General features: G+C 63.1%; 72 protein-coding genes (1 of these 72 only partly in view). 26 read left to right on the top strand and 46 right to left on the bottom strand.

The genetic code is table 11. The features are described 5' to 3' along the window. Positions 1-140: 140 nt before the first annotated feature. The 24 genes from ACVOMB_RS03125 to ACVOMB_RS03010 all read right to left on the bottom strand — a co-directional run bounded on the left by ACVOMB_RS03125 (position 141) and on the right by ACVOMB_RS03010 (position 26,310). On the bottom strand, positions 141-1,751 hold the full coding sequence (locus ACVOMB_RS03125; protein WP_481529827.1) for a sulfite reductase subunit alpha: 1,611 nt from the start codon (positions 1,749-1,751) through the stop codon (positions 141-143). Then, positions 1,751-2,728, bottom strand: coding sequence for an FAD:protein FMN transferase (locus ACVOMB_RS03120; protein ID WP_481529833.1), 978 nt, complete (start codon positions 2,726-2,728; stop codon positions 1,751-1,753). Before ACVOMB_RS03120 ends, ACVOMB_RS03125 begins: the two co-directional genes overlap by 1 nt. 173 nt (positions 2,729-2,901) lie before the next feature. Further along, the gene (locus ACVOMB_RS03115; RefSeq protein WP_481529826.1) at positions 2,902-3,708 is read right to left on the bottom strand and encodes a DUF4198 domain-containing protein; all 807 of its coding nucleotides are present in this window, start codon (positions 3,706-3,708) and stop codon (positions 2,902-2,904) included. 25 nt (positions 3,709-3,733) lie between these two features. Next, entirely contained in the window at positions 3,734-4,255 is a 522-nt protein-coding gene (locus ACVOMB_RS03110) for a DUF2271 domain-containing protein (protein WP_313170411.1), read from the bottom strand. A gap of 25 nt (positions 4,256-4,280) precedes the next feature. After that, a complete protein-coding gene (locus tag ACVOMB_RS03105; RefSeq protein WP_481529825.1) occupies positions 4,281-4,925 on the bottom strand; it encodes a PepSY-associated TM helix domain-containing protein in 645 nt (214 codons plus the stop codon). A gap of 374 nt (positions 4,926-5,299) precedes the next feature. Then, positions 5,300-7,714, bottom strand: coding sequence for a TonB-dependent receptor domain-containing protein (locus ACVOMB_RS03100; RefSeq protein ID WP_481529824.1), 2,415 nt, complete (start codon positions 7,712-7,714; stop codon positions 5,300-5,302). Positions 7,715-7,831: 117 nt separating this feature from the next. After that, complete coding sequence (locus ACVOMB_RS03095; protein WP_481529823.1) at positions 7,832-8,245, bottom strand: hypothetical protein; 414 nt, start codon at positions 8,243-8,245, stop codon at positions 7,832-7,834. Between the two features lie 320 nt (positions 8,246-8,565). Beyond that, positions 8,566-9,243, bottom strand: coding sequence for a Fe2+-dependent dioxygenase (locus ACVOMB_RS03090; protein WP_481529822.1), 678 nt, complete (start codon positions 9,241-9,243; stop codon positions 8,566-8,568). A 21-nt stretch (positions 9,244-9,264) separates the two neighbouring features. Further along, complete coding sequence (locus ACVOMB_RS03085) at positions 9,265-9,972, bottom strand: tetratricopeptide repeat protein (RefSeq protein WP_481529821.1); 708 nt, start codon at positions 9,970-9,972, stop codon at positions 9,265-9,267. Positions 9,973-10,114: 142 nt separating this feature from the next. Next, a complete protein-coding gene (locus tag ACVOMB_RS03080; RefSeq protein ID WP_481529820.1) occupies positions 10,115-12,421 on the bottom strand; it encodes a TonB-dependent receptor in 2,307 nt (768 codons plus the stop codon). 114 nt (positions 12,422-12,535) lie between these two features. Then, entirely contained in the window at positions 12,536-12,976 is a 441-nt protein-coding gene (locus ACVOMB_RS03075) for a hypothetical protein (protein WP_481529819.1), read from the bottom strand. Between the two features lie 285 nt (positions 12,977-13,261). Next, on the bottom strand, positions 13,262-13,594 hold the full coding sequence (locus ACVOMB_RS03070) for a non-heme iron oxygenase ferredoxin subunit (RefSeq protein ID WP_303749185.1): 333 nt from the start codon (positions 13,592-13,594) through the stop codon (positions 13,262-13,264). After that, positions 13,591-14,127: a GNAT family N-acetyltransferase gene (locus ACVOMB_RS03065; RefSeq protein ID WP_481529818.1), complete on the bottom strand. Its 537-nt coding sequence runs from the start codon at positions 14,125-14,127 to the stop codon at positions 13,591-13,593. Before ACVOMB_RS03065 ends, ACVOMB_RS03070 begins: the two co-directional genes overlap by 4 nt. 229 nt (positions 14,128-14,356) lie before the next feature. Then, positions 14,357-15,484, bottom strand: a complete 1,128-nt coding sequence (locus ACVOMB_RS03060) for a TonB family protein (protein ID WP_481529817.1) — start codon at positions 15,482-15,484, stop codon at positions 14,357-14,359. A gap of 1 nt (position 15,485) precedes the next feature. After that, the gene (locus ACVOMB_RS03055) at positions 15,486-16,079 is read right to left on the bottom strand and encodes a biliverdin-producing heme oxygenase (protein WP_481529816.1); all 594 of its coding nucleotides are present in this window, start codon (positions 16,077-16,079) and stop codon (positions 15,486-15,488) included. A gap of 10 nt (positions 16,080-16,089) precedes the next feature. After that, complete coding sequence (locus tag ACVOMB_RS03050) at positions 16,090-18,795, bottom strand: TonB-dependent receptor (RefSeq protein ID WP_481529815.1); 2,706 nt, start codon at positions 18,793-18,795, stop codon at positions 16,090-16,092. A gap of 70 nt (positions 18,796-18,865) precedes the next feature. After that, positions 18,866-19,813, bottom strand: a complete 948-nt coding sequence (locus ACVOMB_RS03045; protein ID WP_481529814.1) for a FecR family protein — start codon at positions 19,811-19,813, stop codon at positions 18,866-18,868. Continuing rightward, the gene (locus ACVOMB_RS03040; protein WP_481529813.1) at positions 19,810-20,328 is read right to left on the bottom strand and encodes a sigma-70 family RNA polymerase sigma factor; all 519 of its coding nucleotides are present in this window, start codon (positions 20,326-20,328) and stop codon (positions 19,810-19,812) included. The genes ACVOMB_RS03045 and ACVOMB_RS03040 overlap by 4 nt, the downstream gene beginning before the upstream one ends. Positions 20,329-20,645: 317 nt before the next feature. Further along, positions 20,646-21,902, bottom strand: coding sequence for a cysteine desulfurase (locus ACVOMB_RS03035; RefSeq protein ID WP_481529812.1), 1,257 nt, complete (start codon positions 21,900-21,902; stop codon positions 20,646-20,648). Next, the gene (gene sufD, locus ACVOMB_RS03030) at positions 21,899-23,161 is read right to left on the bottom strand and encodes a Fe-S cluster assembly protein SufD (protein ID WP_481529811.1); all 1,263 of its coding nucleotides are present in this window, start codon (positions 23,159-23,161) and stop codon (positions 21,899-21,901) included. The genes ACVOMB_RS03035 and sufD overlap by 4 nt, the downstream gene beginning before the upstream one ends. After that, positions 23,161-23,925 carry a Fe-S cluster assembly ATPase SufC gene (sufC, locus tag ACVOMB_RS03025; protein WP_481529810.1) on the bottom strand — a complete coding sequence of 255 codons (765 nt, stop codon included), beginning with the start codon at positions 23,923-23,925 and terminating at the stop codon, positions 23,161-23,163. The genes sufD and sufC overlap by 1 nt, the downstream gene beginning before the upstream one ends. A gap of 36 nt (positions 23,926-23,961) precedes the next feature. Continuing rightward, positions 23,962-24,372, bottom strand: a complete 411-nt coding sequence (locus ACVOMB_RS03020; protein ID WP_481529809.1) for a lysozyme inhibitor LprI family protein — start codon at positions 24,370-24,372, stop codon at positions 23,962-23,964. After that, complete coding sequence (gene sufB / locus ACVOMB_RS03015; protein ID WP_481529808.1) at positions 24,369-25,844, bottom strand: Fe-S cluster assembly protein SufB; 1,476 nt, start codon at positions 25,842-25,844, stop codon at positions 24,369-24,371. Before sufB ends, ACVOMB_RS03020 begins: the two co-directional genes overlap by 4 nt. Positions 25,845-25,863: 19 nt before the next feature. Then, positions 25,864-26,310: an SUF system Fe-S cluster assembly regulator gene (locus tag ACVOMB_RS03010; RefSeq protein WP_057627263.1), complete on the bottom strand. Its 447-nt coding sequence runs from the start codon at positions 26,308-26,310 to the stop codon at positions 25,864-25,866. 451 nt (positions 26,311-26,761) lie between these two features. Between ACVOMB_RS03010 and ACVOMB_RS03005 the strand changes: the two genes are divergently transcribed. Then, on the top strand, positions 26,762-27,229 hold the full coding sequence (locus ACVOMB_RS03005) for an SET domain-containing protein (protein WP_303749196.1): 468 nt from the start codon (positions 26,762-26,764) through the stop codon (positions 27,227-27,229). Positions 27,230-27,491: 262 nt separating this feature from the next. On the opposite strand, the gene ACVOMB_RS03000 is transcribed toward ACVOMB_RS03005, so the two are convergent. The 3 genes from ACVOMB_RS03000 to ACVOMB_RS02990 all read right to left on the bottom strand — a co-directional run bounded on the left by ACVOMB_RS03000 (position 27,492) and on the right by ACVOMB_RS02990 (position 29,290). Continuing rightward, positions 27,492-28,076, bottom strand: a complete 585-nt coding sequence (locus ACVOMB_RS03000; protein WP_481529807.1) for a YceB family lipoprotein — start codon at positions 28,074-28,076, stop codon at positions 27,492-27,494. 285 nt (positions 28,077-28,361) lie between these two features. Beyond that, complete coding sequence (locus tag ACVOMB_RS02995) at positions 28,362-28,670, bottom strand: DUF3861 family protein (RefSeq protein WP_481529806.1); 309 nt, start codon at positions 28,668-28,670, stop codon at positions 28,362-28,364. 209 nt (positions 28,671-28,879) lie between these two features. Further along, positions 28,880-29,290: an HU family DNA-binding protein gene (locus ACVOMB_RS02990; protein ID WP_481508646.1), complete on the bottom strand. Its 411-nt coding sequence runs from the start codon at positions 29,288-29,290 to the stop codon at positions 28,880-28,882. A gap of 302 nt (positions 29,291-29,592) precedes the next feature. Here ACVOMB_RS02990 and ACVOMB_RS02985 point away from each other — a divergent pair, with 302 nt between their 5' ends. The 8 genes from ACVOMB_RS02985 (at position 29,593) to ACVOMB_RS02950 (ending at position 37,660) form a co-directional block, all read left to right on the top strand. Continuing rightward, a complete protein-coding gene (locus ACVOMB_RS02985) occupies positions 29,593-30,027 on the top strand; it encodes an OsmC family protein (RefSeq protein WP_481529805.1) in 435 nt (144 codons plus the stop codon). A 118-nt stretch (positions 30,028-30,145) separates the two neighbouring features. After that, positions 30,146-30,892, top strand: a complete 747-nt coding sequence (locus tag ACVOMB_RS02980) for a glycine zipper 2TM domain-containing protein (protein ID WP_481529804.1) — start codon at positions 30,146-30,148, stop codon at positions 30,890-30,892. Between the two features lie 99 nt (positions 30,893-30,991). Beyond that, positions 30,992-32,677 carry an amidohydrolase gene (locus ACVOMB_RS02975; protein WP_481529803.1) on the top strand — a complete coding sequence of 562 codons (1,686 nt, stop codon included), beginning with the start codon at positions 30,992-30,994 and terminating at the stop codon, positions 32,675-32,677. A 502-nt stretch (positions 32,678-33,179) separates the two neighbouring features. Continuing rightward, positions 33,180-33,911, top strand: a complete 732-nt coding sequence (locus tag ACVOMB_RS02970) for a winged helix-turn-helix domain-containing protein (RefSeq protein WP_481529802.1) — start codon at positions 33,180-33,182, stop codon at positions 33,909-33,911. Next, the gene (locus ACVOMB_RS02965) at positions 33,908-35,200 is read left to right on the top strand and encodes an ATP-binding protein (protein ID WP_481529801.1); all 1,293 of its coding nucleotides are present in this window, start codon (positions 33,908-33,910) and stop codon (positions 35,198-35,200) included. The genes ACVOMB_RS02970 and ACVOMB_RS02965 overlap by 4 nt, the downstream gene beginning before the upstream one ends. A 136-nt stretch (positions 35,201-35,336) precedes the next feature. Next, positions 35,337-36,137 (top strand): MipA/OmpV family protein, encoded by an 801-nt coding sequence (locus tag ACVOMB_RS02960; RefSeq protein WP_481529800.1) that lies wholly within the window; start codon positions 35,337-35,339, stop codon positions 36,135-36,137. A gap of 183 nt (positions 36,138-36,320) precedes the next feature. After that, positions 36,321-36,854 (top strand): DUF3011 domain-containing protein, encoded by a 534-nt coding sequence (locus ACVOMB_RS02955; RefSeq protein ID WP_481529799.1) that lies wholly within the window; start codon positions 36,321-36,323, stop codon positions 36,852-36,854. Positions 36,855-37,009: 155 nt separating this feature from the next. Further along, a complete protein-coding gene (locus tag ACVOMB_RS02950) occupies positions 37,010-37,660 on the top strand; it encodes a DUF3413 domain-containing protein (protein WP_481529798.1) in 651 nt (216 codons plus the stop codon). A 522-nt stretch (positions 37,661-38,182) separates the two neighbouring features. Here the strand turns inward: ACVOMB_RS02950 and ACVOMB_RS02945 are convergent. Further along, complete coding sequence (locus ACVOMB_RS02945; protein WP_481529797.1) at positions 38,183-39,844, bottom strand: fatty acid--CoA ligase; 1,662 nt, start codon at positions 39,842-39,844, stop codon at positions 38,183-38,185. A gap of 24 nt (positions 39,845-39,868) precedes the next feature. Then, positions 39,869-41,710: a 3-hydroxybutyrate oligomer hydrolase family protein gene (locus ACVOMB_RS02940; RefSeq protein ID WP_481529796.1), complete on the bottom strand. Its 1,842-nt coding sequence runs from the start codon at positions 41,708-41,710 to the stop codon at positions 39,869-39,871. An 89-nt stretch (positions 41,711-41,799) separates the two neighbouring features. On the opposite strand from ACVOMB_RS02940, the gene ACVOMB_RS02935 reads away from it, so the two are divergent. Beyond that, entirely contained in the window at positions 41,800-42,474 is a 675-nt protein-coding gene (locus ACVOMB_RS02935) for a response regulator transcription factor (protein ID WP_481529795.1), read from the top strand. A 52-nt stretch (positions 42,475-42,526) separates the two neighbouring features. Here the strand turns inward: ACVOMB_RS02935 and ACVOMB_RS02930 are convergent, their stop codons facing one another. From ACVOMB_RS02930 to ACVOMB_RS02915, 4 genes are all read right to left on the bottom strand, one after another. Continuing rightward, positions 42,527-45,865: a hybrid sensor histidine kinase/response regulator gene (locus ACVOMB_RS02930; RefSeq protein WP_481529794.1), complete on the bottom strand. Its 3,339-nt coding sequence runs from the start codon at positions 45,863-45,865 to the stop codon at positions 42,527-42,529. Between the two features lie 69 nt (positions 45,866-45,934). Continuing rightward, entirely contained in the window at positions 45,935-46,420 is a 486-nt protein-coding gene (locus tag ACVOMB_RS02925; protein ID WP_481529793.1) for a MaoC family dehydratase, read from the bottom strand. Further along, complete coding sequence (locus tag ACVOMB_RS02920) at positions 46,417-47,295, bottom strand: alpha/beta fold hydrolase (RefSeq protein ID WP_481529792.1); 879 nt, start codon at positions 47,293-47,295, stop codon at positions 46,417-46,419. Before ACVOMB_RS02920 ends, ACVOMB_RS02925 begins: the two co-directional genes overlap by 4 nt. A gap of 11 nt (positions 47,296-47,306) precedes the next feature. After that, positions 47,307-49,505, bottom strand: a complete 2,199-nt coding sequence (locus ACVOMB_RS02915) for a TonB-dependent receptor (RefSeq protein ID WP_481529791.1) — start codon at positions 49,503-49,505, stop codon at positions 47,307-47,309. 155 nt (positions 49,506-49,660) lie between these two features. Between ACVOMB_RS02915 and ACVOMB_RS02910 the strand changes: the two genes are divergently transcribed. From ACVOMB_RS02910 to ACVOMB_RS02895, 4 genes are all read left to right on the top strand, one after another. Further along, positions 49,661-51,064 (top strand): GntP family permease, encoded by a 1,404-nt coding sequence (locus ACVOMB_RS02910; protein ID WP_481529790.1) that lies wholly within the window; start codon positions 49,661-49,663, stop codon positions 51,062-51,064. A gap of 87 nt (positions 51,065-51,151) precedes the next feature. Then, complete coding sequence (locus tag ACVOMB_RS02905) at positions 51,152-52,153, top strand: extracellular catalytic domain type 1 short-chain-length polyhydroxyalkanoate depolymerase (RefSeq protein WP_481529789.1); 1,002 nt, start codon at positions 51,152-51,154, stop codon at positions 52,151-52,153. A 232-nt stretch (positions 52,154-52,385) separates the two neighbouring features. Further along, entirely contained in the window at positions 52,386-54,731 is a 2,346-nt protein-coding gene (locus ACVOMB_RS02900; protein ID WP_481529788.1) for a TonB-dependent receptor, read from the top strand. Positions 54,732-55,056: 325 nt separating this feature from the next. Continuing rightward, complete coding sequence (locus tag ACVOMB_RS02895; protein WP_481529787.1) at positions 55,057-55,488, top strand: hypothetical protein; 432 nt, start codon at positions 55,057-55,059, stop codon at positions 55,486-55,488. A gap of 84 nt (positions 55,489-55,572) precedes the next feature. Here ACVOMB_RS02895 and ACVOMB_RS02890 read toward each other — a convergent pair whose 3' ends face one another. Beyond that, complete coding sequence (locus ACVOMB_RS02890; RefSeq protein WP_481529786.1) at positions 55,573-55,959, bottom strand: bleomycin resistance protein; 387 nt, start codon at positions 55,957-55,959, stop codon at positions 55,573-55,575. A gap of 111 nt (positions 55,960-56,070) precedes the next feature. Between ACVOMB_RS02890 and ACVOMB_RS02885 the strand changes: the two genes are divergently transcribed. Beyond that, the gene (locus ACVOMB_RS02885) at positions 56,071-56,634 is read left to right on the top strand and encodes a hypothetical protein (RefSeq protein WP_481529785.1); all 564 of its coding nucleotides are present in this window, start codon (positions 56,071-56,073) and stop codon (positions 56,632-56,634) included. A 34-nt stretch (positions 56,635-56,668) separates the two neighbouring features. On the opposite strand, the gene ACVOMB_RS02880 is transcribed toward ACVOMB_RS02885, so the two are convergent. The 6 genes from ACVOMB_RS02880 to ACVOMB_RS02855 form a co-directional block, all read right to left on the bottom strand. After that, a complete protein-coding gene (locus ACVOMB_RS02880; protein WP_481529784.1) occupies positions 56,669-57,034 on the bottom strand; it encodes a 5-carboxymethyl-2-hydroxymuconate Delta-isomerase in 366 nt (121 codons plus the stop codon). Between the two features lie 13 nt (positions 57,035-57,047). Further along, entirely contained in the window at positions 57,048-57,839 is a 792-nt protein-coding gene (locus ACVOMB_RS02875; protein ID WP_481529783.1) for a hypothetical protein, read from the bottom strand. 113 nt (positions 57,840-57,952) lie between these two features. Then, positions 57,953-58,423 carry a GFA family protein gene (locus ACVOMB_RS02870; protein ID WP_481529782.1) on the bottom strand — a complete coding sequence of 157 codons (471 nt, stop codon included), beginning with the start codon at positions 58,421-58,423 and terminating at the stop codon, positions 57,953-57,955. 20 nt (positions 58,424-58,443) lie between these two features. Continuing rightward, positions 58,444-59,319 (bottom strand): PhzF family phenazine biosynthesis protein, encoded by an 876-nt coding sequence (locus tag ACVOMB_RS02865; RefSeq protein WP_481529781.1) that lies wholly within the window; start codon positions 59,317-59,319, stop codon positions 58,444-58,446. Between the two features lie 163 nt (positions 59,320-59,482). Beyond that, a complete protein-coding gene (locus tag ACVOMB_RS02860; protein ID WP_481529780.1) occupies positions 59,483-60,343 on the bottom strand; it encodes a PhzF family phenazine biosynthesis protein in 861 nt (286 codons plus the stop codon). A gap of 32 nt (positions 60,344-60,375) precedes the next feature. After that, positions 60,376-61,245 (bottom strand): PhzF family phenazine biosynthesis protein, encoded by an 870-nt coding sequence (locus tag ACVOMB_RS02855; protein WP_481529779.1) that lies wholly within the window; start codon positions 61,243-61,245, stop codon positions 60,376-60,378. A 261-nt stretch (positions 61,246-61,506) separates the two neighbouring features. Here ACVOMB_RS02855 and ACVOMB_RS02850 point away from each other — a divergent pair, with 261 nt between their 5' ends. The 3 genes from ACVOMB_RS02850 to murD all read left to right on the top strand — a co-directional run bounded on the left by ACVOMB_RS02850 (position 61,507) and on the right by murD (position 67,075). Next, positions 61,507-64,110, top strand: coding sequence for a bifunctional aspartate kinase/diaminopimelate decarboxylase (locus ACVOMB_RS02850; protein ID WP_481529778.1), 2,604 nt, complete (start codon positions 61,507-61,509; stop codon positions 64,108-64,110). Between the two features lie 81 nt (positions 64,111-64,191). Next, positions 64,192-65,655 carry a UDP-N-acetyl-alpha-D-muramoyl-L-alanyl-L-glutamate epimerase gene (murL, locus tag ACVOMB_RS02845; RefSeq protein ID WP_481529777.1) on the top strand — a complete coding sequence of 488 codons (1,464 nt, stop codon included), beginning with the start codon at positions 64,192-64,194 and terminating at the stop codon, positions 65,653-65,655. Then, on the top strand, positions 65,636-67,075 hold the full coding sequence (gene murD / locus ACVOMB_RS02840) for a UDP-N-acetylmuramoyl-L-alanine--D-glutamate ligase (protein WP_481529776.1): 1,440 nt from the start codon (positions 65,636-65,638) through the stop codon (positions 67,073-67,075). Before murL ends, murD begins: the two co-directional genes overlap by 20 nt. Positions 67,076-67,171: 96 nt before the next feature. On the opposite strand, the gene ACVOMB_RS02835 is transcribed toward murD, so the two are convergent. Then, on the bottom strand, positions 67,172-67,765 hold the full coding sequence (locus tag ACVOMB_RS02835; RefSeq protein ID WP_481529832.1) for an SMI1/KNR4 family protein: 594 nt from the start codon (positions 67,763-67,765) through the stop codon (positions 67,172-67,174). A gap of 124 nt (positions 67,766-67,889) precedes the next feature. Between ACVOMB_RS02835 and ACVOMB_RS02830 the strand changes: the two genes are divergently transcribed. Then, positions 67,890-68,678, top strand: coding sequence for a dienelactone hydrolase family protein (locus ACVOMB_RS02830; protein WP_481529775.1), 789 nt, complete (start codon positions 67,890-67,892; stop codon positions 68,676-68,678). A 530-nt stretch (positions 68,679-69,208) separates the two neighbouring features. Here ACVOMB_RS02830 and ACVOMB_RS02825 read toward each other — a convergent pair. Continuing rightward, entirely contained in the window at positions 69,209-69,463 is a 255-nt protein-coding gene (locus ACVOMB_RS02825; protein WP_481529774.1) for a helix-hairpin-helix domain-containing protein, read from the bottom strand. A gap of 5 nt (positions 69,464-69,468) precedes the next feature. After that, entirely contained in the window at positions 69,469-70,467 is a 999-nt protein-coding gene (locus tag ACVOMB_RS02820) for a polyprenyl synthetase family protein (RefSeq protein WP_481529773.1), read from the bottom strand. 203 nt (positions 70,468-70,670) lie between these two features. On the opposite strand from ACVOMB_RS02820, the gene ACVOMB_RS02815 reads away from it, so the two are divergent. After that, a complete protein-coding gene (locus ACVOMB_RS02815; RefSeq protein ID WP_481529772.1) occupies positions 70,671-72,284 on the top strand; it encodes an alpha-glucosidase in 1,614 nt (537 codons plus the stop codon). Between the two features lie 618 nt (positions 72,285-72,902). On the opposite strand, the gene ACVOMB_RS02810 is transcribed toward ACVOMB_RS02815, so the two are convergent. Both ACVOMB_RS02810 and ACVOMB_RS02805 read right to left on the bottom strand, forming a co-directional pair. Beyond that, a complete protein-coding gene (locus ACVOMB_RS02810) occupies positions 72,903-75,674 on the bottom strand; it encodes a TonB-dependent receptor (RefSeq protein WP_481529771.1) in 2,772 nt (923 codons plus the stop codon). A gap of 270 nt (positions 75,675-75,944) precedes the next feature. Beyond that, complete coding sequence (locus tag ACVOMB_RS02805; protein WP_481529770.1) at positions 75,945-78,011, bottom strand: glycoside hydrolase family 97 protein; 2,067 nt, start codon at positions 78,009-78,011, stop codon at positions 75,945-75,947. A gap of 210 nt (positions 78,012-78,221) precedes the next feature. Between ACVOMB_RS02805 and ACVOMB_RS02800 the strand changes: the two genes are divergently transcribed. The 3 genes from ACVOMB_RS02800 to ACVOMB_RS02790 all read left to right on the top strand — a co-directional run bounded on the left by ACVOMB_RS02800 (position 78,222) and on the right by ACVOMB_RS02790 (position 82,092). Next, a complete protein-coding gene (locus ACVOMB_RS02800) occupies positions 78,222-79,703 on the top strand; it encodes an MFS transporter (RefSeq protein ID WP_481529769.1) in 1,482 nt (493 codons plus the stop codon). Continuing rightward, a complete protein-coding gene (locus tag ACVOMB_RS02795; protein WP_481529768.1) occupies positions 79,703-81,418 on the top strand; it encodes an alpha-amylase family glycosyl hydrolase in 1,716 nt (571 codons plus the stop codon). The genes ACVOMB_RS02800 and ACVOMB_RS02795 overlap by 1 nt, the downstream gene beginning before the upstream one ends. A 293-nt stretch (positions 81,419-81,711) precedes the next feature. Further along, on the top strand, positions 81,712-82,092 hold the full coding sequence (locus tag ACVOMB_RS02790) for an SseB family protein (protein ID WP_481529767.1): 381 nt from the start codon (positions 81,712-81,714) through the stop codon (positions 82,090-82,092). A 32-nt stretch (positions 82,093-82,124) separates the two neighbouring features. On the opposite strand, the gene ACVOMB_RS02785 is transcribed toward ACVOMB_RS02790, so the two are convergent. Further along, positions 82,125-83,156, bottom strand: a complete 1,032-nt coding sequence (locus tag ACVOMB_RS02785; protein ID WP_481529831.1) for a LacI family DNA-binding transcriptional regulator — start codon at positions 83,154-83,156, stop codon at positions 82,125-82,127. 287 nt (positions 83,157-83,443) lie between these two features. Between ACVOMB_RS02785 and ACVOMB_RS02780 the strand changes: the two genes are divergently transcribed. The 3 genes from ACVOMB_RS02780 to ACVOMB_RS02770 form a co-directional block, all read left to right on the top strand. Further along, on the top strand, positions 83,444-83,998 hold the full coding sequence (locus ACVOMB_RS02780; protein WP_481529766.1) for a single-stranded DNA-binding protein: 555 nt from the start codon (positions 83,444-83,446) through the stop codon (positions 83,996-83,998). Positions 83,999-84,347: 349 nt separating this feature from the next. Next, positions 84,348-86,066 carry a ShlB/FhaC/HecB family hemolysin secretion/activation protein gene (locus tag ACVOMB_RS02775; RefSeq protein ID WP_481529830.1) on the top strand — a complete coding sequence of 573 codons (1,719 nt, stop codon included), beginning with the start codon at positions 84,348-84,350 and terminating at the stop codon, positions 86,064-86,066. Between the two features lie 103 nt (positions 86,067-86,169). Then, positions 86,170-89,735, top strand: the 5' end (the start) of a protein-coding gene (locus ACVOMB_RS02770; protein WP_481529765.1) for a hemagglutinin repeat-containing protein. It continues 9,394 nt past the right edge of the window; the window shows 3,566 of its 12,960 coding nt (coding positions 1-3,566); the start codon lies at positions 86,170-86,172; its stop codon lies beyond the right edge, outside the window.

Raw genomic sequence — 89,735 nt, 5'->3', positions numbered from 1 at the left:
CCCCCCCCCCCCCCCCCCAACCCCCCCCTCTTCCCCTCCCCGCCCCCCCCCCCCCCCCCCCCCCCCCCCCCCCCCCCCCCCCCCCCCCCCCCCCCCCCCCCCCCCCCCACTACAGGTGGGTTTGCTTGTAAGGCAGACGGTCAGTACACGTCGCGGCGATAACGCCCGGCGATGCGCAGCGCTTGATGCGCTTCGGCACCAATCGCGTCGATGATGACCTTGTCCACCGCTGGGGCCATGCCTTGCAGGCTGCCACAGACGAGGATGGTGGCGCCGTCGTCCAGCCACTGCTGTAGCACGTCACTATGCGCGGCCAATGCGTCCTGCACGTAATGGAACTGACCATCATCGCGGCTGAAAACGGTATCCAGTCGTTCGATGGCGCCCTCGCGCTGCCATTGCTGCAGCTCGGCTCCGAAATGGAAGTCGTGGGCTGCGTTGCGTTCGCCGAACAACAACCAGTTACGAGCAGCACCGGCATCGATACGTGCACGCAGGTGCGCACGCAGACCCGCAATGCCGGTGCCGTTGCCGATCAGGATCAGTGGTGCGTCATGGCCCGGCGGATGGAAGTTGCTGTTGCTGCGCAGGCGCAGGTCAATGCTGTCGCCGATAGCGGTGTAGTCGCAGAGCCAGCCGCTGGCCAGGCCGGGTGTGCCGTCCGGGCGCAATTGCCGACGCAGCATCAGTTGCAGGCTGCCTTCGCCCGGCATCGAGGCAATCGAGTACTCGCGGTGCGGCAGTGGCTTGAGGCTGGCGGCCAATGCGTTGGCGTCGCGGCTGTCGGTGCTGTCAGGAAGATGGGACTGGGCGAGGGCACCGAACAGCGAACGGCCGTCAGCGAGCACGCTTGCAGCATCGAAACTGTTTGCCTGTAGCCACTTTGTCACCGCATCAGCAGACTGGCGTGGACCGATTTCGGCGATGTCGCCAGCCTGCCAATTCGGCAGCTTTCCGTCCGCGGGCTGCAGCTGCAGGTGGAATACCTTGCCGCCGATGCTGCCGGGGTTGAGCACGTCGCGCCTGCGCAGCAGCCATGATTGATAGGCCGGCGCACTCCAATCGGTAGCATTGGCTGCTTCGCCGCCAAGCTGGCCGAGCAGCTGCTGCCAATGGCGCAGCGCGTCGGCATCGGCGTTGTCTACTTCCACCGTATCGAACAGCGGCTGTGCGCCGTGCGTGCGCAGCCACTCATCGAGTTGATGGCCGAACGCGCAGTAGTGTTCATAGGTTTTGTCACCCAGTGCCAGTACCGCGTACTGCAGCTGCGGCAGCTTCAGTGGCTGCGGCATCACCCGGCTGAGGAAGGCGAGGGCATGATCGGGTGGATCGCCTTCACCGGTGGTGGCGGCGATGAACAGGGCCTGGCGGCTGCTGCCGAGCAGGGCCGCATCGACCTGGTCGATGGCGCGCAGTCGGGTCTTGTGGCCGGCGGCGCGCAGATGTGCGACGGTGCGTTGTGCCAGCTGCTGGGCGAAGCCGGTCTGGCTGGACCAGACCACCAGAATCGGCGGTTCCTTGCTGTCGCCGCCATCGTCATCACGTTGGCGGGTGCACCACCACAGTGCGGAGCAAGCCCCCACATAGATCGCCAACGCTGCCAGCGCCATCCACCACTGCGGTGCCAGCGGCGCGGCCGGCCACCAGCTTTCGCCCAGATGCAGGCGAAGTAGTAACAAGGCGATCAGCAGCAGGCCGAGGCCAACGGCGAGATTGCCGAGCAGGGCGCGATTGGAGCGATTTGGGTTCATTACGTGCTGGCGTCCAGGTAACGCTGGAAGGCGGGCGTCATGGTTTCGACCAGGCCATTGCTGCTGCGGGTGATGAAGCGTGCAGCCAAGTCATGGTCGTTGGCAAAGGCCAAGCCTTCATCGGCACCCATGACCGTGAGCGCAGTCGCCCAGGCATCGGCGAGCATGGCATCGCGGGCGATCACAGTGACTGCTGCGGCAGCACGGCTGACCGGCGCATGGCTGCGTGGGTCCAGCGTGTGGCTATAGGAAACACCATCGCGTTCGAACTGGTGCCAGCGGTCGCCGGAGGTGGCTACGGCAAGATCGTCGAGCGCGAGCACGCGTGGAGGATAGTCGGCGCTGGCATCTTCGTCGGGCGCGGATTCGACCAGTACGCGCCAGGGCTGGCCGTCGGGTTTCAAACCGTAGCCATGCAGTTCGCCGCCGACTTCGACCAAGGCAGCGCTGATGCCGATACGGCGCAGCCAGCGACTGACCAGATCCACGCCATAACCCTTGGCGATGGCCGACAGGTCCAGTTGTAGACCGCCAGGTTGCAGCGCGCTTTGCGTCTGCGGATCCAGCCGCAGTTTGTTCCAGCCGCAGCGTACGGCGACCTCGGCCAGCTGAGTGGGATCGGGGACGCCTTGTGCGGCGGCATCTGCACCAAAGCCCCACAGCGCTACCAAGGGACCGATAGTGGGATCGAAGGCATCAGCGCTGCGTTCGGCGATGTCGCGCGCGGTGACCAGCACGTTCCAGAAATCATCGGGTAATGCATGCCAGGTATTGGCGGTGGCACGGTTGTAGCGGCTGATGTCCGAGTCAGCTTCCCAGGTGCTCATCTGCGCGACCACGCGGTCCAGTTCGGCCTGGATACCGGCGTGCAGCGGATGCAGGTCGCGGCTGCGCGAAGCTACCAGCTTGACGCTCCAGCTGGTGCCCATGGTGTGGCCGCCAAGGGCGGCGATGTCGGAGTTGGAGGACATCGGTATCAAAAAGCCAGCTGGGGCAGGTGTTTCTTCTCCCGTTTACGGGAGAAGGTGCCCCGAAGGGGCGGATGAGGGGAGCTTTTGCTTTTGTGGGCCAGCTGCGGCTTCAGGACCCCGGCTTCGGCCTTGCCCTCACCCCAACCCCTCTCCCGCACGCGGGAGAGGGGCTTTGAGCATTACTGCGGCAGCACTTCCAGGGTGCCCACGTAGCTCAGGCGGCGGACGCTGGCCTGCGGGATCGAGGTCTTGTTGTCCTCGGTGCCGGTTTCCAGCCAGTACATGCCAGCCTGCGGCCAGGTCACCGAGAACTCGCCGTTGGCGTCGGTGGTGACCTTGATCTCTTCCTGGGCGTTGCGGTAACGGGTGCCGCCGCGGGTGATCTCGACCTCCAGGCCAGCGTGCGGCTTGCCGTCGACCAGCAGCTTGAACTTGGCCTGCTCACCGGCGAACAGATCGTTCGGGTGGCCCAGGGCAACCAGCTCCATGCCCTTGCCGGTCGGCTGCAGTGCGGTGTTGTTCGGCTTGCCGTTGGTGACGAAGGTTTCGATGCGGCCGGCGGTCTCGGAGACCTTCAGGTTCTTGGCATCCTTCGGCACTTCGGTGGCGAAGGTGGCGGCGTTACCGCGCCAGCGCTTGGGCTTGCCGTCTTCCTGCCAGTTGGCCGACAGGCCGGCATTGACGGTGGCCAGGCGGTAGGTGCCCTGCTGGGTCAGCTCGACGTCGAACACGCTGCGGTACTTGCCGGTGGCCGCGTTCTGCGGCTGCACGGTGCTGCCGTCCGGTGCGGTGATCACCAGGTTGTCCAGGCGCAACGGCACGTGGTTGAAGTAGAACAGGTCGTTGGACACGGCCGCGTCCACGGTGATCCACGGGTTGGTACCGGCAATCACGGTCTGCGACGGCTGCAGCCAGGCCTTGTGGGCGGCGGCGGAGAACGGCAGTACGGCGGCGATGGTGGCAGCAAGCAGGAGGGAACGCTTCATCGGTTGGCTCCGTTGGTAATGGGGATCAGGGCTTGACGGCAAGGGTGACGGTGCCGAGTTCGGAGGTGCCTTGGGCACGCCCGTTCTGCGCGGCACGGGCCGGCCAGGTGAAGGGGATCTTGACCAGTTCGCGGCCGCCGACTTCGCGTGCGGCTTCCACCACCAGCGAGTACTGGCCGGCGGGCAGGGCGCGCAGCTGCGGCTGGCGGTCGCTGAAGCTGAGCTGGTGCTTGCCGACCGGACGGGTCGGGCCGGTCACGCCATCGACCGGCACCTGCAGGGTGCGGCCGCTCTTGCGCCACCACTGGCGCAGGTCCGGCAACCACTTGGTGCCATGGCCTTCGGCGGTGTCCTTGAGCTGGTACCAGACCGACAGGTTGGCGGCGACCTGCTGGTCGGCACCTTCGATCCACACCGCGACATACGGGCGGTGGTACTCGGCCACGTTGAGCTTGGGCACTTCGACGTTGACGTCGAGGCTGGCGGCGTAGGCGGCGGGAGCTGTGGCGATCAAACCGCTCAGGGCGATGGTCAGGGTGACGCGCATGGTGCGACTCCGGAGAGAAAAACGGTCAATGGATGAGGAGCAGGGCGATCAGCAGCGGGATCAGCAAACCCAGGCCGACCAGCGGCCAGGTCATGCGCCGCTGCCGCGCATGCAGATGCAGCAAGAACAGGCCGGTGATGCAGAACACCAGGCAGGCCACCGCGAACACGTCGAGGAACCAGCCCCAGCCCGGGCCCGCGTTGCGGCCCTTGTGCAGGTCATTGAAGTACGAGACCCAGCCGCGACGGGTTTTTTCAAACTCCACCGCACCGGTTTCGCGGTCGATGCTCAGCCAGGCATCACTGCCGGGACCGGGCATGGACAGATAGATTTCTTCCGGCGACCACTCGGCCTCGCGGCTGCCGATGGACACGTCCAGGCGGTTGGACAACCAGTCGGCCACGCGCGCTGGCAGTGGCGCATTGCCGTCTTCGCGCTCTCCCAATGCCTTGAGCACGGGCACTGGCAGTTCCAGCTGCTGGTTCTGCACCTGTGGCTTGGCTTCGATCTTGGACGCGTGGTTCAAGGTGATGCCGGTCAGGGAGAACAACAGCATGCCGATCAGGCATACCGCCGAGCTGATCCAGTGCCACTGATGCAGGGTACGCAACCAGAAACCACGGCTGGCCTGTTGTTGCACGGTGGTGGCGGTGCTGCGGTCTGCGGACACGGGGATCGGGAGTATTGAAGGACGACGATTAGAGCACTAATGAGAATGATTCGCAATTTGTGCAGTGCATTGCTCCCTCCCTTTGCCGTAGGCAAGGGGAGGGCCGGGGAGGGGTAGCTTTTGATCTGGCTGTTGCTCTGGTTCTGGACTTGAAGCCAGAAGCAAGATCAAAGGCTACCCCTCCCCAACCCTCCCCTTCACTTCGTGAAAGGGAGGGGGCTGTTCTGCTTCTGCTGCTAACGCTTAAGTACATGCGGCGTTGACAGGGTGTAGTTCAGAGCGCAGAAGCTACCCCTCCCCAGACCTCCCCTGTGCTGCGCACAAGGGAGGGGGCCGATCTCCGCTCCGCTTCGGCACTCTGCGTCTGGCCTGAATCAGAACTTCGCGTTCAACGACAGCCAGTAGCTGCGGCGCTGTTCCTTCACTGCGTAGTCGTCAACGCAGCTGTGCTCGCTGGGCGAGGTCAGCACGCAGGACTGCGAGACGAAGTCCTTGTCGAACAGGTTGTTGACGCGTGCGTTGACGGTCAGCCAGTCGTTGAGCTTCCAGCTGCCACCCAGGTGGAAGGTGGTGTAGTCCTCGTAATAACGCACGGTCGAGCTGGTGACGCCGCCCACGTTGGACAGCAGTGTGTCGCGGTAACGGTCGTAGCGGCCTTCGCCGATCAGGCTCAGGCTGATGGCGTCGTTGAGCTGCCAGTTCAGGCTGGCATTGGCCATGTGCTTGGCCGGGTTGCCGGCGATCGGCTGGCCCTTGGTAGCGCCGCTGGTCTGCTCGCTCTTGGTGTAGGTGTAGTTGCCGCGCAGCTGCAGGTTGTCCAGCAGATCCACATGGCTGGCCAGTTCAATGCCGCGGGTTTCGGCCTTGTCCAGATTCACGCTCTGGCTGAAAACGCTGTAGCCAAGCGCCGCCCAGCCCGGACCCACGTCAATGCAGTAGCCGCTGTTGGCAGGTGCCACTTCGCAGTTGGCGAAGCTGCCGCCACTGGCGATCTTGTCGTCGAAGCGGTTGAGGAAGGCAGTGGCGTTGAAGCCCCAACGGCCGCCGTCGTAATACGTGGCGATTTCATAGTTGGTGCTGGTTTCCGGCTTCAGGTGCGGCGAGCCGACAAACGGGATCACACCCTGGCCGCCGAAGCCGGTGACACCCGGGAACAGCTGGTCCGGACGCGGGGTCTTGTAGCCGGTGCTGATGCCACCCTTGACGGTCCAGGCATCGCTGGCATTCCACACCAGGTAGGCGCGCGGGCTGACATGGCTGCCGAAGATGTTGTGGTGGTCATAGCGCAGGCCGAGCGTGGCGGTGAGCGCATCGGTCAACGCCCAGTTGTCCTCGGCGAACACCGACCAGGTGCGGTGTTTCTGCTTGACGTTGTCGCGGTAGCCGTTGCCGTCCATGCCGAACACGCCGTCGGTCATGTCGGTGTTGTTGTACTGGCCACCCACGGTGACTTTGTGCGCGCCGAAGCTCAGGTCGAGCATGGTGTCCAGCACCATCGCGTCCAGTTCCATGGTGCGCAGCGGGCGTGGCAGGAAAGCCTGCAGGCGTGCGCGCTCGGCGTCATTGAGCACCGACAGGTTGCCGCTGGCCATGTTGCAGTTGGCGGCCTGGCCGCGACGACGGCAGACATCGTTCCACAGGGTCTGCAGGTCGGCGCGTTCGTCCAGGGTCAGCGGCAGCGAGCGGCCCAGGTTGTTGCTCTGGGTGCGCGACAGGCTGGTCTGCCAGGTGCCGAAGTCGTAGCGGCCCTGATGGGTCAGTGCCAGTTGGTCCAGCTCATAGCGCTGGTAAGCGGTGTAGCCCACGCGCGGCTGCACCACGCGGCGGGTGGTGGTGCCACCGCTGCCGTTGGGGATGGTCGCAACGCCGCTGCGCCACAGGCTCTCGGCGCTGTCCAGGGTGCCGGTCTGGCCCTTGCTGTTGTCGTACTTCTGGCGCGAGACGTCATAGTCCAGCCACAGGTCGTGGTTGTCGCTGGCCTTGAAGTTCAGGCGGATGCCGCTGTTCCAGTTGGTATTGGCCACGGCCTTGCCGCCGCCGCCAAAGCCAAGTGCGCGTTCCCACTGGCTGCCATCGGGCAACGGCAGGGAATCCCATTCCGGGCTCGATTCGTCGATGTCATACCAGCTGCCGCGCACGCTCATGCCGAGGCGGTCCTTGATCAGCGGGCCGCTCAGGTAGACGTCGGTGGTACGCGCGTCGCCGAACGCATCTTCCTGCTGCACGGTGAAGCCCTGCGTCACCGAGCCGTGCCATTCGCTCTGGTTGCGACGGGTGATGATGTTGATCACGCCGCCCATGGCATCGGCGCCGTACAGGGTCGACATCGGCCCGCGCACCACTTCGATGCGCTCGATGGCATCCAACGGCGGCATATAGGCGAACTGGCCGCCGCCGAAGTTGTTCGGGTACAGGTTGCCGACGTTGCTCTGGCGGCGGCCGTCAATCAACACCAGCGTGTACTCGGACGGCATGCCGCGCATGGAGATGGTGGCGCGACCGTTCTTGTCGGTGGTTTCCATGCCCACGTCGATGCCTTCCACGTCGCGCAGTGCGTCGACCAGGCTGGTGTAAGGACGCAGTGCCAGTTCTTCGCGGCTGACCACGCTGATGCTGGCCGGCGCGTCGGTGATCTTCTGCTCGAAGCCGCTGGCGGTGACGACCACCTTGTCCAGCGTGGTCGGCGCGCCGCTGCCGTTGGCATGGGCGCTGGCGCTGATGGCGCCGAGCACGGCGAGGCTGAGCAGTTGGCGGGAAACGGACACGCGGTGACGCTGGCGCAGGGCCATGGGAATACCTCGATCAAGGAATGCAGGTTGCAGCCGTCATCACCGCAGGCGCTCACGCGTGCAGGGACGAGCTGGGAAGAAGAGAGGGGTGAAGCGGAAACGACTTGGTGCGGAGCTTCAGCTCAGCGGTGGCGCTTGCCCGCGCTGTTGGCGCGGGCTGGCCAGTGCATGGCCGATAACCGGCTCGGATGCAGGGAAGACCGTGCGGATGGGGCTGAAGTCGGCCGCTAGAAACAGCAGCTGCTGGACGCTGGGCAGGGGCTGGACTGCGCGCGGTGCACGCAGCTGTACTACCCGGCGAAGCTTGGCCGGGCTTTCTTCTTCCAGGTGGCGTTCGCCGCCTTGACGTTCTTCAGCCGGCACCGAGGCATGGCCGTTGTGGGCCAGGCCGAGCCGGGAAAACTGGGTGCCGCTCTGGCATAAGGCAGCCAGCAGCGACAACAGCAGCAACATGCACAAAGCCAGCGGACGCAGGCTGACAGCGCCGGAAGCGGCGTTGTTCTGTGCGTGTTGGCGCTGTGGTTGTTGCATGCGTATCCCCGGATTGCGGACGCGGCGGCAGGGGCCGGCGTTCGCGGTGCGGCATTGTAGATACGATTCGTTAACTTTTGCAAATGAGAATTGATACCAACTTGACGTTTATCAAGTCCTTTTCGGCTTGCGCTTCTCTACGGGAGCTGATGTAGCTCGGGTAAGTGCAGTTCTGTAACCCGGTAAGCGCAGCTCCTCCGGGAGTGTGAATCTCACGGATTTTCAGACTTTCGCCAACAGCCCCGGGTGCGCTGCGCTTACTCGCGCTACGGCTCTGTTCGCCCGTTCAGCTGAGTCCGTTGCTGTGTCGGCCCTGATCCTCAGGTCTGCGCCCATTGCCGCAGCAGGTTGTGATAGATCCCGGTCAGGCTGACCAGTGAAGGGTGCTGTGGGCAATCCTGGCTGAGCTGTTGGATGGAGGTATCCATTTCCCACAACAGCCGCCGGTGAGCTTCGTCGCGGACCATGCTCTGCACCCAGAAGAATGATGCCAGGCGCGCGCCGCGCGTCACCGGCTGTACTTTGTGCAGGCTGCTGGACGGGTATACCACCAGGTCGCCGGCGGGCAGCTTCACTTCGTGTTCGCCATAGGTGTCGGCAATGATCAGTTCGCCGCCTTCGTATTCTTCCGGCTCGCACAGGAACAGGGTGCAGGACACATCCGAGCGCAGCTGTTCGCCCTGGCCCAGGTTCATCACCGAGCCATCGACATGGAACCCGTAGGTGCCGCCGCCGCTGTAGCGGTTGAAGCGCGGCGGCAGGTATTTCAACGGCAGCGCCGCGCTGAAGAAGGAGGGGTTGCTGGCCAGCGCCAGCAGCACGGTCTCACCAAGTTCGCGGCGCAGCGCGGAGTTCTCCGGCAGCTGCTCATTGCGCTTGGCGTGGGTGCCGAGATGACCCACGGTTTCACGACCGTCGGTCCAGTCGGCTGCATCCAGTTTCTGGCGGAACAGGGCGATTTGTTCGGGGCTGAGTACGTTGGGGATATGCAGCAGCATGGGAGTTCCTTGGGGCCTGGCTCAGGCGACCAGTGCGCGGATCTGCGGATGGGGAGAGGCAGCCAGTTCCGGCACGATATGCGCCATGAACGCCGGGCTGCCGTTGGCAAGTGCGAGCCGCAGCCAATGCACGGCCTGCTCGATCTGGCCCTGCTGCAGCAGGATGGAGGCGAGGTTGGCCTGGCCACGGAAGTCGCCGGCTTCTGCCGAACGCTGATACCAGGCCAGTGCCGCTTGTGGGTCGCGTTCGATATCCAGCCCGTCTTCCAGATGCCGGGCCAGCAGGTTCATCGATTTGGCATGGCCCATGTGGGCGGCCTGCGTATACAGCGCCAGCGCCTTGGCCCGGTCCTGCGCCACGCCACGGCCGGTGGCAAGCAGATTGGCATGGTTGTACATGCCCCAGTCCAGGCCGGCTTCGGCGGCATTGCGATACCAGACCGCGGCCAGCGTTGCGTCAGGCGCACAGCCCTGGCCCAGCTCATGGCAGCGGCCGAGCATGTTCATCGCCAGCGCACTGCCGTTGTTGGCGGCAGTTTCGTACCAGAGCAGGGCGGCGTGTTCATCGCGCGCCACGCCTTTGCCCTCGATGTAGAGCTGGGCCAGCAGCAGCTGTGCATCCAGCTGGCCACTCAACGCAGCCTCGCGGATCTGCGCGAACGTGCCCTGCGGGTCATTCAACAGCTGCTGCGCCAGTGCATCGGCATCGCTTGGAAAGGAGTTGGGCATCGTCTTGCCTGTGGCCGGTTTTGATCGGCGTTTGATCGCTGATGGTAGCCATTGCGGGGGATTGCCGTCGCCTGTTGTGGCAGCGGCGAAAAGCACAACGGCGGCAGGTTTGCACCTGCCGCCGTTGCTGGTCATGCATGGATCAGAACTTGACGTTCAGTGCCAGCGTAGCTGCGCGACCCGGGGCGATGCCCGCGAAGTGCGAGGCATAGGCCTTGGTGAAGTAGAGCTTGTCGGTCAGGTTCTGCACGTTCAGCTGCAGGCTGATGTTGTCCTGGATGGCGTAACCGATCATGGCGTCCCAACGGGTGTAGCTCGGGATCCACTTGGTGTTGGCGGTGTCGCCGTACTGCTTGTCGACATAGCTGGCACCGCCACCGATGGTCAGGCCGAACGGCAGTGCATAGGTGGTCCACAAGGTTGCGGCATGCTTCGGCGTGTTCGGGAACATGTTGCCGTTGTTCGGTGAGACGATCCACACGCCCGGTGCCGGGCAACCGGTGCGGCTGGAGACCGAGCAGACAAAGCCGTTGTCCTTCAGCTCCGAGTCCATGTAGGTGTAACCGGCAGAGACGTTCCAGCTGTCGGTGATCTGACCGGTGACGCCCAGCTCAAGGCCATTGATCGCCTTCTTGCCGGCGTTCTGGGTGGTGCCGGTGTCGATGACGACGCGGGCATTGCTCATCTCGGTGTGGAAGATGGCGGCGGTCAGGTTCAGGCGCTTGTCGAGCAGGTCCCACTTGGTGCCCAGCTCGTAGTTCTTGGTTTCCTGCGGCTTCAGATTCTGGATGGCGGCGCTGATCGAGTCATTGCCTTCACCGCTGTCCATGCCGGGCGGGGTCGAGGAGGTGCCGTAGGACAGGTAGATGCTGCCATTGGCGGTCGGCTTGAATACCACGCCAGCCTGGTAGTTCAGGAAACCGTCGCTGTTGCGCAGCACGGTCGGTGCTTTGTTCAGGACCGGGGTGACCTGCTCGGTGTCGTAGTCGTCCCAGCGCAGGCCGAGGTTGACCAGCCACTTTTCACTCAGCTCGATGGTGTCGAACGCATACACCGACTTGGTCTTGGTGGTCTGCTCGATATCCAGGGCCTTGTTGGTGCGGGTCACCGGGTGGGTGGCCGACCACGGATCCTTCGGATTCGGGTTGTAGAAATCGGTGCAGTTGTAGCCGGTGGCTGCGCCGGTACCCCAAGCCGGATTGCAGGCTTGAGGAGTACTGGCCGGAGCTACGGGATTATTGGTACCGGCACCGCCGATGTTGTAGCCGCCCTTGCTGCTCTTCTCTTCGCTGTATTCAACACCGGCGCTGTAGCTGTGCTTCAGGCCACCGGTCTGGAAGGCGCCGGTCAGGCTCAGCTGGTCGGCGAAGGTCTTGGTGTCGATCGCGCGGTTGTTGGTACGACGCCACAAGGTGCCGTACAGGTTCGGGTTGTTCTTGCTGTCGTCCGGCTGGGTCCACAGGTAGTCATTGCTGGTGTTGCCCAGGCGCGCGATGTTGCGCAGCTTGTGCTCGCCGAACGAGTAGCTGGCGTCCAGGGTGCTGATGTCGGCGCGGGTACGCTGGAAGTCGCGGTCAATCAGGCCGTAGTAGTTGTTGCGGTTCGGAACCAGCGGTGCGCCGGTGGTGGTCTTGGTTGCCGGGTTGCCATACGGGAAGCCGCCGGCATCTGGCATGTCATCGGTTTCCAGGTGGTAATGGCTGGCGATCAGCTGCAGCGGGCCGTTCAGGCCGAACGCGATCGACGGCGCGATACCCCAGCGGCTGACGTTGGCAACGTCACGGCCGGCGATGTCGGACTCGTGCTTGAGCAGGTTCAAACGTGCGGCGATGCCATCGCCGAGCACGTAGTTGGCGTCCACGGTGGCGCGCGCATAGCTGTCGGTACCAATGCCCATGCTGGCGCTGGTTTCGTTCTTCAGCTTCGGGGTCTTGCTGACCAGGTTGATGCTGCCGCCGCCGGAATCACGGCCGCCGTAAGCCGAGCTCGGGCCCTTGACCACTTCCAGCTGCTCCAGATCGAACACTTCGCGGGTCTGCGTACCAACGTCGCGCAGGCCATCGACGAACATGTTGCTCTGGCCGTCGAAGCCACGCAGGAACGGACGGTCACCGGTGGAGTTGCCGCCTTCGCCGGCACCGAAGGTGATGCCCGGGACCATGCGCAGTGCGTCGACCAGGTTGGTCGCGCCGATTTCCTGGATGGTCTTCTCGGTGACCACGGACACCGACTTCGGCGTATCCAGCAGTTCAGCGGTGAACTTGGGCGAGGACGGCGCAAACCAGCTGCCGCGCACCTGTACCTGATCCAGATCGGTGGCCTTGTTCTTGGCCGAGCCGGCATCGCCTTCGGCGGCGAAGGCGGTCAGCGGCGAAAAGCCGGCAGCCAGGGTGGCGGTAGCGAGCATGGTGGCGCGCGGAGCGTACTTGCGGGTCTTGATATGGGTCATGGACGGGTATATCCGGGAGAAAAAGGAACAGGTAGGCCTGGCGGGCCGGTGGCACCGCGGGCAGAAGTGGAAAGCGGAGGTATCGAAGGCGGCGCGCGCTGGACGCGCAGGGTCTTAGGCGGCGTGGGTACGCGGCGGGGCGTGGCCGGGATTGAGCAGCAGGTACGGTGCCAGCGGATAGCGCTGGGCACGTTCAACCGCGTGCTGCAGCAGCGTGTCGCTGGCGGCAGTCAGAAATACGTGGTTGGGGGTAAGCGGGGCAAGCAGGACCGGGCTGGACAGCATCGGTGCAGGGCGCGGCCTGCTGAGGCGTGAGGTCTCAGCGCCGGATTCGCTTATCGCGGTCATCAGCAGCGGTTGCTGCGGATGGCCGGGCTCAGGCGAAACCAGGATCTGGTCGAAACCTTCCATCGCTACCGGCACGGTAACCACGGCCTTGGCATGAAGCGCCATGGCCCAGACCAGCAACATGCCGAACACCAGCATCAGCCAAGGCAGGCGCCGCCGCACGGTGGCGACAGTCAGCGTTTGAGCCTTGGTGGAGGGGGAGGGCATGGGGAAAGACGCGGGCCGTTAATTTCGCGTTATCGCGATAGATGCGCATCTTATTGAGAATTGTTTGCGTTTGCAATGCCGATGTGCCTAGGACAGCCTTGCCTTTTATGGGTACGGGTCATTGGTTGGAGGCGGTGTGGGGCTATGCAAGATGTAGGCGGTCGGGCGACCGATGGCCGTGCTGTCAGGTTTGCCCGTGGCGCAGCGAACGAGGCTGGCTGGCGTGTTGCGCTGGTATTGGCAGAGGGGGAGCCACTGCCGCAGCTCCCCCGACAGCGGTCAGGATCAGTCGCGGTCGTCGCGTGACCAGATGCCGCCGTGTTCACGCTTGACCGGGAATTTTGGCACCGCCGTATAGGCCGGTGCGCACAGGGCGCGGCCGTCGCGGATGTCGAAACGGGCACCGTGCAGGATGCACTCGATGCTGCCTTCGTCAGGGTCCAGGGTGCCGGAGGACAGTTCAAACTCCTCATGCGTGCACTGGTCTTCCAGCGCGTACAGCTCGCCGTCCAGGTTGAACACGACGATCGGTGAACCGGTGACTTCATCGAAGCCGGTCTTCATTTCGCCTGGCAACAGCTCTTCGCTGGCGCAGATGAAGGTCCAGGTCTCGCTCATGCGGTGGCCCCGAGCGGCTTTTCCAGGATCTCGAACTGCAGGTCGTCGCGCTTGGGGATACCGAAGCGTTCATCGCCATACGGGAACGGCTTCTTGATGCCGGTACGCACGTAACCGCGGCGTTCGTAGAAGGCGATGAGTTCATCGCGGCAGTCGATCACCGTCATGTGCATGACGGGCAGCTGCCACTGCTCGGCGACATGCTGTTCCGCGCGCTGCATCAGCTGCTTGCCGATGCCGCCGCCTTGGGCGGTGGGGCTGACCGAGAACATGCCGAAGTAGCCGTGGCCGTTATCGTCGGCGACATGGCAGCAGGCCTGCAGCTGGCCGTCCTTTTCGGCGAGCAGGATCACGCTGCGTGGGCGGTCGAGATCGCCCTGGATGCCGGCGGCGTCGATACGTTGGCCATCGAGGATGTCGGCTTCGGTGGTCCAGCCGACGCGCGAGGCGTCGCCACGGTAGGCGGAGGTGACCAGATCGATCAGGGCCGGGATGTCGGCGGCGGTGGCGTTGCGGAAGGTCAGCGTGTTCATGGATTGCATTCTAGCGCTGGGAGCCGGAACGGACGATGGGAGGTGTCTTGGGCGGTGCTCCCTCCCTTTGTCGCAGGCAAGGGGAGGGCTGGGGAGGGGTAGCCTCTTCGCAAGGTGATGCAGCAGAGGCTTCGCTTCTGTGGTGCCGAGCGATGCTCGGCTGAGGCGCTACCCGTGAAACCCCAGCCCAGCAAGGCACGCCACTACAGGTGAAGCGGCTGCCTTGCCTTCAGCGCATGAAGAACTCCACCGGGAACGACAGCTCCAGCGGCGCTTTGCGTGCTTCCGGTACGGCCGGCAATGGTGTTGCGCGGCGGAAGGTATCCAGTGCGGCCTGGTCGAGCATGGCCGAGCCGGAAGTCTGTTCCAAGGCCAGGGACAGCACCGAGCCATCACGGGCCAAGCTGACGCGGACGTGTGCGATGCCCTGCTCGCGGCGGGCACGGGCGGCATTGGGATAGCGGCGATGGCGCTCCAGCTTGGCCATGACCCGACCTTCCCAGCTGTCCTTGCCGGGGTTTGCTGCGCTCGGCCCGGGCGGTAGCGGCGGGGTCAGCGGTGCTGCGGCGATCGAAGCTTCCTGTTGTTGCGGGGCCAGCGCCTGCTGCACCGGTTGTGGTGGCGCGGGCGGTGGAACCACCCAGTTGGCATTGGCGCGCGGTGGTGACGGCGGCAGTGGACGCGGCGGTTCCGGCTTCTGTTTCTCCGCCGAGGCCGCAGTGGAAGGTGTTGGCGCGACGATTTCTTCCAGCGGCTGCTCCGGTGCGCGCGGTGGCAGCATCACCAGCTGCGTGCGTTCGGCGGGCTCCTCCAGCGGCGGATCCATGCTCGGCGCGCGGCTCCACAGCAACAGCGCGAACATTCCAATGTGCAGCAACACGGTCACGGTTGCAGCGACCGAGCGGATGCCGCGCTCTTCCGATTGCGGGGGCGGCACCGCGGCTACGCCGCGCGGCAGCGGCCGGGTCAGCAGATACAGTGCGCAGCCGCCCATGCCGATCGCAACCGCCAGCCACAACAGCAGCGACGGATGCGCGAAGTACCAGAACATCGCAAACCCCAGCGCCATGCCGCCGCAGGCAAAGGCTTTGGCACGTTTCGAGATCGCGCCTTGTTCGCGCCACAACCGCAACGGCGGGCCGAACTGCGGATGCTGCAGCAACCAACGCTCGAAGCGTGGCGAGGAACGGCCAAAGCAGGCGGCGGCCAGGATCATGAAAATGGTGGTGGGCATCACCGGCAGCAAGGCGCCGATGATGCCCAGTGCCACCATCACCATGCCCAGCAGCAGATAGCCCACGCGCACGGCGCGATGACGCCGTGGCGGGGTTGGTGCGGTGGCAAGTGTTGCTTCCATCTCAGTCGGCAAACGCCTGCTCGACATAGCCATGCACGCGCTGGAACGCCTGCGTGGCACCGTCCACCATGCGCTGCTCCTGCTCGGCGTCCAGCGCATCGCCATCCAGCGCCTCGGTGAAGCGCCGCCAATGACGCGCGCGGCCATCCGGGTGTCCAGCCAGGTGTCGCGCACCGTGGTTGGCATCCAGGCCGATCTTTGCCGCCAGCTTGAACAGGATCGCAGCGCCCAGGTTGGAGCCTTCGACCACGTACAGCCAGCCCAGCGCGGTGTCCGGGTCGATGTCGTGGCTCAGGGCTGCATGATCATCGGCGGGCAGGGCTTCACCCAGATCGAGCAGATCCTGCTGCAGTTCCTGCAGACGCTGGCGCTCGGCCAGATCCGGCAACAAGCCCTGCAGCGCTGGCAGCGAGTACAGCACCGCCAAGTCACGGTGGAAGCGGTACTGCACGCGCAGGAAGCGCCGATAGTTGTCCAGCGAGGCAAAGGGTTCGCCGCGCATGATGCGTTGGTCCAGCCGCTCATGGGTGCCGTGGGTGGCGGCCTTCAAGCGTTGACTGCGACTGATTTCCAGCAGCATTGGGGAAGCAGACATATGCGGTTCCTCAGAAGTTGACGGTGAAGCCCATGCGCACGGTGCGACCCGGCGAGGGCATCAGGCCCAGCGTCATCGCGTCCATGTAGTAGCGGTCGGTAAGGTTGTCCACGCTCAGGTCGAGCGCGACGTGGTCGTTGATGCGGTAGTTGGCGAACAGGTCGACCAGCACGTAGGAGCCCCAATCCACCACCGGGATGATGTTGCTGGCACGCGGCAGGGTCGGGCGGTTGCCGGTGTAGCTGACCCGGCCACCGGCAGTCAGCCGCTGGTCGAGCTGATGCGTGCCCAGCGTCAGTGCGCCGGCGGCGCGTGGCGGGACGTGATTGCTGGCATAGCTGTCGGTGACGCCGCCCGGATAGCAGGCCGGTGACTTGGTCGGATAGGCACGGTCGCTGTGGCAGAAGTTGGTGTGGGTGTAATAACTGCCGGACAGTTCACTGAAAAAGCGCGGGGTGCGGTACTCGGCGGTGATCTCGTAGCCCTTGAAGTCGGCGTTGTCGATATTCTCGATCACCGGTGCCGATACCCAACCTTCGAGCTGTACGGTGGTGCGGGTCAGGTAATCCTTTACGTGGTTGTCGAAGTAAGCCAGCTTCAGGCGTGCTTGATCGCTTTCTGTGAACAGACCATCGCGCAGCAGGTTGATGCCGTACTCGCGGTTCTTGGCGTGCTCCGGGCGCAGGTCCATCGCAAACATGCTGGGAACCGGGCCGGAGCTGGTCTCGAACAGGCCGGGCATGCGCAGCGCTTCGGCATAGCGGGCGTAGACCTGTATGCCCTCAAAGGGAGTGAAGGTGATCGCCGCGATCGGTGTGTTGCCGCTGGCCTTGCCCTGCAGATGCACGTCGGTATAGGTGATGGGCCGGGTCTGCGATGGCACCCGGGTGACTTCGCGGTCGTAGCTCTTGTAGCGGGTATGGCGTACCGAGCCATCGAGCTTCAGCCAATCGGTCGGCACCCACTCGGCGCTGGCGAACAGGCTGCTTTCCTCGCGTTTGGCGTTGTTGCTGCTGAAGCTCTGCGAGGCGCTGATCGGATGCACGTCTTCCTTGCCGTGGGTGAAGCCGTATTGCAGGGCGACGTCGCCCCAGCCGGTGATGAAACGCGAGGTGTTGGTGGCGTCGATGCCCCAGCGCTCGGCCTGGCGGTAAGTGGTCTCGATATAGGTGTACTCCGGCGGCAGCGCCGGGAACGAGTAGACGTTGCGGATGGTGTTGTCCAAGGCCGTGCGCCAGGCGTTGGCCTTGAAATCGATCAGTTCGTTGGCCGGTTGCCAGCGGTAACGTGCGGTCCAGGTATCGGCATCGACATCGCTGAGCGCCGATTGCAGCGCGCCTTCACCGCGCAGGATCGCCGAAGGCATCAGCTCGCCGTAGCGGCTCTGGTACTTCATGCGGCCCAGTTCCAGTGCCTGGTCGGGGCTGGGCTTCCAGGTTCCCTTGAGCAGCCAGGATTGATTGTCCACCGAGGTGTTGAGCACTTCTTCGCCAGCACGGAAGCGGTTAAGGCCTTCGAAGCTGACGGTGGTGTACTCGACCCAGCGGCCGCGGCTGTCGGTGGTGCGCGAAGTGGCGAAGTGCGGCTCGGGCGCGCCCGGGCCATTCTCGCCGGCGAAGTAATTGCCGGTCTTGCGACGTGCGAAGGCGCCCAGCACTTCGAACTGGCCCCAGCGTTTGGTGGCGGCAATGCTGCCGCTGCCACCGGTCGGGGTGCCGGTGGAAGGACGGTCCATGCCGGTGTCATCGGCAAACTGCGTAGGTACCCGCTGCACGGTGCAGGTGCGGCCACCACCGCAGGCGGTGAGGAAACGGCCGCCATCGCGCAGGCCGCCGGTGGTGAAAGCCGGCGGAGGTGATGACGAGTTGTCGCTGAAGCTGCCTTTCAGGCGGATGCCCCAGTCCTTGTCGCCGCTGATGATGTCGTCGGCGTTCAAGGTGCGCATGCTGACCACGCCACCAATCGCGCCGACGCCTTCGGCACCGCTGGTCGGACCCTTCTGGATGTCGATGCCGCCGATCATGTCCGGGTCGATGTAGCTGCGCCCGGCCACGCCGGCATAGCCACGGTAGACGGTGACCTGCTGCTGGCTGCCGTCGATCAGCACCGGCACGCGGTTGAAGCCCTGCATGCCGCGGATGTTCAAATCCAGCGCGCCGGAGTTGCGGTTGTCGCCGTTGATGACGCCGGCCACGCCCTTGAAAATGTCGCCTGCCTGGGTGCCGCGCGAACGCTCGATCTGCTGCAACGAAAGGTGCGCGCCGGACTGCGGCGAGCTGTAAGGCGTGTCAGCCGGATTGCGACTGTCATCGCCGAGCTGGGTTCGGTTTCCCTGGTCACCCTGCACCCGCAGCGTGCCGATGCGTTCCACGCCACTGGCCGGCGCGCGCTGCACGGTCAATGCGCCGCTGGCGGTGGTGGCCAGCTGCAGGCCGCTACCTTGCAAGGCTTGTGCGGCGGCCTGTTCGACCGAGTACTGGCCGCGCACGGCCTTGGCCTGTTTGCCCTGCAGCAGTGCTGGATCCACCGACAAGGTGCGGCCGGCGCTGGCGGCGATGCGGTTGAGGCTGGCGCCAAGCGGGCCGGCGGCAACCTGGTAGTCGATCAATGCCGCATCGGCGGCAGCGACGCTCTGTGCATGGGCCAGTGGTGCGGCGCAGGCCAATGACAAAGCAAGGGCAAGGCAGGAAGGGCGAAGCAGGGGGGAGGCGGACATCGATACGGCTTCCGAAAGAGGGTTTCGGATAGGGATGTGTATCGAGGGCGAAAAACCGGACACACTCACGCTATCTTTTTTCGATCAGGGTGAGCGGGCCATAGGAACGGATTAGCAGCGGCAGGGTTTCGGCCAGGGCGGCCAAGATGCGATCGCTGTCGTCCAGCGCGAATACGCCCTGTACGCGCAGTGCGGCGGCCTCGGGCGACACCCGTAGGAAGCCGCTGCGGTAAGCGCGCAGACGCTCCACCAATTGCAGCAGTGGCGCATTGTCGAGGCTGACCTGGCCCTGCAGCCAATCGGTCAGCTGCAGTGGATTGCTGCCGAGTGCGGTGATGCCGCTGGCATCGATGCGGGCACTTTCCCCGGCGAGCAGGCGCTGGCTGTGGCCGTGCTGGTCTTCGATCAGTACGTGATCGCTGAGCACCGCAACCTGGGTGGATGCCTCGTAGCGCTCGACCATGAGCTTGCCGCGAAGCAGGCTGAGTTTGGTGTGCAGGCTGTGCAGCAGCAGGGGGCGAGGATCGGCGGCGATGTCCAGCAGCGCCCGCCCGCGTCGCAGCCATAGTTGGCGCTGGTTGGCAGCGAAATCCAGATCCATCGCGCTGCGCGCATCCAGCGTAAGGGTGCTGCCGTCATCCAATGCGAAACGGCTGCGTTGCCCGGTGGCGGTGCGCAGGTCAGCAGTGAGTTCGCGCAGCGGGAACTTGCGGTCGGCCAGCAGCGCTGCACCGCCAGCGGTGAGTGCGAAGGCGGCCAAGGAGCGCAGTGCGACACGCCGCGACGGGCGCAGCAGCAGTTCACGCGCCTGTTGGTCCTGGCCTGGATGGCGCTGGGCAACATCGCGCAGCCGCTGGAAGCGGCCCTGGATTTCCTGCAGCTGCTGCCATGCGTTGCGATGCTCGGCAGAGGCATCCAGCCAACGCTGCAGCTGCTGATGACTGCCCGCATCGGCGCTGCCGGACTGCAGCAGCACCATCCAGTCGATGGCGGCACTCATTGCGGTTTGCGCGTTCACTTGAGCGTCTCCGAGTGCTGCAGATCCTGCAGGCAGCACGTCCATGCCTGGCGCAGATAGCGACCGACCGTGCGTACCGATACGCCAAGCTGCTGTGCGATCTGCTCGTGACCCATGCCATCGAGCTGGCTGTAGAGGAAGGCAGCGCGTGCCGGTGCCGGCAGCGATTGCATGCTGCGGTCGACCAGAAGCACTGTTTCCAGTAGTAGCGCACGTTCTTCGGGCGAGGGTGAGAACGCCTCGGGACTGTGCCGCAGCTGCTCCAGCCAAGCCTGTTCCAGATCACGGCGACGACGCAGATGGAACAGCAGGCGCTTGGCAATGGTGGTCAGGAATGCGCGTGGTTCATCGATGCTGGTCAGCGGCGTACGCGATGCCGCGACCTGGCTGAAGGTCTCGGCGGTGATGTCTTCGGCATCCCAGCGGCAGCGCATCTGCCGGCACAGCCGCGCCAGCAACCACCGATGGTGATCACGGAACAAGGTGGCGAGGAGGGAAGACGACGCAGGGCTCATCGTTCATGCAAATGCGAATTGTTCGCATTATTGCATGTGTGAGCGGCGCTGTGCAGCGGGGGTGTTCTGGTCGGTTGTGGGAGCGGCGTAAGCCGCGAAGCTGGCAGATTGTCGGATTGCGGGATCAGTGATCACTGCGGCCATGTCTGCTTCGCGGCTTACGCCGCTCCCACAACCAAAACGAATGCAGTACCGAGAATCTGCCGAAGCCAGCAATGCGCTCCCTCCCTTTGCCGAAGGCAAGGGGAGGGCGGGGCTTTTGTGCTGTTGGATTTGTGGCTTCGCGGCTTACGCCGCTCCTACAACAGCTGAACTGCTCAACCCAGCAGGCTGCGCACTTTCTTCAGCGCAGCCATGAAGGATTCAATCTCTTCATGCGTGTTGTAGAACGCCAGCGAGGCGCGGCAAGTCGCTGCCACGCCGTAGTACTGCAGCAGCGGGTGTGCGCAGTGCTGGCCGGAACGCACGGCAACGCCCTGCAGGTCGAGCAGGGTCGCCAGGTCGTGCGCATGCGCGCCTTCGATCTGGAACGACACCACCGCAGCCTTGTTCGGCGCGGTGCCGAAGATGCGCAGGCCTTCAATACGCTGCAGTTCTTCGGTGAAGTGGGCCAGCAGTTCCTGTTCGCGCGCTTCGATGTGCTCGCGGCCAAGTGCTTCCAGGTAATCCACAGCCACGCCCAGACCGATGAAACCGGCGATGTTCGGAGTGCCGGCTTCGAACTTGTGCGGAGCATCGTTGAACACGGTGCCGTCGAAGCTGACTTCCTTGATCATCTCGCCACCGCCGAGGAACGGCGGCATGTCCTGCAGATGTTCACGGCGTGCCCACAGCGCGCCGGTACCGGTCGGGCCGCACATCTTGTGGCCGGTCACCGCGTAGAAGTCACAGCCGATCGCCGTCACATCCACGCTAAGGTGCGGCGCGGCCTGCGAGCCATCAATCACGGTGATGATGCCGCGCTTGCGGGCCTCGCGGCAGATCTCGCGCACCGGGTTGATGGTGCCCAGCACGTTGGATACGTGCGTGAGTGCGAGCAACTTCACTTCCGGGGTCATCGCTGCATGCAGCGCGTCCAGGTCAAGGCTGCCATCGGGCTTGATCTCGGCCACGCGGATGGTCGCACCGGTACGCTGGGCGACCAGCTGCCACGGCACGATGTTGGCGTGGTGCTCCATGCGCGACACCAGGATCACATCGCCGCTCTTCAAACGCGGTAGCGCCCACGAATAGGCAACCAGATTGATCGCAAAGGTGGTGCCGCTGCACAGCACCAGCTCATCGCCGCGTACGTTGAGGAAGCGCGCCAGCTTGGTGCGCGCACCTTCGTAGGCGTCGGTGGCTTCGGTGCCAAGCGCATGCACCGCACGGCTGACGTTGGCGTTGTAACGGCGGTAGAACTCGTCCACCGCGCCGATCACCGACAGCGGCTTCTGCGCAGTGTTGGCATTGTCGAAATACACCAGCGGCTTGCCGTTGACTTCGCGCATCAGCAGCGGGAAGTCGGCGCGCACGCGCTCCCAGTCGGGGGCGGTGGCCGGGTGGTGGATCGGACGCGGGGAACTGAGATTCATGCCATGCCTGCCTGTTGCAGTGCCTGGTCCAAATGGCGGGCCAGCTTTTCGGTGAGAACGCCTTCCACGGCTGCCAGCGGTTCGTGGCAGAACGCTGCGCTGAGCATGGCGCGCGCCTGTTCGGCCGGCACGCCACGCGAGCGCAGGTAGAACAGCGCGTTGGCGTCGAGCTGGCCAACGGTGGCGCCGTGCGCTGCCTTGACCTCGTCGGCGTCGATCACCAGCGTCGGCTGGGTATCGATCTCGGCATCGGCCGACAGCAGCAGGTTCTTGTTGGACAGGTTGGCGTCGGTGCCATCGGCACCTTCGCGAATGCCGATGCCGCCATGGAACACCACGCGGCTGCGGTTCGCGGCAACGCCGCGCCAGACCAGCTCGGCGCTGGTGTTCTTGGCGATGTGTTCGATGCCCAAGCGGGTATCGATATGGCGGCGACCGGTGCCGAGCAGCACGCCATTGGCGGTCAGCTTGGCGTTGTCGCCCTCCAGACGCACGTTGAGCTCATGACGGCTCAGTGCGGCACCCAGTTCCAGGTCGATGCGGCGGTACTGTGCATCGCGTGCAAGCACCGCGTCGGTGCGCAGCAGCGAGGTGGCACGCGCGCTGTCGGCCTGTACGCGGGCATGGGACAACACCGCATCCTGGGCGATATGTACGTGTACCAGAGTGTTGTCCAGGTGCGCGCTGTCGCCTGCCTGCAGGTGGTGCTCGACCAGGCCGAACACGGCGCCACGGCGCAGCTCGATCAGGTGGCGGTGATGCCAGGCGTGGTCGGTGCTGTCTGCCGCGCTGATGAACACCAGATGCAGCGGCGTTTCGCTGACGATGCCGTCGGCGACCTGCACCACTACGCCTTCATCGGCGAGTGCAGCATTGAGCTGGGCGAACACTTCCTCGGCGCGCTCGAAGCGACGGCCGAGGAAACGCAGCGCTTCGGGCTCTTCGCTCTGTACGGCAGACAAGGTACGCACCTGCACGCCTGCATCCAGCGTCGAAAGATCGCTCAGCGCAGCGCTGTGGCGGCCATTGACGAAGACCAGACGCGGCGACGGGATGTCAGCCAGCAGCGCGGTATCGATGTCCGGGGCCTGCAGCGGTGCAGCGGTGAAGCTGCGGCGCTCAAGCTGGCGCAGCGAGGTGTATTTCCAGGCCTCGTTGCGGGCAGCGGGCAGGCCGGTCTTGAGCGCGGCTTCAAGCAGCTCAGCGCGCTCCTTGCTGCCGCAGAAGGTGCCGGCCAGTGACTCCAGAAGGGCGCTCATTACTTGGCGGCCTCACGGACCACGCGGTCCTTCAGGAAGTCATAACCGTGCGCTTCCAGCTCCAGCGCCAGTTCCGGGCCACCGGTCTTGACGATGCGGCCGTCGGCCAGCACATGCACCACGTCCGGCTTGATGTAGTCGAGCAGGCGCTGGTAGTGGGTGATGACCAGGAACGAACGCTCCGGCGAACGCAGCGCGTTGACGCCATCGGCCACGCTCTTCAGCGCATCGATGTCCAGGCCGGAGTCGGTTTCATCGAGGATCGCCAGCTTCGGCTCAAGCACGGCCAGCTGGAAGATCTCGTTGCGCTTCTTCTCGCCACCGGAGAAGCCTTCATTGACGCCACGGTGCAGCAACTCGTCCTTCAGGTGCAGCACGGCCAGCTTCTGCCGGACCAGCTTGAGGAACTGCATCGAGTCCAGTTCTTCTTCGCCGCGTGCCTTGCGCTGTGCGTTGAGCGCGGCGCGCAGGAAGTAGGTGTTGTTGACGCCGGGGATTTCCACCGGGTACTGGAAGGCTAGGAACAGGCCGGCAGCGGCGCGCTCTTCCGGGGCCAATTCCAGCAGGTTGCCATCTTCGAACTGCACGCTGCCGGCGGTGACGTCATAGCCGTCTCGGCCGGACAGGACATTGCCGAGGGTGGACTTGCCGGCGCCGTTCGGACCCATGATGGCGTGCACTTCGCCCGGCTTCACTTGCAGCGACAGACCCTTGAGGATTTCCTTGTCGCCGATGCTTGCGTGGAGGTTTTCGATCTTCAGCATGAGGGTACGTTCTTCAATATGTAGAGTGCGGGGCGATCAGAGCTCGCCTTCGGCGCGATCGAGAAAGGTGGCGCGCAGCCATTGGGTGCGCTTGCGGGTCAGTTCGGCCTTGTTGGCCGAGTACAGCATCGGGTACATCGAGCCGTACAGGACGCGTGGGTTCTCGTCCTTGCCCACCGGGTAGCGCGCTTCGATATCGGCATCGCGCAGCGGGATCCACAGACGCTGGGCGGCGCGCAGCTTGTCGATGGCAACCTGCTGGCCCTGCAGCTTCTGCATCACCTGTCGGTACACAGCGTTGAGCTCAGCGTCGGCTGCGGTGGCTTCAGCCGCCGCACACTCGTTGATATCCAGCTGGGTGCGGGCATCGTCGCAGGCCTTGCCCGGCGACGCGGCGGAGGCGGCGAACGGCAGCACGGCCAGCAGGAGCAGCGGCAGGCGGCTCATCCGACCGATCCTTCCAGCGACACTTCCAGCAGCTTCTTGGCTTCCACCGCGAACTCCATCGGCAGTTCCTTGAAGACCTGCTTGCAGAAGCCGTCGACAATCATCGACACCGCGTTTTCCTGGTCGATGCCGCGGGCGCGGCAATAGAACAGCTGGTCGTCGGAGATCTTGGAGGTGGTGGCCTCGTGTTCGACTGTCGCGGTCGGATTCTTCACTTCGATATAAGGGAAGGTGTGGGCGCCACACTTCTTGCCGATCAGCAACGAGTCGCACTGGGTGTAGTTGCGTGCGCCTTCGGCGCCGCGGTCCACGCGGACCAGACCGCGATAGGTGTTCTGGCCACGGCCGGCGCTGATGCCCTTGGAGATGATCTTGCTCTTGGTGCGCTTGCCGATGTGGATCATCTTGGTGCCGGTGTCGGCCTGCTGACGATGGTGGGTCAGCGCCACCGAGTGGAATTCACCCACCGAGTCATCGCCCAGCAGCACGCAGGACGGGTACTTCCAGGTGATGGCCGAGCCGGTTTCCACCTGGGTCCAGGTCACCTTGGCACGTGCACCACGGCATTCGGCACGCTTGGTGACGAAGTTGTAGATGCCGCCGACGCCGTTCTCATCGCCCGGGTACCAGTTCTGCACGGTCGAATACTTGATCTCGGCATCTTCCAGCGCCACCAGCTCGACCACCGCGGCGTGCAGCTGGTTCTCATCGCGCATCGGCGCGGTGCAGCCCTCCAGATACGAGACATAAGCCTTGTCCTCGCAGATGATCAGGGTGCGCTCGAACTGCCCGGTGTTGCTGGCGTTGATGCGGAAATAGGTGCTCAGCTCCATCGGGCTGCGCACGCCGGCCGGCACGAACACGAAGCTGCCGTCGGAGAACACCGCCGAGTTGAGCGCGGCGAAATAGTTGTCGCCCACCGGCACCACCGAGCCCAGGTACTTGCGTACCAGCTCCGGGTATTCGCGGATGGCTTCGGAGATGGAGCAGAAGATCACGCCCTTTTCTGCCAGTTCCTTGCGGAAGGTGGTCCCGACCGAGACCGAGTCGAACACCGCATCCACGGCCACGCCGGCCAGCTTTGCCCGCTCATGCAGCGGCACGCCGAGCTTCTCGTAGGTGTCCAGCAGTTCCTTGGGCACTTCGTCCAGCGACTGGTACTTCGGGCCCTTGGGCGCGGAGAAGTAGCTCAGCGCCTGCAGGTCGATCGGCGCGATTTCGAGCTTGGCCCAGTCCGGCTGGCGCATGGTCAGGAAGTGGCGATAAGCGTCCAGGCGCCACTGCGTCATCCACTCGGGCTCTTCCTTCTTGGCTGAGAGCGCGCGGATGACGTCCTCGTCCAGACCCGGGGGGAACGACTCGGATTCGATCAGCGTGACGAAGCCTGCGTCGTATTTACGACCCAGTTGCTCGTGGATTTCACGGTTCGGGCTGTCGACGGTGTCGACCGGTTCGATGATTTCGGTGGCCATCAGGGCTGCCTACGGTTGTTCAGGAGACGACGTCGGCACTGATGCGTCGACGGTCGGCAAGCGGTAAGGGGTGCAGCATCTGCGCAAGGGTGACGCCGCGCAGGGCATCGGAAACCACGTCATTGATCAGCCGCCAGTTGGAGCGCACACCGCACTGGCCGGCAAGGCCGCACTGGCTCTGCTCTTGGCTGCACTCAGTGATGGCCAACGGGCCTTCCATCGCTTCCAGGATCTCGATCAGGGTGATCTCGGAGGCCGGGCGGGTGAGCCGGTAACCGCCGTGGACACCGCGCAGGCCTTCAACCAGACCGGCCTGGGCCAGCGGCTTGAGCAGCTTGCTGACGGTGGGCGGTTCCAGTCCGGCGGCTTCAGCCAGATCGGTCGCGCTCAGCACTTCGGCTGGCCGTGCGGCAAGCACGGTCAGGACGACGGTGGCGTAATCGGTGAGCTTGGTGACGCGGAGCATTGCGGCAGTGGGGAATCAATGTGGACCAAAATTGTACGCTTTCTCGCCGGGAGGGCCAAGTTTTGCTGTTCAGGTGGCAGAAACCCCCGGCCAATCATGGGATTGCAGCTGGTTCCTCTCCCCTTGCGGGAGAGGCTGCCGAAGGCGGGAGAGGGGGGGGCGAAGCCGCTGCTGTTTCCTCTCCCCTCGTGGGAGAGGATGCCGGAGGCAGGAGAGGGGGCGGCGCAGCCGCTGCTCTTTGCTTCTGCTTCCCAAAAAGTCAGGCAGGCATATGGGTGAGTTCTGATCCCGCGCCAACAGCTACCCCTCTCCCCAACCCTCTCCCGCAAGGGGAGAGGGAGCTAGAGGCGGCACCCATGGGTGTTGGGTATTTGTCATATGCCAATCCCCGCTTGGGTTGTCCTGCGCGATGGGCGAGAATCACCGCCTCACTCAAGTCCCGGCCATGTAAATGCCCAAGAAGATCCAGGCGCGCAAATCCTCCATCCACGGCAACGGCGTGTTCGCCGTGGCCGCCATCAAGAAGGGCGAGCGCGTCATCGAATACAAGGGCAAGCGCCGTACCCATGCCGAAGTAGACGCAGACGATGCGGGTGATGTGGAAACCGGCCACACCTTCCTGTTCACCCTGAACGACGATTACGTCATCGATGCCAACTACAAGGGCAATGATGCACGCTGGATCAACCACAGCTGCGATCCGAGCTGCGAGGCGATGATCGAAGAGGCCGAAGGTGACGACCGTACCGCCGACAAGGTGTTCATCGAAGCCATTCGCGACATCAAGGCCGGCGAAGAGCTGACCTACAACTACGGCATCACCCTGGCCGAGCGTCACACCCCGCGCCTGAAGAAGATCTGGGAATGCCGTTGCGGCTCGCCCAAGTGCACCGGCACGATGCTGCAGCCGAAGCGCTGAGTCTCTGGCGGCACGGCCTGCTTTTGTAGGAGCGGCGTCAGCCGCGAAGCCACTGCCAGCTCAGGTGCTCCGTTTTGTGGGAGCGGCGTCAGCCGCGAAGCTACTGTCAGCTCAGATGCTGTCAATGAATGACGAGGCGGCTGTGTGGGGGAAGGCTCCGCTCCGAGGCTTGTACATTGTCAGCTTCGCGGCTTACGCCGCTCCTACAAACCAAAGAAAAAGGCCGCAATCGCGGCCTCCTTCGTTTCTACAGCAGGACCGCTCAGTTCCCCAGCAAGCCCTGCGGCACAAAGCTGCCCAGGTTCTGGTTGAAGTCCACGGCGATGCGGCCGTTCTGGATGCCGACCGATTTCACCTGCAGTACGCCCATCACCTTGGCGATGGCCGGGTCGATCCTGTAGATCGGTTCGCGGCGGGCATAGTCGGCCAGCCAACTGTTGAGCAGGCTGCGGGTGCTTGAATCCAACTCACCACCACCAGCACTGGGGCGGAAGCCATCAACGGTGGGCTGATCCAGGTGGAAGCCCTGGGTCTGCGTGTCATAACGCAGGCCGCTGCTGATCTGTACATCGCCCACCGGCATCGACGAGCCGCCAGCGGCCATGGCCAGGTTGAAGCCCAGATCCAGGCGGCTGCCCTGTGGCAGGGTCAGGTGTGGCTGGCTCACGGTCAGCGCCAGCAGCCCGCCCAGTGCCTTCTGGGTGCGCGGGAAACTGCCGTCCAAGTATTGCTGCACATCGGCGGCGCCAACGGTCAACTGTTTGCCGTTGATCTGCGGTGCGGCATGGGCGCTGCCGGCCATGGCGAGCAGGGCGATGCTGGAGAGGAGCAGGGAACGCAGATTCATCGGGTGTACTCGGTGATGGCAGCAGGTTGGACTAGCAAGATAACCGGATCGGGTGAACGGCCAATTAGCGGGCTCGGTCCAATCGGGCGTAGGCACTGCCCGGCTGGTATCCCCGCCACTGCGACGGATAAGCGGACCGGTGCGATATCAGCGCTTGAAGTGCTGTTTTCCGGTCGCGATGCTCAGGCGGGCAAGCCGATATTACTCTTGGCCTGCGCAAGCGGCTTCCGCTCCCGCGCGACGATGTCGGAGGTCTGCAGGGCCGGGCGGCTTGCTGCCAGCGACTTACTCCGCCGAAGTCTGCAGCTGCTTGAGCTTGTGCAGCAACTGGCCGAGCTCCGGTTGCAGCGCGCTCAACAGGCTGTCGGGCTTGGCTGCCGATTCGGCCAGGGTCTCCAGCAGGCCGGTGACAACCACCACGCCGGCGTCCTCATTGCAGGACAGTCGACGTTGGCCTTGCGCGGATTCCAGCTGGCGCATCCAGTTGTATTGGCTGCGTTGTTCAAATTCGATTGAGCAACGGCCGCTGCACTGCTGGCCGTCGGTCTCGATCGGAGTGACGGAGATTCGGTAGCGATGCTTGCTGATGGACATGGTGGACTACATGGGGAAGCGGTGGGAGTGGCCACCATAGGCCCGCTCCGGCGCCGGTACGAGGCGTTGGACCATGACGCTGTGTTCCAGTGTTTTTCCCATGCCACAGGCGGAACGCTGCGACCCATGGGAACGTTTTCCACGTTGCGATGAAGCAAAAAAAACGGGACGGCAGAGCCGTCCCGTTCATTCGCCAAGGGGCGCGCTGATTACAGCGCAGCGTCCTTGAGCTTCTTGAGCGGACGCACCTTGAGCTTGGTGGTGGCCGGCTTGGCGGCAAACCACTGCTCTTCCTTGGTGAACGGGTTGATGCCCTTGCGCTTCGGCTTGGCAGCAACGCTCACGGTGGAGATCTTCAGCAGGCCCGGCAGGGTGAAGGAACCAGCGCCCTTCTTGTTGACCGAGGCGGCAACGGCGCCTTCCAGGGCGGCGAACACAGCGCGCACGTCCTTGGCAGCGACCGAGGTGGCTTCAGCGATGTGGGCAACCAGACCGGACTTGGTCAGTGCTTCCTTGATCGGCTTCAGTGCGGCCGGCTTTGCGGCAGCCTTGGTTGCAGCCTTCGTAGCTACTTTCTTCACTGCCTTCTTCGGGGCAGCCTTTTTAGCGGTCTTTGCCATGATTTCCTGTTCCGTGAACGGTTGGTTGTTGGTCGTGCCGACCCCGTCGGCAAGCGAAATGTAGGGCATGAATTGCGTGACGCCAATAGGTAATCGAAGAAAAAGCCCATAAAAATTGGTTCTGGACGTATTTGGACAACAAATCGGTGCTGGAAGTCATGCAAAAACCGGGTTGGACTGCGATCAATCGCGGTGTTGCCCGCGCTCGACGGGCACGCCGTTGTGCCGATGGCTGCGGCGCACAAACCACTAACACGCTGTGGTTTAGGCTGGCCCGGCCATCCACCACGAGGAGTTCGACCATGGGTATTTCGCGTCACGCCACCGCACACTGGGAAGGCGATCTGAAGACCGGGCAGGGCCGCTTGAGTACGCCGCAGAGCGGTTTGATGGAGAACACCCGCTATGCCTTCAACAGTCGCTTCGGCGATGAGAAGGGCACCAACCCCGAAGAACTGATTGCTGCCGCACACGCCGGCTGCTTCACCATGGCGCTGTCGGCCAAGCTCAGCGAAGCCGGCTTCCCGCCGACCTCGTTGGACACCCGTGCCGATGTCGACCTGTCGATGGAGGGCGGCCCGCAGCTGTCGCAGATCCGGCTCAAGGTAAAGGCGGTGGTGCCGGGCCTGGACGAGATCCGGTTCCGCGCAATTGCCGATGACGCCAAGCAGAACTGTCCGATCTCCAAGGCACTGAGCGCGGTGCCGATCAGCCTGGATACCGAGTTTTCGGCCTGATTTGGCTCCGGCCCGGCGAGCGTTCAACGCTGGCCGGGCCGGTTCAGGATCGTTTCACCCGTCGCGCCTGAGCATCGCTCATCCCTCGTTCCTCATTCCAGCCGGAGTGGTTACTGCCATGAGTCGCTCGCTAGCTGTTGCCGCTGTCCTGATTGTCGGTGGTCTGGTCGCCTCCAATGCGTCCGCGCAGCGTTATGACGACGGCCAGTATCGTCCCAACGGTTCTTACGATGATGGTCAGTACCGGCCGGACCCGCGCTATGACGATGGTCAGTACCGCGGCGGTGACAACGCCGGTAACGGTGCGGTGTACGACTACGCGCGGGTTGTGCGGGTGGATCCGGTCATCGTCAACGGCAGCCAGGGCCGCAATGAGCGCTGCTATGAGCGCAACGATGGCGGTTATGTGGATAACAACAATGGTTATCAGGCCGGCGGCTATGGCAACAACGGCTACGGCAACAACAACGGCTATCGAAATGACGGCTATGACCAGCGTGGCTACGACAACGGCCAGTACCGGCAGGGCAACGAAAGCGGTCGCCAGTGGGCGACGGTGATCGGCGGCTTGGCTGGTGCAGTGCTGGGCAGCCGCATCGGCGGCGGTGATGGCCGCTTCCTGGGCACCGCGGTCGGCACCATTGCCGGCGGTGCCGCCGGGCGTGCCATCTACGAGGCCAACAGCCGGCCCAACTACCAGCGCGGTGACGTACGCGTTTGCGAGCCGACAGGGTATGGCAGCGAGAGCGAGCGGGTCGACGGTTACGACGTCACCTACGAATACGCCGGCCGGCAGTACCACACCCATCGCGATTACCACCCGGGCGAGCAGATCCGCGTACGCGTGGACGTAAGCGCCGACTGAGCGTAGCGGGCGTTTCTGCCCGCATGAGGTGCGGGGCACGGTTTGTCAGGTTGGGCCGATGACGGCATAGTCCACGCATTCCGTTGCGGAGAGTGCCTGATGCGTCGTATTGCCTGTGTAGCCCTGTTGCTCCCTTGCCTGCATGCAGTCCCGGCCCAGGCCGAGGTCAAGCTGCTGGTGGCCGATACCATTCGCACCGGCGACCCGGCGCAGCCGGTGGTCGGTGCAATCGCCTGGGAAAGTGACAGCGGCAAGGTACTGGATGTGGGCAGCGCCGATGCGCTGCTGCAGTTGTACCCGCAGGCACCGCGCATCGACGTGGGTGACGCGACCGTGGTGCCGGGCCTGATCGACGCCCACGCCCACATCATGGGCCTGGGCAACACCTTGATGCAGGCCGATCTGACCGGAGCGCGCAACCGTGGTGAAGTGCTGGCGCGGCTGAAGGCCTTCGAGAAAACCCTGGCGCCCGGTGAATGGCTGCTGGGCCGCGGCTGGGACCAGAACCGCTGGGACAACACCGATTTCCCCACCGCTGCCGATCTGGATGCTGCGTTCCCGCAGCGTCCGGTGTATCTGGAACGCGTCGACGGCCATGCCGGCTGGGTCAACAGCGCGGCCATTCACATCGCCGAGAAGGCGGGAAAATCCTTGTCCGGTGAGTGGCAACCGGAGGGCGGGCGCATCCTGCGCGATGCCGCTGGCAAGCCGAGTGGAGTGCTGGTCGATGGCGCCGCATCATTGGTCTATGCGCAGATCCCAGCGCTGGACGATGCTTCGCGCGAAAAGCGTCTGCAAGCAGCACTGCAGGCGGCGGTCAGCAATGGTCTGACCGGTGTGCACGACATGGGCGTGTCGCGCGAGGACCTGACGCTGATGAAGCGTCTGGCCGACCAGGGCAAGCTGCCGCTGCGCATCGACGCCTATGCCGATGGCAACAACGAAGCATTGGAGGACCTGTGCAAGGCCGGCCTGTACGCCCATCCGGGCGGCCGCCTGCAGATGCACGGGGTCAAGCTGTATATGGATGGTGCCCTGGGCAGCCGGGGCGCGGCACTGCTCACCGCCTACAGCGACGACCCGCACAACCACGGCCTGCTGATGACCTCACCGGAGGAGTTCGAAGCCGCCGTGCGCAAGGCTGACGGTTGCAAGGTGCAGGTCGCCACCCACGCCATCGGTGATCGCGGCAACCGCATCGTGCTGGATACCTACGAGAAGGTGCTGGGCACCCACAAAGACAACGATCACCGCTGGCGTATCGAGCACTCGCAGGTGGTGTCGCTGCAGGACATCCCGCGTTTCGCCAAGCTCGGCGTGATCGCCTCGATGCAGCCGACCCACGCCACCTCGGACATGGGCTGGGCCGAGCAACGGGTTGGACCGGAACGCATCCTCGGCGCCTATGCCTGGCAGCGCTTCCTGCACAGCGGCGCACGGCTGGCATTGGGTTCGGACTTCCCGGTGGAGCAGGTTGACCCGCGGCTGGGCCTGTATGCGGCAGTGACGCGCCAGGACCGCGATGGCCAGCCGCCAGGTGGCTGGCAGCCGGAGCAGCGCTTGAGCGCGGCCGAAGCGCTACGCGGCTTCACCAGCGACGCAGCCTGGGCGGGCCACGACGAAGCCCAGGTCGGCATGCTGCAGCGTGGGCTGCGTGCGGACTTCGTGGTGCTGGATCGCGATCCGTTGAAAGTCGCTGCTGATCAGCTCGATGATCTGAAGGTGCTGTCGACCTGGGTCGATGGTGAGCCGGTTTACAAGGCCGCAGCCACGCCGGAGGGTTGAAACCCTAGTTGTTGCAGGAATACGGTTCAATCAAGCGCAGCAGGGTAGTGCCGAGCCATGCTCGGCAGAGGCCTTACCGACACTTGCCGTCAGCTGTAGGAGCGGCGTAAGCCGCGAAGCTCACAGTTCATCTGATTACAGGGATGCGGGTAATTTCATTGCCCTCAGCTTCGCGGCTGACGCCGCTCCTACAAACAGAGCAAGGTAGTGCCGAGCCATGCTCGGCAGAGGCTCTACCGGTAAACACCACCAGTTGCAGCAGCAATGCTGGTGTAGCTCAGCCGCTGTTTGTCCACCTGCAACGTGCATGTTTTGAGTTGATCGAGCTTCCCATGGATCATCAAGACCTAGTGTCAATCATTTGCCATTCAGAAAAGAGCGCCATCGCAATTGACTGTAGCGATTTCTCTATGGGAATTTAGGAATTCTCGCGAGATAGAGGGTAATTTCTCTTACACACATTCGTGAGGCCGACCCCAATCTCCGAATTGAAGCCCCCTTGATGAGCAGGCATTTCATCGACTCAGCGATCCTGAGCGAATCGTTCCAAGTACTTTTGATCGAAGATGATCGACGTTTAGCTGGGTTGATAGGGGAGTACCTGCGGGAGCATGGCTTTGCTGTAGAGCATGTGTGGCGAGGCGATGAGGCCAGCGGCGCATGCCGCGAATTTGCACCCGACGTAGTGGTGCTTGATCTCATGCTGCCCGGCCTATCCGGAATGGATGTGTGCCGACAGATCCGGGCGTTCTCAGACGTTCCGATCCTGATGCTTACCGCTTGCGAGAGCGATGTGGACCAGGTCCTCGGACTGGAATCCGGCGCCGATGATTATGTGCATAAGCCGGTCGAGCCGCGCTTGCTGCTTGCCCGCTTGCGTGCATTGTTGCGTCGTCGCCAAGGCAGAGTATGTGCATCTGAAAGATTGAAGTATGGAGAGCTGCTCATTGATAGGTTGCAACGAAGGGTGCAGCTGAGCAGCAACACTGTCGAGCTGGGTACGATCGAGTTCGAAGTGCTTTGGCTGCTGGCCAGTCAGCCCGGACAAGTGCTCAGCAGAGAGCAGATTCTATTGTCGGTGCGGGGCATTGGGTTTGACGGTCAAGATCGGACTGTTGATGTCTGCGTAGGAAAGCTGCGCCGTAAACTGGGTGATGACGGCCGCGAGTCGCGCCGGATAATGACCGTCTGGGGCCATGGGTATCAGTTCAATCCGATGGCATGGTCGGCATGAAGCGGCTCTTCTTTCGGTTATGGCTGGCGGTCAGTTTGTGCGTTCTGGTATCCGTTGGTGTGCTCAACCTGGTTCTCGATCGGGTCTACTTACCGACCTCGCAGCGCGCATTCTCCGAGCAGATGCGCGGGCAGATCTACGCGATACGCAAGGACCTGTCGGGTCTGAATCCGGCGGCACAGAGGGGCGAGCTGATGCGCACCGCGCCCAACTATGGGATTGGCGTGGAACTGCTCGATGAGCGCCCCATGCTGAGCCCAGCGGAGCTTGCGCAGTTGCAGGACCATGGAATGGTGATGCGAGATGAATTCAAGGTTCTACTTGCTCCGCTGGAGCCGCTTCGGCCAGATGGAAAATGGCTGAGCATGAAGCTGTCCGGCACCCCTTCGATGATTTTCTACCTGAATCTGGTGGCCTACGCGGGCGTCCTGGCGGTGCTGGGGGGCGGCGTCTACGTCTGGGTTCGAGTTCTCTGGCGTGATCTGGAAACACTGCGCGAACATACCGACCGCATCGGGTCAGGCGACCTTGGTGCGAGAGTAAAGGTTTCTGCTAGATCGCAGATGCGGGTAATGATCGAGCACTCCAATCGCATGGCGGACCGGGTGGCCGAGCTCGTACAGCGTCAGCGCGATCTGACCCATGCCATGTCGCATGAGCTCCGCACGCCGTTGGCACGTCTTTCTTTTGGTATAGAAATGATATGCGAGAGCAACGACGCGCTGCGTCGGGAGCATCTGGCGAAGGGTTTGCGAAGTGATGTTGCTGAGCTCAATCAATTGGTCGGTGAGCTGCTCACCTATGAGCGACTTGATCACCATGAAGAAATTGACGACTTTCTCTTGGTGCCGGCCAGGGATTGGCTGCAGGAGAGCACCGAGGACGCTGTGCGAGGCGCGGAGTCACACGGCATTGGCATCCAAGTCCAGACGGAGGTCGAGTGCTTGTTCGGTAATCCTCGCCTTCTGCGGCTGGCACTAAGCAACCTGATCGGTAATGCGGTAAGACATGCCAGAACCTCTGTGCAGGTATCACTGGTGGAGATCGATGGCCTGCTGCAGTTGCGGGTGGACGATGATGGGGACGGAATTCCTGAAGGTGACCGGGAGCGGATGCTGCGCCCATTCACCCGCTCGGACGTCAGCCGCAGCCGCGATACAGGAGGGTTCGGACTGGGGTTGGCGATTTCCGACCGTATCGCCAAGCGGCACCGCGGGCTCCTTCGAATAGACCGTTCAGCTATTGGCGGAGCACGCGTAGAGATGCAATGGCCGATTAGCGTGAGATGAACGGTTTGGCGGAATTTACATTTGTTTACAAATGGCGCATGCCATGAGCGAGATTGGATAAATTCGAACTGGAATCCTAGCGACCTCGCAGCGATGAACTGATTTTGCTGCGATTTCTTCTATCAAGAGAGTCGCTATGTTTCCCCTACGTCACACATCTTTCCTTGCTCTGCTTGTTGCTCTGCCTTTTGCATCCATCGAATTCGCGCACGCAAAGGACGACGGCTGGAAGTTCGAGCTGGCTGCTGGAGCGGGCGCTGTTCCCCGTTATAGCGGAAGCAAGGAATATCAGGCTGCACCCATACTGTCGTTTGATGTCTCCGCGCCCGGTGGCTGGTTCTTCGGAACGAGCGGTTTGGGCTGGGGGACTGCAATTGGGGACAACGCCAAGGTCCGCGGATATATCGGGGCCAGCGGTATCCGACAGGACAAGGATTCCATTTTCGGTGGATCGGATTATCTCCGTGGAATGGGCGATATCAAGTCGCGGGCACTTGTTGGCATAGCGGGCGGCTACACCATCGGCGAGGCGGTGATCAGCGCGTCTGTGCAATATGCGCCACAGGACAAGGATCGCGGAGAAAATGGGCTTGCAACCAAGCAAGGCCAGCTCAGCGTGGAGATGCCGCTGTTTGATTTTGCAGGTGGCGCGATCAGTGGGTCGGTGTCCACGGAGTACGGCGACAGCGGCTACCTGCAGACATGGTACGGCGTGACCCAGGCGCAGGCGCGGCGAACCGGCTTTGCCAAGCACACCCCCGATGCCGGGCTGGTCAGCGCGGGTGTTGGCCTGAAGTGGAGCCGCCAGGCCGGAAAGAACGGCAATTGGTTTGTCTCGGCGGAGGCCAAGCGACTGCTTGGAGACGCGGCAAAGAGCCCGATTGTTCAGAAGGCGAATCAGTTCGGTTTGATGACTGGCTATAGCCACAGTTTCTGATGGCAGGAGGTGCGGTAGCGGTTGATCGACCGCCGCTGCCAGATTTCGACCGAGACGACGCCACGTGTTGAGTGCTGACTGAGTAGAGGTTTGAGTGCTCCAACTTGGGATCAACACGGCCGGGCTGCCACTGGAAGGCGAGATTGACATCGAAGTGACGGCGCTTGAAGCACGTCCTTCGCAATGAATAGGAAAGGTATGAAGTGCTTGCAAAAAACCTCAAAGAATTGGCTGATGGCCATCATTGGCATCGGCCTCGCGATCGGAAGTGCCCAGGCATCAGACGATGTTTCAACCGCACACCACCAGGAGTGGCCAGTGCGCTGCGAGTCACGCATTGGGGAAACGGAGTACTGCTCAATTTCCGGGAGACCCAGACTGTCGCGGCAGATTTCTCGTACAGAATGTATCGAAGGTGATAACTGGGGCGCCGCACGAGGCGGAGTGTGGGTCACCGATGGTTGCCGGGCGGAGTTTGTCTCGGATAGGCGCCGCGGCGGTGGCTGGCCTGGCCGCGATTGGGACGACGAAGGGTCATTGGTCAGTTGCAGTTCGAATGAGCATCGGCGCAAACACTGCCCGGTAAGAATCTACGATGACGTCCGCTTGGTCAGGCAGCTGTCCGTGTCCACTTGCGTGGAAGGCGAAAGCTGGGGATGGAATCGTCGTGGCATCTGGGTCAGCAAAGGGTGCCGTGCGGATTTTCGGGTGGACTAGCTCCAGGCAAGCTTGATCCGATCGCACCTCTTCTACGATTGCGGTCAACCTCGGCAGTCCATTTCCCGATGTGACTGCCGTTGACCGTGACACATCGAATCTGAATCAAATTCAGAATGTCAACTCATACGCGATGCAATGAACGTGTAAGTCGCTTGAAGATCAATCTGTCGTGGGCCACGCGATTCTGGCTTATGAACGCCCTTGCCTTTGTGGCTGTCGGGAGCAGCTACTGGCTGGGTATCTCCATGCCATCGAACACTCCGATCGTCGTTTTCTACCTGGTTTGCACACACTTGGGGTGGCTCGGTTCGTTCGCGATCATGGGCTTGCTGCTTCATTGCACATTGGCGTGTGCTCGCCCCAAAGCCTTTCGATACGCAGGCCTTCTAGCCGGATCTACCCTTACGGTGATGTTGCTCCACGATGCCATTGGGACGCGGGATTACATTCCCTACTCAAGGGGCCACACCTTGGGTGAGCATCTGCGGCATGTGTTAGCCGATATAGACCTGGGTTTGAGCTCATATTGGCTGTGGCTACTAGCTGCAAGTGTCGCGATTCAGCTGGTCGCATTGGCCGCAACCCGGCGAGCGATCGTTGGCTTTCTTTCTGCAACGCATTGCCGGCAGAGCTACTGCGCCATTGTGGTTGCGCTGCTCTTGTCTCACGCGCTGCATGCGTTTGAAAGTTCCTATCAACGCGGCTTGATTCCCAGCTATGGGCATGTCTTTCCGTTCTATCGATCGTTCTCAGTTGAGCGGGTTGGGAGCGACGACGGCGCTGACAATTTCAGCGATTACTGATCATTTCAGGCAGGGCCGCCAGAAGGGCACGTGGTTATGGACAGAAGCAATCTTCAACGCCTCGCCGCAGTGGCTGGACGCCCAACGCCACTTCATCCGGCGGATCTGGATGCTAAGTGCAGCAGGAAGGCCAATTCTCCCCACGTCGCTCCTGCAGCTGGCGTGATACCAGCGATGAAGCCCGGATGGGCTGGACCTATGGATTCAATTCGAATGAGATCGAGATCACTGGCCCTGCTGTTATCGCTATCGGTGTTCTACTCTGTCATCAAGCTTTCATTTCATATTCTTGATGAAATCCTCTGTGCTTCACTTGTTCTTGCCCAGCAAGAGGTGGAGCCGCTCTCGTCTCTTAGCGCGTTGTGCTTTGTCGTGGCAATCAGCTGGCTTCCGTTCGTTTGCTTGGTTGCGGCGACACTTGGGGCGGGAACGTTTTATGCGTTTTGGCCGAGGAGCAACAGTTAGGGGCGGGAAGTAGCGATGGAGGCTTGCCAGCGCTAGCACCCGCTCCCAGCCCCTGGATCAACTGCCGCCTATATGGGCAGGCTGCTCATGCAGGCTGCGCAATTTCTTCTTGTTTATTTTGCCCACGCTGGTGCGTTCTATCGCGCCGACGAAGCTGACGCGGTCCGGGATCGCGTAGCGGGAGATGTCGCCTGCGCGGCTGCGTGCGGCGACCAGCTCGATGATCTCCGCTTCGGTAACCTCCCTGTCGGCATGCTTTACCACCAAGGGCAGCGGTCGCTCGCCCCATTTCGCGTCGGCGATACCGATGACGGCGACTTCATTGACCGCCGGGTGCATGGCGATGATGTCTTCCAGTGCGAGCGAGGAGATCCATTCGCCGCCGGTCTTGATCACGTCCTTGATGCGGTCGGTGACGCGCAAGTAGCCACCGCTGTCGATGTTGCCGATGTCGCCTGTATGCAGGTAACCGCCTTCCCATAACGTGGCCGAAGCATCTGGATTGTGCAGATAACCTTGAGTGAGCCAGGGCGCGCGCACCACGACTTCGCCGGTGGCAATGCCATCGTGGGCGACCTCGTTCATGGCTTCATCGACAATGCGCAGATCCACCAGCGGTATCGGGATGCCGGCCTTGGTGCGCAGCGACAGCTCTTCGTCGGTGCCTGACAATGCATCGGCGCCGATATGCGCGAGTGTCAGGACAGGGCAGGTCTCGGACATGCCGTAGCCGCCAAAGATATCAATACCGCGCGCCAGTGCCTGCTGACAGAGTGCGCGTGGCAATGCCGCGCCGCCGATGATGACCTTCCAGCCACGTAGATCGGTATCTGCCGAAGTGGAGTGGGCAAGCAGCATATGCAGGATGGTCGGCACGCAATGCGAGAACGTGACCTTCTCCCGCGCGATCAGTTCCAGCAACTTGCCCGGCAGGTAGCGGCCCGGGTAGACCTGCTTGATGCCCATCAAGGTGGCCACATACGGCACGCCCCATGCGTGCACATGGAACATCGGAGTGATCGGCATGTACACATCGTCGCGGTGCAGGCGGCCCTGCGTGGGCGCGCTGCCGAGTGCCGCCATCGCTGCCAGCGAATGCAGCACCAGTTGCCGATGGCTGAAGTAGACCCCCTTGGGCAGACCGGTGGTGCCGGTCGTATAGAACATGGTGGCGCGGGTGTTTTCGTCGAAGTCGGGGAAATTGCCGATCGGCTCGGCTTGCTTCAGGCCCACTTCGTATTCGGTGGCAAAGCCATCCGGCAGCGGGCCGCCTTCATCGTCCAACAGGACCCGTGTACGTAAGTCCGGCAGCTGTTCGTCGATGCTTTCCAGTACCTGAAGGAACTCGCGGTTTGCCAGGATCACCCGCGCGCTACTGTGGTTCAGCGTATAGGCGATCTGTTCCGGGGCCAGACGAACGTTCACCATCATCAGCACGGCGCCGATCATCGGCACCGCGAAATAGCTTTCCAGATAACGGTTGCTGTCCCAGTCCATCACTGCCACGGTGTCGCCGGGCTTCACGCCCAGTGAGGTCAATAGACCGGCTAGCTGGCCGATGCGCGCCTGCAACGTGCGGTAGCTGTAGCGGACCTTGTCGCCGTAGACGATCTCCTGATCAGGATTTACCGCCAGCGGTGTGTGCAGCAGCTGCTTGATCAGCAGCGGATAGGCGTAAGCGCTGGATTCGGCATGGTCTGAGCTTGTAGCGAATGACATCTGAATATCCTGGTTGGCAGCGCGTCAGCGGCCGGAGACTGGGGGAATGGACAGCTGCGAACGCTGCAACGGTGCTTCGGCACGCGGCGTTGGCTGGATCAGTGCATCCTGTGGCAGGGCGCGCGCTGGATCTTCAAGGTGATCCCATACCTGGTCCATTGCCGCGAACATGTAGGGCAGCAGCGGCACATAGCGCTTGCGGTAATCCGGGAAGGCCAGCAGCGAGTCGAAGTGCTGGCCGTTGCTTACCCGCCAATAGGCGATCTGCGCGCCAGCCTTGCGTGCCAGCGGCACGTAGCGGTCGCTGGTCATGCTGATCGGTACCAGCCCGTCGTCGGTACCGTGGATGACTACGATCGGCAGACCCCGACGCGGCGCCTTGGCGGCAGCGTCGGCGATGCCGGCGCGTACGCGTTTGGCATCGGCGCTGTCAGCCAGGCCGAGTGCACGCAGGCAGTTCAGCCCGCGCAGCGGGTCATCCGCCGATTGGGCTGCATTGCCGTCCACCAGCACAACGCCACTGCCCGGTGGAATACCGCTGCCTTCGCTCCACCAGCTGGCGCGTAGCTCTGCGGACGCAGGAGCGGGCTTGCCGTCGGCGCCAACGGCGGAGTAGCTGTAAGCGCAGGGATGTTCGCCAGCGCCGTAGCGCCCATAGGCCGATGCATAGGTCACCGCGATTGCGCGCCACAGGTCGAATCCGGTCGAAAACGCACCAGCGCGCAGTGCGCCATCGCTCAGGCCGGCGTCGGCCAGCTGCTGGCGTGCCGACTGCGCCTGTGCGGCAGTGTCGTCGCCTTGCACCAGCCCGGCGGCTTCCAACGTGGCGCAACGCTGGGTCCATGCAGGCGCTGCCTGGGCCTGCATCGGCGGTTGCGGCAGATCATCAAGCGCAAGCAGGGCGCAGGGCATCAGTAGCGCTGACTGGGTGACGAAGTCGTAGAGCGGCGGTGCGCCGGTTACCGAGACGTTCGGCTCGCCTGCCACCATTGCATCGAACCAGTCGCCTTCGATCTCGGCTGCACGCAGCACCGCGCCACCACCATTGGAAACGCCTACGCCCAGTGTGCGCGTGTTTGCCGGGGTGAACGGTGCCGATTGCGGGTAGGCGCGATCCAGCGCCTGCAGGCCGAACTGCAGTGCCTGCAGCAGATGCCGGCCCCAGTCCGCTTCCGGGTTGTCGCCGGAATGGGCGTGCTTGAAGGCAATGCCATGCGCGGCTTTGGTATCGGTCGGAGCGAAGGCCAGTGCGCCTTGCGTCGCAGGCGTGCCGTCGGCCTGGAAGCCACTCTTGGCATCCAGATCGTAATAGTCGCTGCCGGTGCCCTTGTCGGTATAGGCGACAGCGCAGCCATGGGCCAGGCCCCAGCTGCCGGCCACCGAGATCGCGCCATAGATGCCGCGCGAACCGGACGAGGCCGTCGCTACCAGGCAGCGTCGCTTTGGATCGAAGTCATCGGGTACCTGCACCAGTACGCGATGGGGCTGGCGAGCGCCAGGGATGCGCGCATAGGCCGAGAACTCCCGGCCCGGTGCTGCCTGCAGATTGCCGTAGACGTCGCCGAAACCACCGCCAAGAGTAAGGTCAGCGATACCGCGCCAGCTGCTCCAGATCGCCCGGCGCCGGGCTTCTTCGGCGGTCGGCTGGGCCGGGCTGGTGAATGCCGGGGCGGCAGTGGCGCGCAGGCCGTCAAGCCCCAGCCCAGCGGTCAGCAGATCGTCGCTGCCGCGGTGCTCGGTTTCGCGCCACTGCTCGAATACGGGCCCAGCAGCGTTCGGGCCGGGCTTGGTGGCATGGGCGATGGAGACGCAGCCCAATAGCGGCAGCGCGGCGCAAAGCAGGGTAACGGGGCGGGGGATGTTCATCACCCCACACTAGCAAGCCAGTGTGTATGTGCCAGCGTACCTAGGTACCCGTGCCCGGTCGCTGGCTAATTTGCTAACCTCGCTTGGACATGCCGACCCTGCTCATTGCCGACGATCACCCCTTGTTCCGTGCTGCCTTGCATCGCGCGGCCGAAGAGGCGGTTGATGATCTGCAGATCAGCGAGGCCGATTCGCTGGACAGCGTGCTGGAGGCGATCGAGGGCCAGCAGATCGACCTGATGCTGCTGGACCTGCATATGCCCGGCAATCACGGACTGGCCGGGTTGGCGACGATCCGCGCCTTGCAGCCGGGGTTGGCGATCATCATCGTCTCGGCCAATGAAGAGCCGCATGTGATCCGCCGCGCGATCGACCTTGGGGCTGCCGGCTATCTGCCCAAGAGCTCGGGGCTGGTGGACCTGCAGCAGGCCTTGCAGACCGTGCTGGATGGTGAACGCTGGATACCAGCGATGCTGCGCGAAACCGTGGCGCGGGTGGCACCCTTCAGCAAAGACGCCGATCTGGCCGCGCGTTTGGCCAGCCTGTCCGCGCACCAGTACAAGGTGCTGAGTCTGGTCGCCGAAGGCTTGCTCAACAAGCAGATCGCCGATCGCCTTGGCGTGCAGCTGCGCACGATCAAGGCACATATGACCCGCATCATGGGCCGGCTCGGCGTGCGCAACCGCGCGCAGGCGATTCGTGTACTGCACGAAATGGGTCTGAACGATCCGTCGCGGCAGATTGAAGAGGCGCAGGACGCCTGACCTGCGACGCGGCTGCTGGCCGATCAGCATATCCAGCGGTGTCAGCTTCGTATCAGGTCTCGACCGTGCTGCGCGTAGCCAGCAGATGATTGATCGCCCAGCGCAGCGCCAGCGGTTTGAAGGGTTTGTTCAGCAGCGACAGGCCGACTTCACGCACCGCCTCGCGGGTGTCGCTGCCGGTGTCGGCGCTGAGGATCACCGTCGGCCGTTGACCATGCATGGCGACAAGCCGCTTCCAGAGCTGGACGCCGGTATCGTCATCATCAAGGTGGTAGTCGAACAACCACAGCGCAGCTTCGCCAGCTGGCCCATCAACCGCCTTTGAGTCGTCGGCAGCGATGACATCGCAGCCCCAGGCGAGCAGCATCTGCCGCATCGCTTCCAACGCGTCCGGATCATTGTCGACCACCAGCACACGCGTGCCCTTGATGGTGCTGTTGCTACCGGCGGGTGTTTCATTGCGTGAGGCAGACGGCGGTGTTGCCCGCGACACCGTGATGGAGAACGCCGAGCCGCGATTGACCACGCTGTGCAGACCAAGTGGGGCGTGCAACAGGTCGGCGATACGGCGTGCAATCGCCAGGCCAAGGCCGAGCCCCTGACCGTTGCTGCGGTCGCCGCGATGGAATTCCTCGAACACGATGCTCTGCTGCTCCGGGGTGATGCCTGGGCCGCTGTCATGCACGCCGATGGTCAGCGTGTTGCCATTGCGGCGCACGCCGAGCAGCACGCCGCCGCTACGGGTGTAACGGATGGCGTTGGCGAGGAAATTCTGCAACACACGGCGTAGTAGTAGCGGGTCGCTGTGGACCCAGACGTGGCTGCGCACATAACGGAACTGCAGGCCGCGTGCTGCTGCCAGCACAGCGAACTCCTGTGCCAAGGGATCAAGCACCGTCGATAGCGCGAACGGACGCGGGTCGGCGACCAGCCCGCCGGCCTCCAATCGCGAAATATCCAGCAGGCCCGACAGCAGGTCATCGGTGGAGTCCAAGGCGCCGCGGATCTGGCGCAGGAAGCTGTCGAGGAACTCGGATTCGATGTGTTGCGACATCGCATCGGTGAGCAGCTGCGCGGCGTGCAAGGGTTGGATCAGGTCGTGGCCGACGGCGGTCAGGAAGCGGGTCTTGGCCACGTTCGCGCGTTCGGCTTCGTGCACGGCCTGTTCCAGTCGCGCGGTGCGGTCCTGCACGCGCAGCTCCAGGGTCTCGTTGCTGCGCTTGAGCGCATCCTCGGCCATGCGGAACGCGGTGACATCGGTGAAGGTGGCGACATAGCCGCCACCTGGCATCGGGTTGCCACGGATTTCGACGATGGTGTTGTCGGGAAAGATGCGTTCGGACAGATGCGGCGTGCCGCGACGCATATGCGCCATGCGCCGGGTCAGCGCCTTGCCGACGTTGTCGCCCGGGGCCTCGCTGATCTTCAGTTCTCCCAACGCCCACGCGGTGAGGTTGGCAACCGGTTGCCCGACCTGCAGCAGTTCGGGCGGGAATTTGAACAGCGCGGCATAGCGGCTGTTCCAGGCCACCAGCTGCAGCTGGGCATCGACCACGCTGATGCCTTGGCTCATGTTTTCCAATGCGGCTTCCAGCAGGCGCTGGTTGAAGCGTAGTGCCTGTGTCGCTTCGCCGACGGCGCGGGTGACCGCATCCAGCGGCGCGGCGCCACCATCACGCGCGGCCTCGACCAGCAGCCGCGCCATGCCGGCGCCAACCACGGCGGTCAACTCGCGCTCGATGGCGGTGACCCGTTCGTCGTCCAGCATCTGTCCGTCGTGCCCATCCATCAGCTGGCGCGCCCGTTCCGGGCCGAGGAAGCGTCCGGCGGTCTTGCGCATCGACGCTGCGGCCACCGCGTCCCGCTGCAATGGCAGGGAAGGGCGTATCGCGCGCGATACCAGCGCAACCGTGATCAGGTTGACCGCCAGGCTGACGCTCATGCTGATGGCGATATGGCCGGGCTGCATGCGCAGCGAGAACAGCGCAAGCCAATGCAAACCTTCGCTGCCCGCAGCCGGATCCGGTGCGGGTATCACCATCGGCAACAACACCAGCCACAGCCAGACCAGCGAGCCCAGCACGATGCCGGCCATGATTGCGGGCGATGGCGTGCGCGGCCGATACACCGCCAGCAGCACCGCCGGCGCCAGCTGTGACAAGGCAGTGAATGACATCAGGCCGAAATCGCTGAGTGCTTCGGTGCCGCTCATCGCACGGCTGTACAGCCACGACATCAGGAACACGGCAAGGATGCCTGCGCGGCGGAATGCCAGCACGCGCGGGCGCAGGTCGGCACCGGCGTCGCCGCCGCCATTTACCCCGGCCAGCAGATGCGAGCCAAAGCCGTGGTTGCCGAGCATGATCGACAAAGTCAGTCCCGATAGGATCATCATGCCGGTGGCCGCGCTCAGGCTGCCCAGATAGGCGAGCAGCGCCAGCAGGTGGTGGCCGCGTTCCTGCGGCAAGGCCAGTACATACAGATCAGGTGATACCGAGGCCCCGAGCTGCGCGGCACCGGACAACGCCATCGGCACCGAGGGCAGACCGATCAACAGCAGGTAGAGCGGGAACAACCAGCGAGCGGTCTTCAGGTCGGAGGGTTGGCGCAGCTCGACCACGCCGACATGGAACTGATGGGGCAGGGTGAACGCGGCCATCGCGCCCAGGGCGACCATGGTCAGGAAGTCGGGAATTGCTGCCGGTGGCGGCAGATGCGCCATCTTTTCCAGCAGCGGCGTGCCCGCGCGATGCACCGAGATTGCCGCATACAGGCCAATCGCGAGCAACGCTGCGAGCTTGAGCAGCGATTCCAGCCCCAGCGCCACCACGATGCCGCGGTTGTGCTCGGTGGCCGAGGCCTTGCGTGCGCCGAACAGCATGGTGAACGCCGCCATCGTCAGCGCGAACCAGAACGACATGTCCAGCTGCCAGCCGCTGGCAGCGAACTGGTCACCGAGTAGCCTGCTCAGGCCTTGGCTTACCGCTTTGAGTTGCAGCGCGATGTAGGGAATGATGCCGAACAGCGCAACCAGAGTGATGGTCACGCCCAGCCCCTGATCGGTGCGCAGCCGCGCGACCACCAGGTCGGCGATGGTGGCGCTGTTGTGTTGTTTGGCCAGCCGGCCCAGCCGTGCCAGGAATGGCAGACCCAAGGCGAAGATCAGTGCCATGCCGATCAAGGTCGGCGGAATCGGGAAGCCCCATTGCACGCCCTGCGAGGCGGCCCCGTAGTACGTCCAGGCGGTGCAGTGCACGCCCAAAGACAAGGCGTAGATGGCAGGCCAGATCCTGCCGAGACGGTGGCCTTGGCGCTCACCCCATAGGGCGACGCCGAACAGCAGCACGGTCCACGCGATGCAGGCGAACAGGACGATGGAGGGCGTCAACATCGCTCCAGTGTAGAGAGAACCGTGGCCGGCGTGCTGGCTGCCGGCCACTCGCTGTGGGCCAGGTCGAGGCTAGGGGGCGATCACGATCAGCGACAGCTGCTCGGCGACCAGTGCCACCTCGCCGCCGGGCAGCAGCTCCACGCTCTTGTGTTGGGTAAGCAGCCATTGCCCGGGCTGGCGGGATTCCAGTGACACCAGTCGCGAGCGCACCCGGATCTCCGAGCCGCTGGGCACCGGCGCGAGGAAACGGACCTTGTTCAAGCCGTAGTTCAGCACGTGGGCGATGCCGGGGAAGCTGACGAGGGCGGCCACGTCTTCTTCGACCGTGAGCGAGAGCAGCAGGAAGCCATGGGCGATGGTCTGCCCGCCCGGCAGCTCGTTCTTCGCGCGGACCGGATCGACGTGGATCCAGTTATGGTCGCCGGTGGCCTCGCCGAAGGTGTCGATGCGTGACTGCGATACGCGCGTGCTCACGCCGAGGCGCTCGTTTTCCGCCCATTGCTGCAGGGCCTGCAAGGCAGCTGGAATTTCCTGCGGCGCGTTGGTGGCGCTCATCGCACGCGCTCCAGCAGTGCAAGGATCGCATCGCGCGCCTCGGGTTCGGACAGGGTTGGCGCATGGCCAACATCGGGTACTTCGACCAGGCTTGCCGATGGCGAGCTTGCAGCCATCTGCCTTGCTACGTCCGCGGGAAGGATGTCCGACAACGCGCCACGTACCACCAGCACCGGGACGCGCGCAGTCAGTCCACGCACCGCGCGCCACAGCACCGGGCGCAACAGCCACAGCACCCACGGCCGGGTGGTGCGGATGATCGCCGGGTCATAGTCCAGCTCCAGCAAGCCATCGTCGCGTTGGCGGAAACTGCGTGAGGCCATTGCCCGCCAGTCGTCGGTGGTGAAGCGCGGGAAAGCGGCCTTGCCGATCGATTCGGCGTAGGCGGTTGCCTGCTCCAGATCCATCGGTGGCAAGGGCTTGCCGGCGTACTTGCCGATCCGTGCCAAGGCTTCGCGTGGCACCTTGGGGCCGGCGTCGTTGAGCACCGCTGCTGCGATCAGCTCCGGTGCGCGCGAGGCCAGGGTGATGGTGACCAGCACGCCCAGCGAGGTGCCGATGAACACCGCCTTGGCAATGTTCTGCGAACGCAGCAGCGCCACCATGTCGTCGGCGTAGGCGCGCGGGTTATAGCTGGTCGGGTCGGGTGCACGTGCCGAACCCGCACGACCGCGCAGATCGACCGCGAGCACGCGCCAGCCGACCGAGGTCAGTGTTTCGGCTAGTGCATCGAAGTCAGCGGCATTGCGGGTCAGGCCGGGAATGCAGACCACCGTGCCGCGGGGCGATTGCCCAGCGGCCGGTGCATGGTCGCGCGCGTGCAGGCGCAGGCCATCGTTGCTGTTCCAGTACAGGTCATCGTAAGACTGCGACATGCAGGTGTTTCCTAGAAATCGTAGCGGACGCTGAGACTGTACTGGCGCGGCGGGCCATAGAAACCAATAAGGGTGCCGACCGCCGGGATGTTGTAGCCGGTGGTGCGGTATTCCTTGTCGGCCAGGTTGGTGCCCTGCAGCGAGAAGGTCCAGGCGTCGTTGAGCTTCCAGATCACGCCGGCATTGACCAGACCATAACCGTCCTGACGGATCACCGGGCTCAGGTCGGTGGTCGGCCACACTTCGCTCTGGTAGCTGTAGCCAACGCGGGCGGACAGGTTGCTGCCGTTAGCCAGATCGGTGCGGTACTCCACATTCACTGCACCCGAGTACTTCGGTGCATTGGTGAACTTCATCTTGTCGGCGACGTTGACGCCACGGTCGATGTACTCGTCGTACTTGGTGTCCAGCCAGGCCAGGTTGCCGGAGATCAGCCAGTGCTGGGTGGGCAGGTACTGGTACTCGACTTCCAGACCGTTGACGGTGCCCTTGCCAGCATTGGTGAAGTCACCGAAGAAGGCATCATCGACGCCATCGCCGTTGGTATCGATGCCGGTGAACACCGACAGCTGGATATCCTTGTACTTGTTGTGGAAGGCCGACAGGTTCAGAAACAGTCGCGAGTCGAGGAAGCCCATCTTGCTGCCGATCTCGAAGCTGTCGACGGTCTCGTCATCGAACGGCTCGGCCGAGCGCGGCACCGCCACGGCGTTGGCACGGATGTTGTAGCCCCCTGACTTGAAACCACGCGTAGCCAGGCCATACACCATGATGTCCGGGGTGATCTGGTAGTCCAGCGATACCTTGGGCGATACGTTCTTGAAGTTGGTGGTCTTGTCGAAATCGGCTGCAACCGCGATCGGCCGGGTAAAGGTCGCGTCGGAGTAGAAGCGGTTCAACACGATCGCGCGTTTGTCCTCGTCGGTGTAGCGCGCGCCGACATCGAGCTTGAGCTTGTTGGTCAGGTCGAAGGTCCAGTCCGCGTACAGTGCGATGCTGTCGGTCAGCACTTTGCCGCGGGTATCGCCGAACTGCAGGTTGAAGAAGTTGTTGCGGATCTGTCCGCCCGCTTCGCCGCTGAACTGGTACAGACCAACCACGCCGCGCACCCGTCCACCGGCATCGTAGTTGAACTGCAGCTCGTTGCTGACCTGGTTGTCCTCGTAGAAGCCGCCGACGTCGGCCAGCTTGACCGGCGTGGTGTCGAAATCGATGTTGGAGTGGCTGTCCGACTCACGCTTGGCGACCACATACTTCAGTGCAATGTCATCGTTCGGACGCCAGTTCACCGTTGCCGAGGCGCCCTTGGTCTCGACGCTGTTGAGGTTCTGCATGCCCGAGCGGATGTTGTAGCGGTTATCCATCGGCGGATACATCGGGGTGAACGGGTTGCGCGCCAGCATCTTCGAGCCGCGCATGCCGGACTGGTCATCAATCCAGTCCAGTGCGAACTGCACGTCGAAGTCGTCACCGGCGTAGGCACCCAGGTTCAAGCGCGCCGCATTGATCTGCTTGTCGCTGACCGGCTGGCCGTTGAAGGTGTTTTCGCCGAAACCGTCGCGGTTCATGCTGGCCACCGCGATACGCCCGCGCAGGCCGCTGTCCGCACCGCCCAGCGGGCCGCCGATTGCCGCTTTGGCGTCAAGCTGGTTGTAGTTGCCTGCGGTGATCTGGGCGTAACCCTCGACCTGGGTGGGCAGGCCGCGCGAGATGTACTTGATCGCGCCACCAATGGTGTTCTTGCCGTATAGCGTGCCCTGCGGGCCACGCAGTACTTCGATGCGCGACACGTCGAAAACGTCAAGCAACGCACCCTGCGGACGCGCGATATAGACGTCATCCAGATAGATGCCGACGCCCGGGTCCGCGCCCCAGGTGGGATCGGACTGACCGACGCCGCGGATATATGCGGTGACCGTGCTGCTGGCACCACGCGCCGCATAGATGGTCAGGTTGGGTACCTGCGCGTCGAGATCGGCGATGTCCTGCACGTTCAACTTGTCCAGCGCTTCGGAGGTGAAGGCGGTAACCGCGACCGGCACTTCCTGCAAGGTTTCCTCACGCTTGCGCGCGGTGACGGTGATGCTGTCCAGGTTGGTGGCCGAAGCAGCCTTGCCCGTCGCCGGTGCAGCTGGTTGTGCTTCCTGTGCCAATACCGGCCCGGAGGCCAACAGCGCGCCGATCATCAGGCTCAAACAATTCCGCTTCATTCGGTCCTCCCCAGGCAAGTACGTTGCAGATGGCCGTATGCCACCCTCGGAGCCAAGGCTAGCGACGCGTGTGTGCACCAGCGAGTGGACCTAGGTCCAGTCGGCAGCGGCCATCAGATCAGGATACTGGGCGCCTCATCATTCGGAAGCGCCGTATGTCGTTACTGATCGTACTTGCAGCGTTGGGCTTCCTTATGCTGGTCGCCTACCGCGGTTACAGCGTGATCCTGTTCGCGCCCATCGCCGCGCTTGGCGCGGTGCTGCTGACCGATCCCTCGCTGGTGGCGCCGATGTTCACCGGCTTGTTCATGGACAAGATGGTGGGCTTCCTGAAGCTGTACTTCCCGGTGTTCCTGCTGGGCGCGGTGTTCGGCAAGCTGATCGAGCTCTCCGGCTTTTCCAAATCGATTGTTGGCGCGGCGATCCGCATGTTCGGGCCGCAGCGGGCAATGTTGTCGATCGTGCTGGTGTCTGGCCTGCTCACTTACGGTGGCGTGTCGTTGTTCGTGGTGGTGTTTGCGGTCTATCCGTTTGCCGCCGAAATGTTCCGCCAGAGCAATATCCCCAAGCGGTTGATTCCGGCGACACTGGCAGTGGGCGGCTTCAGCTTCACCATGGATGCGCTGCCGGGTACTCCGCAGATCCAGAACATCATCCCGACCACCTTCTTCGGCACCGACACTTGGGCCGCGCCGGTACTGGGCGTTCTCGGCAGCATCTTCGTGCTGGCGGTGGGCATGGCCTATCTGGAATGGCGCCGCCGCGTTGCCGTGCGCAACGGCGAGGGCTATGGCGATCCGGCGACGTTGGTCAATGAGCCGACGCCGTTCACCGGTACCAACCTGGCGCATGCGGGCATCGCGGTGTTGCCATTGCTGCTGGTGTTCGTATCAAACAAGCTGTTCACCCTTGGCATCCCGCATTGGTACGGCGCCGAGCACAGCTTCGTGCCGTCCATCCTCGGCAAGTCCGCGCCAGTGGTGCAGGAAGTCCCGAAAATCGCCGCGATCTGGGCGGTGGAGGGCGCACTGCTGGTCGGCATCCTGTCGGTGATGCTGCTGGCCTGGCGCCCGGTCGTCACTCAATTTGCCGATGGCACCAAGACTGCAATCAGCGGCGCGTTGCTGGCGGCGATGAACACTGCCTCGGAATATGGCTTTGGTGCGGTGATCGCTGCGCTGCCCGGCTTCATGGTGGTGGCCAATGCCCTGGGCTCGATCAAGGACCCGCTGCTGCATGAGGCGGTCACCGTGACCGGCTTGGCTGGCGTCACCGGTTCTGCTTCTGGCGGCATGAGTATCGCCCTGGCGGCGATGTCAGAGACCTTCATCGAGAACGCACAGGCTGCGGGCATTCCGATGGAAGTGCTGCACCGCGTTGCCTCGATGGCCTCCGGCGGCATGGACAGCTTGCCGCACAACGGCGCCGTGATCACCTTGCTGATGGTGACCGGGCTGACCCACCGGCAGGCCTACAAGGACATTTTCGCCGTGACCATCATCAAGACCCTCGCGGTGTTCGTGGTGATCGGCATCTATTACGCCACCGGCTGGGTTTGACAGCGGCGTCGCAACACCCTGGCGGTGGCTGGTCCGCGAGGATTCCCGGTACGACTTCATCCACGACTCACACATGAGGATCTGGCTATGAAATCTGGAATCGCTTCAATCAAAGCTGCTCTATTGCTGCTGTGTACCTGGCTGGCGACAGGCAGTGCGTTTGCGCAAAGCGCTGCAGGCCATTGGGATTTCGGTCTGTATGGCAACCTTTTCGGTAGCCGTGAGTACCAGGTGTGGGTGCCGGCGGGCTATGAGGAAACCAAGCCATTGCCGGTGCTGTTGGTGCTGCACGGCTGCGTCAACGGACCCAACCTGATGGGCGAAGCCTCGGGCTTCAATGATGTCGCCGATGTCGAAGGCTTCATCGTGGTCTATCCGCGCCAGAACGTCACTGCCAATCCCACGCGTTGCTGGAACTGGCAGTTGCCGATCAACCAGGCCCGTGGCAGTGGCGAGGCCTCGATCCTGGCCGGTATCGTCGATGCGGTGAAGGCCGGCTACGCGGTTGATCCGCGCCGTGTCTACGTCACCGGCATATCCGCTGGCGGAGCGATGACCTCGATCATGCTGGCCTGCTATTCGGACGTGTTCGCTGCGGGTGCCATCCATTCCGGCGGCATGTACAAGGGCGCGACCACCGTATCCGGCAGTGCTTACGCGCTGTTGGCGGGAAGCATCTATTCGCCGGAGAGCAATGGCAAGCTTGCCTGGCAATGCTCCGGCTCGCCGTCGCCGCGTCCGTTGCCGGTGCTGGTGTTCCACGGCAGCGCCGATGCTACGGTCAACCCGGTGAACGGCCAGCAGGCAGTGCGTCAATTCCTGCAGACCAATGATCTGGCCGATGATGGCGTGGACAATGATTCGGTCAAGTACGTGCCGACCAGCACCGTTGCGGGGCAGGTACCGGGTGGCCGCGCTTATACGGTCAAGAACTACACCTACGGTGGCAAGACTCTGGTTCAGGACTATTTGGTGCATGGCATGGGCCATGCCTGGAGCGGCAGCACTTCAGGCTTGCCGTTCACCGATCCGCAGGGGCCGGACGCGACCCTGATCACCTGGTTGTTCCTGAAAGATCAGCTGCGCTGAGCGCATGCAGCAGCCAGCCGCCGAGCGGTTGGAGTGCTGGGCGCTGATTGAATGGTGTCATCGCCAGCCTGGGAGCAGCCTGCTCCTGCGCTGGCGTTCGCCTTTTGGGGCTTGTCCGCTGGCAATGCCATCGAATTGCAACCTTGTGCGGTGATGATCTGCGCGCCTCATGCCGTGTCATCGGTCCTGTCCGGGCCGGGCGCAATCATCAACTGCCAACCAAGGCCATTCCATGCAGCGTCACCGCACCAACTCTGCAGTTACCCGTGTTATCCATGATTTTCCGCGTCGCTCGCTGCTGGCCCAGGCCTGCGCATTGCTGATCCTGCCGCTGGCCGCGCAGACCGCGCTGGCCCAGGATGCGGCGCCGGCTGAGGCGCGCAGCGCCGCCACGGCGCTGGACACCATCACCGTCACCGCCGAGCGCCGCGAGCAGAACCTGCAGGACGTGCCGGTGTCGGTGGGCGTGGTGCAGGGCGAAGCCCTGCGCAGCTATACCGAAGGTGCCGATGACACCTTGCTGGCGCTGTCCGGCCGCGTCCCCAGCTTCTATGCCGAGACCACCACCGGGCGCATCTTCCCGCGTTTCTACATCCGTGGCCTGGGCAATATCGACTTCTACCTCGGCGCCTCGCAGCCGGTCTCCATCATCCAGGACGACGTGGTGCTGGAGCACGTGGTGCTCAAGTCCAACCCGGTCTACGACGTGGACCAGGTGGAAGTGCTGCGTGGCCCGCAGGGCTCGTTGTTCGGCCGCAACACCACTGCCGGCATCGTCAAGTTCGATACTGCCAAACCCAGCCAGGACCCGAGCGGCCGGGTGAATGTCAGCTACGGCAGCTACAACACCGTCGCCATCGACGGTGGCATGGGCGGCGCGATCAACGACGTGCTGTCCTACCGAGTGTCGACCCTGTACCAGCATCGCGATGACTGGGTGGACAACACCTATCGTGGTCCCAGCGCCGACGGTACCGTGACGCCGAAGAAGGACGCGATGGGCGGCTACGACGACCGCAACCTGCGCCTGCAGCTGCTGTACAAGCCGAATGAACAGTTCTCGCTGCTTGGTTCTGTGCATACCCGCGACTATGAAGGCACCTCCACCCTGTTCCTGCGTAACGCGCTGGTGAAGGGCAGCAACCGCACCGACGTGCCGCGTGACAAGGTCGCCTTCGACGAGGCCGACAACAACCCGCAGGCTTACAAGACCCATGGTGGCTCGCTGAAGGCGACCTATGACTTCGGCAACACCACGCTGACTTCGATCAGCGCCTACGAAACCACCTCTGGCTACAGCCGTGGCGATACCGACGGTGGCGCGGCAGTGAACTACCCGGTCAACGGCGTTCCCAATGGCTACGGTCAATCGATGGGCCAGGTGCGCGATCTGGACCAGTTCACCCAGGAGCTGCGCCTGGCCTCCAATGCGACCGATCCGTGGTCGTGGCAGGTAGGTGCGTTCTACTTCGACGGCCGCGACACCACCGATTTCTATCAGCGCGCCTGGTTCCTGAAGACCGCTGCGCACAACCCGAACAACTGGGTGCGCCTGCGCAATATCAACACTTCCTGGGCAGGCTTCGGTCAGGTGAGCTGGAAGGCGACTGACGCGCTGACCTTGACCGCCGGTGTTCGCGCGACCAAGGACGAGAAGAGCACAAACCTGCTGAAGACGGCCGACACCGCTGCCGGATTGGTGACGTACAAGGGTCGTCACAACGTCGAGATGTCCGATACCCAGCCGAGCTGGGATTTGAGCGCGATGTATGAAATCAGCCCGGAGCTGAGCTTGTACGCACGTGTGGCACGCGGTTTCCGTGGCCCGACCATCCAGGGCCGTTCGGCCGTGTTCAATGCCGACTTCACCACCGCCGATTCGGAAACCATCCTGTCTTGGGAAGCCGGCATCAAGAGCAGCCTGTTCGACAACCGCCTGCGCCTGAACGTCAGCGGCTTCACCTATACCGTCAACGACATCCAGCTCAACGGCAACGATTCCAACGGCAATGGTGTGCTGTTCAATGCCGACAAGGCGCGCGCCTATGGCTTGGAAGCCGACATGGATTGGCGCCCGATCCCGAACCTGTCGCTGACCGCTGGCCTGAGCCTGCTGCACAGCGAGATCCAGGACAAGCGCGTGTATGCGCAGGTCTGCGCACTCAACGGCGTGGTGGTGTGTACGGTCAACGACCCGACCATCAAGATCGGTAGCAACGTCTACGCCCAGATCGACGGCAACCCGCTGCCGAACGCGCCGAAGTACAACTTGAACCTGGCCGCGCGCTACGACATTCCGGTCGGCGATGATGGCGCAGTGTTCTTCGCCACTGATTGGAACAAGCAGGGCGAAACCCAGTTCGTGCTGTACGACAGCAAGGAGTTCTACTCCAAGGGCAACTTCGAAGGCGGCCTGCGCGTTGGCTATACCGGCGGCTACGGTGCCTGGGAAGTGGCGGCATTTGCCCGCAACATCACCAACGAGAAGAACCTCAAGGGTGTGATCGAGAACTACATGGCAGCGGTCTACAACGACCCGCGCATCATTGGTGTCTCGTTCAACTACAACTGGCGTTGATTGCTCAAGCCTAGCTTGAAGCCCCTCTCCCGCTTGCGGGGGAGGGTGCCCCGAAGGGGCGGGTGGGGTGAGCTTTTGACTTTCCGAACGCCGATTCGTGCACCTTCACCATCAACGCGTTCTTGCGTCGGCAGATCGAGCAGTCGCTGGTAGTCAGCTCCGGGAAGTCGGTTTCAATGCGGAAGCTGACAGTGCCGCAATGGCAGCTGCCCCGGTAAGCATGCAGGGGGCGGTGGGACACGCGGATCTCCAGAAAGAAGGCGAGCGACAAGGCCGTGCTTGGATCATACTCAGCCCGTCTCATCGGTAAGGTGGGGAGAGGGTGATGCGTGCATTTCTGCGAGGCTTGCTGGCGGTGGTGCTGGGTTTGATCGCCGGCAGCGCGGTCAATATGGGGCTGATCGTGCTCGGCGGGCAGTTGCTGCCACCACCAGTCGGCATGTATCTCACCACCACTGAAGGCTTGCAGGCGGCGATGCCCTTGCTGGAGCCGCGACATTTTTTGTTTCCCTTCCTCGCCCACGCGCTGGGCACATTGGCTGGTGCGCTGCTGGCAACCTGGATTGCCGGAGGAGTCAGCAAAGTGCCAGCCGTGCTGATCGGCCTGCTGTTCCTGGCAGGCGGCGTCGCCAGCTGTTTCATGCTACCGGCGCCGCGCTGGTTCGAAGTGTTGGACGTGCTGTTGGCCTACATACCATTCGCCTGGTTGGGTTACGCACTAGCAAGGAAGCCGGCTGTGGTTGTGGGAGCGGCGTGAGCCGCGAAGCTGAAAACCCATCCGTAATCGATCCACCTGCAATTGCGGGCAATTGGCTGGCAGATTCTGTACGAGCTTCGCGGCTTACGCCGCTCCTACAGAGCCCACAGGCAACGCCTGCCCGAAACACAGCACATTGCCCGCCGGATCAGTGACGCTGAAATCGCGCATGCCATACGGTCGGTCAGCAATGGCAACGGTGATGACCACGCCTGCGGATTGCAGCTGCGCGTGATAGCTGTCGATTCCATCGATATGCAGGTACAACCGGCTGATACCACCGGGCTTGGCATCGGTGCGGCTGGTGAGCGTCAGCTCGACCTCATCGCGGCATACCGCAGCCAATTCGGCAGGTTCGCCCCATTCCCAAGCCAGGGAAAAACCGAGTTTGTCTAGATAGAAAGCCAGGGTGGCAGGCAGGTCGTCCGTGCCAAGAAAGGGCGATATCGATTGGAAGTGGACTGAGGACATGATGTTGCTCCCGGGGTGAGGCTTCGGCGATAGTGGCACGGCCGATGTACGGGTGGGCTCCCAGCACCGGCGAGCCGATAGGGAAATTACAAATATCAAGGAGACGCTTCGATGCCTTTTCCTGTGATTTTTGCAAGATCGTTCGTGGTGCTGTGCTTGGCGCTACTGTGTGCATGCGCCTCGATTCCGCTGTCTACCGCGCTGCGGCTTTCTTCCCTGGATGAGCGCGCACTGGTCCAACTTGATCCGGTGGGTATCCGGGTCAAGGTAGCGATTCCCCGAGGTAATACCTTGGACCCGGACGCCACGCGTCTGACCCTGCAGCTGCAGCTCCAAGGCGAGGGCCCGCGGGTTGCGACGATGCCACTGAGATTGCTGGGCACCAGTCAGGGCGAGCGTAGCCCCGGCATGCTCAGCAGGAACATCGCTGTTACAACCTACGAGTTGGCACTGAACGCGGAAGGGACCCACCAACTTCGCGATCTGCAGCGCGAGCTACTGCACTCGCGAGGCGATAGGGGCAAGGTCGAGCTCAGCGTCAATACCTCGTTCCCTGAGGTGGCTCCGGGGACGAAGGAGATGATTTTCTGGGTGGACGTAAAGCTGCGCTCGAACGACGCCTATCTCACCTTGTTTGATGGCGCAAAAATCAGGTTCAAGATGGCCGGAAGTTGAGGATGGTTTGCGTTTTCCTGGTGAGCAGTGGCATCTAGATCGTGCGCGGAATCACAGCTTTTGCGTAACTGTCGCGATCGATATCCACGATCTCGACGCTGATCTGAAGTTCCAGTTCTCCGGCGGCAATTGTTGCTTCCAGCATAGCCAGCAGATCGTTGGCTATATCGCGTTTGATCTCGGCAGTGCGACCACTGAGCATTGCCAACCGCGCAGCGACAAAGCCGCGTGGGCCGTCGTTGGTGCCAACCGCAAAGCATTCAAATGGCAGGGCGCGGGATTTGATGTCCGCTTCCTCGAATTGACCGGTGCCAAGCAGCGCGTGATTGACGGCACGCAGCAGTGCGGGGGTGATTGTGGCGCTGAGATTGCTGCTGAATTCGATGGTCAGGTGAGGCATGGTGAGCTCGTTGTCAGGGGGGCGTGGATAGCAGCAGCGCGTTGATGCGCCGGATCATCGCATCAGGGTAGGCGATATGGGTTGGTGTATCGGCGAGTGGTGCACTGGCGTCGGCATTGCGCAGGCCTGCATCAAGCCCGCTCCTGGGCAGATAGATCGGTGCTTCCACCGAGAAGCCATGCTCCGGCAGCTGGCCGTGGATGGCGCGATAGAGCTGGATGGCATCAAGCAGGGTGAGTGCGGGGCCGGGATGCCCGCCGTCGGCGTCGTACCACGGGAGGTCCGGCGCCGCGGCCGAGGCTGCGCGCAGGACGTCCGAGATCGCCACATAGGGAATGCCGGCTTGTTCGGCAGCTGCAGCTTCCTTGGCAACAAGGCGGGTCGAAGCCGCTGGGTGCGACTGGTAGCTACCTAGCAGCAGCACGCGCGCCCCTGCGTCGCCACCGGCTTTGGCGAGTGCCTTTATAGCCGTCCGCGACTTTGCACACGCTGGTTGGTCCGGCAAGCACAGCAGGGCGCCGCCTTGTTCCTGCAGGATCAGAAGCTGCGGATGGTGCTCGCTCAGTGCCCGTTGTACTGATCCATCTGCAACCCGCTGGTCGAGGTGGGCGCCGCCCTTGACGATCATCTGGCTGTGCACTGGGTGACCGTTGGCGCTGCTCAGTGCCGCGTACGTGGCTGGCAGGTTGCCCACGTAGATCAGGCTGTTGCCGACGAACAGAGCTTTTGTCGGCGGCGGCGCGGGTTTGGCCGCGCAGGCGGTGAATACAAACAGCAGTAATAACAGCGAGATCCATCTGCGCATTTCTGGTCCTTTGGTATTGGCTGTTGGCCGAGCGGGTGTGACCCCGGTTACCAGCCAATGGTTCCCGTTCCCAACTCTTTGCGCTGTTGTATTCCGCGTCGATCCGCGGGCAATCAAACAGCGGAGGTTTGAATGGTGGCGGTTCCTTCCTGATGAAGGGGGCCGTCCCAACCCTCGCTGTACTTTGGCAGCGCATCGTCGATATCGAGTACCCGGTAGGCATAGAAAATGTGCAGCGTGGGCTTGTGTTTCGCAGGTAGATCGCCACCATGCGCGTGAGCGATCGAACTGGTGCGGATCACCGCCATATCCAGCCGGTTGCTGCCGTACAGCGTCTGCCCGCAGCTGATGCAGTAGTGCCGCCGCATCTGCAAGTGAGGATGCTGATAGGTGCTCAGCAGGTCAGCGCCTTTGACGACACTCACCGCTTCGCTGGGCCAGGCATTGGCGGACAACACGGGCAGTCCGTAGAACTGCTGGCATGCGCGGCAATGACAGTAGGCGCGAGCAGCAGGTGCGCCTTCCACGCGTATGCTGATCTGGCCACAATCACAATGAATATCGAAGGTTTGCGTGTTCTGCACCGGGAATTCCTTTCAGTGATTTACCAATCAATGCTGCCGCGGATTACCGTCTGCACCTGACCGCCGGCCCAGACGTCGCCGTGCTCGTCGATGCGTAGTTCCAGCAAAGCATCGTGGCCGACTTCGCGGCCCTGGCTGGCGGTGTAGCGCTTGTCGCTGCCGGGCAGGGCGTTACGCTCGTCCAGCCATGCAGCCAGCACCGCATTGGCGGCGCCGGAGGCGGCATCTTCAAAGCGGCGGCCATTGCCGACGAAAGCTCGCACCACCAATTGGTAGCCGTCGCCAGCGGCGCGCGCGTAGGCGAATACGCCCATCGCGCCAGTGTCTTCTGCGAGCTTGGCGATCGCATCCCAATCCGGGCTCAGCGCACGCAGGGCGGCTTCACTGGCTACTTCGACAAGCCACCAGCGGCGGCCACCATCCATCAAGGCAGGTGGCAGGCTGCCAAGCGGCCAGTCGGCGATGGCCGGCTGCAGGCGTGGATCGTCTGCAGTGACGATCTCGGCCACCGAAGCGCGCGGGGTGCGAATGGCGATAGTGCGGATGCCGCGGTGCTCGCTGATCTGCAGCGGCAGCTGGCCGGCGATGCCGTCCTGTACCAACTGCCCGTCAATCGCCGCCGCTAGGCCGCTTTCAAGCACTGCATGCGCACTGCCGACACTGGGGTGGCCGGCGAATGGCACCTCTTTCTGCGGGGCGAACATGCGAATGCCGTAGCTGGTGCCGGGCTTGGTCGGGGCGAAGATGAAGGTGGTTTCGGGCAGGCGGGTCCAGCGGGCGATGGCCTGCATGGCGGCATCGTCCAGGCCATCGGCATCGAGGACCACGGCCAATGGGTTGCCGGTGCCGGGGCGGGGGGCGAAGACATCGAGTTGCAGGAAGCGGCGGGTGGTCATGGGAGAGTCCGGATGCTGTGAGGCTGTTGCTGTTGCTGTTGCTGCGGCTTTTGCTGTTGCTGCGGCTGTTGCCGTTGCTTTGGCAGTTGGCTTTGGCTTTGGCTTTGGCTTTATCCCCTCTCCCGCAAGCGGGAGAAGGGAACAGCCGGCATGGCTTGCGCTGTCACCACTCAATCTGTCCAGCAATAACCTGCTGCACCTCACCACCAATCCAGATATTGGATTCCGCATCCACTTCGACCCGCACCTCGCCATTGCGACCGAGCTCGCGACCCTGGCTGGCCAGGTATTGCTGGAAGGGTTTGATCCGCCCCTGCGCAAGCAACTGCGCGGCGACCAGTGCATTGGCACTGCCGGTTACCGGGTCTTCGTTGACACCCACGCCTGGAGCGAAGGCGCGCACCACGTACTGGTAGCCCACATCCGGCCGATCTGCAGGCGCATACACCGCCAGCTTGCCGCGGCCCGGCATGGCGGCAATTGCCGCCAGCTCCGGCTTGTAGCGGCGCAGGGCGGCCTCGCTGCCGGCTTCCAGCAACCACCAGTCCGGGCCGTTGTTCCAAAGTTCCGGGCTGTGGTCTGGTTTGGCCAGCGCTGCCAGCCCTTCGGGCAATGCTGGCAAGTCGATCTCGCGACGCTCAGCCTGCGGGCTGCGCACATGGATCTGACGGAACCAGCGACCGCCCTGTACCCGCACTGGCAGCAGACCGGCTTTGCATTGCTGGATCAGCTGGCCGTTGTCGTCCGGCGTGGCCAGGCCGAGCTCCACTGCGGCCCAGGCTGCGCCCACGCTGGGGTGCCCGGCGAAGGGCAACTCACCCTTGGGGGTGAAAATACGGATGTGGTAACTGGCACCTTCATCCGGCGGCAGGAAGAAAATGGTCTCGGACAGGTTCAGCCAGGCGGCGATGGCCTGCAGAGCGGCGTCATCCAGCCCCTCGCTGTCGACGATGACACCCAACGGGTTGCCGGTGCCGGGGCGGGCGGCGAACACATCCAACTGCAGATAGCGGCGAACAGACATTACGAATCGGTTCCGAGCGACGGCTGGGCAGCTTACCAGTGCACCTGTCCGGCGATAACCGGCTGCACCTGTCCACCGATCCAGACCGTGCCTTGCGCGTCGATTGAAATGTGTACGCGGCCATCGCGCCCGACTTCACGGCCCTGGCTGACCACGTAGCTGCCATCTGCTCCCGGCAATTGCCCGCGCTGCTGCAACCACGCGGCGATCAGCGCGTTGGCGCTGCCGGTGACTGGATCCTCGGGCACGTCGGCGGCGTCGGCCGGGCAGAATGCCCGGGTCACCAGAGCGTGGTCGGTACCGGCTTCGGCAGCGAATACCGCGACGCCAGTCGCGCCGGTGGCATTGCTCCAGTCGCGGATTGCGGGCATGTCTGGAACCAGTGCGCGCACGCTGGCGGCATCGCGGGCCGGTAGCAGCCACCAGCGAGGGCCGTTGTCCCAGAGCTCGGGGACGCAGCCGGGGACGAGCAATGCCTGCAATTGTTCAGGTACAGCACCCGGCGCGGTTGGATGCTGTTTGGCCGGTGGGCTGGCCAACAAAATGGTGGGAGCGTCTTCCGGTCCGCTTACCTGCACCGGCAGCAGACCGGCAGCGCATTGCTGCACCAGCCGGCCATCTTGTGGTGGCGCCAGCCCTGAGGTGACCGCCGCCCAGGCCGCGCCGACGCTGGGATGGCCGGCAAAGGGGAGTTCGCCGCTTGGGGTGAAGATGCGGATGCGGTAGCTGGCGCCCTCGTCCGGTGGCAGGAAGAAGATGGTCTCGGACAGGTTCAGCCAGGCCGCGAGGGCCTGCATGGTGGCGGTGTCCAACCCCTCGCTGTCGAGGATGACGCCTAGCGGGTTGCCGCTGCCGGGGCGGGCGGCGAAGACGTCCAGTTGCAGGTAGCGACGTGGGGGCATGGGTTTTGGGGTGGAGCAGGGCAGGTCAGCTTAGGCATGACCATGCGGAATGTCGCCATTCCCAATCGCCAATCCGTCCCCCATTCACCCAAAGATGACCCGGATCGTTGCAAATGCTACTTTCTCCATCCCGGGAGGAGAGGCCGGGCGGCGATGGTATCGCTGGTAACTCAGCCGTCCCGGCACAGCGGCCTTGGCATAGAATCGGGGGTTCCGCCCGCATTGCCGGGTCTTTCTCCCACTAGTGAATCCTCAAAGCCAATGTCTGCTTCCCCAATTGCTGATCGCTGGATCGTCCTGAAGTTCGGTGGCACCTCGGTGTCGCGTCGTCATCGCTGGAACACGATCGGTCAGTTGGCGAAAAAACGTGCGGACGAGACTGGCGGCAGGGTGCTGGTGGTGGTGTCGGCCTTGTCCGGCGTCACCAATGAATTGACCGCGATTGCCGATGGCGCCGCCGACAGCCGCGAGCGCGTAGCCGCGCTGGTCACCCGCCACAATGAATTCCTCGCCGAGCTGGAGCTGGGCAGCGAAGTGCTGGCTGAACGCCTGGCCGCGCTGCAGGCGCTGCTGGACGATCCGCGCGCGGCCAGCCGTCCGCTGGACTGGCAGGCCGAAGTACTGGGCCAGGGCGAACTGCTGTCCTCCAGCGTCGGTGCCGCCTACCTGCGCAGCACCGGCCTCGATTTTGGCTGGATGGACGCGCGCGAATGGCTGAACGCCCTGCCGCCAGCACCCAACCAGACCGAGTGGTCGCAGCGGCTGTCGGTGAACTGCCAGTGGCAGGGTGGCGGCGACTTCAAGCAGCGCTTCTCCGCGCAGCCCACCCGCATGCTGATCAGCCAGGGCTTCATCGCCCGTCACGGCGACGGTGGCACCGCCATCCTCGGCCGCGGTGGCTCGGATACCTCGGCCGCCTATTTCGGCGCGCTGCTCGGCGCCAGCCGCGTTGAGATCTGGACCGACGTGCCGGGCATGTTCAGCGCCAACCCCAAGGACGTGCCCGACGCGCGCCTGCTGACCCGCCTGGACTATTACGAAGCACAGGAAATCGCGACGACTGGCGCCAAGGTGCTGCACCCGCGCTCGATCAAGCCTTGCCGCGATGCCGGCGTGCCGATGGCCATCCTCGATACCGAGCGCCCGCACATGCCGGGTACCAGCATCGACGGTGCCGCCGAGCCGGTGCCGGGCGTCAAGGCGATCAGTCGCCGTAACGGCATTGTGCTGATCTCGATGGAAGGCATCGGCATGTGGCAGCAGGTCGGCTTCCTGTCCGACGTGTTCAACCTGTTCAAGAAGCATGGCCTGTCGGTGGACCTGATCGGTTCGGCCGAAACCAACGTCACCGTGTCGCTGGACCCGTCCGAAAACCTGGTCAATACCGATGTGTTGGCGGCGCTGTCGGCCGACCTGTCGCAGATCTGCAAGGTCAAGGTGATCGTGCCGTGTGCGGCGATCACCCTGGTCGGCCGTGGCATGCGCTCGCTGCTGTACAAGCTCTCCGACGTGTGGGCCACGTTCGGCAAGGAGCGCGTGCACATGATTTCGCAGTCCTCCAATGACTTGAACCTGACCTTCGTGATCGACGAGGCAGATGCGGATGGGCTGCTGCCTATCCTGCACGCCGAGCTGATCGACAGCGGCGCGATGCCGGTTTACGAAGAGCAGGTATTCGGCCCGCGTTGGCGCGAAATCATCGGCAGCATCCGTCCGCGGCAGACGCCGTGGTGGCAGGCCCCGTCCAAGCAGAAGAAGCTGCTGGAGCTGGCCGCTCAGGGTACGCCGGCCTATATCTACGATCTGGACAAGGTGCGCGAGCGCGCCCGCCAGTTGAAGGCGATCCCGGCGATCGATCGCCGTTTCTACGCGATCAAGGCCAACTCGCATCCGGAAATCCTGCGCACCCTCGCGGCTGAAGGTTTCGGTCTGGAATGCGTATCGCAGGGCGAAGTGGAGCTGGTGTTCGCCTCGGTGCCGGGCATCACCCCGGAGCGGGTGCTGTTCACCCCGAGCTTCGCGCCGATCACTGAGTATCAAGCGGTGCTGGCGCTGGGCGTCAATGTCACCGTCGATAGCGTCGAGCTGCTGAAGCATTGGCCGGAAGTGTTCCGCGGCCGCTCCTTGTGGCTGCGTATCGACCTGGGTCACGGCGATGGTCACCACAAGAAGGTGAACACCGGCGGCAAGGATTCCAAGTTCGGCCTGTCCGCGCTGCGCGTGGATGAGTTCATCGCCACCGCGCGTGCGCTGGATATCCGCATCACCGGTGTGCACGCGCACCTGGGCAGCGGCATCGAGAACAGCGGCCACTGGAAGCAGATGGTCGATGAAATGGCCGGTTTCGCGCGCCGCATCGGCAGCGTCGAAATTCTCGATATCGGCGGTGGCTTGCCGGTGCCGTACAGCGATGACGACGAGCCCTTCGATCTGGACGCCTGGGCCGCTGGCCTGGCCGACATCAAGGCGGTGCACCCGGCCTTCCAGCTGGCGATCGAGCCGGGCCGCTTCATGGTGGCCGAATCCGGCGTGCTGCTGACCCATGCCACCCAGGTGGTGGAGAAGGACGGCGTGCGTCGCGTAGGCCTGGATGCCGGCATGAACGCCTTGCTGCGCCCGGCGCTGTACGACGCCTGGCATGACATCGCCAACCTGTCGCGCCTCGACGCCGAGCGCGATGTTGATTTCAGCGTGGTCGGCCCGATCTGCGAATCCAGCGATGTGTTCGCCGAGCGGGTGAAGCTGCCTGCGGCAACCGCACCGGGCGATGTGATGGTCATTGCCGATGCTGGTGCCTATGGTTTCAGTATGGCCAGTACCTATAACCAACGCGCCTTGCCGCGCGAGGACGTCATTGATGCGTGATGACGTTCCTACTCCGCACAACCCTTTTTCGTCCCGCCGCGCCAAAGCGCGAAAACGGTTCGTTTGATTTCCGGATACGCCATGACAGCTTTTGATAAAGACCAGGTTTCCCGTTTCCGCTTCGTCCGCTGCGATTTCGCCGCGGACACCGGTGTGGCGCGGCTGGTATACGCCTTCGACGACGGTCCGGAGTTGACCGAGACCGTCACCGTGCCGGGCGCGCCGTTCCAGCTGGACGACGAACGCGCGGCCGCGGTGCAACGCGCCCTGCAGCTGCTGCACCTGATTGCAGGTGTCAGCTACTACAAGGCAGCGGTGCCGGCGCAGGTAAGCATCGACAGCTATGCCATCGACGCGGCCACCGCCGAGTTGGTGGAAACGGTGTACTTCAACGGTCTGGGCGAATTCGCCTACCGCAACGGCTTGAACCTGCGCGACCGGTTCAAGCTCCCCGCTAATCTCCCCTCTCCCGCAAGCGGGGCGAGTCGAGCTGATGGCGAACCACTGGTTCGCAGCTCAACGAGCGCCCTTGCGTCAGCGCAAGGGCCGGGGCGCGGAGCGGGGGCTGGGGGTGAGGGCAGCTTCGCTCCAAATCTCAATCTGGCCCACCACGCACTCGTAGCCATAGGCGGCGGCAAAGACTCCCTGGTCAGCATCGAAGCCCTGCGCAACGCCGGCGTTGCCGAAACCGTCACCTGGATCGGCGGCTCGCAGCTGATCCGTGCCTGCGCCGAGCGTACCGGCCTGCCGACCCTCAACATCGGCCGCACGCTGGCACCGGAGTTGTTTGAGCTCAACCGCCAGGGCGCGTGGAACGGCCATATCCCGGTCACCGCGGTGAACTCGGCGATCATGGTGCTGGCTGCGGTGGTGCAGGGCGTCGATCAAGTCGTGTTCTCCAACGAGCGCTCGGCCAGCTACGGCAGTCAGATCGCCGGTACCGGTGAAGTGAACCACCAGTGGTCCAAGGGCTGGGCGTTCGAGAAGGCGTTCGGCGAATACGTGCAGCAGTACATTGCCGCCGACCTGAACTACTACTCGTTGCTGCGTCCGCTGTCGGAGCTGGCGGTTGCCCGTCAGTTCGCCAAGACCGATTTCTACGACGCGCATTTCTCCAGCTGCAACCGCAACTTCCACATCCTCGGCGAGCGTCCGGTGAACCGTTGGTGCGGCGTCTGCCCGAAGTGCCACTTCGTGTTCCTGGCGCTGGCCCCGTTCATGCCGAAGATCCGTCTCGTGCGCATCTTCGGTCGCAACCTGCTGGACGATATGGAACAGGCTGGCGGCTATGACGCGCTGCTGGAATTTCAGGACCACAAACCGTTCGAATGCGTGGGCGAGGGCAAGGAGTCGCGCGCTGCAATGGCGACCTTGGCATCGCGTCCGGATTGGAAGGAGGACGTGCTGGTCAAGCGCTTCGCCAACCTGATCCAGCCGACCCTGTCGGCAGACGAACTGCAGATTGAACCGCTGCTGGTATTTGATGGCAAGCACCGCATCCCGGCAGCACTGTGGGAGCGTCTGCGTGCGAATTTCGCAGCTTGAAGGCAAACGCGTCGCGCTGTGGGGTTGGGGGCGTGAGGGCCGCGCGGCCTATCACGCGCTGCGTGATCGGGAATGGGGAATCGTCAGTGGTGATTCGCAGGAGCTGTTTCCTGCGCGTTTGACGGTGCTTTGTTCTGCTGCTGAAGCAGAGGAAATTCTGGCGCTTGGCGATGCGCACCTGCGTGTTGATACCGAGCTCAGCGGTGAGCTGCTGGCTTCGTTCGACGTAGTGATCAAGTCGCCGGGCATCAGTCCGTACAAGCCCGAGGCGCAGCATGCATTGGCCCAGGGCACGCAGTTCATTGGCGGCACCTCCCTGTGGTTCAGCGAGCACGCCGATGCCGATGGCGCGCTGCCGAACACGGTCTGCGTGACCGGCACCAAGGGCAAGAGCACCACCACCTCGCTGCTGGCGCATCTGCTGCGCGCGGCCGGGCATCGCACCGGTTTGATCGGCAATATCGGTCTGCCGCTGTTGGAGGCATTGGACCCGCAGCCTGCACCGGACTACTGGGCGGTCGAACTGTCCAGCTACCAGACCGGCGAAGTCGCCCGTAGTGGCACACGGCCGGATGTCGCCATCGTGTTGAACATCTTTCCGGAACACCTGGATTGGCATGGCAGCGAGCAGCGTTACATCGACGACAAGCTGTCGCTGGTGACTGGTGGCCATCCGCGCGTCGCCGTACTCAATGCAGCAGACGAGCATCTGCGCGCGCTGCAGCTGCCGCATAGCCAGATCATCTGGTTCAACCAGCCTGAAGGCTGGCATATGGTTGGTGAAGTCGTGCATCGCGGTACGCAGGCTGTGTTCGATACCTCGAACACACCGCTGCCGGGTCGCCATAATCGCGGCAATCTGTGTGCGGTGTTGGCTGCCTTGGAAGCGTTGGGGCTGGATGCAGTGGCCTTGGCGCCTGCGGTGCAGAGTTTCCGGCCCTTGCCGAATCGCCTGCAGTTGCTCGGCGAACGTGATGGCTTGCGCTGGGTGAACGACTCGATCAGCACCACGCCGCATGCATCGCTTGCGGCATTGGATTGTTTTGCTGGGCAGCGCATTGCCTTGCTGGTCGGCGGACATGATCGCGGCGTGGATTGGCAGGATTTCGCCGAGCACATGCGCGACAACGCGCCGGTCGAGATCGTGACCATGGGCAACAACGGTCCACGCATCAATACGCTGCTCGCCCCGCTCGCCGAGGCTGGCGGCTTTGGCCTGCACGCCGCGACCGATCTGCCGCATGCGGTGGAACTGGCGCGTGCCGCGCTGGGTGAGCAGGGTGGGGTAGTGCTGTTGTCGCCGGGCGCGCCAAGCTTTGGTGCCTACAAGGATTATGTTGCGCGTGGTCGGCACTTCGCTGAACTGGCCGGGTTTGATCCGGACAGCATCAGCGCGATTCCGGGTATCGGCATCCTCTAAGGCATTGGCCGAGGCCGCAATGGCGCTGACTGTCAGTCGGCGCCACCAAGTGCATTATTGGGATGTAATCAACCGGCAGCGGTTGGTATCAGTAGATCATTCTTCTTGCTCGGTGAAGGCATAATCGCCGTCGATCAGCTGCTGCAGGTAGGCGTCGAAGCTGGGTGCGATCACCGCATAGCTGTCCGGGTCATGCAGGTAGCGCACGACCTGGCCGCTGACGCCTCCGTCAGCAGGATCGAAATCCAAGTACAGCATCGACGTGCCGCCATTGTTCACGCAGTGCGAGAAGCACAGACGCTTGCTCATTGGTACGTCGGCATCGATGCCGGCGCCGAGAATCTCCGGCTCATCGTCCAGCCAGTCTTCGTAGATGGAACGGATGCTGTCGTCCCATTGCGCACTGTCCTCGAAGATCTGCTGCACCGACCGCAGGTAGTAGGGATAGCGGCCGTCGCCGACGTCGGAGCCAAGCATCAGCACATTGACCTGACCCTGCGGGTAGGTCCGATAGTGGCTGCCATCCACGTGTCCCAGCAGTTCCAGCAGGCTTGCTGGCACGTGTGGCCATTGCAGCTGCAGACGCTGGAGATCCGCGTGGCTGGCACCTTCAATCAACGACCATGACGGGGCATCGTCTGCCGGCAGGCGCGGTGCAAGGCCGGAAAGGAAGGTATCGACAAGGCTCATATGCAGATGGATGCGTGGGGGATGCATATCCAAGCACACCTGCGTAACGCCGCCAATGCACAATGCGCCTCGGGAGGCACGTTATGGATGTGATTCCCTCCGACCTCTTCTCAGGAGCGCAGGCATGAACAAGTGGCGATGGGCTGCAGTGACGATGTTGGGACTGGCGGCGACGCCTGCATGGGCTGCAATGAAGACGCAGCCGCTGGAGTGGCAGCACGACGGCACCACCTTCAGTGGCGTGCTGGTCTACGACGATGACGGCGATGCGCGCCGACCTGGCGTGGTGATGGTGCCGAACTGGCGCGGCGTCAATGCCTCGGCGATTGCCAAGGCCGAGCAGATTGCCGGCGATGACTATGTGGTGCTGGTTGCCGATGTCTACGGCAAGAACGTGCGTCCCAAGGACAATGATGCGGCCGCTGCTGCTTCCAAGCCCTTGCGTGAGGACAGGAGCCTGTTACGCGCCCGCGCAGCTGCGGCGCTGGATGCCTTGAAGGCGCAGGCGGGCAAAGTGCCGCTGGACACCCGGCACATCGCCGCTGTGGGCTTCTGCTTCGGTGGCACCACCGTGCTGGAAATGGCCCGCGCCGGCATGCCTTTGGCGGGTGTGGTGAGCCTGCACGGTGGCTTGTCGACCCTAACCCCAGCGGTGGCCGGAAGTGGGCGAGTGCCGATTCTGGTGCTCAACGGCGCAGCTGATCGCGGCGTCACTGCCGAGGACATCGCCAACTTCGGCACTGAAATGGACACCGCCAAGGCCGACTGGCAGTTCGTCAATTTCAGCGGCGCGGTGCATTGCTTCGCCGAGTCCGACGCCAACAGCCCACCGGGTTGCCTCTACGACCCACGCGCCGCCAAGCGCGCCTGGAAGATGATGGACAACTTCCTGGAAGAGCGTCTGGGCGACTAGCATTCGGTAGTGCCGAGCCATGCTCGGCAGAGGCCTCACCAGCAATGCCAACGGTGTAGTGCCGAGCCATGCTCGGCAGGGGCTTCACCAGCAATGCATTGAGTTGTGGAGGCGGTACAAGCCTCAAAGCTGCAGCCAGACCAGAAGCGGTGAAGCTACCCCTCCCCAACCCTCCCCTTGCCTGCGGCAAAGGGAGGGAGCGTAATGCCGAGCCATGCTCGGCAGGGGCTTCACAAGCTATGCATTGAGTTGTGGAAGCGGCATAAGCCTCAACGCCGCAGCCAGACCAGAAGCGGTGAAGCTACCCCTCCCCAACCCTCCACTTGCCTGCGGCAAAGGGAGGGAGCGTAGTGTCGAGCCATGCTCGGCAGTGGCCTTACCAGCAATCCATCAGGTTTGTGGGAGCGGCATAAGCCGCGAAGCTGACCATCTGTCAGATCGCGGCAACTGCTGTCCGCACGGGATGCGGCAATGGTGGTCCTTGTTCGGCGGGGCCGGGAACAACTGTGGCTTCGCGGCTCACGCCGCTCCTACAAAAGAGCGTGACTCCGCGCTGCCGCGATCGCTCCGCTGATCGCAGCCCGCGCCTGCGGGCTGTTACGCCAGCAACTGCTGCCCAGCATGGCCGAGGCCTGGCTGACGACATCGCCGGCTTCGGCTTCGGCCAGCTGTGCCAGGGAATGAAACCCCATCTGCTCCAGCCGGGCCACCACGGTGGCACCCACGCCTTTCACCGCCAACAGCACGGCGCGTTCGTCCTCGTTGAACTGCTGCAGGTTGCTCATCGCAATCAGTGGCTGCGTTCGATGGCGTAACGGGCCAGACCGCGCAGGGCGGCCACGGCTTCGGTTTCCGGCAGGCCGTCCAAGGCCTGTTCGGCCGCGTTGGCATATTCAACGGCACGCTTGCGGCTGTATTCCAGACCGCCAGTGGCATGGATGGCTGCCAATACTTCCGGCATGGCGCTGGCATCGCCGTCCTGCACGATCTCGCGCAGGCGATTACGGACCACCTCGTCCGAATGCGCCATCGCATGTATCAGCGGCAGGGTGGCCTTGCCTTCGGCCAGATCGTCGCCCAGGTTCTTGCCCAGCTCGTCGGCATTGGCCGAGTAATCCAGCACATCGTCGGCGATCTGGAAGGCATAGCCCAGGTGCATGCCGTAGTCGTAGAGCTTCTGTTGCACGACTTCGTCGGCACCGGTAGCCAGCGCGCCCAGGCGGGTGCCGGCGGCGAACAGCACTGCGGTCTTGCGCTCGATCACCCGCAGGTAGGCGGCTTCGTCGGTGTCCGGGTTATGCACGTGCAGCAGCTGCAGCACTTCGCCTTCGGCGATGCGGTTGGTGGTGTCGGCCAGGATCTGCATCACCGCCATGCGCTCCAGCTCGACCATCAGCTGGAAGCTGCGCGAGTACAGGAAGTCACCGACCAGTACGCTGGGGGCATTGCCCCACAAAGCATTGGCGGTGCTGCGGCCACGGCGCAGGTCGGATTCGTCGACCACATCGTCGTGCAGCAGGGTGGAGGTGTGGATGAACTCGATGATCGCCGCCAACTGGTGGTGCTCGGGGCCAGCGCCGCCGACCGCATGGCCGGCCAACATCACCAGCATCGGCCGCAGGCGCTTGCCGCCGGCAGAAACGATGTGGTCGGCGATCTGGTTGATCAGCACCACGTCCGAGGACAGGCGGCGACGGATCAGGGCATCGACGGCAGCCATGTCCGCTGCGGCAAGGGTCTGGATGGCAGGCAGGCCCAGCGCGGGGCGGATATGTTCAGCGATGCTCATAGGAAGACTTCAGGGGGTACCGGGGGATTATAGGCGGAGTCGGCCGGGGCGGCCCGTCGTGGCCAAAAACCGAACAAAACCGGGCCTTTGCACAGTGAATACGTATGCAAGCAACACCGCCGGCAAAGCGCCGACGCTAAGCTGGCCGGCATACATTTCGCGGCCCTGAAACAGGGGCTCTGAAGCCCGTAGGGGGGCGTTCGATGTCCAAGACTCCATGGTGGCGCGGTGCCGTCATCTACCAGATTTACCCGCGCAGCTATCTGGACACCAATGGTGACGGCGTCGGCGACCTGCCGGGCATCATCGATCGGCTGGATTATGTAGCCTCGCTCGGCGTGGACGCGATCTGGGTGTCGCCGTTCTTCAAGTCGCCAATGGCTGATTTTGGCTACGACATTGCTGATTACCGGGATGTGGATCCGCTGTTCGGCAACCTCGCTGATTTCGACCGCTTGCTGGCCAAGGCGCATGCGCTGGGCCTGAAGGTGATGATCGACCAGGTGTTCAGCCATACCTCGGTGGACCATGCCTGGTTCAAGGAAAGCCGGGAGAGCCGCGACAATCCCAAGGCCGATTGGTACGTGTGGGCCGATGCGCGCGATGACGGCAGCCCGCCGAACAATTGGCTGTCGATCTTTGGTGGCGTGGCCTGGCAGTGGGAGCCGCGGCGTCGGCAGTATTTCCTGCACAACTTCCTGGCCTCGCAGCCGGACCTGGATTTCCATAATCCGGCGGTGCAGCAGGCAACCCTGGATTACGTGAAGTTTTGGCTCGACCGTGGCGTGGATGGCTTCCGTCTGGATTCGATCAACTTCTGTTTCCATGACGCGCAGCTGCGTGACAACCCGCCCAAGCCGGAGAGCGAGCGTATTGGCCGCGGTTTCAGCCCGGACAATCCGTATGCGTTCCAGTACCACTACTACAACAACACCCGGCCGGAGAACATTGGTTTCCTCGAGCGCCTACGTGCCTTGCTGGACCAGTACCCGCAGGCGGTGACGCTGGGCGAAATCTCGTCGGAGGATTCGCTGGCTACCACCGCCGAGTACACCGCGCCAGGCCGCCTGCACATGGGTTACAGCTTCGAGCTGTTGGTGGACGATTACAGTGCTAGCTACATCCGCAGTACCGTCGAGCGCTTGGAAGAAACAATGCGTGATGGCTGGCCGTGCTGGGCAGTATCCAACCATGACGTGCAGCGTGCAGTGACACGTTGGGGTGGGCATCCGGCCAAGCCGTCGTTGGCGAAGATGCTGGCGGCGTTGGTGTGCTCGCTGCGTGGTTCGGTGTGCATCTATCAGGGTGAAGAGCTGGGTCTTGGTGAAGCAGACGTGCCGTTCGAGGCGCTGCAGGATCCGTATGGAATCACCTTCTGGCCGAATTTCAAGGGCCGTGATGGCTGCCGCACGCCGATGCCGTGGACTGATGGCGCATTGGCTGGGTTTACCACTGGCAAGCCATGGTTGCCGATTCCCGTCGAGCACCAGGCTTTGTCGGTGCAGGCGCAGGAAGTAGATAGCGATTCGGTGCTGCATGCTTTCCGCAGCTTCCTGAGCTGGCGTAAGGCGCATCCGGCCTTGGTCGAGGGTTCGATTCGCTTCCTTGATAGTGCTGAGCCGGTGCTGCTGTTCGAGCGCCAGTCTGGCGATGAGACCTTGTTGTTGGCCTTCAATCTATCGGGCGAGGCCGTGCGGCATGCGTTGCCGGCGGGTGAGTGGCAGGCCTTGGCGCTGCCGGGCCCGGTGGCGGGTGCTGTAGAGGCCGGCGAACTGGTATTGCCTGGACACGCGGTGTATTGCGCGCGTCGTAGCTGATTTTTGTTGTTCTCTCTTTTGTGCGGGCGGAGATAGCATCTCCGCCTTTTTTTGGTTTTTGGTTTTTGGTTATTGCTTTTGCTTTTGGCTTTGGCCTTGGCTCTGGTTTCGGCTTGGGCTTGGGCTTCGGTTTTGGCTCTGGTTCTGACTTAAGCCCCTCTCCCGCCTGCGGGAGAGGGGTTGGGGTGAGGGCGCTTCTAAAAGCAGGCCAAAGCCAAAGCCAGAGCCAGAGCCAGAGCCAGAGCTAGAGCTAGAGCTAGAGCCAGAGCTAGAGCTAGAGCTAGAGCTAGAGCCAGAGCTCCCCCCATCCGCCCTACGGGCACCTTCCCCCGCAGGCGGGAGAAGGGAAAGCTAAGAGCCAAAAAAGCAAAAAAAGCCAAAAGCCAAAAGCCAAAAGCTAGAGCGATTCCCGCCTGCGCGGGAATGACGGCGTGACTTCAACAACAACAGCAGAAATAGCAGCAACAGCCACAGCAGCCACAGAAATTCGGCCAATGCTTTGGCTGTAACAAGCTTCAGAAAATTCCTTTTGGACTACGGAAAGCGCGGGGCCATTTCACAACGTAAAAGGCCCGCTGCAAAGCAGCGGGCCTTCAATACGCTCTCAACCAGAATCGATCAGAACTTGTAGTTCACACCCACCTGGTAGGTACGGCCCCATTCCACGGTTTCCAGCGGCCTATCCTTGGTTCCGGCATAGGTTTCGTACTTGGAGTTGGTCAGGTTGCTGGCCTGCAGGAACAGACTCAGGCCCTTGAACATCGTGCCGTCGCCGAAGCTGTAGCCAAGTTGCGCGTCCAATACGTTCTCGCCCTTGACGTAACGCAGGGTACGAGCACCGTTGAAGTTGCCGATTTCACCGATGAAATCCGAACGCTTGCGCTGGTTCAAGCGCACTTCAAAGCCGTCGTTTTCGTAGTAGGCCGTGAAGTTGTAAACGCGCTTGGAAAGGCCGGGGAGCATGATCGGGTCGCTGCCCACGCTGGAAACGGTTGCCGGATCCGGTGGAATGGTGATGTTGCTGTCATTGAAGCCAGCGCTTGCGACCACACCAAAACCGCGCAGTGCGTCGGCGAACAGGTCCAGCGGCAGTGATGCGGTCAGTTCCAGGCCACGCAGGCTGCCACCCTTGCCGTTGAACGGTGCGGTGTAGGTGCCGGTCTTGTCGACAACGATGCCCGGCGGCAGGCTGACACCATTGGCCAGCAGCCATGCGTCCACCTGGTCGGTGAAGTCGTAGCCATCACGCTTTTCCGTGAAGACGTATGTCTTCAGGTCCTTGTAGAAGAACGCTGCGGCAACATACGCCTTGTTGCCGAAGTACTTCTCCCACGACAGGTCAACTGCGTTGGCCACCCATGGATCCAGATTGGGGTTGCCGCCGCTTGCGCCGGGTATGCCATTGTTGGTGTCAACGCCGAACTCCATCGACGCGCGCATCTCGTCAACACGAGGACGGGCAACCTGGCGTGCCAGGGCGAAGCGCACGGTGTTCTCGGCCGGCAGTTCGAAAGCCAGGTTCAAGCTTGGCAGGAAGTCGAGGTATTTCTTGCCTTCTTTGATCGGGATCACCTGGCTGCCAACCGCCTGCGAGCCGTCCCAGTAGTTGGAGTTTGACGACTGGTCAACGTGCTGGGCCTGGATGCCGACGTTGCCGCGCACCGGAACTGAGCCGATATGCGTGCTGATGTTGGCGCGCAGGAAGGTGGTGATGATTTCTTCGTCCACCGTCCACTGCTTTGGTATCAGATAGCTCTCGGTGGTGGTTGGCTTGAACACCATGTAGCGGCTAACCGCAGTGGGCACATTCCAGGCAGGGATATAGCCAGCGCCGGCAAAGCCCAGGTTGACCGGCTTGTACTGAAGGTCGGCGGCGATGCTGGTGATGCCTTGCGCGCCCAGGTTGATGTTGCCTTCGGCCTGGGTCTTGTTCTTGCTGCGATCAGCGTAGTTCACGCCGACGTCGAAATCAGAGAACCAGTTGAAGCCTTCCGGCACCGGGATGGTAGCAGCCAGCTTGAAGCCCTTCAGTTCGTCGTCGACGTGCGGGGTTTTTCCATAACCCGAGCCGTAGATGGTGTTGGTCAGGTAGAGCTTGCTGGAGTCGGAGTAATCGCGACCCGGGGTGAGCCGTGGGAAGCCGCCGCCACCGAAGTTCAGGGTCACTGAGTCGAGCGCAGGTGCAGGCAGTAGCTGCAGGTTGCTCTCCAGATTCAGTTCGTCGCGCTCGGCCTTGGACCAGCTGACGTCGGCGACCACACGTACATCGCCGAAGTTGAATTCGTTGTTCCAGCCGATGGCCTTGATGCTGTCCTCACGATTGTTGTACATGCCGCGGACCAGCGGATAGACGTTGTGGGCCACGCCGCTTTCAAAGCTACCGTTGCTGCCCACCACCACATTGGTCAGGTTCAGTGGGTCGTAGCCACCGTTGTAGCCGCCCAGGTGGACTTCGATCTGGTTGGCGGTGTCGTACTCCTTGGCCTTGGTGTAGAACGCATCCAATGTGCTGGTCCAGCTGTTGTTCGGCCGGAACTGCAGCGTGGCCATTACGCCGTCGCGCTTTGCGTTACCGGTGCGGCGCAATGCTTTGATGCCGTCGGAGTAGTAGGTGCCGCCTGGGACACCCGGGCGCCAGCCATCGCCGCCAAGTTTCTGCCATGGCTCATACAGGCCTACCTGATTCTCCTGTTTGGACATCTCCGAATGGGAGAAGCCAATGGCCAGGCCAATGGTGTTGTCGGCGAACTTGTCGACATAGCTGAAATTGGCGCGGCTGCCGTACGGGTCCTCGCCAGCAGCTTCGCCGAGGGAATTCTTCTGGTAGCGACCACTTAGCGCGATGATACGTTCGTTGTAGCTGAGCGGGCGTACGGTCTGTAGATCCAGGGTACCGGACAGGCCTTGGCCGATCAGGCCGGAATCGGGCGTCTTGTAGACGGTAACGCCGCTGATCAGTTCGGAGGGGTATTGGTCGAACTCGACGCTGCGGTTGTCGCCGGTGCTGACTACTTCGCGACCATTGAGCAGGGTGGTGGCGAAGTCGGGTGACAGGCCGCGCACGCTGATGACCTGGGCGCGGCCGGCGACGCGCTGGGCGGCCAGGCCGGGCAGGCGGGCAATGGATTCGGCGATGCTGACATCTGGCAGCTTACCGATGTCTTCGGCTGAGATGGCTTCAACGATCGAGGTCGAGTCACGCTTGACCGAAATCGCGCTCTCGATGCCGCGGCGGATGCCGGTGACGGTGACGGTGTCCAGATCGACAGCTTCAGCCTTGGCTTTTGCTTTGGCGTCGTCGTCCACGGTCTGTGCGTGCACGCCGGTGGCAGTCAATGTGATGGCTGAGGCCAGTGCAACGCTCAGCAGATTGCGCTTGGTGTTCAACATACTCCCCTCTCCCAGGTGATGTCGGTTGGTTGTTTTTTGTGCTCCCCCGTTTTTTTGTGGGGGATGCGCCGCTGTTTTTTTCGATGCTTGCGGTTGACTCGCATGGTAATCAGCAGGCAACCCCGTGGCGCTGGGCTGCATACGTATTCAATGGGGGTTTGCGCTGGCACATAGGTCTGAAAACGCTTTCTGTGGGAGTTTTGCCGTTGTGCCTTCATTCCCGCGTACCTGGGAATGAAGGCAGCAGAGCAAAGCCCAAAGCCTCAGCCCTCACTCCATCGGCACAAACCGCACAGCCGCGCCCCCGCCAGCCCCTAACTGCAGCTTGATCCGGTCGCCACTACCCACCACCCGCGTCTCACGGACAAACGCAAACGGTGCAGTTTCCCAATTGGCACCCTCACCATCACGGTAGATCTCCGCGCGGTAACGCTTGCCGGGGGGCAGGAATGACAAGTCCACATCCAGCGCCTGCGGCCTTTCGCTGCCAACGCTGCCGACAAACCATTCCTCACTGCCACGTGCCTTGCGCGCAAACGTTACGTATTGGCCGACCTCGCCATTCAGTACGTGGCTTTCCTCCCAATCCACCGCTACGTCCTTGATGAACTGGAAGGCGTCCGGGTGCTGGGCGTAATGCTCCGGCAGGTCGGCCACCATCTGCACCGGGCTGTACAGCACCACGTACAGGGCCAGCTGCTTGGCCAGGGTGCTGCGCAGGGCCAGGCCGTTGCGGCCCTTCAGGCTGACGATGCCGGGGGTGTAATCCATCGGCCCGCCCAACATGCGGGTGAACACCAAGGTGGCTTCATGGCCAGGCGGGTTGGGCGGGTTGCCCCAGGCGTTGAATTCCATGCCACGTGCGCCTTCGCGTGATACCCAGTTCGGGTAGGTGCGGCGCAGGCCGGTGTCCTTGATCGGCTCGTGCGAGTTGATCGCGATGTGTTTGGCGGCGGCCTGCTTCAGCACGCGCAGGTTGTGGTTGCTCATCCACTGGCCTTCGTGCCATTCGCGGGTGATCGGGCCATCGACCTGGTCCTGGCGGTGGATGTCACCTGCATCGCAGACATAGCCGGTCTTGACCACATCCACGCCGTTGCGCGCATACAGGTCCAGCGCGGCCGGTAGCTGGCGTTCGTAGTGGCTGACCGCGCAGGCGGTTTCGTGGTGGCCGATCAGGTGTACACCCTTGCCGGCGGCATAGCTGGCAAGGCCAGGCAGGTCGAAATCCGGGGTGGCGCGGGTGAAGTCAAATGCCTCGCCGTTGGCGAACCAGTCGCCGTCCCAGCCGATGTTCCAGCCTTCCACCAGCACGCCACGGAAGCCATTGGCGGCGGCGAAGTCGATGTAGCGACGGGTGTTCTCGGTGGTGGCGCCGTGCTTGGGGCCGGTTGCCCAGGTTTCGGTTTCCAGATGCAGTGACCACCAAACGCCGGCATATTTGGCCGGTTTGAACCAGCTCACATCGCCGATGGCGTTGGGCTCGTTGAGGTTGAGGATCAGGCTGGATTCGGCCAGATCGCCGGCCTTCTCACCGATGGTGATGGTGCGCCATGGGGTGTTGAAGGGCAGGGCGCGCACTACCGGCGCACCGCCGCTCGATGGGGTCAGCGTCGCGCGCAGTATGTCGCCATCACCACGGGCCAGGTTCATGCCGGCGTAGTCCACCAGTGCTGCCTCGTGGATGGAAATGTGCAGGCCGTTGTCGCTGCGCAGGGTCAGCGGGGTCTGCGCGGTGCCAACTTCTTTCAGCGGGGTCTGGTGGTACAGGTATTCCTCGCGGTTCCACTCGAAGGCGGGAATCCACCAGGCAGTCGCCGGGCGCGCCAGCGCGAACTCGGTCAGCTCGGCATGGATCTGCGCCTGTTTCATGCCGGACTGCTGCGGGAACTCGTAACGGAAGCCGATGCCGTCGTCGTAGACGCGGAACACCACGTCAAAGCGGCGCTCGTAGTTGCGGCCGGCGCTGGGTTTCTCGGTGAAGTTGGCGCGCAGCTCGTTGTAATGATTGCGGGTGAGACGACGCTCGCCCCAGGGCTGCTCCCAGGTTTCATCGAAGCTGCGCTGCGACTGCCCGGTAAGGGCGACATTGCGCTCCAGACGGCCATCGCCAAGCAGCATGCCCAGCCGCGACGGCGCGATCACCGCCTCGCCATTGCGTTCCACCCGATACGAGGGGCGGCCTTCGTGCTGGGATTCGACGATCACCACGAGCTGCTTATCGGGTGAGGTGACGCGCGCCAGATCGGCGGCGTGGGCAGGCAGGCAGCTGATCAGCAGCAGTGCGAAGGCGGCTTTCAGCGACAGGCGGGCAGGGGTGGGGCGTGTATCGGCCATGCGGGTCTCAACTCCGGGTTCTGGTCGGCGCGCCGTCCATCGGGGTTGGCACGAGGCGCCACTATTCCCCGCTGGGGGCCGTTATGGGCGCAATGCCGCATTGAATACGTATGCAACAGCGGTGCGGATCACAGGTGCGCCCTCTACCATGGCTGCAGCGCATCCGCGCCCAACATCGCATCCGTGATTCCCGGAGGGGGGAAGCGCTTGATGAATAGCAAACCGCAGCTGTCGTTCTGGCAGATCTGGAACATGTGTTTTGGCTTCCTGGGTATCCAGTTCGGCTTCGCGCTGCAGAACGCCAATGCCAGCCGTATTTTTGAAACGCTGGGCGCGCCGATGGACGCCGTGCCGGGGTTGTGGATCGCCGCGCCGCTGACCGGTCTGCTGGTGCAGCCTGTGATCGGCTATCTGTCCGACCGTACCTGGACACGCTGGGGCCGCCGCCGCCCGTACTTCATGATCGGCGCGGTGCTGACCACGCTTGCCCTGCTGGTCATGCCCAACTCGCCGACCCTGTGGATCGCCGCCGGCACGCTGTGGGTGCTGGATGCCTCGATCAACATATCGATGGAGCCGTTCCGTGCCTTTGTCGGTGATCAGTTATCGCCGAAGCAGCGCCCGGCCGGCTTCTCGATGCAGAGTTTCTTCATCGGCGTGGGCGCGGTGGTGGCCAGCTTCCTGCCCTTCATCCTCGCCCACTTCGGTGTGGCCAATACGGCGGGTGCAGGCGAAGTGCCGGATACCGTGCGCTATGCCTTCTACTTCGGCGCGGCGGTATTGTTGCTGGCAATGAGCTGGACGGTGTTCAGCACACGCGAATACTCACCGGCCGAGCTGGTCAGCTTTGATGATGCAGAGCCGGCGGCAATGCATGCCGTACAGCGTGCTGCTGGCTTGCCGCAGTGGGGTCAGATCGGCGTGTGGCTGGGCTTGGGCGTGTTGCTGGCAGCGCTGATCGCCTGGCGCCAAGGCGACCGCATGCTCTACGTGTTGGCCGGCCTGTGCGCTGCCTACGGTTTGCTGTTGGGGATAGCGCGGGTGCTGCCGGGCACGCACATGTTGGCTACCATCGTCGATGACCTGCGCAGTATGCCGGGCACGATGCGGCGCTTGGCATGGGTGCAGTTCTTCTCGTGGTTCGCGCTGTTTGCGATGTGGATATACACCACCGCAGCGGTGGCGGGCACGCACTTCGGCTCCACCGATACGCAGTCGGCCGCGTACAACGAAGGCGCAAACTGGGTTGGCGTGCTGTTCGGTGCTTACAACGGTTTCGCGGCCGTGGCGGCGCTGATCATCCCGCTGATGGTGCGCGCGATTGGTCTGCGCTGGAGCCATCTGATCAACCTGTGGTTGGGCGGGCTGGGTCTGATCTCGTTGATGCTGATCAAGGACCCGCAGTGGTTGCTGTTGTCGATGGTCGGCGTCGGCTTCGCCTGGGCCTCGATCCTGTCGCTGCCTTACGCGCTGCTGTCGGACAGCGTGCCGGCAGCGAAGATGGGCGTGTACATGGGTATTTTCAATTTCTTCATCGTGATCCCGCAGTTGATTGCGGCCAGTGCCTTGGGCTTTGCGCTGCGTAACTGGCTTGGTGGCGATCCCATCCACGTGCTGGTGCTGGGTGGATGCAGTCTGTTCGTAGCCGGCTTGTGCGTGCTGCGGGTTCCGTCGCAACAGGAGGTGGTGTGATGCGTAGTCGTTTGGCAGCAGCGGTTGGTCTGGCAGTGGCGGCCGGTTCGGTCTTGGCCGGCAATCGGCCGGATTACATCGGCACCACCGAGCCATTCGCCAGTGATGCGGTGTACTTCGTGGTCACCGACCGCTTCGTCAACGGCGATACCAGCAACGACCATCGAGACCAAGGCGGCGAGCACCCCACCTTCGATATCCCGGTGCCGTGCCCGGACAAGATCGACGGCAACATTGGCTACCTCGGCGGTGACTTCAAGGGCGTGCTGGACAACGCCGACTACATCCGCCAGCTCGGCTTTGGCGCGGTGTGGATCACGCCGATCATCGATAACCCCGATCAGGCCTTCACCGGCAGCAAGCCGATCAGCTGCACCAGCACGCTGACTGACCGCGGCAAGACCGGTTACCACGGCTACTGGGGAATCAACTTCTACAAGCTGGACGAGCATCTACCGAGTGCCGATCTGGATTTCGCCGGCCTGACCAAGGGTCTGCACGATGCCAAGCTGAAAGTGGTGCTGGATATCGTCGGCAACCACGGCTCGCCGGCCTGGACCATGCCTAAGCGGCAGCCGCAGTTCGGGCAGATCTTCGACAAGGACGGCAAGCTGATCGCCGATCACCAGAATCTGCCGCCGGACAAGCTCGATCCCGAGCACAATCCGCTGCATGCGTTCTACAACAACATCGGCCCGGTCGATGGCAGCAAGGGTTCGATTTTCGACGGCAACCTGGCCGAGCTGTCGGATTTCAACGAGCACAATCCGGCGGTGATGGACTATCTGGTTGGCGCCTACCTGCAATGGACCGCGCAGGGTGTGGATGCCTTGCGCATCGATACCATCGGCTGGCTGCCGCATCCGTGGTGGCATGAATTTGTAAACCGCATCCGCGCCGAGCACCCGGGCATGTTCATGTTCGGCGAAGCCTTCGACTACGACGCGGCCAAGATTGCCGAACACACCTGGCCGGCGAACGCCAACGTCAGCGTGCTGGATTTCCCGCTGCGTGGTGCGCTGTCGTCGGTATTCGGCAAGGAACAGAAGGGCTTCGAAACGCTGGCCGAACCGCTGCATCTGAGCGGCGGGCCGTATGCCAATCCGTATGCGTTGATGAGCTTCTACGACAACCACGACATGGCGCGACTGGATGCGAGCGATGCCGGTTTCATCGACGCGCATAACTGGCTGTTCACCGCGCGTGGCATTCCGGTGCTCTATTACGGCTCGGAAACTGGCTTCATGCGTGGTCGCGCCGAGCATGCGGGCAATCGCGCCTACTTTGGCCAACAACGCGTGGATGCCGCAGGGCAGAGCCCAATCTTCGCACCGCTGCAGCGCATCGCAAGGCTGCGTGAGGCCACGCCTGCATTGCAGCGCGGTTTGCAGGTGAACGAACGACTGCAGGGCGATGAGGCGGTGTTCTACCGCGTGCTGCAGCATGGCGATATCGCGCAGACCGTGTTGGTGCTGCTGAACAAGGGTGATGCTGCGCGCTCGTTCGAGGTGAGTCGATATCTGCAGGCCGGGCAGTGGCGCGATGTGTTGGATGGCGGTTCTTTGAAGGTGAAGAGTTCGCTGAAGACCGAAGTGCCGGCGCATGGCGTCAAGGTGTTCGTGCTGGAAGGGCAGGTGATGCAGCCGGAGCTGCAGGCGCAGTTGGATGCTGCAATGGCGGATCAGATGGCGCGGGATAGTCGGTTAGCGAAGTAATGCTTGCTTAAGCCCCTCTCCCGCTTGCGGGAGAGGGGTTGGGGTGAGGGCAGCTTTGGCCTGGCAATCAAACACCGCGCCAAAAGCACCCCTCCCCAACCCTCCCCTTTGCTGCGCAAAAGGGAGGGGGCGGATCGCGCCGTGCGCAAGGCTTTGCCTGTCTCCCTCCCTTTGCCGCAGGCAAGGGGAGGGCCGGGGAGGGGTAGCTCTCGCTTCCGCCCCAGCTCCTGCCACTGCGACTCCACAAGCCCCACCCGCTACAATCCGCCCCCAGGCATTCCCGGCGGCACCGCATGAACCAGCTTCCCCCGCAAACCCCCATCGAAACCCTGTTGCAGACCGCAATGGACGGCAAACTGCCGATCCGCGCCTTCATGCAGGCCTTCGTCGCCTCCGAAGTGGTGCTGCTCACCGGCAGTCTGGTCACGGCCGATGGCAGTGGCTTCGACCCGCTGCTGTTCGACAAGCAGGGCGTGCTGCACGTAGCGGTATTCACCGATATGGCGCGGGTCGGCTTCCACCAGCAGCAGGCACCGCACAACATCCGCATGCTGATGCTGGAAGTACTGCGCCGGGTGCCCGGTGGCTACGGCGTGGTGATCAATCCCGGCACGCCACTGGGCTTCGAAGTCTCACCCTCAGGCGTGGGCGAAATCCTGAAGGATTTCAGCTGAGTCACGGCATGCGGCAGTACTTGCTGTGCGAGTCACACGCCAAGCGATGATTCCCGCACCACCAGCTTCACCGGAATGGTGAGGCCTTCCACGGGCTCGCCGGCAATCAGGCTCAGCAGCTTGTCGACCAACAGCTGACCTGCCTGCTTGGTGTCCTGCTGCACCGTGGTCAGGGGCGGTGATACCGATGCCGCTAGCGGAATATCGTCGAAGCCGGTAACCGCGATGTCCTGCGGCACGCGCACGCCGCGCTCGCGCAGGGCACGCAAGGCACCAATCGCGATCAGGTCGCTGGCCGCGCAGATCGCATCGAAGTTCTTGCCGCTGTCGAGCAGGGCAATGCAGGCAGCGTGGCCGGAGTCCTCGGTGGTGATGGCGTCGTGCTGCAGCGTCGGATCTGCCTTCAAACCGCGTGCGGCCAAGGCTTCGACATGGCCGCGGTAGCGCTCTTCAAACTCGGGGTAGTGGCTGGAAGCATGGCCGAGGAAAGCGATGCGCTGATAACCTTGGTCCAGCAGATGCGCGCTGATATCAAAGCCACCCTGGAAGTTGTCGCTGCCAATCGACACGCCGGGCTGGCCCGGCAAGGCCGCGCCCCAGCGCACGAAATGGGTGCCTTGCTCAACCAGCCGTTGCAGTCGCTCTACCGACTCGTGGTAGTCGCCGTAGCCGAGCAGGATGATGCCGTCGGCCTTGTTGCTGTCCTCGAAGTCGGCATGCCAGTCGCTGGACAGCTGTTGGAAGGAGACCAGCAGATCCAGCCCCTTCAGGGCACAGGCGCGGGTGATCGAGCCCAACATTGAGTGGAAGAAGGGGTTGATCAGCGAGTCATCATTGGTCGGGTCCTCGAAGAACAGCAGCGCCAGCGTGCCGGACTGCTGGCAGCGCAGGCTGGAGGCGTTCTTGTCAACCTTGTAGTTCAGCTGGCGGGCGATGTCGAGGATGCGCTGGCGGGTTTCGGCATTGACCATCGGGCTGCCACGCAGCGCACGCGACACCGTCGGCTGCGAGACACCGGCCATGTGCGCGATATCCAATGAGGTGGCTTTGCCCTTGATGACCATCTTGACCAGCAATCTGAACGACGTCTGGCATCATGCCATGCGGCCGTCGGAACCGGGCACGCCAAGTCTGGGATCCCCTGTACGGCAGGCCTTCCCTGGGCTGGCAGGCGTGCGGCCAAAGCCGGGCTCGGAGCGCCCCCGCAGCCGCCCGGATCAACGGCGGGGCCAGCACAAGCCTTACGCCGCAAGGGTTGCAAGGATTGGCTGCTATCTGTCGCCGGACAGATATAATACGTCGGCTATTGCCCGCATCCGGCGGGTGGACCCCAACGGAAGAGTAGGAACCTATGGCCCGCGGCATCAATAAAGTCATCCTCGTCGGCAATCTCGGCAACGACCCGGACACCAAGTACACCCAGGCCGGCATGGCGATCACCCGTATCAGTCTGGCCACCACCAGCGTGCGCAAGGACAAGGACGGCAATCAGCAGGAGCGTACCGAGTGGCACCGTGTGGTGTTCTTCGGCAAGCTCGGCGAGATCGCTGGTGAATACCTGCGCAAGGGCAGCTCGGTCTATGTTGAAGGCGAACTGCGCTACGACAAGTACACCGGCCAGGACGGTGTGGAAAAGTACACCACTGATATCGTCGCCAACGAAATGCAGATGCTCGGCGGCCGTGGTGAAGGTGGCGGTGGCGGTGGCATGGGCGGCGATCGTCCGCAGCGCCAGTCGGCCCCGCGTCAGCAGCAGGGTGGCGGCCAGGGCGGTTATGGCAACCAGGATCAGGGCGGCGGCGGTGGCTACGGCGGCGGTCAGCGCCAGCAGCAGCGCCAGGCACCGCCGCAGCAGCAGTCGGCTCCGCCGATGGACGACTTCGCGGACGACGACATCCCGTTCTGATCGTTGTTCTACGCGTTCGTTTTTTCAAAGGCCATGCATTGCATGGCCTTTTTTGTGTTCAAGAGGGCACAGTTCGACAGTACTGCTTTGTTAGTTATGACTTCATGTCAATTGGCACTGGTCTGAAAAGTAGCTGCGCTTATTTGTGAAGTGGCAGGATCTGATGTTTTGCTAAACTCAGCACCGAAGGCTTTGCTTACAGGGGGCAGATGCAGTCGCAGAGAACGGGAGTTTGCCGGTCTCGACTGCAGGGCCGATGTTTCTCGGAATGGTGCGCGGGCCCCAGCCATTCCGTGCAGCGCGATGCTGCGGTTGTTCAAGGACAGTGGTTGTTATGGCAAGCAATGGAATGCGGGTGCGTGGCGCGTGTATTACACGTGGGCGTGTGTTGGCGGTTGCATGTGCTGCATTGTTGGGTACTGGGGCAGTGCAGGCGCAGACAGCTGATGTAAATGCACAGGAACTACTGCGGCAGCAGGAGCGCGAGCGCGTGCTGCGCGAGCAGCAAGAGGCGCAGCCAGATGCGCGCTTGCAGCCTACGCCGGAAGAAATGGTTGGACGACTGCCTGTAGATGAAGCGCCGTGCTTCGTCATCAATCACATCTCCTTGGAAGGCGAGGACGCGCAGCATTTCCGCTGGGCGCTGAAAGCCGCCGATCCCAAGGACGATCCTGCTACCGGGCGCTGTCTGGGCACGGCCGGCGTGGATATCGTGATGAAGCGCGTGCAGAACGCGATCATCGCGCGCGGCTATGTCACCACCCGCATTCTCGCTGCGCCGCAGGATCTGAAAACTGGCACGCTGGTATTGACGGTTGTGCCCGGCCGGATCCATGCCATTCGTTTTGCCGACGACACCCAGCCGCATCCGGCATTGTGGAACGCGATGCCGGCCGGGCCGGGCGATCTATTGAACCTGCGCGACATCGAGCAGGCGCTGGAGAACTTCCAGCGTGTACCTACGGCGACGGTGGACATTCAAGTGGCCCCGCCAGCCGAGGGCGCCGCTGCCAAGCCGGGTGAGAGTGATCTGCTGATCAGCTGGAAGCAACGCTCCAAGGTGCGGACAAACCTGACCTTGGACGATTCCGGCAGCCAGTCCACCGGCAAGCTGCAGGCTGGTGCCACCGTGTCATTGGACAATCTAGCGGGCTTGAATGACCTGTTCTATTTGAACCTCGGCAAATCGGTGTTCAATGGCAGTGGGCGCGACACCGACAGCTGGGCGGCGCATTACAGCGTTCCGGTCGGCAGGTGGCTGCTGGGCATCAATGCCAGCAAATACGACTACAGCCAATCGGTTGCCGGCGCTTACGAAACATACGTTTACAGCGGCGCCAGTCGCAATGCGGAAGCTCGGCTGACGCGCATGCTGTTCCGCAATGCCAGCTTCAAGACCAGTGGCTATGTTCGTGCCTGGTACCGCGACTCGAGCAATTTCATCGACGACACCGAGATCGAAGTGCAGCGTCGGCGGATGGCGGGCTGGGAGCTTGGGCTGGCGCACAAGCACTTCTTTGGTAACAGCACATTGGATGCGGGTGTCGCCTATCGCCGCGGTACTGCTGCATTCGATGCGCTGCCTGCACCAGAAGAAGCCTTCGGTGAAGGCACGTCGCGCGGTCGCGTGATCACCGCCGATGCGCAGTTGATGGTTCCCTTCAAACTGGGCAAGCAGCCGGTGCGCTACACCAGCAACTGGCGCGCGCAGTGGAATCGCTCCCTGCTGGTGCCGCAGGACCGCTTTTCCATTGGTGGCCGCTACACCGTGCGCGGCTTTGACGGCGAAATGTCGTTGACCGGCGAGCGCGGTTGGCTGCTGCGCAACGAGCTGGGCTTTGCACTCGGTGGCGGCCAGGAGGCTTATGTGGGCGCGGATTATGGCCATGTTGGCGGCCCATCCGCACGCTGGCAGATGGGTGACTACCTGGCTGGCGCGGCAATCGGCCTGCGCGGCGGCGTCGCGCACGCGCAATGGGACTTCTTTGTCGGCAGTCCACTGCACAAGCCCGCTGGTTTCCCAACTGCATATACGACGTTCGGCTTCAGCCTGAGCGCCTCGTTCTGATACCCGGCGGCCGCACCGGCCGCAAGCATATGGAACCTGCCGTCTTCATGCCTACAGGGAAGGCGGCATATCAAAAATCCAAGGATAGAAAGGAAGCAATGCCATGAATCGTATCTACCGTCTGGTCTATAACCGTACCCTGGGTGTGTGGCAGGTAGCATCGGAGCTGGTAAAGGCGGCGCAGGGTGGCCGTAGCAACGGCACCGGCCTGTCCACGGCGGCATTGCATCCGGTGAGTTTCGGCTTGTGGTTGGCGATGGGTTGGGTGGGGCTGGTGCTGCCAGTAACGGCGCAGCAGGCGCCTACCGCGCATGCCGGCCGGATCGTCGCCGACCCGAGCGCGCCGGAACGGCAGCGTCCAACGGTGGTTACGTCGGCAAATGGTACGCCGCAGGTGAACATCACCACGCCAAGTGCGGCCGGTGTATCGCGTAACACCTATAGCCAATTCGACGTAGGCAGCGACGGCGCCATCCTCAACAACTCGCGCGGCAATGTGCAGACCCAGCTTGGTGGCTGGGTGCAGGGCAATCCGTGGTTGGCCAAGGGTACGGCGCGGGTCATCCTCAACGAGGTCAACAGCGCCAACCCCAGCCAGCTGCGTGGCTACGTGGAAGTTGCTGGTGACCGCGCGCAGGTGGTGATTGCCAACCCGGCCGGTATTTCGGTAGACGGCGGCGGTTTCCTCAATGCCAGCCGCGTCACCTTGACCACGGGTACCGCCATCGTCAACGGCGGTGTACTGGATGGCTATCGCGTGGATGGTGGAGCGGTGCGCATCAGCGGCGCAGGCCTTGATGCCAGCGACACCGACTACACCGACATCATCAGCCGCTCGTTGGAAGTCAATGCGAGCATCTGGGCCAAGCAGTTGCAGGCCAGCCTGGGCAGCAACGTGGTCAGCGCCGATCACACTCAGGTCAGCGCACAGGCGACAACTGATGGCGCGCCGATGTTCGCATTGGACGTAAGCGCGTTGGGCGGCATGTACGCTAACAAGATCTGGCTGGTCGGCAACGAGCACGGCGTTGGAATGCGCAATGCCGGCAAGATCGGTGCTCAAGCGGGTGAGCTGGTGGTCACCGCCGAGGGCCGCCTTGAGAACAGCGGTACGCTGCATTCGCAGGACAATGCACGTGTAGTCAGCAATGCAGGCATCAGCAACAGTGGCACCATCAGCGCTGCCAATGAAGCCAAACTCACCGCTGCTGCGGAGTTGGACAATAGCGGTGGCACCGTCAACGCCCGTCGGGTCGACGTCAACGCGCAATTTCTGCGAAACCAAGGCGGCGGCATCGAGCAGACAGGTGCACAGTCGCTGTTGATCACAGCCGGTAGCGTCAGCAACCGCGCGGATGGACAGATCGGTAGCGTTGAGATTGCAGATGTTGGCGGCGGTACTGGTACTGGTGGCAATACTGGTGGCGGCACCGGCGGTAGCACTGAAAACGGAAATGGAAACGGCGGCACGGAAGGCAGCAACGGCGGTACCGGTAGCAACGGCAACGGGGTCACGCCTTTGGCTGCTGGCGCGCTCAATATCGCCCAATCGTTGAACAACGACGCTGGTCGCATTGACGCCTTGGGTAGCTTGCAGCTGACGGCAACGTCGGGGTTGGACAACAGTGGCGGCAAGTTGGGCGTTGATGCGCTGCAGGTCAGTGGTGGCGATCTGCGCAACGTGGCAGGTACGTTGCGGGTGCAAGGCAAGGCTGCCGTGGATGTGGCCAATATCGACAACAGCAAGGGTTTGTGGAGTGTTTCAAGCACGTTTGCGCTGACCGCGCAGTCCCTGCTCAACCACGGGGGCAGCATCGAGCAGGCTGCTTCGCAGGCCGCGACCTGGACAGTTCGCGGCTTGGTGGACAACAGCGGCGGCACCTTGCATAGCAACGCACAGGCGCTGAGCTTGGTGTTCGGCAACTTGGTGAACAAGGACGGCAGCATCAGCCACGCGGGCAGCCAAGGCTTGACCCTGCGCACGGCTGCATTCGATGGCCGGGGCGGAGACATCACAACCGCCGGGGCGCTGAGCCTGAGCGCCACAAACGTAGACCATCGTGATGCCGTGCTGCAGGCACAGCAGCTGAGCGTGGATGCAACGAACTTCGACAACCGTGGCGGCACCGTGGTGGCTACCGGCCAGCAGGCCAACCGCATCACTGTGCAGGGCACGCTGGATAACGGCGATGCGGGCACCATCGCCAGCAATGGCGACCTGGCATTGAAAGCTGCCACGCTGGGCAATGCCGGGGGCATCGTGCAGCATGCGGGCAGCGGCACGCTCAGCATCGAGGCAGGCACCTTGAACGGGCAGGGCGGAACATTGCTCGGCAACGGTGCGTTGAACATCAGCGGCCAGCAGACCGACCTGAGCAAAGGCATCACCACGGCCCAGCGCATCAACATCAGCACCACCGATCTGAACAATGCCGGTGGTCAGATTTCGGCAAGTGGCACCGACGCGCTGCAGCTTCAGGTCGGTAATCGCTTGGACAACAGCGCTGGCAGCATCGGTAGCAACGGCGCCATCGATCTGGTCGCCGGCAATCTGCTGAACAAGCAGGGCAAGTTGATCGCCGCAGGCAGCGCGGCGACTGCGCTGCAGGTCAGTGGGCAGCTGGACAATGGTGGCGGTGCCATTTCCAGCGATGGCGACCTGCGCGTGCAGGCGGGGCAGATGAACAATGCTGGCGGCACCGTGCTGGCCGCGGAAAACACCGATCTGTTGTTGAAGGTGGATGGCGCGCTGGACAACAGCAACGGTGGCCGCGTAGCCGCCGGTGGCGACCTGAGCCTGGCAGCGGACAGCCTCGACAACCAAGGTGGTACGGTCGAGCACGCAGGTGACGGCACGCTGGATATCACCGTCAACACACTGCAGGGTGCAGGCGGCAAAATCATCGGCAATGGCGACCTCGCGTTGCAAGGCGAATCGCTCGACCTGCAGGGCGGCACCACCCAGGCCAAGCGCCTGCAGGTGACGGCCGGCAGCCTCAACACGGCCGGCGGCAGCTTGGTCTCCACTGGCAAGGACGCACTGCAGTTGCAGCTGCGTAATGCGCTGAACAATGATCGCGGCACCATCGCCGCCAATGGCGCTTTGGCGCTGGATGCCGGCAGTGTCTCCAATCGCGGCGGCACGCTCAGCGCAGCTGGTAGCGATGACAGCTATCTGCAGGTGGATGGTGAGCTGGACAACAGCGACGGCACCATCGCCAGCAACGCGGCGTCGTTGACGCTGGCATCGGGCAGCCTGGTCAACCAGGATGGCACCATCAGCCATGCCGGTGACGGGGCATTGATCCTGCGCACTGGTCAGTTGGATGGCCAGCGCGGCACCATCGCAAGCGCCGCGGCGTTGACGTTGGATGCCGGCAAGGTAGACCACCGTGACGCCACGCTCAGTGCCGCGCAGCTCAGCCTTGGCGCGAAGGATTTCGACAACCGTGGCGGCACCGTGGTCGCAACCGCGCAGCAGGCCAGCAGCATCAATGTGCAGGGCACATTGGACAACGGCAGCGGCGGCACCATCGCCAGTAACGGTGATCTGTCGCTGAAGGCCGCCACGCTTGGCAATGCTGGCGGCACCGTGCAGCACGCGGGTACCGGTACGCTAAGCATCCAAGCCGTCACCTTGAATGGTCAGGGCGGAACATTGCTGGGCAA

Source organism: Stenotrophomonas sp. STEN018 (genome assembly GCF_056760235.1).
Note: the sequence above shows the minus strand (reverse complement) of the source record. Positions and strands in the feature narration are given on the sequence as shown.

Coding starts and splice junctions, on each gene's coding strand:
- ACVOMB_RS03125 (WP_481529827.1), bottom strand. CDS start 1,751: ATGAACCCAAATCGCTCCAATCGCGCCCTGCTCGGCAATCTCGCCGTT.
- ACVOMB_RS03115 (WP_481529826.1), bottom strand. CDS start 3,708: ATGAAGCGTTCCCTCCTGCTTGCTGCCACCATCGCCGCCGTACTGCCG.
- ACVOMB_RS03110 (WP_313170411.1), bottom strand. CDS start 4,255: ATGCGCGTCACCCTGACCATCGCCCTGAGCGGTTTGATCGCCACAGCT.
- ACVOMB_RS03100 (WP_481529824.1), bottom strand. CDS start 7,714: ATGGCCCTGCGCCAGCGTCACCGCGTGTCCGTTTCCCGCCAACTGCTC.
- ACVOMB_RS03095 (WP_481529823.1), bottom strand. CDS start 8,245: ATGCAACAACCACAGCGCCAACACGCACAGAACAACGCCGCTTCCGGC.
- ACVOMB_RS03090 (WP_481529822.1), bottom strand. CDS start 9,243: ATGCTGCTGCATATCCCCAACGTACTCAGCCCCGAACAAATCGCCCTG.
- ACVOMB_RS03085 (WP_481529821.1), bottom strand. CDS start 9,972: ATGCCCAACTCCTTTCCAAGCGATGCCGATGCACTGGCGCAGCAGCTG.
- ACVOMB_RS03080 (WP_481529820.1), bottom strand. CDS start 12,421: ATGACCCATATCAAGACCCGCAAGTACGCTCCGCGCGCCACCATGCTC.
- ACVOMB_RS03075 (WP_481529819.1), bottom strand. CDS start 12,976: ATGCCCTCCCCCTCCACCAAGGCTCAAACGCTGACTGTCGCCACCGTG.
- ACVOMB_RS03070 (WP_303749185.1), bottom strand. CDS start 13,594: ATGAGCGAGACCTGGACCTTCATCTGCGCCAGCGAAGAGCTGTTGCCA.
- ACVOMB_RS03065 (WP_481529818.1), bottom strand. CDS start 14,127: ATGAACACGCTGACCTTCCGCAACGCCACCGCCGCCGACATCCCGGCC.
- ACVOMB_RS03060 (WP_481529817.1), bottom strand. CDS start 15,484: ATGGAAGCAACACTTGCCACCGCACCAACCCCGCCACGGCGTCATCGC.
- ACVOMB_RS03055 (WP_481529816.1), bottom strand. CDS start 16,079: ATGTCTGCTTCCCCAATGCTGCTGGAAATCAGTCGCAGTCAACGCTTG.
- ACVOMB_RS03050 (WP_481529815.1), bottom strand. CDS start 18,795: ATGTCCGCCTCCCCCCTGCTTCGCCCTTCCTGCCTTGCCCTTGCTTTG.
- ACVOMB_RS03040 (WP_481529813.1), bottom strand. CDS start 20,328: ATGAGCCCTGCGTCGTCTTCCCTCCTCGCCACCTTGTTCCGTGATCAC.
- ACVOMB_RS03035 (WP_481529812.1), bottom strand. CDS start 21,902: ATGAATCTCAGTTCCCCGCGTCCGATCCACCACCCGGCCACCGCCCCC.
- sufD (WP_481529811.1), bottom strand. CDS start 23,161: ATGAGCGCCCTTCTGGAGTCACTGGCCGGCACCTTCTGCGGCAGCAAG.
- sufC (WP_481529810.1), bottom strand. CDS start 23,925: ATGCTGAAGATCGAAAACCTCCACGCAAGCATCGGCGACAAGGAAATC.
- ACVOMB_RS03020 (WP_481529809.1), bottom strand. CDS start 24,372: ATGAGCCGCCTGCCGCTGCTCCTGCTGGCCGTGCTGCCGTTCGCCGCC.
- sufB (WP_481529808.1), bottom strand. CDS start 25,844: ATGGCCACCGAAATCATCGAACCGGTCGACACCGTCGACAGCCCGAAC.
- ACVOMB_RS03010 (WP_057627263.1), bottom strand. CDS start 26,310: ATGCTCCGCGTCACCAAGCTCACCGATTACGCCACCGTCGTCCTGACC.
- ACVOMB_RS03005 (WP_303749196.1), top strand. CDS start 26,762: ATGCCCAAGAAGATCCAGGCGCGCAAATCCTCCATCCACGGCAACGGC.
- ACVOMB_RS03000 (WP_481529807.1), bottom strand. CDS start 28,076: ATGAATCTGCGTTCCCTGCTCCTCTCCAGCATCGCCCTGCTCGCCATG.
- ACVOMB_RS02995 (WP_481529806.1), bottom strand. CDS start 28,670: ATGTCCATCAGCAAGCATCGCTACCGAATCTCCGTCACTCCGATCGAG.
- ACVOMB_RS02990 (WP_481508646.1), bottom strand. CDS start 29,290: ATGGCAAAGACCGCTAAAAAGGCTGCCCCGAAGAAGGCAGTGAAGAAA.
- ACVOMB_RS02985 (WP_481529805.1), top strand. CDS start 29,593: ATGGGTATTTCGCGTCACGCCACCGCACACTGGGAAGGCGATCTGAAG.
- ACVOMB_RS02980 (WP_481529804.1), top strand. CDS start 30,146: ATGAGTCGCTCGCTAGCTGTTGCCGCTGTCCTGATTGTCGGTGGTCTG.
- ACVOMB_RS02975 (WP_481529803.1), top strand. CDS start 30,992: ATGCGTCGTATTGCCTGTGTAGCCCTGTTGCTCCCTTGCCTGCATGCA.
- ACVOMB_RS02970 (WP_481529802.1), top strand. CDS start 33,180: ATGAGCAGGCATTTCATCGACTCAGCGATCCTGAGCGAATCGTTCCAA.
- ACVOMB_RS02965 (WP_481529801.1), top strand. CDS start 33,908: ATGAAGCGGCTCTTCTTTCGGTTATGGCTGGCGGTCAGTTTGTGCGTT.
- ACVOMB_RS02960 (WP_481529800.1), top strand. CDS start 35,337: ATGTTTCCCCTACGTCACACATCTTTCCTTGCTCTGCTTGTTGCTCTG.
- ACVOMB_RS02955 (WP_481529799.1), top strand. CDS start 36,321: ATGAATAGGAAAGGTATGAAGTGCTTGCAAAAAACCTCAAAGAATTGG.
- ACVOMB_RS02945 (WP_481529797.1), bottom strand. CDS start 39,844: ATGTCATTCGCTACAAGCTCAGACCATGCCGAATCCAGCGCTTACGCC.
- ACVOMB_RS02940 (WP_481529796.1), bottom strand. CDS start 41,710: ATGAACATCCCCCGCCCCGTTACCCTGCTTTGCGCCGCGCTGCCGCTA.
- ACVOMB_RS02935 (WP_481529795.1), top strand. CDS start 41,800: ATGCCGACCCTGCTCATTGCCGACGATCACCCCTTGTTCCGTGCTGCC.
- ACVOMB_RS02930 (WP_481529794.1), bottom strand. CDS start 45,865: ATGTTGACGCCCTCCATCGTCCTGTTCGCCTGCATCGCGTGGACCGTG.
- ACVOMB_RS02925 (WP_481529793.1), bottom strand. CDS start 46,420: ATGAGCGCCACCAACGCGCCGCAGGAAATTCCAGCTGCCTTGCAGGCC.
- ACVOMB_RS02920 (WP_481529792.1), bottom strand. CDS start 47,295: ATGTCGCAGTCTTACGATGACCTGTACTGGAACAGCAACGATGGCCTG.
- ACVOMB_RS02915 (WP_481529791.1), bottom strand. CDS start 49,505: ATGAAGCGGAATTGTTTGAGCCTGATGATCGGCGCGCTGTTGGCCTCC.
- ACVOMB_RS02910 (WP_481529790.1), top strand. CDS start 49,661: ATGTCGTTACTGATCGTACTTGCAGCGTTGGGCTTCCTTATGCTGGTC.
- ACVOMB_RS02905 (WP_481529789.1), top strand. CDS start 51,152: ATGAAATCTGGAATCGCTTCAATCAAAGCTGCTCTATTGCTGCTGTGT.
- ACVOMB_RS02900 (WP_481529788.1), top strand. CDS start 52,386: ATGCAGCGTCACCGCACCAACTCTGCAGTTACCCGTGTTATCCATGAT.
- ACVOMB_RS02895 (WP_481529787.1), top strand. CDS start 55,057: ATGCGTGCATTTCTGCGAGGCTTGCTGGCGGTGGTGCTGGGTTTGATC.
- ACVOMB_RS02890 (WP_481529786.1), bottom strand. CDS start 55,959: ATGTCCTCAGTCCACTTCCAATCGATATCGCCCTTTCTTGGCACGGAC.
- ACVOMB_RS02885 (WP_481529785.1), top strand. CDS start 56,071: ATGCCTTTTCCTGTGATTTTTGCAAGATCGTTCGTGGTGCTGTGCTTG.
- ACVOMB_RS02880 (WP_481529784.1), bottom strand. CDS start 57,034: ATGCCTCACCTGACCATCGAATTCAGCAGCAATCTCAGCGCCACAATC.
- ACVOMB_RS02875 (WP_481529783.1), bottom strand. CDS start 57,839: ATGCGCAGATGGATCTCGCTGTTATTACTGCTGTTTGTATTCACCGCC.
- ACVOMB_RS02865 (WP_481529781.1), bottom strand. CDS start 59,319: ATGACCACCCGCCGCTTCCTGCAACTCGATGTCTTCGCCCCCCGCCCC.
- ACVOMB_RS02860 (WP_481529780.1), bottom strand. CDS start 60,343: ATGTCTGTTCGCCGCTATCTGCAGTTGGATGTGTTCGCCGCCCGCCCC.
- ACVOMB_RS02855 (WP_481529779.1), bottom strand. CDS start 61,245: ATGCCCCCACGTCGCTACCTGCAACTGGACGTCTTCGCCGCCCGCCCC.
- ACVOMB_RS02850 (WP_481529778.1), top strand. CDS start 61,507: ATGTCTGCTTCCCCAATTGCTGATCGCTGGATCGTCCTGAAGTTCGGT.
- murL (WP_481529777.1), top strand. CDS start 64,192: ATGACAGCTTTTGATAAAGACCAGGTTTCCCGTTTCCGCTTCGTCCGC.
- ACVOMB_RS02835 (WP_481529832.1), bottom strand. CDS start 67,765: ATGAGCCTTGTCGATACCTTCCTTTCCGGCCTTGCACCGCGCCTGCCG.
- ACVOMB_RS02830 (WP_481529775.1), top strand. CDS start 67,890: ATGAACAAGTGGCGATGGGCTGCAGTGACGATGTTGGGACTGGCGGCG.
- ACVOMB_RS02825 (WP_481529774.1), bottom strand. CDS start 69,463: ATGAGCAACCTGCAGCAGTTCAACGAGGACGAACGCGCCGTGCTGTTG.
- ACVOMB_RS02820 (WP_481529773.1), bottom strand. CDS start 70,467: ATGAGCATCGCTGAACATATCCGCCCCGCGCTGGGCCTGCCTGCCATC.
- ACVOMB_RS02815 (WP_481529772.1), top strand. CDS start 70,671: ATGTCCAAGACTCCATGGTGGCGCGGTGCCGTCATCTACCAGATTTAC.
- ACVOMB_RS02810 (WP_481529771.1), bottom strand. CDS start 75,674: ATGTTGAACACCAAGCGCAATCTGCTGAGCGTTGCACTGGCCTCAGCC.
- ACVOMB_RS02805 (WP_481529770.1), bottom strand. CDS start 78,011: ATGGCCGATACACGCCCCACCCCTGCCCGCCTGTCGCTGAAAGCCGCC.
- ACVOMB_RS02800 (WP_481529769.1), top strand. CDS start 78,222: ATGAATAGCAAACCGCAGCTGTCGTTCTGGCAGATCTGGAACATGTGT.
- ACVOMB_RS02795 (WP_481529768.1), top strand. CDS start 79,703: ATGCGTAGTCGTTTGGCAGCAGCGGTTGGTCTGGCAGTGGCGGCCGGT.
- ACVOMB_RS02790 (WP_481529767.1), top strand. CDS start 81,712: ATGAACCAGCTTCCCCCGCAAACCCCCATCGAAACCCTGTTGCAGACC.
- ACVOMB_RS02785 (WP_481529831.1), bottom strand. CDS start 83,156: ATGGTCATCAAGGGCAAAGCCACCTCATTGGATATCGCGCACATGGCC.
- ACVOMB_RS02780 (WP_481529766.1), top strand. CDS start 83,444: ATGGCCCGCGGCATCAATAAAGTCATCCTCGTCGGCAATCTCGGCAAC.
- ACVOMB_RS02775 (WP_481529830.1), top strand. CDS start 84,348: ATGCGGGTGCGTGGCGCGTGTATTACACGTGGGCGTGTGTTGGCGGTT.